This is a genomic window from Reichenbachiella agarivorans, from assembly GCF_025502585.1.
Classification (GTDB): Bacteria; Bacteroidota; Bacteroidia; order Cytophagales; family Cyclobacteriaceae; genus Reichenbachiella; species Reichenbachiella agarivorans.
Genome location: NZ_CP106679.1, coordinates 57,672 through 173,014 on the forward strand (window position 1 = coordinate 57,672; position 115,343 = coordinate 173,014).

The window sequence follows — 115,343 nt, forward strand, 5'->3', positions numbered from 1 at the left end:
AAGAGACATCCTTGTGTTGCTGGAGGAAAGTAGCTGGCACATCAGATGACATTTCACCCTCAACTGTTTTCTTTACGATCTCAGCTTTTTTCATTCCCCAAGCTAGAATCACGACACGCTTGGCATTGAGGATCGTACCCACACCCATGGTCACAGCTTTGGTAGGCACATCAGCCATGCTACTAAATGCAAAGGCGTTGTCTTGAATGGTAAGGTGATCTAGTGTGATCATTCGGGTCAAAGAATTGATCTTAGAACCAGGCTCATTGAATCCAATGTGACCTGTACGTCCAATTCCTAAAAGCTGGAAATCCAAGCCTCCGTAGCTCTCAATTTTTTCTTCATACTGAGTACATGCCTCTGACATGTGCTCGTAGGGAACTTTACCATTAGGGATGTTGATATTCTCGGCAAGGATGTCCACATGATCGAAAAGATGGTGATGCATGAAATAGATGTAACTCTGAACATCTGACTTGCTGAGTCCGTAGTACTCATCGAGATTGAATGAAACCACATTTCGAAAACTCAAGCCTTCTTCCCTGTGCATGCGAATCAGTTCTTTGTACACTTTGATAGGTGAAGAACCCGTAGCTAGCCCTAGCACACACTTTTCATTTTTTTCTGTCTTGTACCTGATCAATGCAGCGATTTCGTGCGCTACAATTTTAGATGCCTCTTCGGCATCTGTGAATATCTCTGAATGAATTTTTTCAAATTTGGTGGATTCCAAAGTACTCCACTCTTTTCGGCTGATTCGCTTCATCTTAGGTCTCTCTTCTGTTGTGATCATGACTTTTCAAACTCTCTAAATGTACGAAAAACTAGCCGGATCTTAATTGACAATTTTGACTAAAAATGCTTCGCTAAAACTAAAATCCGGCTTTGTTTTCTCTCTAAACTCTAAAAGTATCAACTACTAATAATTAATTAAAACTAGCTCTATTCAGCAGGCTTACGAAAAAAAATAGCTAAAGCGGGAGCTTTTAAAGCTAAACGACTAGGATACAAATATAAGCAAATAAATAAAATGTGTGCGCGCACACTATAATAAATAAAAAGAGTCATGTTGCCATGACTCTTTTTATTATCAACTAATCTGTAATTACTTACTTAGACCACCAGTGCTTTCTGCCTTCATGGTCTTGGCTAGCTACTGCTGCATAGTTGTCTGGATTTAATATTTTTTGCGAAGTAGGGTACTTCACTCTTTGTACAGGTGTTCCTGCTGGTACATTGGTATTCAACTGAACACCATAGTCCACAACAGGAAGTCCCAATCTTCTCAAATCAGCCCATGCTTCCCATCCATTGTCAGGATATCCACCAAGATACTTCTGAGCCATAACTTTCTCTAAGTCAGTACCTTTTCCGTCTCCCCATGATGCAGAAATCCCCATACCGTTTTCTTCTCCAGAAGCCAAATAGGTAGCAGATGAGCTAAGTCCCCAGTACTCAAATGAAGCAGCTACTCCGCTTTCGTAAGCTGATTGAGCTGTTACACCCATATTCCAGCCGTTCAATGCACCTTCTGCTCTCAAGAACCAAACCTCCGAGATCGGCATAATCGTCCATGTACGGTTGTTATCTCCATTGAATTCACCTCTCAATGTCACGTTGATACGAGAGTTGTTTTGTGCAAAATTGGATGGATCAGCTCTTTCGGTAGCATTCAAGCCTGCAGCAATTCCAGCCCATCTGCCATCAAAACCTTCAGCTCTGTCTACAGTATTTTGATCAGATGTACCAAAGATAATCGTCGCTCTAGGATCAACCATCGCTGGATAGTTGATAGCAGCAGCTCCTACGTCAGCTGTATTAAATGCCAACCCGCCGATACCAATTGTCAAGTCATAAAAAGTCTTGCTCATAGCAACACCGTTACCTGGACCCCACCAGAAATAGTAGTTGTAGCTATAGCCCTCGCCCCAAAGCTGCGTGTTAGCATACATAGTAGGCATATTGGCAAGACTCTCTAATACACCTCCAGCTACTGCTGCTTCGGCGTGCGTCTTGGCCAAAGCTGCGTCTACACCAGATACTCTCATCGCCAATCTCAATCTCAACGAGTTGCCAAATTTGCTCCACTTGGCCAAATCACCGTTGTAAATTGGGTCGCTAAACATAGCCAAATCAGGATTTATGCTTGAAACAGCCTCTTCCAATTGGCTCAGCATATCTTTGTAAATACTCTCTTCAGTGTCATAAACACCATCTATGACATTTGAATATGGAATATCTCCCATCAAATCAACCGCACGATGTGTGATCCACACTCTCCAGATTTTCATGACAGCCACGGAATTCACATAACTCTCATTGTCACCATACTGATTAATAAGGATACTAAGAGAATTGAACCATCTGTAGTGGTTGTCCCAGTAGAGTGACGTCCATCCGTCTTCTGAGTTTCCTTGGTAGGAACCAAAACCAGTACCTGTATAATACTGAGCAAACATGTCTACATACAGGTTATGAATCCTTTGGTGTAGTTCTGCTGCAAGGCATGCTTCCTTAAACACACTACCTACTTTGAGACCTGGATCGACATTTTCAGCCAATGGATTGTTGGGGTCTGTATTTAATTCTTCCCAGTCCGAACATGCACTGAACATCAAGGTCAATGCAAGTACACTTGTTAATATTTTTACTTTCATGATATCCGTATTTTAGAATTGAAGTTTCAAATTAAAGCCTATTGTGGCAGTTCTAATTGCACTGTAGGCTTCCGCTCCTTGTTGGTTAGAGGTGGTATAAGCATACGGAGGTATTCCGTTTAGTTTGCTACCAAATGTTGCTAGGTTTCTACCTACCAGACTCAAAGAAGCACCACGGATACCTGAGTTTCCAAACTTAGAAGATGGAATACTGTATCCCACTGTAAGTTCTCTAAGGTTAACTTCTGATTTGTCATATACCCACTCCGAATCAATTGTAGAAAGTGATGTCCAATACTGCTGAGCAGTCATGGTTCCAGTCATCTCAGCACCATTGGCATCTACGCCAGTGATAGTGTATTCGGCTCTGTCGTTTTCAGCAGTCACTGCACTAGTACCTGCTGCTGCTGCTTGTGAGTTTGTGAGTGAATAAATATCACCACCTTTCATGTAATCAAATAAGATAGAGAATGAAACAGTACCGAAATCACCTGTATAGCTAGCTGACCCTGTGATACCAGCATTCCAATCTGGGTTGAAATTACCCATTTTCACTCGCTCAGTGCTTCTCTGAAATTGACCATCTCCATTCAATATCAATTGACCATTGTCATCTTTCAAGAAGGTGTAGCCATAGATATCTCCATAAGCTCCGCCTTCTTCAGCCACTACCTGTACCAAACCATCTCCGATCAAATAGGTATCTAGACCTTCATGAAGTTCGATGATTTTATTGATGTTTTTCGCCCAGTTCAAACCAACATTGGCTTTGAATGCCTGAGTATTCACCAAACCGATATTCAAACCTACTTCGTGACCTGAGTTTTGCATGTTTCCAGCATTGACCATTTCATGTGTAAAACCTGTAGCAGGATTGACAGGAATAGGCATAATTTGATCTACAGTATTGTTGTGATAGTAGGTATATGCCAGAGTGAATCTATTGTTGAACAAGTTCAAATCTGCTCCAACCTCTTTTGATTTAACCAACTCTCTTTTCAACTCATTATTCGGCTTAGTAGTAGGCTGAGCTGCACCTGATTGAGTGATTGTATTGGTCAATTGCAACGAATATGGTTCTGCGTCCTTACCTGCTACAGCATATGATCCACGTACTTTTGCCAAACTTATCCATGATGGTATCCCATCGAAACTGTCAGAAATCACCCAGCTCAAACCGATCGATGGGTAGTCATAGTTTCTATTGTCCTCTGGCAAGGTAGATGACCAGTCAATTCTTTCAGTAATATCAAGGAACAACATCTCTTTGAATGACAACTGTGCCATACCAAACACAGAGTTCATAGATTTTCTGTAGATGTATTCTGCAGCATCTTTGTCTGATGAGTTGTTGATAGAATAAAAATCAGGGACAACTAGACCATTGGCGCTAGAGGTTTGAGAGTAACTCTTAGCCTCCAATAAATTACCTCCCAATGTCATGCTAAATTTTAATCCTCCTGTAATCTCTATAGGCTTTAACATCCCCATAAACTCAACGTTGGTTTCTGTAGAACTCGTAAGAATTTGTTTTACATCACCAGAATTAAACCAATATGGAACACCTGTACCTAATTGATCTCTTTGTCTCATGTCATAATGATCCATACCATATCTCACATGGAAGGTCAAGTGATCACCTAGATTGTAGATCAATTTTCCATAACCAATGAATCTATTTCTAGCATCCTCGTTGGTATTGTAGGCAGTAGTAAAATATGGGTTCAATATCACTCCTCCATTTGCATTCCAACGAAGTGGTGCATAGGTCACATCATCGCGCACATTGTTTTCCAAGTCTGAGTAACTAATGCTACGTGGCATGATTGCATACGAGTAATATGGATTATCAGGGTCTCTTGCCAATTTGATCCTGTTTTCACCCTGCGTATTGTTATAGTTCATGCTAAACTCTGTTTCAAAGGACTTGCCTAGTTTGGTTCCTCCTTTCAAAGCAGCATTTATCTTTTTGATGTTACTCGTAGGGAAGACACCTTTGTTGTAAGTATATCCTACAGAGGCTCTGATGTTCTTCACATCATCCGCAGCATACATTTCAATGGTGTTGACTGTACTTAAGCCATTCTGCAAGAAGTCACGAATATCGTTATCTTTTGCTTCCATAGGCTTGGTTTCTCCAGTCCAATCTGTTATCTCCTGACCTGTCATTTCAGGTCCCCAGCTCGCACCAGATGTAGGATCAAATACACCTAGACTCCCTTGACCATATTTATTCTGCATTTCGAGGTATTCCCTTGGGATCTCTACTACAGTATTTGAATTGAAAGAAACTCCACTTGTACCTGATTTGGCACTTTTGGTGGTGATCATGATGACACCATTACCCGCTCTAGATCCGTATAGGGCAGACGCAGCTGGGCCTTTCAAGACAGACACGCTCTCTACGTCATCCATGTTGATATCATTGAGTCCGTTACCATAGTCAATTTGTCTATCTCCCCAAGTGTTGTCGGTTGCAGCTCCCATGTTGTCTATCGGCACACCATCTACTACGATGAGTGGTTGGTTGTTTCCAGACAAAAAGCTATTTCCACGGATGGTCACTTTAGAAGAACCTCCCATTCCAGAACCAGATGGAGAAACACTCACACCAGGTACCTTTCCTGACAAGTTGTTTACAATGTTGGATTCTCTTGCCATAGCTAGCTCATCACCATCTACTTGTGCCGCAGCATAAGAAAGTGAACGCTCTTCTCTGACAATACCCAATGCAGTCACTACTACTTCGTCTAGTTGCTCTACATCAGCCACCATTGCTACATCAATTACTGATTTGGATCCAACTGCTTGTTCTGAATTCACATATCCAATAAATGAAAACACCAAAACGTCAGATTCTGATACTTCTAAGCTATAAGCTCCATTCATATCACTTACCGTACCTGTGGAAGTGCCCTTCACTAGTACATTGACTCCTGGCAAAGTTGCTCCATCCGCAGAATCGGTCAACTTACCAGATACCGTGCGAGTCTGAGCTTGTACGAACAATGTCGTGCAAAGCGCCAAACTCATCATGAGTATTCTTTTAATCATAGATTTAAAATTTAAGATTTAGTAATCGTTTTTTGATTTTAACAATCTAATGTTCGTTACTAAATCATGAAATGGATAATAATTTAGCTAAATGGCATGAATTTGCCCCTGAACGATAGAAAGTGCGCTAAAACCTTCAAAAAGCGCATTTAGGATGCAATGACCTACATTTATCCCCCATACAGCTATATCGCATGCTAATCTAGATTTAAGTTTTTATTATGCATAGTTTATGTACATCCTTGAACTATAATTATCTAAATTGGCAAACTCTAACATTTATATATTGAACAATCGCTCGATAAATGTGCCCTCCTATTTGGGATTCCTAAGCAATCCCTTCATACAGCACGCATTGTTCTGGATCATTTACTTTGCGTTCAATTGGATTCGCTGGGGCAGTTTCTTTGACGACTATGTGTATTCCTTCAAATCCAATCTCGTAGAGTTCCCTTTGCACATAGCTTTGGTGTATTTTACGGTGTACTTTCTGATGCCTCGATTATTACCTGATAAAATTGGCTGGTTCATAATTGCGCTATTTGGAGTCACCTTATTTATCTCCTATCTCAAAATCATCATCACCTTCATCGCTGTGACGACTGATATATATAAAGAAGCCAACCGGACAGATATCGGGATTTTTGATTTTGTATATGTAGCCGATGTATTTATTGGAGAATTGTATGTAGTCGCAGTGGCCATCTCTGTCAAAATCACCATTGACTGGATTGCATATAAAAACAAAGCCAACGAACTGGTAAAAACCAACCTAGAAACTGAACTAGCATTTTTGAAATCTCAGATTCAACCTCACTTCTTCTTCAATACGCTCAACAACCTGTACTCACTCACACTAGACAAGTCGGACAAAGCACCCTACACGGTACTCAAACTCTCCGAACTGATGAGCTACGTGATCTATGACGCCAAACAAAAAAGAGTGCCACTCATCAATGAAATCAAACACATCCAAAACTACCTGGATTTGGAGATGCTCCGGTATGGCGATAAACTGGAGATCGATTTGGCAATCTCTGGTGATATAGAAGGGAAGAGGATACCCCCGGTACTCTTATTGCCATTCATCGAAAATAGCTTCAAGCATGGTACCAAAGCAGATAGTGAAACCATTCCCATTGATATTTCTTTGGAAGTGATTGATAATATGCTGACCTTTTCGACCGAGAACCTCAGATCAAAGGCTGATACATTGGACAATGGTTTGGAAAACTACAAACAAGGTGTAGGGATGACCAATACAAAAAGACGTCTGAACCTAGTCTATGGTGACAAACACAGCATGAATATCATAGAGACTGAGGATAAATATAAGATTGTACTGAAAATTCCATTGGACTAAATATGAATATCAAATGTCTGATCATAGATGACGAGCCGCTGGCCATCAATGTCATCAAAAATTTCTTAGAAAATTTTGACCAATTCGAATTGAGTGGGACTTGTCCAGATGCTGTGGAGGCATTCAACTATCTCTCCAAAAACGAAGTTGATGTTATCTTCTTGGATATCAACATGCCCAAAATGAGTGGTTTGGATTTCCTGAAAAGTCTAGCCAAACCTCCCCTAGTGGTGATCACTACTGCCTATCGAGAGTTTGCCGTAGAAAGCTTCGAGCTGGACGTAGTAGATTATATCGTCAAGCCGTTTTCTCTACAGCGCTTCATGAAGACAATCAATCGAATCGAGCAAAGGTTAGGCGAAAAGAAAGTCAGCAAAACAGACAGCATCATAGCCACAGAACACGAAAGAGCACACGTATTCTTCAAGGTGGACAAAAAGATGGTCAAGGTTTATTTGGACGAAATTCTCTATATAGAGAGCCTCAAAGACTACATCAGAATCAAAACCTATGACGAAAGCCTCATCAATCACAACAACCTAGTAAGTGTCGCTGAGCTACTGCCACCAGACGAGTTTGTCAGAATTCATCGCTCCTACATCATTGCGATCAAAAAAGTGAAGGTCATAGATGGAAATCAAGTAGAGGTTGGAGACAAATTGCTACCTATAGGCCGCAATTATCAGAAGGATGTCAAAGACATGTTGCTTGGTTTTAGTAGCTAAAAAAATAGTATTGAGATGTTAGATCATATCTATTGTCTATATCTCAATTCTGAGTTGATTTCATGATTTGAGTCATTTCGATAAGAGTGGCTATTGGGTCGATCACCTGTAGTTCTACTCTCCCGCTTTGGCTCTTGGCCTCTTCCAAATGTTGGATACTAGCTTTGTACCATTTCTTCGATGACTTTTTCCCTGTTTCGATATATTCTAATGCCTGTATAGCATCTTGTGCCATGATTTTTAGATTGGTAGAATGTGGCAAAGCTTGACCTAGTATAGGCGAGATATTTACCGTCTCTTGAATCACCGCATCATTGGCAATCCATACATTCAATTGAGCGCTCATATCATCTGACACCATTTTTCCAGCCTGAAAATCTTCTACCATGTACTTGAAGCGCAAAGCATCTGGTGCATCTGCGGTACTAGCATCTGCCAGTTTCGTATAAGGAGAAAACACGCTATACATGAATCCCCCAGGATTTCTGGTGTATCCTTTCATGGGTTCCAATACATTGACCAAGTTCCTGACAGCTTCTACTTTTCTTGAATTTGCCAAGTTTCTCAATATTACCTCCTGATTGCGTATATGCTCCAATCCATAGTGCTCTAAAATCAGGGATACTTTTTCCATCCGCTGATACATATCACGCACATCATTGACCTCCACAGGTGACCAGTATCGTTCGGCAATGGCAGCCATCCTTGGCCAAATCCGTGTATCAATGGTCAACGGGGTAACCAGTTCGCTCCAAATAGTCGCCTCTCCACCTAGTATATTGGCCTTCATTTCATCATCCAAATCATAGCCAAAATAGGGATCAGTGTTGTAATGATCCTCTGCCTTGTACATCAAATCTATGTAGTAGCCATTGGACAATACAGTCTGAAATCCTTGTCTGGCTGCATTGAAAAGTGTCGTGGTATCTGTGAGTCCCTGTCCTCTCCCTCGCCATGAATGAATGATTGTTCCCTCGGGTGTATCGGCTGTATGTATTTCGTCCCAACCCATCATTGTCTTGTTGTACTTCTTCAGGATTTTAAACAATCTATTATTGAAATAAGACTGCAATTCGTGGTTGTTTTTCAGGCCTTTGTCCTTCATGAATGCCTGAATGGCTACATTTTCATTCCAATGTTTTCCTTCGTTTTCATCTCCGCCAATATGAAAATATGGGTCAGGAAATATGCCCGCTACCTCACCAAACAACTCATCCAAAAAGACATAAGTCTGCTCTTTGATTGGGTTAAGCGTAGGATCAAAAACCCCTGCATTTCTCACCAAACTGTAGGTAGTATCCTTGCTACCCAACTCGGGAAAGGCCGTCAAAAGTGCGCTGGCATGCCCCGGCACATCGATTTCAGGCATCACACGGATGCCTCTATCATCCGCATATTTGATGATATCCTTGAGCTCCGCCACGGTATAATAATCCCCATCAGAACTCACCTCATTCAATCTTGGAAACAACTTGGACTCGATTCTATAACCATGATCATCACAGAGGTGAAAATGTAGTACATTGAGCTTGACAGCTTCCATACCATCTAAGTTCCTTTTGATCACATCTACTGGCAAAAAATGTCGAGAAGCATCCAACATCAATCCTCTCCATTGAAATCTGGGAGCGTCCGACAGCTTCAATACTGGCAAATAATATCCCTCTTCATCCACCGAAATCAACTGAAACAAGGTCTGCAAACCTCTAATAGCCCCTATATCTGTAGTCGCCGAAAGAACAATACTCTCCGTACTAATTTGCAACTGATACGACTCGTCTTCTCCCAATGAAGTGATTCCCAATCTCTCCGCTCTGATCTGAAGTGCTGCTGAACTGCTCGTATCTTGTGAGCAGATGATCCCCTGACGAACAAATAATCCAGTGCGATTGGTCATCCTGTCTAGATATCTTGTAGCCGCTTTGCTCAGTCTCGGACCTCTCTCGGCACTCATAGCCAATTCAAAATCAGTCGTCAACCTAAATCTCCCCTCTCCCAATTCCATTTGTTGAGGCATAGGCATCAAATTGTCCAAGCCATTGGTGTTTTGAGCAAATGACAATTGGCTCACAATACAAAGCGTAGCTAATAGTATATATTTCATTTTCGAATACTTTTTCGTCGATTAAGTCTCACAATTCAATCATTGCTTGCCCAGAGTGGGTTGATTCAATTATGACAAGATAAAAGTATTTCTCAGACAAGAGGTGGAGAAATATATTAGCTAAGGGGGGTAATTCTAACGCTGAATGGTATCGGTTCCTAATTCAGACGATCAGCAGGTATAAAACTACGCAATCACCATATTTCCTGATTTATAGAAACATGGTATTGAGGCCATATTTTACACGGTAATTAGAAAATGGCAAGATTAAATCTGGGTGAGTATTGAGTCTATGAAAGAATCGTAGAAGCAGCATACGACTAACTATTCCCAGTCAATTTGAACCTATCAACCTTTTGTTTTAGATCAATAGTCACAGCGCTAACTTGTTGACTTTTTTTGGTATAATTCTCCATCCCTGCGGATAACTCTGTTGCAGAGCTAGCGGTTTGCTCGGTGCCCGCTGCAGTTTGTTCTGCAATCACGACGATTTCATTGATCAACCCTACGATGTCTCTCAAATGTTTGGTTTGCTGCTCAGTAGCGGCGACTATCATTTTTGACTTGTCCAAGGTCTCATTGTACCCCTGTGAAATCTTTTCAAGTGCTGACATAGAAAGTTTGGTAGCTTCCTCTCCTTTTTTGATACTACCTGACATCTCAGCAATCAATCCAACTGTTGCAGCAGTATCACCTTGCACTCCTGAGATCAAATGCTCAATTTCACCCGCTGATTTTTTAGAATCCTCCGCCAACTTCCTTATCTCTTCAGCCACGACGGCAAAACCTCTCCCCGCATCTCCTGCTTGTGCCGCTTCGATCGCCGCATTCAATGCCAACAGATTGGTCTGAGCAGCTATATCCTTGATGATTCTGAGCACACTATTAATATCCTCCGAACGTCGGGAAAGAGAATTGATAGACAGATTGGTTTTGGACGAATAATCTAAAATCACTTTCATCTCAGCATCCAAATTGCCGATTTGCTTCATGCCGCCATTACACATTTCAGCTCCAGATTGAGTTGCTTCATTGATAATACTAGCTTGATCATTGACCTGATTAGAAAATTGCAACAAACTCTCTATCAGCTGTGAAGATTGATCTACTTTGTACACCTGCTGCTGAGCACCTCCACTCATTTCAGAAATTGAGCTCGCTATTTCTCCTGTACTGCCATTCATCTCTTCGGCATTGACCAGCATGTCATTGGATGATAGACCGATAGACTCTACCTGTCCCACTATATCCTTGAGCAAATTATCAATAATGTCTAGTGCCATGTTAAATTTGTCCGCTACCTCTCGGATATCACCACGAGCCTCCGCATCATACCTTTGAGTGAGATCCCCCTGTGACATGTAACCAACTATTTTGTTGATCTCCTCAAAGGGCAGCACTACGGATTCAAACATGGCATTGATAGATTCGGCAAACTCCCGCCATTCTCCCGTATGATGACTAGCATCTATTCGCGCTTTGAGGTTACCAGATTCTACCACTTCCTTTACTACCTCTTTCACCTCTTGCATGACAGCCTCCAAGCTATGCTTTTGCTCTTGCAATTCTTGGTTTTGAACCAGCACCTTATCTGTAGCCTCTGCTATTTTTTGATTCAAAGTAATCTTGTCCTCCTTGATTTTGTTTTCCCTCCACTGGTAGCCGTACCACAGAATGGTTAAAATCACTGCAACGGAAAAAGTCCTAAACCACCAAGTTGCCCACCAAGGTGGTGCAACGATAATGACCAAATTAGCCTCATTGTCGGCCCATACGCCATCGTTGTTGGAACCCAACAACCGAAACACAAAGGTTCCAGGGTTCAAATTTGTAAAAGACACGGAGTGACTATTTCCATTCTCTATCCACAAATCATTCAATCCTTCCATTTTGTATTTGAACTGATTCTTTTTAGGGTCCGTAAACTCCAATGCTGCAAATCCCATGGATACATTGTTTTGATCATAGTTTAAGTAAACAGTATCTGTCCGATTGATTGTTTTGTCAGATCTAAATATTTCATTATTTACTTTGAATTCGGTCAATACTACATCAGGAACATAAGTATTATTTTTCAGATCTGCAGGATCAAATATGGTCACACCAACAGACCCCCCTACTAGTAAATCACCCCTGACACCTACAGCATGTGCTCCCATATCTAGAGCGTTGTTTTGGGATATAGTAAAATTCTTGATCTCATTATTTTCTAGCTTGATTCTAGATAAACCATTGGGTGTACTCAACCAAATATTCCCGTGTTGGTCTGGTAGTATCCCAAAAATAATATCACTCGGCAACCCATCACTAGTTGTAAATCTTTGAAATCTCCCCTTGTTCACTTCAAACTTGGCAAGACCAGTTCTCGTCCCCACCCACAACGTGCTGTCATCTTGTTGATACAATGACCTGATTTTCATCCCCACTATGGACGTCTCATCTTCTTGCTCGGGTTGCCAGTTTTTCAATTCCAAACTATTGGTGTTTACCAAGAAAAGCCCATCGTTAGTACCTAACCACAGTTCATCTTTCGATTTCTCTTCTAAAGACGTAACAACCAAATTGACCATCAACTTTTCAAATTTTCCTGTCCAAACTATTTTGGATATACTCTGGTCAAGTTTATTATATGCCAATATCCCCATCCCATCACTACAAAGCCATAGTATATCTGGGCTCTTTTCATAGATGCAGTTGATCTTCCTCATGTTGTTGGTCAAAGGACTGCTAGCGTAGACAGGATCATGAATGAACCGATCCTGATCTGCCAAATACCTGTACAATGCTCCACTTTGTGAAGACACCCATAGATCTCCACCTTTTTCACGATAGACCATTCTGATCCTGGGTGCACTCACATCATCTTTAAAATCAAAATCTTTGATGTAATTTTTAAAATTATTTGTTCCAGGATCATGGCGACTCAAACCAAAATTGGTCCCTACCCAAGTGGTTCCATCAGCATCTTGATGAATGGCTCTCACTTCATTGTTGGCCAAAGACGTTTTGTTGTCCATTTCATGAACCCAATGACTAAACATTTGGTTTTTTAGATTGTATTTATTCAATCCTCCGCCCTTGGTAGCAACCCACAAGTTGTTAGAATAATCCACCAACAACCCTCCTATAGAATTGCTACTCAAACCATGAGTCGCATCCAAAACTTCTATATCTCTAGACTTTGTTTTGTAATGAATCACACCATTTCCATTGGTAGTAATCCAAAGATCATTTTTGCCTCCTGCGTACACTTTTCTGGTAAACACATCAAGCTCCCCTTTATGCTTGGTACCATTGTATTTATCCAAAAACATATTGGTTTGGGTATTCAATATAAAAAAACCTTGTGCAGTCGTGATATAAAGCAACTTATCTTCTAGATACAGACCATAGACAAAAAATGCACTAACATTGTAGTCATTCTTGTTGACAATGTTGGGAATAGAAAATTGATGCGTTGTTGTATTGAAGTAAAACAATCCTAATGATTCATCGCCTACCCATAGATTCCCTTGTTTATCTTCGACCATAGATGTTGCCCAATGGATACAATTATCACAATTCATGTAATTCTTCCAATTAGTGAATGTTTCATTCTCAGGGTTAAACAAACTCAAGCCGTTCAGCGAACCGACCCAAATTCTCCCTTTGCTATCTTGGTAAAGTGAAATGATATTGTTGTGACTGATGCTTGAGGCATCATCAGGCTTGTTTAGAAACCGCTTGAATTTTCCCGTACTACTATTGTAAAAGTTAAGTCCTCCGCCTTCTGTTCCTAGCCAAAAATCCCCCCGAGAATCTTGCAACACGCACGTGATCCAATTGTTGGATATCGACGAGCTGTCATTGGCATCATTTACAATGTTTTTAAATTGATATCCATCATATCTACTGAGCCCGTTGTTAGTTGCTATCCAAAGAAAACCTTTGTTATCCTGTATGATTCCATTCAAATAATTGGAAGCCAACCCGTCTTCGACACTCAACCTTTCGAATAAATTATCTTGAGCACGACTCTCTATATTAAAAGCAAAGAATATTACAAACAAGTGCAATGCCCATTTATTTAGTCGAATCATCTCAGTATCATGTTTATACAATTTCGTTTTGAAGCAACTATCTCGGTGATTTCTAACCAGAGATAGTTGTACACCTCAAAAACTTATATAAATGTATAGCCAGATTGGTAATCATGCAATTGGTTAACCAATTAATTTAATAGGTTTATTTATCAAAGTTTAAAACCACATGAGCTACTTTCCCGACAGACATCCTTTGATTCATTAAAAACACTGCTCAAACGAAAAATTCAACCCTTTTCCCCGATCTCAAGTACTCAAACAAAAGAATTTCTAATTTTCTATCTTTGGTTTGTAATAAACAACTCGATCTCCGCACTTATAGCCCAAAGATCAAAACTTAATCACTTAAAGCATTAACAATCACTTGCCCATGATACAAATCAAAGACGTCCACAAGTCTTATCAGATGGGAAACAATTCCTTGAAGGTTCTCAAAGGAATCAACCTACACATCAACGAAGGAGAATTAGTAGCCATCATGGGTTCTTCGGGATCTGGTAAATCTACCTTGCTCAACATCCTAGGCATGCTCGATGAAGCAGATACTGGTGAGTACATTCTTGACAATGTATTGATCAAAAACCTCAATGAAACCAAGGCTGCTCACTACCGAAACAAATTCCTTGGCTTTGTTTTTCAATCCTTCAACCTGATCAATTACAAAAACGCAGTTGAAAATGTGGCTCTGCCGCTCTACTACCAAAAGGTAGCTCGCAAGGATCGACAAGAGCGTGCGATAAAGTACTTGACAAAAGTAGGACTGGGAGAATGGGCCACTCACCTGCCTAGCGAGATGTCAGGAGGACAAAAACAACGGGTAGCCATTGCCAGAGCATTGGCCGCTGATCCCAAATTGCTATTGGCGGATGAGCCTACTGGCGCCTTGGATTCCAAAACCTCCTATGAGGTCATGGATCTCATACAACAGATCAATGATGAAGGAAAAACCATCCTCATCGTCACCCACGAAGAGGACATTGCCAACATGTGCAAAAGAATCGTGAGATTAAAAGATGGCGTCATCATCGAAGACGTGAGTGTCAACCAAGTAAGAGCCGCAGCTTATGTTCAGTAGAGACCGTTGGCAGGAGATCTTCCAGACGATCTCTAAAAATAAACTCCGAACATTCTTGTCTGGCTTTACAGTGGCACTCGGTATTTTCATCTTCGTGATTCTATTTGGATTAGGCAACGGATTGAAAAACACCTTTGAATCGTTCTTTCTCAACGATGCAACCAACTTGATATGGGTATTTCCTGGCAGGACATCTATGCCCTACAAGGGCTACAAATCCAACCGACAGATTGAATTCAAAAATGATGATTTGGAAGACATCAAACATAATTTTTCTATATACATAGATTATGTTTCGCCAGCGATCTACCGCAACCAAAAAATAAAATATGCCAATGAATACAACAATTACAATGTTCAAGCAGTAGGACCTGGCTTTCAGTTTGCAGAAAAAACCTACCTCATGGCAGGTAGATTCATCAACGATGATGACACAAAACACAAGAACAAATACACCGTCATCGGTAGACTGGTTCGAGACGACCTCTTTGGCAAAACAGATCCTCTTGGAGAGTTTGTAGATATTGGGGGCAGCATGTTCAAAGTCATCGGTGTATTCCAAGATGATGGTGGAGACAATGAAGAACGTAGGGTTTACATTCCCTATACGACCAAACAGCTCCAAGAAAAAAACACAGACAAAATTGATCAGGTCGTGATTGGTTTCAAGCCCGAGATTGGCTATTTCGGTGCGATCATGTTTGAAGAAAAATTGAGACAATTTCTAAAAGACAAACATCAGATCGACCCCAATGACCAGCGAGGGATTTTTATTCGCAACGTAGCAGATGACCTCCGTCAAAACCAGCAATTTGCCAGCGTACTACAGATCATCGTCACCTTCGTTGGATTGGGTACATTGATGGCAGGTATCATCGGGATCAGCAACATCATGGTCTTTGTGGTCAAGGAAAGAACCAAAGAGCTTGGGATCAGAAAAGCCCTCGGTGCTACTCCCCGATCCGTGATCGCGATGATTCTGCAAGAATCCATCTTTATCACTACCATCGCTGGATACATTGGTCTATTTGCTGGGATACTAATACTCAATTCCTTAGGAGTCAAACTGGAGCATTACTTCATCAAGAATCCATACATCGACATGCAGACAGGTGTGTTTGCAACAGTTGTCCTAATCATTTTTGGCGCAATAGCCGGCTATATACCCGCCAGACGTGCTGCCAAAATCAAACCTATTGTTGCACTAAGAGACGAATAAGATGAAACTCATATTTAACAGTGACACATGGCAAGAAATATTCGGCTCGATCCGAAAAAACAAGGCTCGTACAGCCATCACCGTAGTAGGTGTACTCTGGGGGATATTTATATACATCACCCTGTCAGGTGCGGCCAAGGGTCTCAATAACGGCTTTGAATTAGAATTCCAAGACATGGCAACCAACAGCATGTTTGTTTGGTCCAACCAAACCAGTGTTCCCTATGATGGATTCAAGACAGGACGAAGACCTCAGTTCAAGCTTTCGGATGTGGATCAGCTCAAAAGAAAAGTACCACAGATAGAATTCATCGCCCCTCGCAATGTCCGAGGCATGTGGGGAGGCACCCCTGCCAAGGTAGTTTATGGACAAAAGGACGGTAGTTACAATATCTATGGAGACTTCCCTTCCCTTGTGAAGATTGCTGCAAAAAAAATCTTTGATGGTGGGAGATTCATCAACGAGGATGATATCAAAGACGCTCGAAAAGTCTGTGTCATAGGAGAAAGAAATAAAACGGATCTATTCGAAAAAGATGCAAACCCAGTGGGAGAATATATAAGAATCGACGGCAGCTATTTCAAGGTAATAGGTGTGCACAAATATGAACCTGGGGGTGGTTTTGAGTCTGACAATGATATTTATATCCCATTCACAACCTTTAAAAAACTCTATAACTCTGGCGAAAACGTAGGTTGGTTTGCCATAGCCGCCTATGATGATGCCAACGTGATACAAGTAGAACAAGATGTAAAAAGCACCTTGAAAAAGATCCACCACATAGCACCAGAGGATGAAAGAGCATTAGGTTCTTTCAATCTAGGAGAGATGTTTGGACGAATCATGGGTTTCTCCAATGGTATGACTTTCCTATCACTCGTGGTGGGTATTGCTACCATCTTGGCAGGAGTCATTGGGATAGGCAATATCCTCTTGATCTCAGTCAAGGAGCGAACCAAAGAACTCGGCATCAGACGAGCACTGGGTGCTACCCCTGGAGAAGTCCGTGGATTGATCCTACTAGAGTCCGTCTTTTTGACACTCGTGGCAGGAGTGATGGGCATAGTCATGGGAGCATTTGTCCTGTTCGGCATCAATGCCGCCACGCAGGGACTAGACTTTCCATATGCCAACCCTACAGTTCCTATTTCTTTCATACTAGGAGCCCTGGCTATCATGATCATATTAGGAACATTGATCGGTCTGATCCCTGCACAGCGTGCAGTGAGCATCAAACCAATCGATGCACTCAGAGAAGAATAAATACATAACTAACTAGGAGATAAGCTTTAACCTCATAATTAATTTAACAATGAAAAAAATATTCAAATACCTTGTAATCGTAATTGCCCTGGGCGGAGTAGCTTTTGCGACTTACTTCTTTATCCAGTCCAATAGCAAGACGGTAGAAGTTTTTGAAACAGAAAAACCTTTCAAAGCTACTATTCAGAAAAAATCAGTAGCCACAGGCAAGGTCGTCCCAGAACAAGAGGTAGAAATCAAACCTCAATTATCTGGAATCGTCGACAAGTTGTATGTCAAGGAAGGTGAAGTGATCAAAACAGGAGATCTAATTGCGAAAATAAAGGTTGTCCCCAACGAAGCATCTCTCATCAGTGCTCAAGGTCGTGTCAAGAATGCAGAAATCGTATTGAGAAATGCACAGATAGATTTTGATCGAAACAAAACCCTATTTGAAAAAGGAATCATTGCTGACCAAGCATTTAACACCGCGGAATTCAACCATTCGCAAGCCATCCAAAGTCTGCAAAATGCCAAAAATGATCTCAAAATCATCAAAGAAGGCACAGCAGGTGGTGGAGCAACCAATACCTTGATCCGTGCGACAGTACCTGGCACCATCTTAGAAATCCCTGTAGAAGAAGGTGATCAAGTAATCGAAAGCAACAACTTCAATGACGGCACCACCATTGCCACTATTGCCGATTTGACGAAAATGATCTTTGAAGGCAAAGTGGATGAAGCAGAAGTAGGCAAACTCACCATTGGTATGCCACTCGTAATCAGTCTGGCTGCTGTCAATGACAAAGAATTTGATGCCAAATTGAAATTTGTCGCACCCAAAGGGACCGAGGAATCTGGCACGGTACAGTTTACCATCGAGGGGGATGTTTACCTAGACGAAGGCTTCTTTATACGTGCGGGATACAGTGCCAACGCATCCATGATTATTGATTCTAGAGACAGCGTACTGTCTATTCAAGAGGTCTTGTTGCAGTTCGACAAAGAAACAGGAGATCCCTTTGTAGAGGTAGAAACTGGCGTTCAGGTGTTTGAACGTAAGGACCTAAAACTAGGTCTTTCGGATGGCATCAATGTGGAAATACTCTCAGGAGTCACAGCAGAAGACAAAATCAAGGTTTGGAACAAAACAGAACCAATCAAACGTGAAAGCCAATATTCCAACGATTAATTAGCATCATAAAAGAATTGTAATGAAACTAAAACTAACGATAGCGGCTCTTGCTCTCCTACTCAGTAATATTTCTTATGGTCAAGCCAAGAAATGGACGCTAGAGGAATGTGTCAACTATGCTTTGGAGAACAATATCTCGATCCAACAAAGTATCCTAGATGCAGAGTCAGCCGAATACACTAAAAAACAGGCTATAGGGAACTTCCTTCCATCGGTCAATGCCAATGCCACCCACTCTTGGAACATCGGTTTGAACCAAGACATCACCACAGGGGTTTTGGTGAATCAAACCACACAAAACACGGGGTTGGGTGCGACGGTAGGTGTAGACATCTTTAGGGGCTTGAGAAATCTTAACCAACTCCATCAGGCCAATCTTCAGATTTTAGCCAATCAGTACCAAATCGACGGTATGAAGGATGACATCTCATTAATGGTAGCCAATTCATTCCTACAGATTTTATTCAACAAAGAATCTCTCAAAGTAGTACAGTCACAGTACAAATTGACTGAATCTGAAATCAATAGGACTAAAACACTCATTGAAAATGGTCAACTGCCTCAAGGTGAAATCTACCAGTTGGAAGCCAATGCTGCCAGCCAGAGTCAGCAAATAGTCGTGGCGGAAAACAACGTCCGCTTATCTACTATCTCTTTGGCCCAACTTCTTTTAATCAATGACTATGAAAATTTTGACATTGCTTCGAATGACTATGACATTCCAGCGACTGCTATCATAGAAACCAGTCCTAGAGATATCTATCAAAAATCTCTAGAGATCAGAAACGAAGTAAAAATATCAGAAACCAATGTCGAGATTGCCGAAAAGAACTATGATTTGGCCGTAGGTGGTGCCATGCCCACTCTCTCAGCATTTTATTCCTACAACACCCGAGCCTCCAATAGAGGAGTGGTCACGGGCACTCAGCTTAGCCCTACTCAACCCACCCAAGAGATTGGGGTAGTTGAGACTACTGGACAGTCAGTAGTTGCGCCAAATTACGAAATAGTTACAGGCGGTGCAGATCCACTCTTTGACCAGTTCAAATTCAACAAAGGTCACTCATTTGGTCTGCAACTCAACGTACCGATCTTCAATGGGTTCACAAACCATGTCAACATGCAACGCAACCGTGTCAGTCTCGAAAAAGCAAGATTGACTCTGGAGAACACCAAGATAGAACTAGAAAGCAGCGTCTATCAGTCATACAATGATGCTACTGCAGCAGCCAAAGCTTATGAGGCTTCTGAAAAAACTTTGGTCGCCCGCCAACAAGCATTCAACTACGCACAAGAGCGCTACAGTGTAGGGGTAATCAACTCATTTGAATTTACCCAAACACAGCAGGCATTGGAGGCAGCTCAATCAGAAGTAATCCGCGCCAAGTTTGATTACATCTTTAAGATCAAGGTTTTAGAGTTTTACTTTGGGATCCCTATCACGGAATAAAACCTAACGCCACACCCGCATTTTTTGGAATGATGACAGTACTCTTTTTGAACTGTCATCATTTTTTATTTAATTCCTGATAGAATACAAATTCGTCTACAGCAGCGATTATAATTACTTCCTGAATCATTAAAGGATTATATTCGCCTGTTGTTAATCAACCCCATATTCAAGTGAGAAAACTTTACTGCATCATTCTATTACATTTTTTGATCCAAACATCGTCGATTGGTCAGCACATCAATCGGGCTGAAGAATTGCGTATCAACCATCTGTTGGAAGAAGGTCGAAAAAGTTTTGCGGCAGGCAACCATAGTGCTGCACTCCAAACCGCGATACAAGCAGAGAATAGAGCAGAAAAAATCGAGCACGTGCAGTTGAGCTGGGAAGCACGCAACCTACAAGGAGAGGTATTTCTTACCACAGGCAATTATGAAAAAACCGTGAATCTTTTCATGGATATGGCAATACACGCAGAAAAGCGTGAAAACTACTCAGTGTCTGCCAACGCTTATTTCTCTCTCGCCAATGCGTTCTCAGCGTTGAGTGCTTTTGACATAGCGACTTCATACTACGAAAAAGCCTATCAGCAATTTGAAATGATTGATTATGAACTCGGAATGATAGAGATTGCCCTTGCATCAGGTTACAACTTGATCAGAGCACATGACTTGGTCAATTCAGAAAAACAATTCCAAAACCTACTGACTTTGGCCGTCAAAGACAGCATTCGCTATTTCGAATATGAGGCCTACGATGCATTGATTGAAATATATGACGCCAAAAATGAACCAAAATTTGGTTCCAAATACGCCAAGGCATACTATGACTTGATCAAAGATGAAGGAGACAGCAAAAAAATAAGCCTATTAGCCTATCACCTATCTGTTTTTTATGAGCAGATGAAACTTCAGGATAAGGCAGATGAATTCCTAAAAATCGCTCTCTCCAAGAATCCTCAAAACAAGAAAGCGTATGAATCCAAAAGTATTGGTTTCAACATGCCTAAGAAACTATCAGAAAGTGAAGTCAACAAAGCAAACCTTCTGGCCAAGAAATTAGAAAGTGAGGCTTTGGCAATGATCAAATCCAAAGACCAAGAATTTGTATTCGCAGAAGAAAACGCCATCAAAAATGTACAGAAGCAAGAAAAAATGCAACTGTCAGAGTTGGCGCACAACTTCCTACTAGGAGACAAAGAAATGGATCATAGTGCTTTACAAACTGAGTACAGTCACCAAGATCTACTTATCTCTCACCATGAGTATGAGACCCGAGAGCGACAAGCTGAGTTGGCACGCTACAAGTTGGAGTCCAAACTCAACCAATTGGCCAAGGAAGATGAAGAAAATAAAAGAAAGATAGCCGAAGAAGAAAAGGTAATCCTGCAGCAAGAAGTAGAAATTAAAAATCAACAGACGCTCTATTATGTCACCCTGTTGATTGCTGTTGCGATTCTGATTATCATATTGAGTATCGAGTATGTCAGAGTACGAAAGCTGAACAAAATGCTAGCCAAGCAACAACAGACCATTCATCAAAGTAACATCCAGCTAAAAGCATCCAACGAAGACATCAAAAAAGCCAACATCGAACTTCAGAAAGCACAAGATGATCTAAGTGCCATCTTCCTCAAAGAAAAGAAAATCAGAATTGCACTCGAAAAAGCACTCGGAGAATTGAAACAAACTCAGAGCAGTTTGATCCAAGCAGAGAAAATGTCGGCTTTGGGGATGCTCACCGCTGGTATCGCTCATGAGCTTAAAAACCCGATCAACTTTATCTCCAATGGTGTACTGCTCATCGAAGAAAATGCAGACGAGGTATTCAAACACCTCAGTACACTAGAAGAAGAAAATGATACCATTGCAGAACTCAAATCTGACATCAGCGAACTCATCAAAGACACCAAGTTCGGCACAGAGAGAATCCAAGAAATCGTAGAGGGATTAAGAGTATATTCCAGAAAAGACGAAGCAGAATTCAAAAAAGCAGATGTCGTTCAAATCATGAATTCTGCCTTGCTTATTTTAAAACCAAAGTATAAACACAAAGCAGAAATCGTCAAGAAATTTGACGAGAACATACCGAATATCGATTGCTTCCAAGGTGAAATCAATCAGGCTTTTATCAATATCATTGGTAATGGTGTAGATGCTTTGAACAAATTTGGCACCATCACCATAACTATCAACAACCTAGAAAATAAATTCGTCAGAGTGATTATTCAGGACAATGGAAGCGGGATTCCAGATGATGTCAAAGCCAAGATTTTTAGCCCCCTCTTCACTACAAAAACTGAAAGTGAAGGAACAGGCTTAGGACTATCCATCACCGCCGACATCATCAAAAAACACCATGGTAAACTTCAATTGAAAACCAAAATGGGTGTAGGGACTGCTTTTATCATTACTCTACCTGTGGATCAAACTACTACTAGCTAAGGCTATTTCACCACGAAATAAGACGATCGACTGATAGGCTCTCCCTCTGGCGTGACCCCTTCTATCCGCAGCTCATAGTGACCTGTCAGGTCTGAAGTATAAAACGACAAATCCAAAACAGGTTGTTTCAGGGTGATATCTGATTGCCAATACAAGAGATCATTGAACAAGGGCTTTCTGCCAACACTGTCTATTTTCAAATCAAGGACTGGCGACTGCACTGGTACCAAGTTGACTTTATCTCCCAATGGCTCTGTATCGCCTCCATTGTTGTCCGTCGTATGAACAGCTATGACACCATCAAACATCACACTACCCATAAAGTAACGTTTGTTCATGACATCAATCCGCTCGACCAAATATGGAGACAATTTCAAAATATCTTCAGCAGTAGAAAAAGCACCATCCAATAGCACCATGGTCTCCACTTTATTCTTATCGTTATAATCAATGTCCATTGTCCTCATGTTGAAGGCATACTTATTTTCATTTTTGCTCACTCCTACTTCGAAGATCAATTCAATAAATGTGTCTCGCATGGTCGGAAACCTGGTGTAATCAGCTAGTGTGTAAGTAACCACCTCGTCGATTTCTGGAAATTCTCTCGTCGTTTTTTTGCTGTCTCTAATCTCAAAATATGCGTTTTCTATTTGATTGGCAATGGCACGTTCTGTGATTTGTACCAAGCGCGTACTATCCAAGGCCAAAGAAAAACCAGTCATAGGTTCATACTTCTCGTAGTATTCTGGATATATCTCTACTTTATAATCATTGTTAGGATCATTGAGTACTCGAACTACCCCTTTGTCGTTAGCAAAGTCAGGGTCATACTTTAGAAAAAACTCACCATTTGGCCGAACAGTTGTTGCATCTATCTCATAATCTGCCCCTCGAAAAGACAGTGCCACATTGACTTTCGATGATACATTTTTGGTCTCCGACACAATACGACCTTGTACGATTCCAGATCGGTACTCAGGCAAGTAGCGTACAGAATCGACCTCACTCGTATCCACCATACCTAGCTCTGCTATCAGCAAACGATCGATCAAATCAACATCCAAAGATGAAAACCTAATCTCCTTGAATACATCAGGAATAATTTGATGATGCGTAATATCCTCTGGGAGTTGATTACCGTAGGTTTTCTTTACAGAAACTGAAAGACGAGTCCCAACTGGCAATGGATAGGATTGACTCACTTCCTCCCGAGTGCCATATTGACTCACACTTGAAATCGCTATATTTTGCGTTCGGCCATGTAGAAAACTTCTTTCATTGACCAGAAGACCATCAACATACAACAACACAGTTATCCTTCCTGTAGGTAATTCACTACCCGTTATCAATTGTTCGGTATTGAGCGTTGTGGTGATTTCTTTGACCTTCCCTGTCACACTCCATATCTCTAATCGGCCAGTCTTTGTCTCCCAGTCGGGACTTGAATAAATTTTGACTCTATAATTGTCCAATATCTTGGTCAAATCCAGATGACTACATACCGCACATGCCACTGGCAAATCATAGAAATCAAAGCTCGATTGATACTCCAAAGCCAAACGGTATTGCTCTCCCTCCACTGGAGTGAAATTGATCATTCCCAATCCATACTGATCCAAATTCACATCCAATACTTTTTCCCCATTGGCAGAAAGTATTCTTGCCTTGGGGTTGAGTCCCTGGTTGTGTTGGTCTCGGACATAAACCAACACGCTATTTTCTATATCAGACAAAACAGTTCCTCCTTCAGGATAAAAAGATACCGATACCTTTCTCTTTTCCTCATCCACTACTAGTGGTTCATATATTTTGTATGGATTGACAATCACTATCTTTTGACTATAATAGGAGTCGAAATTTTTCATCCACCGGGTGTACGCCACTATTTGGTATAGATTGGTTTCCAAATCTGAAGATAAGAATATGGAACCTGATCCTCTGCCTCGATCCAACTCGATCTTGGTCTGATGAACTGCATTACCTTTTGCATCCATTAACTCCACGTACAATAAGTTACTCAGATCAGACAACCTACCTGTAGTGTGACTGGAAACAAATGCCGAAAAGTACAGCGTCTCACCTACTATCAGATCACTGGCACTGAGATGCAAAAAGGCTGCTTCTTTGATGTTTTGCTGCGCCCAGCTCTGCCCCAAAAATTGAAATATCAGGATGGCTATTGTAACTATTTTCTTAATCATGGATTCCAAAAATCTGGTTTATCGAGAGAACCATAGTGTCTACAATCACTGCATCTCGAAGGCATTATTATCGCATCAACAAGTTCAGGGTCGACCAATCTAATTACTTCATAGCCAGTCCCCAACCCTACATACGTATTCAATTCCGCAATGGCAACCGTGTCTGCAATCCGATCATATATACACTCATATGACATTGATGGACTAAACCCCTGATCTCTAAATGCCCCACTAGCAAATATTCTATAGCCTGAAGACACACCTGACACCTCAAAATAACCCAGTACGGGATACCCCGCATCTCTGACATTGCTAATATTACCCAGTACCGTACCTTTCTGCTTGTCAAAAAAACTACCCGAAGATTCATTGTTCTCTTTTAGGTTTTTGTAATACTGATAGGCACTGGGTGTAATCGCATATTGGTTCACAGTGAGGGAAAAATTGCTACGCAGCTGAGCATCTATATCTTCAATATATACTAATGGAAATTCAGACAATCGGTTCTCAGACAAACCACTTGTAGTCTCCGCTAGGAGTTCATCCGAGACTATACGGTTATAACAGCTTGCTATACTAATCTCTCTGTATAGCAGTGTATCGTTCATCGCATCCCACTCATATACAGATGGATAGATAACATTAATCTGATAATCCTCCACATAGTCATAACGATAGTTAGAAAAGCTCTCATCAAAATTATGGTTATCCACAAAAAACTGAACGCCTTTTAGTTGCCTACTATCTTGAGTAGAATTCTTTTCGATATATCGTCCATAGATGCTATCGATAGGCACAGGCTTGGGTACGGTCTCCTTGCTGGACGTGAATTCTTCTCCATCTGCCGTGGTGAAATGTAGTACATAACTTTGACCAGGAACCGCAGCATATTCAGTGGTAGTTTGATAGGTACCAGATGTACCATCTTCCTTGAAGATTACCTTCTGTCCATTTTCGTCCTCTACCCAAACAGTGGCACCAGAATAAGGAGCAGGCACATTTTCATCTAGTGCATAAGATACCGACAACTGCACAGTTTGTATCTTCAGCTCGCTCGTCAACACTGCGTCCACTACCAATACCGTCTCTGTATCCTTGACTTTAAAATCAAAAGGCTCCACACAGGCATACAGTACCAGCAAAACAAAAATCAAAGAAAAAACCTTTTTCATGACTTAGAAAGTAAAATTATAGGTGATGGTAGGAATAGGTGTTGGGAAAACTGTCATCTTATACCCTTTGACCTCTCCATCCTCTACTTTGAAAAATACCGAATAAACATTGTCTCGGCCTAGCAAATTGTAAATCGAGAATGACCAAAAAGAATGTGCTAACTTCTTGATTTTATGATTCCCTTCTATATTGATTCCCAAATCCATCCGGAAGTAATCGGGAATACGATAGGCATTTCTATCCGAGTACAGTAGACTCTCAGAACCCTGAAAATTATACTTACCAGTCGGGTAGGTCACAGGTACTCCAGTAGCATAGACCACATTCAAAGTCATTGTCAACCTTCGGGTAAATTTATAATTAGTCACAGAATTGATGTAATGCGGTTTGTCATACCCTGTAGGGAAATACTCGCCTCCATTGATGACCTCATCTGGAAAATCTCCATCCAACTGGATCAACGAGCGAGAATAAGTATAATTGATCCAACCAGTCAACCAACCAGATGTTTTCTTGAGTGACAATTCCAAACCATAGGATCTGCCCTTGCCTTGCAGCAAATCAGTTTCGATGTTTTTGTTGAATTGTAAATCAGCACCAACTTTAAAATCCAAAAGGTTTTGAATGTGCTTGTAATACAGCTCCGCAGAAGCCTCTACCATGTGCTTACCATAGAAGTTGCGGTAATACCCAACGGAAACCTGATCAGCTATCTGAGGTTTGATATGTGCATTGGACAATCTCCACATATCCGTAGGAGCAATCGATGCAGAGTTTAACAACAAGTGAATATTTTGTCTTGTTCTATTGTAGCTTGCCTTGACCGAATTAGTCTCATTAAGTGAGTAACGAGACGACAACCTAAACTCTGGTCCATGATAGGTCTCTATGATCTCATTCTTGTCATAGTTATCCACTTTGCTGATAAAATCTATATCCACAGGCTCACCTTCGGTATACCTGTTGACCTGCCCAGGGCCCAACACATTGAAGATTGAATACCTGATACCTCCCTCGACCGATATCCGGTCATTGGGACTATACAACGCAGAAAAGTAAGGTGCGATTTCCAATGATTGCTCCTGCCCCACTTCGTCCTTTTCGATCAGTGATTCACTTCCGGTTGGATTTTTGACACCAGGCACCACTTGCGTATGCTTGACCTCCGTCCCAAATTTGTAATTCAACTTCTCATTGACATAATAATCAAATTTGGCAGAAGCATGATTTTCCTTCACCCCATAATCGATCCTAAATGCTTGGGTAGGCAATACATCATAGCCAATATCATAATCATAATGGCTAATCCCTACATTGAAATCTGCCAACAATTTAGAACTAAATACATGCCGCCAATTCGATGACAACAATTTATTAGCATAAGAAAAATCAGTGTATGACAACAACGTGTCAGAAGTCAATTGGAAGCGATCAAAACTGTAGTAACCACTCAATGTAACCGTGTTTTTATCATTGATCTCATAGTCGAGCTTTCCGACGAGATCATAAAAAGTCACTTCATTATTCTTGAGTGGAGAATCTTTGATCTTGTTGATCACATAATCCGAATAGGTTGCACGCCCCCCAACCATAAATGTCGGTCCATTTTTAAAAGTAGGACCTTCGAGCATGATCTTGGAAGTGACAGGACCAATCCCAGCGACACCACTTATTTTTTCTTGATTGGGTTCTTTGGATGAAATGTCAAAAACTGATGAGAGGCGTCCACCAAATTCTGCTGGAATAGCACTTTTGTACAATTCCATTCCAGACAACGCGTCTGAATTGAATACAGAAAAGAAGCCAAAGAAGTGATTGGTATTGTAAACTGGCGTACCATCAAACAAGAACAGATTTTGATCGGCTTTTCCTCCTCGGATGTTGATACCTGCTGATCCTTCGCCCAAATATTGAACACCAGCTGTAGTGGTCGCTACTCTCACCATGTCCTTCTCACCAAGCAATGCTGGAACAATTTTCAGGCTTTCTGGACTAATTTTGGTCATCCCCATTTGAGGACTTTTGGTATTGGCTTCTCTTTCGGCGCTAACGGTCACGGCATTCAATGCGATGACATCCACCTCCATATCAACGTCCAGTCTCCCGTCCGAATAGACCATCAGACGTCTGTAGGTATTTTTCATATTGACCGATTGGATTAAAATATTTCGTTTCCCATTCGGTACATTGAGAGAGAAAAAACCCTCCTCATCGGTAGTAGTTCCTACGAAAGGACTCTCGATGTACACATATGCATCAGGTACAGGCTTGTCCGTTCCGATCTCACGAACATACCCAGCTACAACACTGCGCTTGTTTGGTTCATATTGCTTTCTATTCCCAATGGTAATCAGTGTTTCCTCCAGCCCCAGACCTTTTGCCTTTTGCTCTCTGGTGAAAAACACTTCTTCCAGATCGGTAGGCTCACCAGCATCTTGTCTTTGCGTAATCAACGGCGTTGTGATGATTTCTACATTGTACAACAAGATGACCTGATCTCTTTGCCTATAATAGGTAATGGCTGTCTGAGAGAGGAGTGCATCAAACTGTGACATGACATCACCACTGTAGTCTATAGATCCATGTACATACACGTGACTCACCCATTGATCCTTGTAAAAAAATTGCAATTGAGTATGCTGCTCTATGTCGCGAATCACATTCTGAAGCAAGGTAGAATCTTGGGATTGGCTCGCAATGGCATTCACACTTTGACCATTGACAGTCCCACACACAATCAAGAATGCAAGTATTGATAAATATTTCATAGGGACGGTACTAAGCTTTCACAGTAATCCAATACAGTAGCCAAATCTGTCTCATCCTTGAGGTTCATGTATGTCAAATTGGATTTAATGAATTTTTTGATGTCATTTTTATGAGCTGGAAATATATCGTACAGGCTTTTCTTATTTCTGAACTTATAATAGCTGGACCCAACTTGTATAAACAAGATATCCGCTTCATCATACTCTACAGACTGTGGCCCGACACTGCTTGTTTTGATTCGTTTGGCCAACAGACGAATTTGATCACCTTGATACACCACTTGATAAAATCCCTTTCCGTATGGCGGTTCTTGACTTTGCAAATTCAAAAAAAGACTCTCTCCAATGGTAAACTGCGTGATTTTCTTTTGATTGGGTTGTAGCGCTGGATAACTCGATCGGTACATACCACTATTGTCTACAATCAACAAATCTTGAAAGGTATTGTAGAGCATCCTTATATCATTAAAAGATTGATTTTCAATAATTAAAAACCCTTCCTTCCACGCAGCAGATTCAAAAAACTGATGCTCCAAAACTGTCTGACTTTGGATTTTGTAATATGTCCCCTCTGCAATTGGTGTATGTTCTCTACCGATGGTTTGATTATACCATGTCTCAATCCCCTCATTTAGGTTCAGATCAACTACCGAAATTTGTGCCCTTACAGTAGGTGAATGCAGCACCATGAAACACAATACACAGCACAAAAGTCTAATAATCATCATGCAAAACAGAAACGGGATTAACAATATTGAATCGTACCAATAGAGGATGAGCGTAATATATAAAAATAATCGTTTCATTAGTACGCACATGTATTTTTACTGATTAGAGCATGTCAAAAAACAGCATATTATACTTAATGGAAAACTACTTGGGTGCTCTTCCAAATAAGTAATATCACTTAGGAAATACTCATAATAGAACTAAATCAAGATTTAATATTCATTCCTTACTAATCTGCATTTTTTCTACTCAAAACACATAATTTTTAAACCCTGATAAGGTTTGTAAGTAAACATATTCTATTAAATTTGATATTATGATGATGACGTAAGTTACTATTAAGCGGCTATCGAGAAGTAGACAGCTTTTCTTTCAATCCAATCACATTTCTTCAGCTAGCAGTGTGAGAAAGAGAAAAATAAATTGACAGCTTAGTACAACCAGTTATGGTGATTCCTGAACAAAGTCAGTAATTTTCATCATACTAAAACTTAACCATGTATCTACTAAAAAACCGCCCAACCAAGAAAAAGTCTGTATTGCTCGTAGATGATAACAAAATCATGTGTCGTCTTACAACTAAAATTCTTGAACAGAATTTTACGGTACACTCATTTCATAGTGCGATTGACGCCATCAATTGGCTGTCAGAAGGGAAAAATATTCCTAATGTGATCGTGTCAGATATTGCCATGTCTGATATGAGCGGATTAGAATTTGGACAATTTCTCAAGCTCAATGGTCTCTACGAACATATCCCTTTGGTCTATATGTCAGGTATTCCTGAGCATGAAGTAACCAACTACCCTGTATCGGTCAATTACAGTGCCTATGCCCAAAAGCCATTTTGCCCAGACGGGCTCGTACGGATGCTGGAGGATGTGACTAATTTGACAACCACAGAAACACAAGCATAAGTGAGTGATTTTATTAGCACAGAGGTGTTGGATGCCAAGTCCGATGATCAGATAGTTACGGTCAATATTCAGGAAGATCTGAACCAACCGATTATTGTCTATCTGGGGTCAGAATTATTGTCGAATATCCAAAACATACTTGATAGTAAGTACCAGTTGATCGATGGACAAAACATTGAGAAGTTCATTTCTTTGCTAAAGGACTGGAGCAGGCATTTCCATACCCTTCCTGAGGTAATCTTGATACACGACTCTCTTTTAGCTGATCTCTCAAAAATCAAATTTGATGAGGTGAAGAAAAAAAGTGGTTTCAAAACCGTGCCCGTCATTGTTTTTTCCAATCAATTGAACAAAAAAGTCAAACAACAAGCATGGTCTATAGGCGCTGACGAGTACTTCCACGAGCCTATTAAGTTTAAATCACTCATACCTAGGATAAAATTCTATAAAAGACTCAAAGCTGCTGGTTTTTCTAGACAAGACGCAATCCTCAAAAAGGACAAAGTCTACAAAATGTATTTTCTAAAGAGATCATTCGATATAGCTGTTGCAGGTACGGCCTTACTCTTGTTCTCTCCAATATTGATTTTAGTAGCGATTGCCATCAAATTGGAATCTAAGGGGCCAATTTTCTACGTCTCTCGACGAGCAGGCACAAACTACAAAGTGTTTAATTTCTACAAATTCAGATCTATGCAAGTAGATGCTGATACGCAACTCGAAAAACTAAAAGAGACCTCCAATCAGTATCAGGATGGCAATCAATTTGTCAAAATCAAGAATGACCCTAGAGTTACGCGGATTGGTGACTTCCTCAGAAACAGCAGCTTGGATGAGATTCCGCAGCTCTTCAATGTTTTAAAAGGAGACATGTCCATCGTGGGCAATCGCCCACTCCCACTCTATGAGGCCAAACTACTCACCACAGACAATCACGCAGAACGCTTTTTAGGGCCTGCAGGCATCACAGGACTCTGGCAAACAATGAAAAGAGGCAAAGCTGAAATGTCAGCAGAAGAACGAATCATGCTGGACAGGATATATGTTAGGAAGAATTCACTCCTGTTTGATTTCAAACTCATGCTCATGACCATACCTGCACTTATTCAATCAGAAAAGGTTTAATCACTATGTTTTTAATAGAAATACTTCTTATTAGTTATTTTATCTACTTTGTTAGCTACTCAGTCTTCTTTTCAATTGGTGGATTATTCTACCAACCTAAGAAAGTGTCGAAGCTTCCCAGTGCTTATAAGAAATTTGCAGTACTCATCCCTGGGTACAAAGAAGATCATGTCATTCTCAATTCTGTAGAAAAAAACCTTGAAATCAATTACCCAAAAAACAACTTTGATCTAATAGTGATAGCGGATTCATTTCAATCCTCAACGATTGAAAAACTTGTCCAGTACCCGATAATCATACAAGAAGTCTCTTTTGAGAAAAGCACCAAGGTCAAGTCATTGAAACTCACCATCAATGAACTTCCTGATGATTATGACTACATAGTGATCTTGGATGCAGACAACGTAATGGAAACTGACTACCTGTCCAAAGTCAACCTCTATCTACAGACTGCACCACAAGCTGCAGTACAAACTCAACGCTGGCCGAAAAACATCAATACGGATTTGGCTATACTAGATGGAATCAGCGAGTCTATCAATAACCATATATACCGTCAAGGAGCTGAAGCAACGGGTTTCTCAGTTTCGTTGAGTGGGTCAGGGATGATTTTTGAAAGAAATATCTTCCAACAGACCATTTCACAGATGGATAGCATTGGTGGTTTTGATCGAGAATTAGAGTTTAGACTACTCGAACAGGGTGTCAAAGTTCATTACTACAAAGAAGCCAAAGTACTAGATCAAAAAACAGACGATCACGGCAACTTCCAAAAACAAAGAACACGATGGATTTCTAGTCAATATGTGTATCTATTGAGATACTTGGGCAAAGGCTTCTTGGGTTTGCTAAAAGGCAATATTGTCTACTTCCACAGTACTGTCTGGAGAAACATCCAGTTGCCAAGGCTGATCAATCTAGGTCTGCTTACCATCTTTACTCTACTAGCGATTGTTCTACGCAATTACTTGAATATTTCTTACACCATTTGGATCCTATTGTGGGCACTCAATGCTGTTTCGATGATGATTGCTATTCCCAAAGACCTTTATAACAAAAAGCTGGTCGTTTCGATTCTGATGCTGCCCAAACTATTTATATCTATGCTCCTCATCCTGTTCAAAATAAAGGGTGCCAACAAGAAATTCATACACACCGAACACAAAGCAGTATAACTAATGTCAACCACACAACCACTTGTTTCTGTCATATCTGTCAACTACAACGAACCCGAGGAAACCGAATTATTTTTAGAATCATTGTATCAATCAGATTATCACAATTTTGAAACATTGCTAGTAGACAATGGTTCCAAGCGAAACATAGACCCTTCGGTTGAAAACAGGTACTCCAATCTAAGTCTTATTGTAAGTGAAAAAAATCTAGGTTTTGCAGGAGGAAATAATTTGGGTGTGGCCAAAGCAAAAGGAAAGTATCTTATCTTTCTAAATAACGACACATTATTACCTAGAGACTTTATTGACAAACTCGTCATGTTCATGGAGACCCACCCAGAAGCAGGAATGGTCTCTCCAAAGATTGTATTCCCAAATGGAAAAATACAATATGCTGGGTCTTTAGATATCAATGGAATCACAGGGAGAGGAAAAAGAATAGGGTATTTAGAAGAAGACCACGGTCAATACGACAAAAATTACCCCACCGATCTCCCACATGGTGCAGCAATGATTGTACCTGCCAAAGTCATCTCAGAGGTAGGTTCGATGTACGAAGAATACTTCTTGTACTACGAAGAGCATGACTGGAGCATGGCCATCAAAAGAGCTGGATACAAAATCTACTTCTTTGGGGAGACAAATATTATTCACAAACAATCAATCAGTGTGGGTATAGACAGTCCACTCAAAGTTTACTACATGAGTAGAAATAGACTACTTTTTCAGAAACGAAATTTTAGTCCTTTTAATACTGTATTGAGTGTGTTGTTTTATTCGTTCTTTGCCCTACCAAAGTCTTCAATCAAATATTTATCTTCTGGCAAAACAGCCCAATTCAAGAATTTATGGCGAGGTTATCTATGGCACTTAAATAAAAATTATGTTTTCAAAGGTTAAGAATAAGTGGCTACAATACAGGAAAGACAATCCAGACCACAGTACAATTAGCTTGTTTTTCAATGCAGTAGCTGGTGTATGGAGAATTGTAATGGCCAAATATTACCTAAGAAACTGTAGTCAGATAGGTAAATTCGTCAGTGTCAATGGAAGACCAAAAATAAAAAGCAGTGGCAAAATAATCCTCGGTGACGATGTGAGAATCTGGTCCAATATTGAGCAAACCAAATTGTTTACTGGTAAAAAAGGTCAACTCATCATAGGTAGCAACAGTAGAATCAACGGCTCCCATATCACCGCACAAAACAGAATAGAAATCGGGGACAATTGCAGAATATCTCCTTATACACTGATCATGGATAGTAGTTTTCACGATATTCATGATCATTTTACTGATGTAGAAGGTGAAACAATCATCATAGAGGATGACGTTTGGGTGGCATCCAAAGCCACTATACTCAAAGGCGTAAGAATAGGAAAAGGAGCGGTCATTGCTACAGGAGCTGTGGTAACCAAAGATGTTGCGCCTTATACTCTGGTAGGAGGAGTTCCTGCCAAGCTGATTTCCAAACTAAAAAACAATACAGAAGAAGATTCAACAGTTGTATCTTCGCCCACAATACTGACTTAAAAGCATATACAAGCAGCCTATGATAGAAAGAAATAATTAATCTTTTTTTAAACCAATTAATCTATAACTATGAAACCCCTACCTGTACTACTATTACTCATTATCCTGAGTCATGGACTCTATGCCCAAGACTGTGGGTGCGATCATACGATCGAACCCAAGGCCAACGGACAGGCATTTTGTGCCAATCCTGGTGTGGATTGTCCAATTACTTACGCCGAAAAAAACAACATTACTGACGTAAAACCAGGTGATGTGATCTGTATCAAAGCTGGCACATACCCTGGCTATCTCGATTTTTACAATCTTTTGGGTACAAAAGAAGAGCCTATTATCATCAAAAACTGTGGAGGAAAAGTCATTATTAATGCCATAGACAGTCAAGATGGAATGGACTTCTGGAATAGCAATGATGTACACATCACTGGAACGGGCGATCCAAGTACCTTTTATGGTATCCGTGTAAATGGAGGACAAAATGGTATTCGCCTCAACCACGTATCTATCAACTATGAAGTAGATCACATCGAAATCTATGACAGTGGAAATCACGGACTCGATCTAAAAAATGACCCTGATTGCCGAGACGAACGAAGTTTAAGAAGTGGGAACTACCCCAACGAAAGAGTAAGTGTGCATGACATATATGTGGATGGTACCAAATACGAAGGTTTCTACATAGGTGACTCTCATTACAACATCACCGTGCCTGGTACAGGGTGTACCGAAAATGTAGAAGAACAGTCTGTGCTAGATGTAGAAGTGTACAATTGTATAGTCAAAAATAATGGATGGGATGGGATTCAAGTAGGTAGTGTAATCGGGCAAGCAAGAATCTATAACAACAGAGTAGAAGACTATGGATTATTGTTGAACAATAACGACCAAGCAGGTTTTCAAATCAACCCTGGCACCAAGGCAGTTATGTATAACAACATCGCATTGAACGGTTCTGGAACAGCCTATTTTATCAATGGGGATGGATTGGAAATGTACAACAATATTTCATATAATTCGCTCACTGCACTTTCTGTTTTTGCTAAACTCACGAGTCCTGACTCTAAATACATCATCTATAACAACACCTTTTTACAGGCTACTTTTACAGGGCTATCTATCTTGCCTGCCTCTTTCACGATTCCTTCCAATCAATTCTACAACAACATTGTGCACTACACCCCAAACAATTGTAAACAGTGTACAGATGATCCTGCTTACAGGTACAAAATAGAGTTTGCTTGGAATGAGGAAAACGACCAAAACAACATCTACACCACAGATCTCTCGTCACTCAAGTTTGTCGATCCAGACAACTACAACTATAGGCTAACTACTGAATCTACATTGGCATTAGACTTGGGTGATTGTTCTCCATTCGCAAATATGGTTGCTGATTTTGATGGCTATGCTAGGGATTACAACGCTGCCTGTGACATAGGAGCATTTGAGTACACGATCCCCTCCGTCACTTTCAATGAACAATCAATTGATTTTCCACTCAATTCTAATGAGATCAAAAATTATACTCTGACTGGTTCGTATTTGAGAAGCAATATTAAAATTCCCGTTCCAGACAACTTCAGTATCTCAACTGACCCTGATAATTTTGAAGATATCGATACATTGTATATTGATATGGATCACATCAATTCCATCAATACTACCGTCTATGTGAAATTTTCACCTAATGGCATTGGAGAGTTTTCCGAGCAATTGATTCACATTACTGACGAACTAGGTGAAAAATCGCTTAAATTAACTGGAGAGTATATCGTCTTGTCAACTAAGAGTAACCTAGATGGTGTTAAAGTCTACCCCAATCCAGTAAACGATGAACACATATCATTGCATATTGACTTAGGTAAACATTCTTCTAAGTCTACAACTATGATCATGATAGACGCATCTGGCAAGGAATATTTAAGAAGACAATCTACCGAACAAACTTTCTCTATGGACATTCCCTCTACAATGACAAGTGGATTGTATTTTGTCAAAGTTATTATTGACAACAAACAAGAGTTAATTCAAAAGGTTTACATCAACTGAATACGAGATCCTATTCTACAACAATAAAAAAGGGGGAGCCTAAGCTCCCCCTTTTTTACATCTTTAGTTTCTTAAAAATCTGCTCTGGTATGCTACGAATGATCAACATGATCCATCTCCATACAAAACTCACGTAGATCGTATTCTTTTTCCTTAGCTGAGCTTTATAAATAACCTCGGCTACCTGCTCAGGCGATGAAGTCAATGCAGGAGGTAAATCCAAATGCCCAGTCATTTTAGTAGCTACAAAGCCCGGCTTCACTGTCATCACATGCAATCCTGAATGATACAGTCTATTGCGTAATCCATCCAAATAGACTGTAAAACCAGCCTTGGCACTGCCATAGAGATAATTGCTAGATCTACCTCTATCTCCAGCCACCGAACTAATACCTATGATAGTGCCAGATCCTTGTATCAAGAATTTTTCAGCGATACGATTGAGGATAGAGACAGCTCCCGTGTAATTGCAGTGTATAATCCTCTCACACTCCTTCCAGTCTTGCTCTGCTATGGATTGATCTCCCAAATAACCAAACACGCAAACTGCCAGATCAAGTTTAGTCAAACATGCCTCTTGGACAAAGACCTCATGAGAAGATATATCCTCTGCATCAAACTCCATCAATTCAACCTCCACGGCACACTTCAATTTGATATCTTCCTGATATGGAAGCAATCTTTCAACTTTTCGTCCCGCCATTACCAAATCATGACCCTCCCGAGCATACACTTGGCCAATGGCCATTGCCATATCTGAGGTTCCTCCTAATATCAATATCTTTTTTTTCATCTCTATTCTGTTAACCCCAGTCTTTTACTCAACTGCGATTCAAATTTTCCTCCTAGGTTATACTTCTTCAATACTGATTTCACCTCTGGCAGCTGAGGGTAGGTAGTTTCAAAAGTAGATCGGGACATTCTCGCGTCCTTGGACAAATAAATTCTACCTCCATATTTGATCACTTGCTCATCCATCAGATCCAAAAACTCAAAAAGCCCATCTTTGATAGGAAAATCCAAAGCCAGTGTATATCCTTCCATAGGAAAAGAAAACTCATTATCCTTAGCTCCAAACAACTTCAAAACAGCCAAAAAAGAACCATAACCACTCGTCCTAATCATGTCCAGCATCACTTTCAATCCTTCGATACTACCTTCCAGAGGTAGTACAAACTGATATTGAATAAAGCCCCTTCTCCCATAGAGTTTATTCCATTCTAAAATCGAGTCTAATGGGTAGAAAAATCCCTCATAATGTACCAACTTCTTGGATTGCTTCTTCCATTGTTTATGATAGTACAAAAAATTGAATAACCGAATGGTAAAACCATTCAATGCCCAGTTGGGCAAATCCATCGGCATCTTCAATTTCGGCTTGGGTGAAGATGTATGTGCCTTGGGTGATTCTTTGCCATTTACCTGCTCCTTGCTAGCATGCTCTCCCAGCATCAATACGCTGCGGCCTATAGACGACCCTTTTTGATAGCAGTCTATCCAGGCTACAGAGTATGTGTAGTCCTTGTGCTTTTGAAACAACTCGAAAACCTCCTCCAAATTGGACGCTTTGATGTTCAATGTATCTATGAGTGCATTATCTATTTTCTTGAGACGGATTTTGGCAGACAGTACCACACCAGTCAAACCCATTCCTCCATGTGTCAAATCAAACAATTCAGGATTGTCTTGAGCACAGACCTCCACGATAGTATGATCTGCTTGCAACAACTCAAACGACTCTACAAAATTTGAAAATGACCCCTCCTTGTGGTGATTTTTGCCATGTACATTGGATGCAATCGCTCCTCCTACTGTGATAAATTTCGTCCCAGGTGTCACAGGTAGAAACCATCCCTTTGGGACAATAAAGTCCAATATATCAGACAGTAAAATCCCACTCTGTACCTCGATGATCCCTGTCATAGGATCAAAAGCAAGAATCTTATTTAGTTTGAGTGTAGACAATACCTGCACGTTGAGAGAAGCATCACCATAGCATCGACCATTACCTCTAGCAATCACTCGCTCCTTCTTGTCAATTTCCTTTATGACGTCATCACAAAAAGCAGGTTCTGTCAATTCGGCTTCAATCACAGGGAAGCGTGTCCAGTTGGATAGTTTTGTTCTTCTAATCTTTTTTGACATAAACTTCTATAAACTCTGTTGTGTATTCACGAGGAGCCTGAAATGTAAATAATAACTGATACTCTTTCGAAAGTAATTCTCTTGTTGAAAATGGATAAAAATTATTCAACTGTGGGATAAACTCGAAGATCACCATATCATAATAGTCATTGCTAATTCTACTCTCGATCTTCTTTAATTCTCTATCAAACATGGCAACATTGAGATGATACCACAAAGGCATCCCCTTTTCCAGTTCAAAGCCCATAATATCTGCCAAAGGCGTCAACTCTGACATATTCAACACCTTGGGGTTCTCAATTCCACTTGTGACCTTCCATTGTTTCAATCGCTCGATGGCGTCAATACATTCTGGCGGCAATTTGATTTTATCAAACGCCTTCTCAGGACTAATAGACCAATTAGATTTATCCAATACTGTCGTATCTGCTACATTGGTATATGAGCTCATCGAAACCACATTCTTACTTGTCTCCTTTGGCGCGAGTAAGTTGGAAAAAATTCGACCTGCGTATTTCCAATATACCCCAGACCACCATACGAATATCAATACGACCAAAGGTAAAAGAAACTTGACCTTACTAAAATTGACATCAACCTTGATATTTGATAAAATGTAATAGAACATAAAACTATGAAAGTAGATGTTGCCATCTACTGGCACATAACTCGTCACTTGCAATACTGAAGCCTGTCCCAACACGCCTAATGTAAGCAACAAAAACAGCCCTTCATTTTTATTCTTAACCCAGCTCGTCCCTTGGCTAAACTTGAACATTACGATCAATACAATCAGCAAAAGGTAAAACTTAATAAAACTAGAATCTCCAAAAATCACACCGAGCAAATCCAGAACATTGACACGAGAATAATGAGGCTCCTGTCCATAGTTGAACCAATAACCAAATTCATGCGGCACCAAAGGCAAAATAAAGGCACATGCTATCGTAGCGAAAGACAATCCATAAACCACGATCGGTATCCATTGTCTTGATATTACAGTATAATATAGTAGCAAAAGACCTGAAATCAGTACAGCAAAAGCACCGCCATCCTGTTTCGTGAAGAATGAAAGGAAAGCAAATAAAGCAGACAATACAATCAAAACGATACTCATCCAGCCTCGGCTATCATCTTGTTTTAACACCGATAACAATAAGGCAAAAGCTACAAACTCAAATACTATGACTGTATGATTGTACCATGGCCAATAATTGAAGAATGAATATGAAACCACATACAAGAAAGTAGATGCAGCGATCAGTCCATAGTTCTTGGTAAAAGATCTCAGAATCGACATGAATGCTAGCCCAGATACGATGTTGATCACCACTTGAATCTTGATCAGTGAAAAGAAATATGGCCCAAACAGTTTGAATGAGAGTGCTGGCATCAGCCAAAAGGCATACCCCATCGGTAAACCAAAATCCACAAAGGGCATTTGTCCTTGATACATCCTATAAGCTCCCTCCCATGTCAAATAAATATTATCTCTGAATGGAACATTGACAAATAAAGGCACGCATGCAAAAACAGTTATTACTGCTAACTCAAGAACCATTAATTGTGTGGGACTTAATTCCCAATTAAAAAGACGTTTCATTTAACTACCGATTAAGTATCTACTCTTATTTTTAAATATCATTTTTACTATCATCACGAATACATAAGAAATGATTACCACCACACCCCATTCGATCAACCACTCATACCAAAACCTTGGGTACTCACTATGTAGAATTCTATTCATAATTACTCTCACACCCAAAATGACATAAAAATGGATGAAGTAAATGCCAAAACTTGTTTCAGCAAGCCGACTACACAAGTCTTTCCAAAAACTACCCTTGATCCTGTCCAAAAAATGCATCAAAACTGGTATAGCTACGACCTTCTGTACAAATATGAACTGGTGTCTCCATGGGAATTCATACAGACAGAAAACAAAAAGGACAAGTAAACCCAAACTCACTACTACTATATACTTGGAGACCCATTGACGTACCATTTCAAGATTGCGGCTATACCACATTCCTAGTACATATATCGACGCAAAGTGAACAAACATCCTTGGAATGTCATTCATGTTCTCCAAGTTGCGAGGGAACAACAAAGAAACAACCAAGAGCAGAGGCAGTAACCAATACATTCTTGGGCTGTCATCCCATAATTTAAAAATTGGTCCCAACACAAAAAAGATCGCTATCATAGGCAAATACCAAAGCGGTAACAAATGCGACCCTGTAGCAAGATAAAAGGCCAGTTGACACCACGCATTAGACTCTCCTATATCAGGCCAACTTTGAAGAGCCAAATATGACGGTCCGCTATACCATCTAAGTGTCAAAGCTGGAATAGAGACTATCAAATAAGGCAACATTACGTTGAGCCATTTTCTTTTGAGATATTTTTTATAATCAAATTTGTAAGCCAAATGCTGGAACAAATAGCCAGAAATGAACACATAAAATATGGTAGAGTTCAAGTAAACTGCACTTGTAAAAAAGTAAAAATTAGATTCCAAGTCAGCATACAGTAGATGACTTGATACTATCAGCAAAATCGCAATTCCTCTAAAATAATGTATGCCTCCTAAAAAGTCATTTTTTGTTTGATCCATTTAATCAGGTTGGTTAGATATGAATATAGATAGGGCCAATCTACGAGGCAAAGACATATCACTTGATAATCTAAGAATCCTAAGCCCATAAAAAGTCTAATTGAAAAATGAAAGCCTACGGCTGACAAAAGAAAAAACACTCTATACGGCTTCCAAAACAAAATACCCAGAGCTCCTAATTCAAACAATATTGTCACAACACTAAGCAACGACATCAGCCAATCACTTTTGGATAATATTTTTGTCCATTCTATTAACTGAGGCTTTGATTGAAAGTTGCCATAGGTATACGCAACGATCCCATTCGTACCTTTCCAATCCACAGATTCAGAAACAGGAATAAATTTTTGAGCGACTGGGTTTAAGAATGAAGCTTGGCCAGATAAATAATAGGACAACGTTTCTCCGTCCATCCAATTGAATGTACCATATCTTATTTTGGATACTCCCGCCGTAAAATACCCTAATACAATTAACAGCATTATCAGCTTAAGCCCCCAGTCATTGTACGACTCAATTTTCAACCAAGAATTAAACTGAAATCGATTTTTAATCAAGTTGTCTAAAGAGAAGTTTTTAATCCCAGGTGCCATCGATAGTACCAACAAGATTTGAACAGATAGTCCAGTTTCATGGTTGTAAATACCCGTGCTCGTATCAAAGTAAATGACCATCAGATATGTCAACGCATATATAGAAAGAGTCCATCTAGTCATCAAACCCAATGCTGCAAAACAACCCACTATCACAAACAGATAAAAGAACTGGGTAGGATAGCTTGAAAACAAAGCATACAAAGCATCTGTCAAAGCATCGGATCTATAAAACAATACAGGCTCGGAAAAATATGCTCTGAACTTATGACTAACAGTGATCAACTCCTTGAGGCTGATTAAAACCAGAAAAATTCGGAGTAAGGGAATATATGGCTTGTCTGTCCTTCTGAACAGTTGAAGATAAAGGCTATTGATCTTGCTCAAAATCATAGAGAATTAAATGATCTAGATTCAACATCATAATAGCCCAATGTATCAATCTTAAATGCACGTTCTGATGGAGTCAACCAGTCCATCAAAAGATAAATACCCTCTGTATCTGAATTCTTGGCAAGAATTAAATCACTCAATTTAAGAAAAAACGCCTCATTTCTTTGTTCGAAACCTTCTACCCCTCCTTCAAAATAACCCTGTGGAGATCCTGGTTCTGATGAACCATACACGTTGCTAAAATAATATCGCTTTAACTTGACCTCCCATAAACCATATTTGGGATAGTCAATGGGCTTCATTTCATTGTTTGAACTAGCAATAACAAAATCAAAGGTCACCGTTGTATCCTGTGTAGTCACATAGTGACCAAACATCGGATTATTAGAAAATGGAAAGTGCTCTTGACCTACAGTTATTTCAATCAGATTTGGTATCAAAAAAGCACCAAAAACAATAAATACAATAAGTGGATAAAATTTAGGCATGGTTAAAATTACAGCCCACTTTTTGGGTGGGCTGTTTCTTTTTATTTTTTAACTAGTTTGATCGTTTCGATCTTGTCATCTTCATTTTGAATTTGTAGAAAATACATTCCAGATGTGAGTGAACTTGTATTGATGTTGAGTTCGTTAATACCCTCTAGCATGGCTTCACTTTTCGTATAGACAACCTGCCCCATTTGATTATAGATATTGATGCGAGACATTTTATTTTCTGATACATTTACCTTGAGGTTGATTTCACTTTCAAAAGGATTAGGATACGCGACTATAGCTTCCTGATAGACTTCCAATTCTTCTTTCAACTCTACATCCTCTCGTTCTCTTGCTAGAGCTTCAACATTCCCCCCAAATGCATTTGAAACTTTCAAAACAATTGCATTGACATATGCCAGATTTGTCCCTGTCATAGTTCTCATATCAATAGTCATATTACCTATTTCATCAGAAACCACATCCGAAATCATTGCCGTCTCAGTAGTATTAAATGAGGCATTCAAAGAGACAGATTTTTCTCCTATTGTAAATTGTGTCCCTCTGTATGTAGCAGCACGACTAGCAAAGAAAATCACGTCATATTGCTGATTCAAAGCAAGATTAGAGAATTTTACCGAAGCAACTTCTGCTTGCTCTATCCAATAATACGACTGAAGTACTACATCAGGATAAACTCCAGAATTATCACCAGTTACTGATCCTTGGCTACCAGAAGTATTGAAGGTAGTAGAAAAAGAATTTGCAACTACTGTCATACTAATTCCTGTATTGTTACCAGAATCATTCTTCAAATCGCTCGTAACATTACCTACGAAGGGAACTTGGGCTGTATTGTTCCAGGGTGCAGGTGCTATAGAATTTTCATCACCGATGTTTAAGTAAACATAGTAGGAATAAGTATACTCTTCTACTACATTGGAGTACAATGAAGGACTCACATCATTAAAAGCCCTTGCTTTATAAAAGTAACCAGTATTGGTGCTCAATCCCTGATCAATATATTGATTCACTCCAGCAGGTAGTGTAGATATGAGTGTCCATGGACCAGAACTACTCGTAGACCTATATAGCTCAAATCCATCTTCATTGCTACTGTTGTCATTCCAATTCAATCTGATGGCTTGTTTTGATTCCGCTTGTGCAGTCAAATTAGAAGGTGCTTCTGGATAATCAGGCATTTCATAGAATCGAATCTCCATGGCATTGATATACTTCCAAGGAGAACTAGCTGGTTTTTTCACCGTAAATACAATTTGTCCAGCCGCATCTGGTTTCAATCCTTTGATCTCTGCTACAGAGGTAGAATTGTTGGTAGCATTCAGATCAACAGTAGTGCTACCCACAGTATATTGGGTGATTCGGGTATCAGAAATATCTCCTCTACTACCAAAGAAAACCAAATCATATACTTTATCAACATCCAATCCGCTCAAAACAAAGTCCTTATTGTTGGTCGTATTATCGGCAAAATATGAAGCCATTGCTAAATCAGGATATACCCCAGAGTTATTGCCTGTATTTATTCCACTATTATTACCTCCCGCCCAACTATTAGATAACCTCAATGCATATCCAGTATTGACTCCAGATGTAGTACTGATATTGCTAATGCTGAGGTTGGCAGACGGTGTGCCAATCATATTGTTCCAAGGAGCGGGTACCGCATAACTTGAGTTAATACTAAAATTGATCAATGCTGTTTCATATACAAACTCCGTGACAGAAGCCACAAAAGTTACTGATGCCCTGTTATTGTTAATATCAATGGCTTCAATTTCAATAGTGTATGTACCCAAATCATAAACTGTAGCATCAAAAACTATATTTCCATTGTTGGCATCAATCATTTCGAATGTAGCGAATGCAGGTAGATTAAGTACGTCAACACTCATATCATCGCCTTCTGGATCTGTCACAGAAAAGCTAATTGTTCTTGACAATCCTGCTTCTATGCTTATGTCATAATACCCTTGGATCAATGGTTCACGATTCGAGTATTCATAATGTACTGAACCACTGAAAGCAGAATTGCCAAAATCATTTACTGCGCGTACCTTATAGTATTGATCCTGCAAACTCAGGTTGGTATCAGTGTAAGTAGGGGTCGAGACGGTCGCGATTAATTCATAATTATCTTCATTACCGATAGATCTAAACACTTCAAATCCAGTCTCATTGTAGGCATGATCTGTCCAATCCAAAGTGACTCCTCCCTCCAGCGACAATTGTAGGTCTGATGGAGCAAATGGAACTATTCCTGAGAAACTCACTGCCTCAACGATCAGGGTGTTCAAATAGGCAATGCTAAATCCACCAGCATAGGTGATATTATTAACACTCACTCTTATTTCTCCATTAACATCAGGAGATATACCCTCCAACCGAGCTATCTGGTCTGTATTATATGACGTCTGTACTTGAGAAGTCTCTGATCCAATTCCAAATACTGTCGTACGATCACCTCCTGAATTCCTACTTCCAAAAAAATCAAAATTATATACAGCATTGACGTCAAGCCCCGTAATTCTAAGGTATTCAGGACCACTATTACTCCAGAAATAAGACATTCTAGCTTCATCTTCATAGACTCCCGTAGGCATACCTCCACTCACTCCTGAGCCATTCCAAGTGGTTTCTAGTATTACAGACATATTGCTCATCACAAACCCTTGATCATTTTTGATGTCGGTCAGTGTTACTCCTGCGGTAGGAGTGGTTACCATTAGGTTGTTCCATGGCGATGGAGCTACAGATTGACTACCAAAATTAATGTACACCTTGTGGTTTGGGTCGAATGGAACAACAGTCAATTCAATCACTTGCTCATCAAAACCTGTACGAACTGCATTGTCATCTTCTACACGGACATTGATAAAATAATGCCCACCATCAGTAGACAAACTAGGACTAAATACAATTGACATACCCAGTCCATCTTCGCTTGATTCGGTCGTAGCAAACTCAGGTAAGCCTGTCACAATCCAGCTCAAATTATCACCATTCAAATCACTGGCAATGAATGGGATGGTCAATGATTGGGCTCCAAACATCTCGTAGGAAGTTTCAACCTCGTCGATGACAGGGTCATAATTGCTAATCACCTGAAGATCAAAATAGACTACAGCACTTTCTCCTCCAAATGCATCCATCGCCTTCACTCCCAGTTGACTATATGCCCCTTCATTGATCGCTTCTGGTGCAATATTCAAAGTAATTGTATTACCGTCTTGAGATATGAGAGAGGCAAAACTGGGGAAATTAACTGCTTCAAACGTCAACGGATCTCCATCAAAATCCTCTGCCGATACCACAAGATTGATTTCATCCTCATAGAAAATACTAAAGTCTGGAATATCTGTCATCACCGCAGGTACACTGTTAGGTGTAGTTGCTGACTTAATAAGTGACAAATCAGAATACCCTTGCACACTCAGGGATCTGACAGCATAAAAATAGGTTCTACGCGGATTGAGATTCACATCAGTAAATTCCTGAACTGTTGGCTCTAATACTGCCACCAATTGGAAATTTTGATCATCATCAACAGACCTCAACACTTCGTATGCAGCTGCTCCTACACCTCCCCAAGTAACTTTCATAGACTTACTATTGATAGGCGTGACCGTCACATTAGAAGGCGCATCCGTCGCTTTGGGCAATGAAAAAGTCGTCGCTCTAGATCTAGTATCGGCTCTTTTGATCAGAGAATTGATTACCGAACCATCGATAGTCGTACCAAACATGAAGAAATCGTCAATCCAACCATTGAAGTTGTTGTTATTAGAATCAAAGGCATTGTTGCTATTAGTAGCTCCTAGACCTGCACCATTAGAGTGGGCATTTACCGTGGTATATCCAATATTCAGATTTTCGGCCATCAAAACACCATCCAAATAGAGTGACATATGACCATTGTCAAAACTGGTAGCGACATGAACCCATGCTTTGTCAGCTACTGGTGCTGATATGATGGTTTTGTTATTACTTATTTGCACAACAAATTCAAGAACACCATTGTTGATTCTGATCGCATAACCATCTACATTGCTGCCTTCCTCGAACACATCTTGAATACCTACTGTTGTGTCTGTGTACAACCAGAAGGCGACTGATCTTTCTGTAAATGCATTGTGAATAAATTTATTCCCATTGTCGAGATTGACGTAATCAGCAGTCGCATGAAAATGCAAGGAATGTGATCCTTGTTTGATTTGATTAGAATCAAAAATAGGAGTCCTATAATAGGTGGAAACGGAATAATTACCTGACTCATCGTCTATGTTGTCATCCAGTTCTAGTTGCATCAGTATCCCGTCATATTTGACAGTCGCTACTGATGACTCTGTATAGTTGCCCAATGCTACGACTTGATAATAGTAAGTAGTCTCTGGCAACAAATCTGTATCTGTATATTGCGTAGTGCCAGCAGGCAAAATAGCCTGTGATGTATAATTCAAATCATCTCCATCTGATCTGAATATTTGAAATGATATTTCATTGCTACTATTATCCAACCATGTCAAAGCTATCTCATCAATAGCTGTAGCAGTAGCTACCACATCTGATGGTGCTACTACCACTTCGGTTGGAATCGACACTTCATCACTAAATGCATTACTAGGAATCAATTGTCTGGATCCTACACCATGCGCGGTATTCTTCCAATATACCCTCATTGTGTTTCCCCCTGTAGCCTCGAAATATGTGATCACAATTGGGTATGCCCCAGCAGTTGGGAACACATATGTACCTTCTCTATACTGGCTGCCATGTGCCCCATCGTTGTTTACAACCAAATCATTTTCATCATAGTCTCCTATATACAACTTGCTACCATCATCTGAGTAGGTCTCAAAAGTATATGATCCTGCAACGGGTATTTTAATATATCCTTCCCAATAAAAAGCAAAACGATCGTTTACTTCGCTGATGCTAATATCTACATCATCTGATATTCCTTCCTTCACCGGGGTCAATGCATTAAAATTAGGCAGACTGCTCCAAGTGCCCTCGAAATATTTGTAATTCAAACCCGAAAAAACAGGGGAAGCAACTACTCTGTTGCTAAAGACGGATTCATTACCAGAATAATCAACAGCTACTACTTGAAATTTGTATATAGCTGCTTCTACAAGGTTATAAACTGTCATAGCAGTCTGCGTAGTAGAAAGTACTTTTACCCCATCTTGATAAATATCATATTTTTTGACCCCAACATCGTCAGTAGCGGCATCCCATTCAAGACTTACACTAAAATTGGTAGTACTGACAACCGTTAGATTTTTAGGCGCTGTTGGGTTGATCTGATCACGGTCTGTGGTAGCAGACACTTCAGTAGACAAGACAGAAGCACCATTCTCATTGATTGCTCTCAAAGAATATGAATATTCAGTCCCTGCCTCCAAACCAGTATCCACGTAGCTGGTAGTACCTGCAGCCAGTACCGTCAATAAACTGTACGCACCTGTGTGTGCCTTCCTTCTGTACAATTCAAAGCCTGTTTCGTCAGAAGAGTTATCACTCCAAGCAACATTGAGTACAGTCTTGGACTCTGTAGCAACAGATATATTGCTCGGTACAGTAGGCACTCCCACTCCAGTATTACTAAAAATAACAAATGGATCTGAATATAAACTCGAGCACCCATAAAGTTCTTGTACCAGTGCCCTGTAAACACCAGGCGTAGCATTAATCGTCTGAGAAGTACCTGCCAACACACCATCTTTGTACCACTCGTACACTTCATATCCGTCTGGTAAGCCCAAACTTACGCTAGTACTACCATTAGGATCGGGAAGAATAACACTTTGATATGAAATCTGTGCAATAGGAGGTGTCTGAGTAGGCTGTCGTTCTCCTACAGTTTTGACATCTGACCACTCTGTCCAAGTACCATCAATATTAATTCTAACTGTGTAGTCACCATACTCCGTGACATGCAGTTGGTTTTGGTTTTGCCCCGTGATCAGTACGCCATTTTTTCTCCATTCATAGGAATTATGCCTTGGATTCACTCCCAAAGTAACATCTACCGCATCTTCAGGACATACATCACTATAGTTGAACTTGGCATATATTTTATTAGCCTTATGTTCTAGAAACCAAGAGAAAAAATCGCTCCTATTATACATGGCATTCCACGTACCATGTCCCAACTCGGGGAGATAAAAACGCTCCATCTGACCACCAGCAGCTGCAAATTCAGCAGCTTCCTGATTGACAAAAACTGGATTTGGGTTCTTATCAAGACCTCCGTTAGCAACTCTAAATGGTGTATAAACCAAATCATCATAACTATAATTACTGAAATCATCTTCGTTAACCATCCCTGACATTGGGAAGACTGCTGCAGCCACTTCAGGGTATGACAAGGCAAAATTCCAAACAAATTTTGCTCCATTTGACAAGCCATGTATATAAACCCTCGTTTGATCAATTGGAAGACCCGTATCTATCAACGCATCCAAGATTGATTTGACAGTTTCGGCACTAATATTTTGTGGGTAGACCAAGAAACCAGGGAATTCTCCACTCAATACAGCGTCTCTGTGACGCTGTCCTCCATGCTTCAATTGGTTATTGTTGTCATTACCTGACTCCCCCTTCCCGTGAAAGAACAGGATGATTGGATACTTTTCATTCGCGTCAAATGACCAAGAATTATTACCACTGTTGTAAGTGACACCATTCGGAGGCATCAACCTGAATGCATGATAATCATAAATAAACGGCAAATACGGAGATGTATCCCAGTTGGTACCTACTTGAGTATAACCCCATGGTGCAACGACATTGGGATTAGGATTGCTCGGAAAAGGTACTGATTGACTATAAACTGAAAAAGATACAAACAGGAGGCTCAATAGAGCCAGTAGGTTAAGGTTAAGCGTCTTCATTAGAATATTAGATAGTTCTATTAGGTACTAGATACTTAACTGGTCGTACTACGAAATTAGATGTTTCGCTCGATTGTAAAAACTTATCTTATAAGAAAAATTCAAATTTAGATTATAATCATAGTTTATATAAACATTGTACAATAATCATATACCTAAATATAGGGAGGTGATTATCAATGAACCAAAAATTGAAAAAAGGGAGGTAACTCCAAAAAACATATCTATCTAAAAACACGCTCAAAATGCAACAAAAAAGCGACATGAACAGGTTTTAGAAGAACTAAACAGAATACCTGCTATATCGCAGACAACAAGATTCATATTTACAAATAATTTGATTAATACAGATTGAATGCTAGCTTGCTACTAAAATAAATTGTAACACCACTGCATTTACATACCTTCTTAATCAATGTTATTTATTGAAATAATCCAATTTTATCCTTTCGTTATTATGATTCTAAAATTAAATTTCAGAATATCCCTGTTGTAGAAGTCAAGTAAGTACCGTGAGAAAAAGTATAATTCGCATTTTTTTTCATATTTGCATTTCTCAATCTATCTAGCCTAAACCGTACATCATTAAATGTCTAACCTCAAGTATTGGATCAATCGAGCTAGCTTTTCGCTCATTAATCGATTCACCATTTTTTTCTTTGGTTTTGCTACGTACTTTGTACTAGTCAGGTACTTAGACAAATCTGACTTTGGAATCTATACATTGTATATGATCATTGTGACATTCACAGAGATGGCTAGAAATGCATTTGTCCAAAATGGATTTGTCAAGCACTATGTGGACGAACGATTTAATCCAAAAGAAGTAGTAACTGCCTCCCTTGTTCTAAATGTAGGACTGACGGTTGTATCGGCATTTGGATTGTACATTTTTGCAGGAGCAATCGGTGATTCTTATAAGTCCAACGATTTGGCAGACATGATTCGCATCTACAGCTATGCTTCTATCTTGTTCGTACCATACTCTCAGTTGACCTACTACCTGAGTGCACATGCCAATTTCAAACAAATGTCTGTTTTGTCAATATGTCGCTATACCTCCTACTTCGGCATGGTACTGACGGGCGTATTGTTAGACCCTACAATTGACCTCATTGTTTTAACTCAATTGCATGCTGTATCCATTTTCATTGGATCTGCTCTTGCTTTATATGTCATTATCAAAATCGGAATAGATAAACCCGCATTTAGTATGCCCTTGATTAAAACATTATTCAACTTCGGTAAGTACACCTTCGGCACAGGTCTCAATTCGTTCCTAACGAGAAGTGTCGATCAGTTGATGCTAGGCTATTTCATCTCCAGCGAGGCTGTAGCTACCTACAACATTGCTGGGCGTTTTCTCAACTTCATAGAAATACCCATTGCTTCTATCTCACACATGATGTACCCCAAGTTTGCCAACAGCATCAACATGGAGGATGTGCAAGGTGAAAGAGCGAGATTGTATGAGAAATCTACAGGTATGCTGCTTGCTGCCATTACTCCTTTTATCTTAGTTATATTCATCTTTCCATCATTTTGCATCACGGTAATTGCAGGAGAAAAGTACCTCGATGCTGTCCCTGTCTTACAAATATTCATTATTCTAAACCTGCTTAAGCCACTCGGTGTGCAGGCTGGTTCAGTCCTAGAAGTAGCGGGCAAACCCAAAGTAATATTCTATGCTTTGCTATCTAGTACTGTATTGAATATCATTTGCAACTATTACCTGATTCGAATGGAGGGGCCATTTGGGGGATACATAGGTGCCGCCCTTGCTTCGGCTCTTTCGATCGTTTTTTTTACAACCATAGCCATGTCATATGTATATAGAGAGTGTTATTTCAAATTCACTGGCATTTTTGCACATATGATGGATGCGTATCGAATTGGGTTTGAACTCTTGAAAACCAAACTCTCAAAATAAAAAACCTAACATGACCCCTAAACAAAAGAACTTCATCATTGTAAGTGTGACGCCATGGGATTTCGAATATGGCAGCAATGTCAGAGATATTTCTCAGGAATTGTCAAAAAACCATCGTGTGTTGTTTGTCAACATCCCCATGAAACGTACGGAGCTTAGATCCAGCAAAAAGAAATGGACCGAAGACAGAAAATCTGTCATTCAATCTAAAAAGAATCATTACAAAAAAGTCAATTCCAATTACCATATCGTGACGACACCTGTCATATTCGAACCGATCAACAGACTCAAGCCATCCTTCCTTTTTGACCTACTCAACAAAACCAATAACAAACGCTACGCAAAAGCTATCCAACAAGCAGCCAAAGATTTCGATTTTGAGGAGTATTACTTAATCAATGACAATGATTTTTACTCAGGTTTCTATCTTCCTGACTATTTGATTCCCATCAAATCTATCTACTACCTAAGGGATAATTTCAGGGCGATGAATTACTGGCGCACTCACTCTGATAGGTTAGAACCTAGGCTGATAACCAAATATGATCTCACGCTCACCAACTCCGTCTACTTAGCTAATTATGCTGCGGCATTTAACACGAGTGCCAAATACGTAGGACAAGGCTGTGACATTGATTACTTCTTGCAAGCTACCAAAGATGTTGAAAAACCAGAAGATATGAAATCTATCAATGGACCTACTATAGGGTACATAGGTGCACTCAACTCCGAAAGATTAGACATAGGCTTGATCAAATTTTTAGCAGAAGACAACCCTACTTATCAGTTCGTATTGGTGGGCCCCGAAGATCAAAATTTTAAGACCTCTGATTTACATCAGGTCAACAACGTTCATTTTTTAGGTTCCAAGGATTTTTCATTGCTCAATGAATACTTACAATCATTTGATGTGTGTATCAATCCCCAAGCCATCAACCCTATTACAATTGGTAATTACCCAAGAAAAATCGATGAGTATTTGGCGGTCGGCAAGCCTGTTGTCGCCTCATACACTGAGACGATGACGCCATTTGAGACCGTAACTTACTTATCAAAAAACAAAAAGGAATTTTCCGAGAATATTCGAAAAGCTTTGGCAGAAAATGATGAATCCAAAACAAAAGCCCGGATTGCATTGGCCAGTGATCATACCTGGAAAAATTCTGTAGATTTAATGCTTAAATACATTACACAATCATGATTTACAAAAAACTATTCATACTTGCCTACCTAGCCCTAATCGGTCTCGGAACGTTTGCTCAAGAAAACATAGAGGTCAATCAAGAACACTTAGACAAATTGATAATCACTGCTATTCAAAACAGTACCAAATTGGACAAGCAGCAGATCGAATTAAACTCAACCGACTATCAGACCAAAATGCTCAATAACGAGCATTTAAGTTTATTCTTTATCTCTGGTAACCTCAATGAATACAGTATAAGGGAATTGAGTGGTGACAATACGGTTCCTAATTTTTATCCTCGGTACAACCTAGGTGTAAATGTCAGGCTGAATCACTTTTCTGAAGTCAAGAATAGAAAAAAACTAATCCTACAGGAACAACAGCTCATACTCAAAGATGCAGAAGAGGCCGAGAGAGACATCACTGCTGAAGTCACTAAAAAGTACATCAGCTATTTAAAGCAAAAGAAAATTTACAACATCAAAAAAACACTTGAACAATTCAGCATTGCAGATTTCAATGCTTTGGAACAAAAATTCATTGAAGGAGAGTTGGACATAGACAAATACAATAATTCTAGGAGAGTCTATTACTCTACCAAGGTAGATGTCATCAATGCCGAAAGTGACCTATTGACAAGTAAAACCGAGCTAGAATCTTTCGTGGGCAGCACATTGGCAACACTGGGAATAGAGTAACCCGATTCGCCTTATTGCTCCGATTTGCTCATCAAACATACGTGTGCCATACAAAAGCCTAGCAGTATTTTTAACGACCCAATATTGAGTATCTGTTGGGGATATTGACCCAATAAGAACATAAAAAGGAGTGCAAAAATAACTTTGTTGAGATTGTCCGAAAAATCATCTTCCTTGACCTTTAGGGTATCCAATGATTTGCTAAGAATGAGATAAAAAATCACCAGCCAGATCGCCAAACCAATCACGCCCGTTTCAATCACGATTCTGACCAATTCAGAATCTGGAGGAAATGAGCCTAAAAAGGTGTTGGGAGAATATTTCATCCCTAAGTACCCTGTGCTACCGAGACCAAATCCAATAGGAGATTTACTCAAGTATCCACGCAAAACCTTTTGGTTGTCATACCTCACCTGCATAGAGTTGTCTTCCTCAGGATTAAATGCTGTCGTCATCACATGCAGAGCTGCACCACCCCCTGTCTTAGCTACATACCCGACCAATAAGACTGCGATGATGCAAGTGTAAACCAACAATTCCTTGCTCCTACTCAATACTATATATATAGCCGCACCCGCAACAAACATGACCGTAGCAGTACGGGTGCCCGTGTAAATCATAGCCCATGCAGATAACCCACAAAGCAACAAGAGCGTATATTTTTTACTTGGCTTGATGTTGTTTTGAAATGCCAAACCTAAGCATAGTACAGCATTGAAAGCGAGGATCACCCCGTTTTCCATTGGACCTGAAAAAAAGGAAATCTTTCTAAACCTCCCCCAGGTGTAAATCAAAGAAATAGACTCCTCGCTTCTTGTTACAAACTTGTAATCCCATGGTGGGAACCCTCCAAACTCTTGTACAAAAGTATAGAGAGCTGCTAGCAAGCAGAAAAACAACCAAAATTTAAGCAAGGTCTTTATAGTCCCTCTGTCGTGCATAAACAAAGAGTATATTACAAAGAAAGGAATGATATTGTTGATCACCTGACGGATCGCATGGAACCAAGCGACTCTAGACGCGGCAAAGGGATTGAACAACTCGATAAAACTAACCAGTAACCATAATAGCAACAAATAACCAAACAAGGTAGTAAACCCTTTGAGTTGTCTTTTAAAAACTAACACCAGTACAGCTAGAAAATTCAACCCCTCCAAAACAAAACCAAGTGGAATAGAGGTAATCCCCAGCAATCGGTAAAAAGTAAAAAAAAGAAGAAATGTAGATCCCAAATTAGCAACCACAGCATACAGTGGATTGGTTATCACTACACCGATCACCATGCTGGCAATCATTATTGCCAATATAAATACTCCAAAAACAAGATTGAGAGATGTCAGAAAATTGGCCATCACTACTAGCACTACTATCAAAGTAATGAGCACCCATGAGTTATTCTTTATCTTATCTAAAATCAGATAATACATCTCAGACTTACAAATAATTAATCTTTAGCAAAAAAAACAAAGACAAAAGAGCACAAACGATCTTTAACCCAAAGATGATCAAGTTCAAAAACGGATCGCTACTCTCCTTCTCCTTATACCTACGCATCTTCTGGATCTACTTTGTTCAAAATGACAGGTCCTACCTTACCTTCATGCTGTAAGATAAAATCAAGTGAAGTCTTATCTTTCTTGGTAAATTCATCATCTACACTGAAAATGGGTACCACCATATCTACATATCTTGTCAGTTCATGGGAATCAGAATATTGATTCAAAGCAGCCCCTTCAATAAAAATATAATCATATTCGGGACTCAACAAGTTGATCAGACGCTTAAAATCCAATTCTGCGAACACCTCTTCGGGTGACCTCTGCAAACTTTGGCTTTTCACAATGTAAACAAAGCCATTGGAGGTTCTCGACACTAGGCTAGAGTTGACCATGCCCAACATCTCCGTATCACTCTTCTGCAGCCAACCGTGCTTATTCAACTCAATAACACCATCCAACTCTCCTTCCTGAATTTGACCATCTTTAGATAGCTGTGTAGAGAGAAAATTGTTTCTGAAATTGGTATCTATGATCAATACTCTTTTTCTTATCAAACTCATCGAATATGCCATAGCTGTAAGTAAAAATGATTTTCCAGCACCTTGACGCAACGAAGTAAACATGATTACTTTGACTGGTTGTCCTAATATCTCATACCTCACTTTCCTGAGTGTGTGTGTCAGATTGGTGATATATTCTTCCTTTTCTTTCTCAAACGCGCCAACCAACACATTAGACAGATTCATTTTTAACAACTTTAACCTAACGACAGTACCAGAAGGATCCAAATTGGTCTGTCTTCTGAACTTAATTGGATTTTTGAATCTCATATCCAACAGCTCCAATGCCAACAACACAAACAGAGTCATGACAAAACCTACGATAAGTCCTAAGGCCGTGAAAATTACAGTTTTTCGTGATTGAGGATCCTCAGGCACATCTCCATAATAGGATATTTTCACTGAACTGGTACCTACCAATAACTCACTCCTGGCTTGATTGTACTTGTCTTGGGCTGCAATAAACTCATTTCTAGCTTGTACCACTTCTGTCTCCAAGTTTTCAAGACCTGATTTAGTAGAGGCCAAACTCTGAACTGTTCCCTTTTCTACTTGGAATTGATCCTTCAACCTTTTCAAATCACCAAGTGCTATTTGATATTGGAGTTCAAGTTCATTCTCTTCAACAAACAAATTGTCCAACTCTCGCTTTCCACCACTCGTCGATGTGTGCAGATACATCTCTGATTGTAATTCTCTACGCAACAACACAAGAGAATCCATCAATTGCTGATTATTAGGCTGCTGCATCAGTTTTGAGCTTAATCTGTCCAATTCAGATTTGAGTCCTACTATCTTTTTGTGATTCTCAAAATTACTTGTCTTATCCATCTTGGCGATCTTCTCTCTCAAGTTCTCCAACCTGAAATTGATACTGCGGACGTTGCTCTCTTTCTCTCTAATGAGCTTTTCAAACTCAGCAATTGGGTCAGAGTCAGAATTTGAAGTGAGGAAGTTATACCTAGTTTTGTATCTGTTGAGCTTCTCTGTATTTTGGTTAAGCAACTGCTGTTTGTCTTTCAATATCTGATCCAACACTGCCAAAGATTCATTTAGTCGGTTGGTCTTCTGATAATCATTGTACGCCACAAAATCTTCCGCCCAAAGATTTGCCACATAGGCAGATAGATAGGGTACTTCTGAGGAAAAGCGAATGTTGATAAAATCTGTATTGCCAACCCTATGTATGTCTACATTCTGTAACATGTCCTTTTCCACATACTCATAGATCTCAAGCAAGTCATAAATATATCTCCCTATATCGTCGGTTTTACTCACAAATGAGAAATCACCAATAGCCTTTCTCAATTCGGACATTACACTATCCAACATCTCTCCTTCTGGCTTCAATACCTCTTCCTTTTCAAAAGCAGGTCGTCTAAATGGTTTTTCGGAAGACAAATCATGAAGTAACAGCTTGTATGACAATCTGCTCACAACACGTTTTGATTTCATGTTTTCAATCAGATTGCTAAAACTCAACGACGTTTGAAAGGGATTGATTTTGCTCTGATCCCCCACATAATCGATCGCAATGGTCAACCCAGTAGACAACTGAGATTCTGATATATAAATCCGATCCGTCATAAATCGCAATACAAAAGCAAGCATCGCCGACACCAAAGGGATCAGTACCAAGTAAAATTTCTTCCTAATGAGCAGTTTAATAAGTTCTTGAAACTCCATCTTCTTATTTTAATATAAACTAAATATTACTACTTCAACACCTAAACATGATCACTCATTCTGCTGCTCCGACTGGTGTCGACCTAGCATTTTTGAATTCAATTCCTTTTCGACAAACCTCAACCCCTGGTGGCTGAGATGACCATGATCTATGTAATTTTCTACCTGATCTCTAAATGACAAATACCTGTCAGTATTAAAATCCAGGATCAACTCATCCTCAAAAAACAATGCCGAAACTCTGTTCTGATACTTTCGATGTTCTGATTCATTTGCCTGCCAAATTTGAGCAGGAATGGGATGAAAATATGCTGAAACAACGATTTCCTTTTGTCTCAATTCTTTCAACAAAACATCTAATTCTTCCAGCGCCATCTCATCTACCTCAATAGGCTCATCTTGATGTAGAATGGACTCCTCTTTAATTTTACCAGCCACATCTTTGACTCTGAATAGTGCATTGTAATCATTGGTACCATAGAACGTATATTGTTCTTTTGGGAACTTGTGAGGCATCAGGTCATACTCACGTATCACATAGAGTGCATATGTCTGGTACAAATTCAGTGATCCAAATGCCTCATAGTACAACGCCTGATCCAATTGTCCCCCTTTGCTCCCAGAGTCCTTGGTCAAATAGGGATGCAAACATATGATTACCGATTGCACATCACCATACTTTATTACATTGTTCAATATCTGCTTGAGTTCAGAGATATTGGCACCCATGACACTGGCATTATAGTACTTCAGTTCACCAGACCACAGCTTGGTTACGTCAAGATTATCTGATAGTGAGGGGCCTATCAATACTCCCTTAAAACGACTTGGGATATAATTATAGGACATAATATATTTAGAAGTCTTCTCGTTGTGATAGATTTTCTTGTCCCCGTGCTGTCCATCTCCAAACAAACCAAAAATATCAATCCAAATATTGATTAGAGTAATGATTCCCAAAACAACTATACTACCAAGCAATGTCAGTACTAAAAACCTCCTTGTTTTATTTCGTTTGACGGTCATGTTTTTAAAAATCAAAATACAAGAATTCTTGATCAATAGAAGAGTTCAAAAACGTCACATTGAGTACCGTCAATACTACAATAACAACTGCATGCCGAGCATTGATCTGAAATCGCTCAGCAAACTCTTGGCTATTGGGAGCAAATAGTAAAACGACTCCTGCTACCCAAATAGGAAAATCATACAATTGTGAAATCAATTTAAATCCTTCTCCTGTAGTCTCTAAGTGTATCATGCTATTGAGTACATGCAAAGCATCACCCCATGATTCAGCTCTGAAAAACACCCACGCCATATTCACAAACAAAAAAGTAATCCCAAGTCCTACAACATAAGGGATTCTAATTTTCAACTTCTCAAAAAAACTATGAATCACCAGACCCAAACCATGCAAAAAACCCCAAAACAAGAAAGTCCATCCTGCTCCATGCCAAATCCCACCTATCAGAAAAGTTGCCATCAAATTGAGTCTTGTTCTAAAAGCTCCTTTGCGATTGCCGCCTAGTGGTATATAGATATAATCTCTCAAAAATCTACTCAAAGTCATATGCCATTTCCTCCAAAACTCTTTGATACTTGAGGATTTGTATGGAGACCAAAAATTGTTGGGAATGATGATATTGAAAAACAAAGCAATCCCAATCGCCATATCTGTATATCCGCTAAAATCAAAATAAAGCTGAACTGTATAAGCCAAAGATGTCACCCAACTATCTATAGTCCCCAAAATCGATGCATGACCATATCCTGCATTTGCAATCTTGCCAAAAGCATCTGCCACAATTACCTTTTTAGCCAAACCCATATTGAATACAAACAATCCCTTGGATATATTCTCAGCATTTATTCTCTTCTTGGATTGATCAAAAAATTGGGGCATCATTTCGGCATGGTGTACAATGGGTCCTGCTATCAACTGAGGAAAGAAAGAAACAAACAGCGCATAATTGAGAAGCTCCATTTCCTCTACTACATCCTTGTACGTATCCACCAAAAATGCAATCTGCTGAAAAGTAAAGAAGCTAATACCCAGTGGTAATATGATATGCAAGAGGTTGTAATTGTCCCCTGTCAAAGCATTGAAGTTGGAAATAAAAAAATCAGCATACTTATAGTATCCCAGTACCGAGACATTGAGCCCAATACCTATGACCAACAGCATTTTTTTCCTCCCTCCATTATGTTGGGCTTTGATAAGTTTATGAAAACCATAATTTACCAAAATTGAACTTATAATCAGTGTGACGTACAGCGGATTCCACCATCCATAGAAAAACAAAGAAGCCAACAGTAACCAAACCTTAGACAATTCAAACTTGTCAAAATGATTGAGTATAAAATAAACTATGAACGTAACTGGAAGAAATAAGAATATGAATTCAAAAGAATTGAAAAGCATGTTAATTAGGTGTAGGCTTAGCTAATGACTAGGTAAATAATAGCTTGGTTTATAAACGTGAATTTACAAAAATATATTACCAAGTATCAAAATTAGAGCATAAGACATGGTAATATTTCTCATCATGAATACCTAAATAATACTATATACAGAACCAATTGTACTTATCAGGAATTCATCTCCACGAATAGTCATTTACCCTAGACTTTTCATCTATCAATTTTATATTGCGCTGAGATTTAACCTTCTAACCTAACCATGAAAACCCTTTCTTTGCTCAACAGTGTATTTAGAATCAAACACTGGGTCAAAAACACTTTCATTTTTATTCCTAGTTTCTTTGCTGGTCATTTTTTGCTAGGCGATGAACTGGTTGATCTTATCCAAGCCTTTTTCTCGGTATGTCTGGTAGCCAGTTCGATCTACATCATCAATGACATCCGAGACGTTGAGATGGACAGACTGCATCCAGAAAAAATGCACCGCCCCTTTGCTGCTAGGCTGATCTCGCCGATACAAGGTTATCTATTGATGATAGTGATCTTAGGTATTGGTTTGACCTCTGCCTATCATCTATCTACTCAATTTTTCGGACTGTGTCTGCTATACCTAGCTATCAACATTGCCTACTCCCTAGGGTTAAAATCTATCGCTATTGTTGATTTGCTACTCGTATCTTCTGGTTTTTTGATCAGAGTGTATATGGGTGGTGTCATTTCTGGTGTGGCAGTATCTCATTGGTTATCCATTATGATTTTTCTTCTCTCTCTTTTCATCGTTCTTGCCAAGAGGAGTGATGACATCAGAATTTTTGAAGAAGACGGTACGGTCGTGCGCAAAACCAGTTCAAAATACAATCGCGTGTTCATCAACTCCTGCATCACGATGGTCAGTGGTATTATCATTGTGTGCTATATACTCTACTGTGTTTCGCCAGAGATCACACAACAATGGCAATCGGACTATATTTTCGTCACGACCATCTTCGTCATCGCAGGTATCATGAGATACCTACAGCTCACCATGGTAGAAAACAAAACTGGCTCACCAGTTCAAATCCTGTACAAGGATAAATTCATCATTCTCACACTCATTGGCTGGCTATTAGCATTCGGTTTCATCATCTACATCTGATTCTGGTTATCATTTATGAAAACACTCGCTCTGTTTGATTTTGACGGCACCCTCACCCAAAAAGACAGTTTGTTTGAAATGGCGAAGCATGTTTCGTCTCCAGCGATATACTATCTCAAAATCAGCGTATTGATTCCTGTTTTTACTTTGATGAAAACATCCCTTCTATCCAAACAAAGGGGGAAGGAAATCTTCATGCAATTATTCTTTGGCGGGATGAAAATCGAGGATTTCAATCAACAGTGCTATAAATTTTGCAACCAAAGGCTGCCTGAGATCATCAGACCCAAAGCACTCATAGCACTGCAACAGTACCAAGAAAATAATACCGATACATACATCGTGTCTGCCTCTCCTGAAAATTGGATCAAACCATGGGCTGAAAAACTTGGAATCAAAGTCCTAAGTACTCAACTAGAAGTACAAAACCTCAGAATCACAGGACGCATACTTGGCAACAACTGCAACCATGAAGAGAAAGTGAATCGAATCAAAAACCATATCAACCTGACCGAATACAACCATATTGTTGCATATGGAGACACAAAGGGTGACTTCCCTATGCTCAATCTAGCTAATACCAAACACTACAAACCTTTTCAATAATGGAAATTGCTTTCTGGCTACTCATTACCCTCGTTTTCTATACCTATGTTGGTTATGGAATCGTCCTTTTCATCCTGGTCAAAATCAGGGGATCCAAAGTCTCTCCTAAAATTTATGATTCGGTCAATGAAGTGGCAATCACTCACATCGTAGCTGCTTTCAACGAGGAGGCATATATTGAAGAAAAAATCCAAAACTCACTGGCTCTCAACTATCCACAATCCAAAAACATCTTGTGGATCGTAACCGATGGCAGTACAGATAGCACACCCGAACTGGTTCAGAAATACGAAAACGTCAGACTCTTCCATAGTCCAGAACGCAAGGGAAAAATCCATGCGGTCAACAGAGTCATGCCACTGGTAGAAACGCCCATCGTCGTGTATTCTGACGCCAACACCATTCTCAATCAAGAGTCTCTCCACAACATCACCAGACACTATATCGATCCCAAGGTAGGCTGCGTATCAGGTGAAAAACGAATCCGTCAGGATGACAAAGACGAAGCATCCAGTGCGGGTGAAGGCATGTACTGGAAATATGAGTCCTTCCTCAAAAAATATGACTACCACCTACACTCAGTGGTAGGTGCAGCAGGAGAGTTGTTCTCTATCCGAACTGACCTCTATGAACATATCAATCCTGACACGTTGATTGAGGATTTTTACCTGTCTCTAAGAATCGCTCAAAAGGGATACAAAATAGCCTACGAGCCAGAAGCCTATGCACTAGAAAACTCTTCTGAATCCATCAAAGAAGAATCCAAACGAAAAATCAGAATAGCCGCAGGTGGTCATCAGGCAATCTGGAGATTAAGATCACTCCTCAACTTCTTCCAATACGGCTGGTTGAGTTTTCAATTCATCTCGCACAGGGTACTGAGGTGGACCTTGACTCCTCTAGCGTTGAGTTTACTTTTGGTTCTCAATGCTTTCTTGGCTGTCAACAACATTCTCTATCAACTGATATTGGTAGCACAATTGGGCTTTTATGGCCTGGCTTTTTTGGGTCACTTTTTCCAAAAGCGAAAAATCAAAGTCAAAGCTCTATTTGTACCCTTTTACTTTACCTTCATGAATATATCTGTCTATCAGGGTTTTTTCAGATACATCAAAGGAAGTCAATCTGTACTGTGGGAACGAGCATCACGAAAAGTGTAATGAGGCTTTAGTATTGAGATATGAGTATTGAGTAATCAGATATTAGATTTGGACAAAAACCAAAAAGCGTTAAGCGGTTAACTAATAGCGCAAAGCCAATCAATGCATGCGGTCAGACCTGACTTCCAATCCCTCCATGATTTTGGCTTCCGCTACGAGAAACTCATCCCAACGTGCTTTGACGTAGGTCTCCCCCATATATTTTTTCGCTAATTCCAAGAAGGTGTGATAGTGTCCAGCCTCAGAGACCATGAGTTCGTAGTAGAATTTGGCCAAATCTTCATCCTGAATATGCTGCGAGAGTAGTTTGAAACGCTCACAACTCCTGGCTTCTATGAGCGCATTGAGCAAGAGTTTTTCTACGAGTTGTTCATCTCTGCTACCACCTGACTTGAGAATCGCTCCTATTGCGACGACATATTCATCTTTGCGCTTGGGACCAAGAGAGATACCACGATCTTTCATTTTGCCCAAAACACGTTCAAAATGCCCCCATTCTTCTGCTACTAGGTCTGTCATCACCTCCACCAAGTCTGCACGCTCGGGATAGGTCACAATCAGTGAGATTCCAGATGAGGCCGCCTTTTGCTCGCAATATGCATGATCGATCAATATCTCCGCAAGATCCATCTCAGCCACATTTGCCCAGCGTGGATCTGTGGGTAAGTTTAGTCCTAATGTTGTCTTTTCCATACGTGTTTACGCTTTGATTTCCTCTACAATGAAACATCTTGAATCTTGAATCTTGAATCTTGAATCTTGAATCTTGAATCTTGAATCTTGAATCTTGAATCTTAATCAAAAAACATCCATCTAATGCCCAAATCAATGGCTCTGCGCTGACCTGGATAGTATGGCGTAGCAAAATACCCTTTGTCGCGCCCTTGGTTCAAGTACTCCCAGTTAAAAAACAAGGTCAGGTTATTGGCTTTCATCACAAAGAACAAATCGCTTGTGAAGTAAGAAGGCAATTCAAAATCGTCCTGCAGATGAAACTGCTGTGTAATGGGATCATAGGCCTTGGCATAATATGCCGACTGCCAGCGCAAATCAAAACCCAATTCAAACTCCATAAAATCATTAAAGACTATGTCTTTGTAATAGAGCTTTCCGAAATAATTCCAGTCAGGTATTCTCATGGCATTGGCTCCCTGACCCGATACATTGTTCCACACCAGTCGGTTGTCCAAATGCATGTGCTTGATAAAAGTCAAATTGGCCTTCACCGAATACTTGTTGATCAGTATGGGGTTACTCTCCTGCTTGGGGGTCTTGTCATACCCAAAATAAATATACTCATCTACAGTGGACAAGTCGACTTCAGGCTCCAGAGACAAGAAAGGCAGCGCGTAGTATAGAGAACCTTTGATGCTATTTGCGAAGGTAGAGTTGAAACTATTGTACCACTCATAATGATTTCCAAAATAACTTTCACTCAAGAATGAAGGTGCTGACAAGCTACTCGTGTAGCTAGCCTTGAGGTACTTGTTGTTGAAGAATCCTCTGAAGTAGTAATTGCCTGCATCCATCACCTCCGCTTGTCCTCCCAGTGTGTTGGTGGGGGTGATATGAATTTTAATATCGCCTCCCAGATAATTCTCCCCTACGTGATCCAATTCCAAAAATCGATACCGATAGTCCAAATCTCTGCGCTTGACATAGGCCGAATAGAAAATTCGCTGAGCAATTCGTCCTTTGATTCCTGCCTCTATCTTGGTCTGTTTCATACTAGAAGCATCCAGTGTGGAATCTGTCCGAATCAATATTTGATCATAGTAATCAAAAGAATCATCAGTCAACGGTGTATCAGTATATTTATTCACCACATTGGATCGCTCGATGCTGTTGTAGAGTTCAAAGAAAGGCTTGAGCGAATATTGATGATAGAGAAACAAACGTGTTCGCTTGTCAAAACTTTGTGCATTGGTCAGGTAGATGTTTGCATCAAGGTACTGATAGTAGTCCTTTTCTTCTGTTGTCGTTTCTATTCCTCCTGTCTCAAGGATCGTTTGGTCTATCCTGTAGACATGAAACATCATTTGATATTTGCGATTGATACTCCTATAAAATGTATAAACATCTATCCCTGTGGTCTTGACCTGATTCTCTCTAAGGGAAGACGTGCCGATTTGTTTTTCTGAGGACACGTGATTGACATCAAACCCTACATTCCACTGTGGATTGATATTGCGTGAAAATGAAAAATCCACCTGTGGTCTTCCCTTCCCTCCAAAATCCACTTCCAAATTGATGAATGGAGACTTGCTGTCGTAGTATTTGAACTCTTCCGCACTTTTGACATAGGGATCATAGGCGTAGAATCCAGTCGTACGACCTATGGTGGTAGGGATGCTGTAATATTTCGGCTTGAGTGCCGTTCCATTGTTGCCCAAATCTTGGTAATCAACCGTAGATTTACGATGGGTCTCAAAGTTCTCCATGTTGTGAATAGAAGTATCCATCACATGATACAATGTATCACTGTGCTTCATATCCTCCATCAAAATATAACGCGTAGAGGTCGGCCCATACACCAAATGCGTAGAATCATCCACAATCTGCGCCATCAAACTTGATGACACGACCCACAAAGCAACAAGGAGACTTATTTTTTTGATTACCACTCGGTTAATTTCTTTCTCTAAAAAGCGAAGTTATAAACATGCGTCCAAAGGTATCATGATCCTCAATAAATTCTGTTTGATCCTCCGAATAATATAGCCTTTTCACTGCACACGCATCATCAGACTCCAACTCTAAAAATACCACCTGAACCTGTTCTCCACAATATTGTCGGGCTTCATGCACGCATTTCGCAAAATCAGGAAGTGGCGAAGTAAAACTAAACATCACAATCGCTACATCTCTTAAATTCACCATAGACTCAAATCGGTTGCCTATCGGCCAAAATTTTTCCTTCCAATATGGTCGATCTACCCAGCTCAACAATACGGACACCTCATGCCTGACTTCATTGTGCAACTTGGTCTTGATCAATGCAAACACATCGTGATCGGGATACAAACTCACAGACTCAGACATAGGCAATACAGGACTGTTGCGGTAGGCAAAAGCCTTCAGATCAGTACGAGTATGCAAAACAGGATGAATATACTCTGCTCCCTCCAGTGTCTGATTCTCAAAACCTAACTGACGAGAGATGCTTTGATGCATGAGTACAGTAGGCTGATGATTGTTCTTGCGCAGCGTTTGATCCAGCCAATGAAGAGTTGGAAGAATATTATCCTCAGGATTGCAAAGGATGGCAAGGGTCGGCAATTCAAAGGCCACGGACTTCCAGACACCCATTTCAAACTGACGTTTTCGCCAACAAGCAAAAAAACCTGTCATCAAAGCCCAAGGATACAACAGCAATTTAAAAACTACATTCATCGTGCAAAAATATTCATATTGGTCTGTAAAAAGCCTTAGATTTGAATCAGAAAAAGTCCATAGTTGGTGCAATGAGATGTGGTATGCATCAATCATCATTAAATTATTTCCATTTACGCCCAAATCAACAAAACTACACATGAAGATCAGTGACATAATCAGTATCCTCAACCAATGGGCTCCCCCAGCCTACCAAGAATCCTATGACAATGCCCAATTGATTGTAGGTGATCCACAAACTGAGGTGAAAGGTATCCTGATCTCTCTCGACTGTATCGAGTCCGTCGTGGAAGAGGCCATTCGCAAAAACTGCAATTTGATTGTCTCCCACCACCCTATTGTTTTCAAAGGATTGAAAAGTCTCACAGGACGAAACTACGTCGAACGGACCGTCATCAAAGCAATCCGACACGACATTGCACTCTTTAGCATCCATACCAACCTGGATAGTGTGCAAACAGGCGTCAACCAAAAAATCTGTGAACTGATCGGTCTGGAGAACTGCAAAATACTGGCTCCCAAAAGTCAAATACTCAGCAAACTCACCACATTCGCACCTAGAGATCAGGCTGATCAAATCCTCAGTACATTGCATCAAGCCGGAGCAGGCAATATTGGCAACTATGACCAGTGTAGCTTCTCCGTGGACGGCACGGGTCGCTTTCGTCCCAACGAAAAAGCCAACCCATACAGCGGTACTTCTGGTGAAATCCAGCACGAGGCTGAGACTCGCATCGAAGTGATGCTACCCACTCACTTGAGTCACAAAGTCATTCGCGCTTTGCACAAAGCTCACCCCTACGAAGAGGTCGCCTACTACCTCAACGAACTAAGCAATATCAATCAAGAGGTAGGCGCGGGCATGGTTGGAGAGCTACCTACGGAGATGCCTATCGCCGCAGCGATGCAACATCTCAAGGACACTTTCAATCTCTCAGTGATCAAACACACCCGATTTCACAAAGAAAAAATCAAGAGAATTGCAGTATGTGGAGGTGCGGGGAGCTTCCTACTTGGCAAAGCCAAAGCTGCTGGCGCAGACCTGTTTGTGACGGGGGATTTCAAGTACCACGAGTTTTTTGATGCGGAAGATTCGATAGTGGTTGCAGATATCGGACACTATGAAAGTGAAGTATTTACAAAAGAATTAATTTATGATTTTTTAATAGAAAAAATCGGTAATATTGCACTCAATTTCTCGGAGGAGAATACAAATCCGGTAAAATACTTTTAGAAAATACATGGAAAGTACTGTAGCGCAAAAGCTTGAAGCTCTCACTAAATTACAATCAATAGATTCAGAACTAGACGAAATCATCAAGGTTCGTGGAGCATTGCCAGAAGAGGTAATGGATCTCGAAGATGAAGTAGCAGGGTATGAAACCAGAGTGGGCAACCACAACAGTGCTATTGAGGAGTTGGAGTTATCTATTACTAACAACAAAACTGCTATCAAGGATTCAGAAAAGCTGATCCAAAAATACGAGGAGCAGCAAATGAATGTTAGAAACAATAGAGAATACGACGCAATCACCAAAGAGGTGGAGTTGCAGCAACTAGAAATTCAGATTCTTGAGAAAAGAATCAAAGAAGCTTACGCTAAAATCGAATCCAGAAATGAAGAGATCCTAGAAACCAAAAATGCTTTGGTCGAAAGACAAAAAGATCTTGACAACAAAAGAGGCGAACTAGACAATATCACTGCTGAAAGCGAAGAAGAAGAAAAGAAACTTCTCAAAGGCAGAGAAAAAGCAGCAGCAGCGATCGAAGAAAGACTATTGATCTCCTACAACAAGATCAGAAAGAACGTGAAAAACGGTCTAGCGGTAGTCCCCGTCAAAAGAGACGCTTGTGGTGGTTGTTTCAACGTAGTACCTCCACAAAAACAAGCAGAGATCAGAGAAAGAAAAAAACTGATCGTATGCGAGCACTGTGGTAGAGTTTTGGCCGATGTAGAGGATGTAGAAGTAGAAGAGAAAAAACCTACTAGAACAAGAAGAACAGCTAAAAAATAAGATAGTTTGCTTCGGGAGATTATATATACAAAGAAAATGAAGGTGGGTTATACTCACCTTTTTTTGTTTGTCCTCATCGCGACCAGCTCCCTACAGCTGCAAGCTCAAAAATCCATCGATGACTACCCAAAAATCTACTCCGCCTACCAAGATATCCTCAAACTAAAACTCAGCTCGGGTAGAAAAAAACTCAAAGCCATCATCCCCAGTCACGAAGAACTCGGGCACTACCATTACACACAGAGCCTCGCCGATGTGGTCGAAATCCTCGTCTCAGAAGACAGCGATCTGTACAAAAAATATGAAGACAGCGAAGGAGAGCACTTGGATGGTCTCAGCGAGCTCGATAGCAAAGATCCCTACAAGCGATTTTACTCCGCAGAGATCAAAATACAGTGGGCATTGGTCAGTACACTGTTTCAAGACGAGATGAAAGCTGGCTGGTCTCTCAAAAGTGCCTACGGCGAAATCCAAGAAAACATCAAACAACACCCCGATTTCATTCACAACAACAAGTCTCTCGGTACACTGCATGTGCTGTTTGCTACAGTACCTGAAAGCTACCACTGGGTGCTAAAAATTTTTGGCTTGAAGTCCAACGTCATAGAGGGATGGGGAGAACTCCGAAAAATCGAACCCTCCAACCCCTACTGGCTAGAGACCAGCTTGGCCAAAAGCCTGATTGCACTCAACATCATCAACAAGGAAAAAGTCACCATGGACATCCTCGACGACCTATTGGCCAGCAACAAGGACAACCTTATCGTCAACTACCTACATAATGTGGCACTGATCAAGTACGCGCGAAGTGAAGAAGCCTTGCCCTCCATGATACGGCTGACCTATGTAGGCGGCAGCTACAGCCCCATCCACAACGTCTACTACAAACTCGGTGAGATCTATATCCAAAAACAACAATACGCCCTGGCTAGGCTCAACTATTCAAAATTCCTCAACAGATACAAAGGCAAAAACTACATCAAAGACACTTGGTTCAAGATATTCCTGACCTACTGGCTCGATGGTGAAGACAAACTCGCCGAACTACACTGGGAGAAAGCACAAAAGGCGGGCCGTGAACTGGTAGCAGCAGACAAAAACGCAGCAGACTACCTGTCTGGTAGCTACCCCAACAAAGAACTCTATAAGGCAAGACTGGCTGTCGATGGTGGATACTTCCACATCGCGCACAGCGTACTCAAGCACATCAAACAAGAATCTATCAAAGGGAAGAAAGACGAAGTAGAATACTTCTACAGATACGGCAGACTATACGACAAAGAAGGCAAGGAAGAAGACGCCCTGTTCCACTATCTCAATACGATCAAAAAATCTGGGGATGAAAATTGGTACTACGCTCCCTCTGCCTGTCTGCAAGTCGGCTATATCTACGAGTCACGCCTAGATGATGAAAAAGCTACCTACTACTACAAAAAAGCCCAATCCTACAGCAAGCACAAGTACAAGGACGGTATCGACTACCAAGCCAAGGCTGCTCTACTGCTGCTAGGAAATAAAAGGTAATGCCCGTTTAAAACCCATCCCTAGGGCAAGCTTTCAGCTTGTGCAGCAAACACAGATCGGGGTGGAAAGATATTTTACTCGAATTTGGAATCAGACAGAGGATCAAATTTTTAAACCATTGAAATGGTTTGGATCGGCATTGGTTCTGATGACCCCACCAATAAATTCATAGGCTATGCTACACCCTATGATGTTTGTATTGCACGCCATAGCCCATGGTTTAAACCGTGGGCTATCAATGACATTCCAATATACCTTCTATGGTTTTAACCATTGATCCCGTACAATTGTAAAAAATCATCGTACTCCTGCTGAAATGTTTTCTTTTGATGGTGCTCCTTTTGATTCTGGATGTAATGAAATACCTTTTCAACCACCGATTCCGAAACAGAATAAGCCGCGTAACCCGTTTGCCATGCAAATTTGTCTACGGTTAGATTGTTTTGATTGATGAAATGCGAGCTACTGCCTTTGATTTGTTTGATGACTTCTGCAATGGATTTTTGCGGACTCAATAAAAACAAACAATGGATATGGTCGGGCATTCCGTTTATGATTCGCACGGGACATCCTTGTTCTTTCAGTTGCTCAGCTATATACCGATGGACTTTTTGTTCGATGGACTGATTAATGAATAGCCTCCTCTCATTTGTTGCCCAGATGGCATGAATCCATATTTTATTGAATGAATGAGACATGATCATTTTCTTTTTAATACATTTTAAACCATTGAAATGGTTTGGCTAGGCATTGGTTCTGATGACCCCACCAATAAATTCATTGGCTATGCTACATCCTATTGATGTTTGGTATTGCACGCCATAGCCCATGGTTTCAACCGTGGGCTATCAATGGCATTCTAATATATCTTCAATGGTTTTAACCATTTCCTTTTCAATTTACTAAAAAGGCACCTTATCCCACCTTACTGCTTATATTTGATAACCAAACTGCGCAGATGTTGCTTTGTTTCACGCTTGCTTCTATATAAAAGTAAGGCAGATTCATCAAAAAAGATACGTATCTTTTTGATCAAACCCGCGCTGGTTTTAAACAAAAGATACGTATCTTTTTCCTCAAACCCACGCGGGTTTGAAGCAAAGTCCCAGCAGACTTGAAGAAGAATGTAGGCGGACTTGAAGAAGAATGTAGGCAGATGTGTAAAAGAACAAAAGCAGATGTGTACTAAATGATAGTGACCTACTCGATCGCTGTTGCTTTGCAATTTAAATTGTAGAAATATTTATTAACCGCGAATGTATTCGTCGCTAGTGCAACCAATACAGATTGAAGTGGAAAGATGTAGACCTGTATCACTCGCTCCAATCGTCCACCTCCTGACCTCCACCAGCGGGAGAAAAGAGAACTCGAGATCAGCTGGATCCTACTGAGCCTACAAAACAAAACAGCATCAGACTAATATCCGATGCTGTTTCAATGAGTCAATATACAGGAATCTGACCTGCTAGATTTTTTTTAGTTACCGAAGATGTATCTCACTCCAATCTGCATATAATATGTACTTGCAGTTGTGGTGATATCTCTTGTAGCCTTAGTTGGCAATACAGTTTGACCATCTACACTCACTGTATTCATTTGAAAAGTTGGTACACCATTCTCTGTGACAGTAACAGGCTTCAGTAGGTTTTGAGCATTGTTCATAGTCTGACTTACTCCCCAATCCGAATTCAACAAGTTTGCTACGTTGAAAATGTCAAGACTCAACTGCAGTGTATTTTTAGACTTGCCAATATTGGTATACAAATCTTGCAATAGTCTGAAGTCAAATCTATTCAACCAAGGCATCAAGTTTGAGTTCCTTTCGGCATACTTACCTCTTCTTTCGCTTAGGTATGGGTCATCATTGATATACTCGTTGAATGCAGCCAACTGCTCTGCAGCAGTAAACACTACAACTCCCTCATCAACTATATCTACGAAGTTAATTTCTGAATTATCCGCAGGCACATACAACAAGTCACTATTGATCCCATCATTGTTGAAATCTGAACTGTATGTATAACTGTATCTTCCTTGATGTGAACCACTATAATACAAAGAGATCGTAGTTGCTGCGTGTTGCAAATAATTGATCTTGTACGAAATACTACCCACTACCCTATGAGGTACTGCATATTGAGAATTGTACAACACTTGTTCGTTGGGGCTGCTTACATTAGGACCTGCAATAGCAGACGAGGCAGAAGAACCAGCATTACTAGAAATTTCGTCAGAATAAGTATAAGTATAGAAGAGTGAGCCATAAAAGCCATTTCTTGTATTCAAATTACCACCAACAGTTGCATTAAACACATTGCCCTTTGTATCAGTGTTAGTCAATACCACAGCATTATTAGCTCCCATTGCAGGGTTATAGCTCACAGGTCCAGTCGGGTAGAAATCACGATTGTCATTTCCATAGTTCAACGTCGTAGGTGCATCACCTCTGTTTGCATTGAATTGGTAAACAGCATTGACATCTCTTGTATACATCAAATCAGCACTTAGTGTTATTGGCAAGTTGGATAGGGAATAATCACCTCCCAAACTAGTTCTCCAAACACTTGGCATTTTCAAATCACTATCAACCAAAGCTAAGCTACTTGGCGCGCCTGCGTTTGGGTTAGATATAAATACATCTTCTGCTCCTGCAGGAGGATTGTCCACCCAGTGATACTTATCAGGATTGAAAGTGACATTTCCAATCCAACCAGCAACTTGATCATAACTACTTGGCTCAACATTGTTTGAGATTACACCAGACCCAGTTGGCATATTGGTCAACCATACAAACGGTAAACGACCATAAAATATACCTGTTCCTCCTCTTAGTTTGAGCGAACCATCACCTAGCACATCGTAATTAAATCCAACTCTTGGACTCACATTCAATTTAGTAGTTGGCCACTCTCCCGATTCGTAGTTCTTGTCACCACCATCTGGTGAATGAAAAGTCAATGCATCAATAGATGGATTTGCTGTCAAATCATTAAGGAATATAGGTGCCTCAATTCTCACTCCAGCAGTAACTACCAAATCATCACTTACTCTAAATTTATCTTGTACGTACACGCCCGCAGTACCTAATGTGATAGGAGCATAAGTATCTGCACCTTCATATGGATAAGTCACACCAAACATAATCGGAGCTACTTCACCCGCAGTACCAGTCGTCAAGAAATCATCGACCGAATTATACCTGTAATACGAAGCTCCAAGTCTGAGGAATTGATTTCCAAAAGTTTGAGTTTCAAATGCCAGGCCTGCAGTGACCTCATGATTTCCTTTCAAGTAGGTTAAATTGTTAATCACACTAATATTATCATTCAAGACATCATTACCATAAGTAAATGGATCATATCCAGCTGTGATGTAGTTTGTTCCATCCTCCCAAATATCTATAGTAGGAAAAACACCATCACTGGCAGAGGTTCTTTTAGCTTGTATTTTGGAATAGGTAGCGATGAACTGATTAGAAAGGCTTTGATTAAAATAGCTACTCAATTCTACTGCAAATGAGTTGACAATGTTATCTGTAGAATATTGAGTACTCTCAAAAGCCATTGATTGATCACTCACTCTATTTACAGAAGACCTTGGTCTAGGTCCAGAGCTACCATTAACTAAGTTATTTTGTGTGCCAAAAACGTTACTATATCTCAAGGCCAATTTATGCTTTTCTGATATATTCCAATCTAATCTTGCAAAGAAAGACCTACTCTCATCTCCTGCATCTTTAGCATAACCTTGGTACTCTCCTGGGTCATAACCGAAAGTATTGATTAGGTGATTTCTTACTGCTATCAGATCAGCTTCAGTAGTTCTTGCGATGTTCTGATCTGGATTACCTACACCATCTTGTGATGCTTCCCATTGATTGACTGCAAATGGGTTGGTACCTTCATTCTTAACAAACTCTGCATTTGCAAAAAAGAATAACTTATTCTTAATAATAGGACCTCCCAATCTGAAACCAGTAGTTTTACTAGATACATCATCTAATGGACCTATATCCAAATCTCCAACTTGGTCACCAGTCATATTTTGATTTCTAAAGAAATAATAGGCTGAACCTTCAAATTGGTTTGTACCGCTACGAGTAACCGCATTGATACCCGCTCCTGTAAAACCACTTTGTCTTACATCATAGGGAGCAATACTTACTGTTACCTCTTGAATCGCATCCAGAGATATTGGCTGAGCATTTCCTCCAGGTAGAGGATCACTACTTAAACCAAAACCATTGTTAAAATTTGCTCCATCAATTTGAACATTGTTGTATCGACCATCACGTCCAGCAAAACTATTTCCATTTGCCTGTGGAGTCAATCTTGTAAAGTCGCTGATACTTCTTTGAATGGTAGGCAAGGTATTAATTTGCTCATTGCTCAAATTAGTTGCAGCTCCTGTTCGAGTAGAATTAAAATCACCTTCTGATTTTGAACTTTCAATCACAACCTCTTCCAGAACGTCAGACTCATTCATCGTTGCAGTCAAAGAGTACGGATTACCTAGTTTCAAATTAATCCCTTCATATTTCACAGGTTGATACCCGACATAATTAATAGTCACTGAATAAGGGCCTCCAGTCTTTAGGTTAGGCAAACTAAAATTACCTTCTACATTTGTGACCGTTCCATACTGTGTACCAGTAGGTTCATGAACAGCTTTTACTGTTGCTCCAATCAAGGGTTCTCCTTGATTGTCTCTCACTAGACCTTCCATGTTACTGTTCGTAACTTGAGCCATGGTTGTTGATGAAATAAAATTGATTGCTAGTACCGCAATCAATCCAAGTAGAATTTTCTTCATAATTTTTGAATAGTTGTGTTATTGTTTAAAAGTAATTTAATCTTAACTACTGTTTCGACTTGCCTTTCATTTCAATAATTGCTTTCGAGCGCAATTTTACAGTCAATATTCTGATAAAGCGCATACCTCAAATTAACAAGAAGTTAATTTTTTATTAGTTCAAAGGATTCATACTTTTGCAGAGGTTCAAAATCATCGAAGGTGTATTATATAGTAACAGACGAACTCCTGCAGCAAAGCTTTGAAAAAGACAGAAATGTCATACTAAAAGCTGCCCAAGAGGTTAGCTTTGCTGATTTAGCTCAACTGTTTGTAGAAAAGACGATTGAAAAATACACGGAACTCTTCAATCCTTTGCGTCTGGTGGATGACACCTTTCAGAAGATCATGGATTATCCCTACGACAACACTCAAGAGATAAAAGGAATCTATGATAACCTCTGCGTAACCTATCGCTACAAAAACAGCGACAACCAACTCGAAATCATCTGGGATGGCTCCACACAAGAGGAGAAATACACCAAAGAGTGGTCCGAGACCTTCCTCTCATGGGTCAATGACTTGACCAACAATCCCTCGTTTGTCAAGGCCATACTGCAACTCACCGTATTCAATGACGGTGATCGCAACCTAGTATTTGTACGCAACTCTATCAAAGCCATCATCAACGAGCATTTTGAAATCAAAATCCTCACCCGAAAAGGCGTCAAGAAAGTAGTCGTACTGAAAAAGAAAACCAAGAAAGCAGCTTAATAGAGAATATTAAAGCTATTGTAGACTTCTGAATAGGGCAAATCCTCTGCCTGTACTTCCTTTACTTTGGAAAATTCAGACCCTTCTCCGCACCACACCACCATTGCTGCGACAGCAGATACTGGACCGTAAACTTCCATCGCTACACTGCCATCAGGCTGATTTCTAACCCAGCCCTGCACGCCCAACCGCTCCGCAGTCTCAAACGCCGACGCTCTAAAAAATACGCCTTGGACTTTACCTTTGATTATGATGGATTTACCTATTTTGTCTTTCATTTTGGGTCTGATCATAGATGCCATTTCGAACATCTACTCGTGGTGATTATAAAAATAGAAACGTATATTATCAACTAGGTCAATGGACAATTCCACATTCCTTGCACATTTTTCGTTTGCCCAATGGACGCTTTTTGGGTGGTTTCTTGTGTCCAAAGTACGAAGGATCTGAGTACTGAGGCTTTTCCATTTCTTTTGCCTGCTTCTTGTACTTTTTCTTGTTCTGCTTCATCAAGATCTCATAGTCCTTGAGTGCCTGATCTTCTTTCTGTCTAAAAACCTTCTTAGCACCATGCTTGTTCTGAGAGAACTGAGCCTCCTTGGAAGAAGTTTTAGCTTCCGAATCCCTAGATGTCTGCCCAAAAGCGTCTCCTACGACCAACATTAATACCAAAACACCTCCTAAAACCAATATCCTCATAGCATCTTTCTTGATTTACAAATAAACAAAATTTAACTCTATTATTGTGAACCCAAAGTTATCATTTGGGGTATAGACACACAGTGATTCAATGAAACTCAACATGAAACATATCCTTACACTTGCTCTTCTCTTGCTTTCTCTTCTTTCCTTTGGACAAAACATGGAGTTTGAAGACTACAATCCTCCCTCCACACTTGTAGTAAATGAAAACCTTGTCAGACAGGCTAAATTTCCTTTCATAGATGTTCACAATCATCAATGGTCGATGGACAAGCAAAACTTGAGCCAACTCATCAAAGAAATGGATGAACTCAACATGGCTGTCATGGTCAACCTGAGCGGAAGAGGTCAAGGCAGCACCCAATATTTGCACAATGTCTTGGATAACGTGCACAACAATTACCCCAATCGCTTCATCATTTTCACCAATATTGATTTTGAAAACATTGACAAGCCTAATTGGACGAAAAATGCGGTAAAAACACTAGAAGAAGATGTCAAAGCTGGTGCCAATGGTCTCAAGATCTACAAAAGTCTTGGTCTCCGCTATACAGACAGCAATGGCAATAGAATCAAGGTAGACGACCCTCGCATTGACCCGATCTGGGCCAAATGTGGTGAATTGGGAATTCCAGTTTTAATCCATTCGGCAGATCCCAAACCCTTTTGGGATGAACATGACGCGAACAATGAAAGATGGCTAGAACTCAAAACCAAACCTAACCGAAAAAGAAGCGATACCGATCCAGCGCCGTGGGAAACCATCATCGCGGAGCAACATCACGTGTTTGCCAAGCATCCAAAAACCAAATTCATCAATGCACACCTTGGCTGGTATGCCAATGATCTGACCCAGCTCGGTCAAATTATGGATCGCTATCCAAACATGTACAGCGAAATCGGTGCTGTCATCGCCGAGCTAGGTCGACAACCTAAAACAGCCAGAGCCTTTTTCGAAAAATACCAAGATAGAATCATGTTTGGCAAGGATTACTACAACCAAGAAGAATACTACACCTACTTTAGGGTATTAGAAACCGAAGACGAATACTTCCCCTACTACAAGAAATACCACGCCTACTGGAAAATGTATGGACTAGGGTTGTCAGATCAGATATTGAAAAAGCTATATTATCAGAATGCTCTCAAGGTTATCCCTAACATTGACACCACCTTGTTTACAAACTAATTATCATTGTAGCTCAAAACACTAAGTATCAACGTCCGAATCATGCGCTAACATGAATAGGACACTATTTCGTATCAATGAAACCGACATTATTAATATTAGCTGCCGGCAGAGGCAGTAGATTTGGAGGAGCCAAACAGGTGTTCCCAATGGGACCCAATGGCGAAACCATCATGGAATACAGCATCTATGATGCACTCAACAATGGATTTGGTGACGTAGTAATGGTCATCAACAAGGATGTCGAAGAAGACACCTTGGCACTGGTCGATAAAATGACTGGTGTAAAAGACAAAATTACCTACACCTACCAAGATTTGTATGTGGATATGATCCCAACTGACATCCAAGCCAAAAGACTCAAACCTTGGGGAACAGCTCATGCCATCATGAGTGCCAGTGACGCTATCAAAGGCAACTTTGCGATGATCAATGCAGACGACTTTTACGGAGCTGAAGCTTTCAAGACCATGTCAGACTACCTCAGTCGGCATCAGCAAGCACATCAGTACAGTATGGTAGGTTATGACCTCATCAATACATTGTCTCAAAACGGAACAGTCTCTAGGGGCATTTCAATCAGCAATGAGCAAGGCAAATTGACATCCATCACCGAAACACATGGCATCTATGAGTCCAACGGCCAGATATGGTGTATCGGGCAGGATGGTAAAGAAACCGAAATCACAGAAGGTCTCGCCTCTATGAATTTTTGGGGGTTTCAGCACAACCTCTTCGATGAAATGAAAAGACAATTCCCGATCTTTCTAAAACAAGCCGCTGATCTGACGAAGGATGAATTTCAAATCCCAACGGTCATCGACCACATGATCAAAAAAGGCATGATAGAAGTAGATGTACTACATTCATCCGCCAAATGGTTTGGCGTGACTTACAAAGAAGACAAGGATTTTGCCTCCGAATCGATCCAAAACTTTGTCAAAGCAGGAAAATACCCTACTCCATTATGGAGCTAAACAGTCATTTTGTATGAAAATCGGAGAGTCTATACCGTCCTTTTCTTTGCTCAACCAAGACGGATTGCCAGTCAACTCTACTGACTTGATTGGCGATCCTTTGGTTATTTTTTTCTACCCAAAGGATGATACGCCAGTTTGCACAACCGAAGCCTGTACCTTTCGCGATCATTTTGAAGATTTCAGGGAGCTAAACATCAAGGTCATAGGCATCAGTGCTGACTCTCCAAATTCACATGCCCGGTTCCGCGCCAAACATCGGCTGAATTTTGACCTACTCAGTGATGAGAACAAAGCAGTTGAAAAATTGTTTGGATTGAGAAGGTCTCTTTTTGGACTTCTTGCTCAACGTGTGACTTTTATTTTTGATTCGCAGGGAATGCTTACTCACCAGATAGGGTCTCGATTCCAAGCCAAAAAGCATGTACATGAGGCACTTAAAGCACTGAGATAAAATGCGGTGATTTATTCTCAAAATAATCACAAGAAAATTAGTAAAGAGAAAAAATCAAACTAGTTTTGCATTGGCAAATCGATACGACCAGCTCCTATCGAACTCCCCCAGGGTCGGAAGACAGCAAGGGTAGATAGTCGTAGCGGTGCGATGTTGGTTTGCCACTTTTCTTTCAGATTTATCCCTCCTTTCTGAATGCACATCATCAAAATCAAAGGCAAAGCAAAAATCCCGGATTATATCCAGTTGAGAGATGAGGATTTTGTACTTATTGCGTATTTTCGTGCAGATCGACCACTCAAAAAACTAGAAAAGTATGGTCTGGAAGGAAAAGAAGATGCACTCAAGGGCATCATAGACACCCTTCCTTATGGAAAAATTCAACCCTTAAAGATTTAAGTATGGAAATGGATAGTCGCCCAGTAGTAGAAGTCAGTGAAGCTGATATTTATCAAGAAAACCAAAAGGTACTAAGCGACATCAGTTTCAAAATCGAGAAAGGCGAATTTGTCTATCTCATCGGTCGTACAGGCAGTGGCAAGTCTTCTTTGCTCAAAACACTTTATGCGGATCTTTCTTTTGACAAAGGCTCCATTGATGTAGCGGGTTTTGATATTCGTAAAATCAAATCCAAAAAAGTACCTTACCTCAGAAGAAAAATAGGCATTATTTTCCAAGATTTCCAACTCTTCCCAGATAGAACTGTATCCGAAAACCTACTTTTTGTCATGAAGGCAACTGGCTGGAAAGACAAAACAAAAATGAAAGGTCGGTTGGCAGAAGTACTCATGAGAGTAGGTCTAGGAGCTGCAGCTGGCAAAATGCCGCATCAACTCTCAGGAGGCGAACAACAGCGAGTAGTCATTGCCCGGGCATTGATCAACGAGCCTGTTATTCTCTTTGCTGATGAGCCAACTGGGAATCTAGACCCAGAAGTATCCAAAAGCATCTTCAAACTTTTTGAGGAGATCAACAGGAGCGGGACTGCTATCCTGATGGCAACCCACAATCACAATTTCATAACTGAAAACCCAGGTAGGGTATTGAAATGTGAGGAAGGAAAGTTGCTAGACTCTACGCAAGATGAGTTCAATCTAGCAACCCATTATTAATCTTACTCTAGGTCAATATTCCCATAACTAGAGGATATTGATAGAGTACCCCCCTTGCCATTGCCCATTTTCCCTTTGTAGTCTGCCTTATTATCCGACTTATTCTTGTAGCTGAGATCTATGGATGAGTCTGAGTAGTCAAAATCTCCATATTTCACATTGACTTCAAATGTCGCATTCGTACCTTCTTCGAATCCCAATTTAAAATTACTAAACTTGCCAGTCAGGTTTACCCTCTGAAATTGCTTGGAAACTTGTCTGATTTTGAAATTGCCAGCGTATGATGATTCTACATCCAGTTCCACACCCAAGTAGCCAATCACCAAATCTGAGTACCCCATATACCCTTTGATACCTTCTACTCTCCCAATATCCATGTCTCCATATTTACTAGTCATATCAATTGTTTTGGCTGTCCCAATCTCTATATCACTGTAGCCCTGCTCAAATTTGACAATCCCCAACTGCTCAAAAGATACATCTGAGTATTTGACCTCAATACTACCAGAGGCTACTCGCTTGAAACTACCGCCACCAAATGACACCTTGATGTCACAATTGCCGTTGAGCCGCTCGGTCTTGATGTTGCCATAGGAGATTTTCAAATCCACCCTTCCATTTAGGTCCCCGACATACGAATCCCCAAAACTGTTTTTCAAAATCAATGGGTTGGATTTCGGCATACTCACCAGGTAATTGACCTCAAAATTTTCTGACCCGCGGTTGTTCACCTTGCCATCGATCTCTGTGACAAATCCTATCTCCTCAGCAGATTGACTGATCTGGATTTGAATCTGATCTAGCAGTTCCATCGCTTTGGCCTCAGTGTTCTTCCGAGCGATTACTTCCACTTTGACATGCACGGTATTGCCGTCAGTTGTATTGACATGCACTCGCCCAAAACTATTGGCAATGCTGAGTTTAGTAAAATCCTTTACCGTATAATTCTTTTCTACTACTTTCTTCTTTTCAATATTTCCCCTTGCGCTCAAGTCTACAACACAACACCCAATGAGCAACATGGTTATCAAGTACTTATACACTAATTTTTTCATCTCTTTCGTATTTTAGGAGTTGTTCTAATACCTTCAATTGCTTGTTTAGAATTTCGACTCTTAACTGAAGATTTTGAATCATCGCAGAGATCACTTTTTCGTTATTTTGATTCTGACTCAGCTCTATTTTCAACTCTTGGTACATGCGATCCAAATCATCCAAATCAGCAATGAGTTCACCATCCATCACCTCAGACTGACTCATGACTTGCAATATTTCCGCCTTTCTTTCTTGGATCAAACCAGCATAATAATTTTCTATTTCCTGAATATCTTCCTTTGGATTGTCTTCAACTACGACCGTTTCTGATGACTTTGGCGTCCAATTCCGTTCAATCAACAACCCTAAACTGATGCAAACAAAGACCACTGCTGCAGCTTTCCATATCCAGATATACTGAAATGGTTTTTTCGTCTCTTGATTTTCGTCAAGATTCTCGTTGATTGCATCCCAAAGTCCCTTCTTGGGTTCCAAGTCATCGAACTTATCTCTATGAGCTCTGATGAAGTCTTCCAAATTATCTTTCATAGCTGTACATTGTTTTTAACAATTCTCTCAATTTTACTTTGGCACGGTTGAGTTGCGACTTACTGGTCGATTCAGTGATTTCCATGATTTCAGCGATTTCCTTGTGGTCATATCCCTCAATCATGTACAAGGTAAAAACCAAACGAAAACCATCGGGCAATTGAGTCACTGCTGCTTTGATTTGATCTAAATTCAAACCATCGCAATCAATCGGCACATCTTCCACCAGTTCGACTCCCTCTTCATCGATATCAGCCAGCTCCTTCTTTCTCTTCAGGGCATTTAAGGCACCGTTGACCACTATTCTTTTCAGCCAAGAACCAAAAGTAGAGTCTCCCCTGAATTTTTCAATTCCATGAAAAGCCTTGACAAATGACTCTTGCACCACGTCCTCCGCTTCTGCCAAATCACGCACGATTCTAAAACTCGTATTGAGCATAGCTTTAGCATAGAGATTATATAACTCAAATTGAGCCGTACGATCCTGCCGCCTGACTGCCTCGACCAATTCGTAATGGATGTCGTGATGATTAATGGTATTGTTCAATTAAGATTCAAAATTCTACTCCAAAGACTACACAAATTTGCAAGGGTTGCATCCTCTTGGTAAAAATATCATTTCCACTCGTTTTTCTTCCAAAACATAAAGGAGAGCCGAATTTTTATTAATTTGATGCCAAATAGACCTAACATTATTAACATGAGATATAAGTTCATTGCTACCTCAATTATATCACTAACATTAGTTGCCATTACCGCATTTTATTGGCAGCCCATCTTATGGATACTTGTACTATTGCTCCCCATAATCGGACTAGGTGTACATGACCTGTACCAGCACAAACATACCCTAAAAAGAAATTTTCCAGTACTAGGGATGCTTCGATACATCATGGAGGACTTACGTCCTAAAATTTACCAGTATTTTATCGAATCCGAAACAGATGGCAGACCCATCAATAGGATGTTTAGATCAATCGTATATCAACGCGCCAAAGGAGCACTATCTACCAATCCATTCGGCACCAAAATGAATGTATATGAAACTGGCTATGAGTGGGCCAACCATTCTATCATGGCATTGGATCACCATGATCTTGATCCACATCCAAGAGTGATGGTTGGAGGCCCTGATTGCAAACAACCCTACAGCTCCAGCATCCTGAACGTATCCGCTATGAGTTTTGGAGCACTAAGTACCAATGCTACATTGGCACTGAATGGAGGGGCAAAAAAAGGGGATTTCGCTCACAACACTGGAGAAGGAAGTATCAGTCCTTACCATTTGAAACATGGTGGAGACCTGATATGGCAAATTGGCACAGGGTACTTCGGATGTCGAAATGCAGACGGAACTTTCAACGACGAAATGTTCCAAGAAAAGGCACTCCTCGACAATGTAAAAATGATTGAAATTAAGCTTTCGCAAGGAGCAAAACCAGGTCACGGAGGCATCCTTCCTGCCGAGAAAAACACCCCAGAGATTGCCAAAATCAGAGCCGTGATGCCACACACACGTGTAGACTCTCCTCCTACGCACAAATCATTCTCCAACCCCATTGAGATGATGAATTTTATCAAAAAACTACGAGACTTATCAGATGGAAAACCTGTAGGATTCAAGCTTTGTGTAGGAAACAAATTGGAGTTTACGGACCTATGTATTGCCATGCATCAGACAGGGATCAAACCTGATTTCATCACCGTAGATGGTGGCGAAGGAGGTACTGGTGCAGCACCTTTAGAATTTTCCAACAGCATAGGCATGCCGCTCAAAGACGCACTGGCATTTGTCTATGACATGCTCCGCAGCTACGATCTCAAGAAAGACATCAGAATCTTTGCCTCTGGCAAAATTTTAACGGGTTTTCATATGTTTAGAGCGTTTGCCTTGGGAGCAGATGCATGCTACAGCGCCCGTGGCATGATGCTGTCTCTGGGCTGTATTCAAGCACTAGAGTGTCATAGCAACAAATGCCCTACAGGTATCGCTACACAAAAAGCTGAGTTGGTCAAAGGGCTCAACGTAGAAGACAAAATCAATCGGGTCGCTAAGTTTCATGGTGCTACTGTCAATAGTTTTGTGGAATTCATGGGAGCTACAGGGGTAAATTCAATCGCACAAATCAAACGACACCATGTTTACCGTAGAGTGTCACAATCCAAAATAAAAACTTATGCAGAGATATATCCACAAGTAAAGAGAGGTGAGTTTGCATAAGTTGATGTAGCTTTGCACTTGTCAATTCGCAGCATTTTTGACAGCAAGAGAAGGGGAGAAAAATTATTATTTTGTACGAGGTTCAACTTTGGCTTGACAATTGTAACCAGAGTAAAACCAGCAATAAAATTAAGTATGAAATCAATAAAAACGAAAGTGCGATTTGTTGTGAGTTTTTTGTTTTACGTTCTGTTTTTGAGCTTTTTGGGCTGTAAAGAGAATGTCTTAACATTCAATCCTTTCAACAGGACAGATGTGTTTGCTAAAGCGGACTAAAGGAATACACTAAGTATTCCTTATTTTTTTTATACACCTCCTGACCTGCGGGTAAATACAAAAAGCCTGTGCTCTTGGCGAGATTGACCAAATCCCCGGATCCATTTCCGGCCTGAGGCATGGCGTACAATCGTCCTTGGTGACTTTGTAAACTTACCTGCACAAAATATCCTAAATCTGGCTTGAATACCACATCCTCAGTCAACACTGCTACCGAGGTATCCGAATACGTGTGCAATTGCTTTGACAACCAAGGCATAAAATACACTTGAAAACACATCATGGTAGAAATGGGATTGCCTGGAAATGCAAACACTGGTTTTTTCTGATGAATCCCAAACCAGAAAGGCTTCCCTGGTCTTTGAGCCACTGTATGAAATTGCTTTTCCACGCCAAGCTCTTCCAATACCTGGGGCAAAAAATCTGCTTTGCCTTTTGAAACACCTCCGCTCAACAAAAGCACGTCATGTGATTTCAAAATATGGGACAACTCCTTTGTCAATATTTCATAATCATCGAGGAGATGAAACATGCTACAAGACACACCCTTCATGGTCAATACCGACTCCATCATGACCACATTTGATTTTCTGATCTGATAGGCTTTGGGGATTTGAGCTACATCTACGAGCTCGTCTCCTGTCGAAACAATCGCCACTTTGGGGAATTTTTGGACATACGTTTCCATGCGACCTACGGTAGCCAAAATCGCCAACACCCCTGCGTGAATCACTTGTCCAGGCGCTAGGAGCACCTCTCCTTCCTTCTGATCAGAACCTTGACGATGAACGTTCTTCCAACGAAAACCTTGTTCATCACTGATGGTTGCAAAACGTCTGCCATCTTGATCATGGAATACTACATCCTCATAGCGAATAACCATATCACACGATGAGCCTAGTACTGCACCTGTCATGACTTCCAGACATTGGTCATCACCCGAAATATTCTTGGCCGCTTCCCCCGCATACTGAACACCCGACACTTCAAACTCACGACGACCACTTACATATGCTTCATATCCAATGGCAACACCATCCATCGTCACCCGATCAAAAGGTGGAAAATCCCGATCAGCTCTCACCTCCTCTGCCAACACTCTACCCAAGCTCTCGCCCAAACTGACTCGTTCGCTCCCCCAGCTGGCATGATGCTCATCTATAAATTTTCTAGCCTCTTCGACACTTATCATCTGTTGATCCTATAATTTTGAATTAAAATTAACACTTCTCGACGCATTGCAATCATGGAAAAAAGACTTTCACACGTAGATGACAACAATACCCCGGCTATGGTCAATGTCTCCACCAAACAAACTACCCTCAGAACCGCTAAAGCCCGATCCATCATAGCAGTGAATGATGAAATCTTGGCATTGATAGAAAATGGCGACATCCAGTCTAAGAAAGGCCCTGTATTCCACACGGCGATTATCGCGGGTACGATGGGCGCCAAAAAAGCTGGTGATCTTATTCCTCTATGTCATCCAATTGGGATGGAAAGCTGTGACATCTCCATCGAAGTGATCGAAAGCAAAATTGTCATCTACTGTACCTGCAGCGTCACTGCCAAAACCGGTATTGAAATGGAAGCATTGACAGGCGCAAGTGTAGCAGCACTGACCATATACGACATGTGCAAAGCACTTTCTCACAACATAGTGATAGAAGAAACACGTTTGATCTCAAAAACTGGAGGAAAAAAAGACTACTATCATGAGTAAAAAACATCTGAAACACGCCAAAATAACTAAACCCGATTTAGGTGTATTTGCACGAACAGAATTCTCTATTCTAGGAACTCCATGTAGTGAAATCAAACAATTGGCACAAATCATTTGCTCTGCTCTGTCTCCTCACTATCAAATCGCCTATGCAGATGCGGACCATCAAAGTGCGGATGACTCCAGCAACCTAGAAGGGAGCATCTTGGCTACAGGTAGTTCTATGGAATATGTCGATAAAATCGATTTTCATCGCTTTGATCAAAAGACCACTCTCAATCCTTGGCGCTACAAAACTCACTTTAGAGATCTGGATCTTGTCATCATCAATGGCAACCACTTCGAGTCCAACCGTCAAATTCTAGTAATAGACCCTCGAAAATCTCTAGAAAAAAAATTGCATAAACTCACCCAGGTGCAACTTGTTCTTTTTCTAAATGAAGAAAAAGTCATACCAGACTATCTACAAGAGCATATTCCTGGCATAGAAAAAATCCCACAGTTCAAAATCAGTGAGACCGAAAAAATCATTCATTGGGTAAGACAACTGCTCACCCATGCTATCGCACCCATTCATGGATTGGTACTTGCTGGTGGCAAAAGTGAACGAATGGGACAAAACAAAGCCTTGATTGACTACCATGGCAAAAGCCAAAAGGCACACATGTATGACTTGTTATCAGCATGTACCTCACAGGCCTTCTATTCTGTCCGAGAAAACCCAGAAGACACATCCGAGATCGCAGATACATTTACTGGATTGGGGCCTTATGGCGCTATTTTGTCTGCATTTAGAAGCAACCCCAATGTAGCGTGGTTGGTGACTGCTTGTGACCAGCCCTTCCTCACTCAAGAAGTGATTCAAAAACTGATATCGGATCGTAATCCGTCCAAAGTTGCCACAGCATTTTACAACCCAGAAACAGACTTTCCTGAGCCTTTGATTACCATCTGGGAACCCAGAGCTTATGCTTATTTATTAGACTTTTTATCTCAAGGGTATTCTTGTCCTCGCAAAGTACTGATCAATACTGACATAGAGTTGATCAAATTGGATGATACCAGTGTGCTCAGAAATGTCAACACCCCTGAAGAATACCGAGCTGCGAGGCAAGAGCTGGATTAAGGGTGAGCTGACACCCAAACTTCTCCGTCTTCGAAACGTTCCTTTTTCCAAATCGGAACCGTCTTCTTGAGTTCGTCGATGATAAACTTGCAAGCAAGAAAGGCGTCTTCTCGGTGAGGGGTAGCAACTGCTATGACGACTGCCTTTTGTCCTATCTCGACCAACCCCACCCTATGCACCACAGCATAATTGAGTATCGTCCATAGCTGACTAGCTCGATCCACTATCTTCTGAATTTCTTTGATAGCCATAGGTTCATAAGCCTCAAAATCCAACTTTACCACTCGTTTCCCTCCTGTATTGTCACGCGTAGTACCCACGAAAATATCTACAGCTCCCGCACCAGGGTGACTCACTGCATCCAGTAATTCGTTGACATCTATCGGTTGTGATGTAATCCTAATCATTATCCTCCGCTCACTGGTGGTATTATGGCCAATTCATCGCCTTGTTGCACGATGTAATCATCATCTACATAGTCTTCATTGACAGCTAGTAGCACAGAGTTTAATTTATTAAATGCAGCGTACTTTGATTTTAGCTCATCCACTATTTCAGCCACAGTTTGTCCGTCCTTGATTTCCATATCAAAGGTACTTGTGCCCAAAATATCTCTCGCTATCCCAAATGCCAAAATGGATATTTGCATATTGTTGATTTAAAACTCAAATATAATTTCCTTCTAGCGAACTATACCGTTCATAACCAACAACTACAATAAATCCGAAGAATTCTATTCCAGAGATCAAAGAAGGAGTAATTTTGAAGATGAAATTGAGAATCTTAAACAATTCGATTCGCCTTAGACTGAACCAGACAGAAGTTAACACATTCGCTCAAGAAGGCATAGTATCTGCAGAACTACAATTCGGAATCAACAGCCTCGTCTACTCCCTCAAAAGAGATCATAAATCGCAAAAAGTAGAGGCCAATTTTGAAGGAAATGAGATTAGTATTTTAGTTCCAGTAGCGATTGCCGATCAGTGGATATTGCCAGAAGAAGTCGGATTTGAAAATGATGATCAAGCCAAAGTTAAATTGCTGATCGAAAAAGATTTTCAATGTCTACACAAAAGACCCAATGAAGATGAAAGTGATAGCTTTCCAAACCCACTAGCCACACGCTGAACCTACTGATGAACACAGCGAAGGAAAATATATTGATGGACAAATGGGGTAGACAAATGGACTACCTCCGAATCGCTGTGACGGACCGATGCAATCTTCGCTGCTTCTACTGCATGCCCGCAGAGGGAATCCAATACCTCCCGAAAAAGGATCTATTGAGCTATGAAGAGATCATCCGAATCACTCAAATCCTAGCAGAACTAGGTGTAAAAAAAGTAAGAATCACGGGTGGGGAGCCCTTTCTCCGCAAAGACCTGATGTCACTACTCCACCAGATAAAATCCATCGACGGAATAGAATCTCTCAATCTCACTACCAATGGCGTGCTGACCTATCCCCATTTGGATGAATTAAAGGATTTGGGTATCGATCATGTCAATCTCAGCTTGGATAGTTTGGATAGAAACAATTTCTTGGAGATCACTAGAAGAGATGAGTTTGACAAAGTCATGGATACACTCCATGGTTTGGTGGCTAGAAATATCAAAACCAAAATCAACATGGTAGTGATGCAAGGTAAAAACCACCACGAAGTATCTGCCATGGCCAGATTGGCTGAAGATAAAAACATCTCCGTTCGCTTCATTGAAGAAATGCCATTCAATGGGTCTACTTTTCATCAGGAAGAAAATTGGAATGCTACCCAAATATTGAACGAACTACGCAACAGCTATCCCACAATTGAAAAGATCGCAGATGAGAAAAACTCACCCTCTACTGAATACCAAATCCCAGAATTCAAAGGAACAGTAGGGATCATAGCAGCCTATACGAGGACGTTTTGTGGGACCTGCAATCGTCTGCGAATCACTGCTACTGGCCACATCAAAAATTGCCTATATGATGAAGGTGTATTGGATACCCGACAGCTACTCCGAGGCAACTATACAGACCAAGAAATCAAAGCAGAATTGCTCTCAGTCGTGCAAAAAAAGGAAGCCAACGGCTTCTTGGCAGAAGCTAACAGAAAAAACAATGCACCAATCACCGAATCTATGTCAACCATAGGTGGGTGATCAGAATACTCTCCTGATAGAAATAACCGCCTGGTCTACCATGGGTATGAATCGCTTGTCCTTGTATTGATAGAATTTGACTGCCAACACCAAGACAGTCGCTGTATTGTAGGAAATCAACCCACATTCCATCAACCTCAACTGGGAAGTCATCGGTTGCGTTGAGATTTTCAGAATCGGCAACATGGGGGTCTGGTAGTGTCCAAATTTGCTGTCCGTACTTGGAGATATCATCTCAAAAATCTCCGACTTCCGTTGGAAATCTGACAATGAAATAAGACTGGCAGAAATCTTGAAATTGGTGGCTCCTTCTGGAACTTCAAGGTCATTTTCGGGAACGAAGGAAGGGATATGCAATATCGCATGACCTTTGTGTGCTCCCGGTTTGATACAAAGCTTGGTGCGAACTGAACTATCAAATGATGTGTTTTCATTCAAGTCAAACCCCACCAAATCCTCAGCAATTTGATTCAACGAAAGCTTATTTGAATTGTCAAGTGAACTATTGATTTGTGAAGCAAGTTTCTTAGAACTGTACGCGCTAGTCATCGCATCCAATTCCATCCCCAACCCTTGATGGATGACCTTGCTGATATATGTTGCTACTGCAAACTTGTTTTTAAAAGGAATTTCACTTTCCTGACTAAGGCTTGTCGATGTAGGCTTGCTGTAGATATTGTTTTTTTGAGTGGTGATGGATCCTAATCCATCCGAATAAAGATAAGTACTACGTAATTCGAGGTGTGTTGACATAGCTGTTTTTGCAATTCCATTTTGGGTTCACTTGCCACAAGTGAAACAGGTTAATTTTTCAGTACGAACGAATATAAAAAATTAATTTAATAAAACAAGATGAAACACCTTAATATCAGACGTTTATACAAGTTGAAAGGAGAGATTTAAGTAAATACACTACTTAGCACAGCTATCCATACGACCTTTTCGCAGCTTATCGTTTACTGAGACAAAAATCTATTTCTAAGTAGTTGTGCAACTTTAGGGATTCCAGTAGTTGCCATTTCTTCCAAAAGATACAATTCAGCAGAAGAGTTTAATTCAGGCATTCTTGGATCTACTACATATTTGGGCACCGAAGGTTTGGCATAATGCATGAGTCCAGCAGCTGGATAAACCACCATGGATGTACCTACAATGATAAGCGCATCTGCAACCCGTACTTTCTCAACAGCCAAATCCATCATAGGCACCATCTCGCCGAACCAGACAATATGCGGGCGCAATTGCGACCCTTTTTCGCATTTGTCACCTAGCTTTAATTCCCATCCATCAAGATCATACACCAATCTTTCGTCCAAGGTACTCCTGACTTTGAATAGCTCACCATGCAGATGAATAACGCTGGTAGAACCAGCTCTCTCATGTAGGTTATCGACATTCTGAGTAATGACCGTAACCTCAAAATCGCTTTCCAGTCCTGCAATGGAGAGGTGACCTGTGTTGGGTTGAGCACCCAAGGCTTGCTTTCTCCGCTGGTTATAAAAATCCAAAACCAAGCTTCTATTTTTAGACCAACCTTGAGGTGTAGCTACCTCCATCACGTCATGACCTTCCCACAAACCATCTGAATCTCGAAAAGTCTTGATACCACTTTCTGCACTGATACCAGCACCAGTCAATACCACTATTTTCTTCTTTATTTTCATAATTATATTATTTCCTCTGTCATAAGTAAGTCCATTTTATGATTTTAATCACACCATCTCTACTATTTTCATTCTATCATTGCGACATTTAAAGCACTAACTAAACATCAAGCCATGTCCAATTCTGTGTTTATCTCCACGATAGAACCCAACTCAGGCAAATCACTGATTTCACTTGGTCTCATGGAGCTTTTGCTCCGAAAATCTGATAAAATTGGTTATTTCAAACCTATCATAAAAGGGAAACAAAAAAATAAGGATCATCATACCGAATTGATGTTGAAGTATTTCAATCTCAATCAAAATTATGAAGACACCTATGTATTCACAGGAGATCAGGTCAACAACATGTTGGGATCAGGTCAACAAGAACAGGTCATAGATCAAATCATTGACAAATACAAAACCTTTGAAAAGCAACACGACTTTGTACTCATCGAAGGAACGGACTTTGTAGGAGACAACATAGCCTTTGAGTTTGAACTCAATGCTGCCATAGCCAAAAACCTGAGCAGCCCTGTACTCATCGTCGGTTCTGGACAGTCCAAAACGCCAGAAGTAACCACCAGTGCCCTCAAGTTTGCTCTAGACTCCTTTGAACTAGAAGAGTGCGAAGTAATAGGTGCCATCATCAATCGTGTCGATGAAGAGGAAATTGACTCATTCAAAACCATGCTCAAGAAGAAACTAGGTGGTACTGGCAAGAACAAAGAACTCTCGGTCATCCCAAACAACAAGCTGTTGAGTAGTCCAAGTGTCGCTGAGATAGCCGACCAACTCAATGCAAAGGTAATTTTTGGTGAGGAACTAGTTCATCAGAAATTGGTCGATAGATTCTCGGTGGCCGGCATGACTCTGTCCAATTACTTGACCTTCCTGACGGAAAATTGTGCGGTTGTTGCTTCGGCAGATAGAGGTGAAATCATCATGGGAGCCTTGCAAGCACATCAATCTACCACCTACCCCAATATATCGGCTATCATACTGACGGGAGGATTTGATATTCCCGATTCCATCTACAAGCTATTGGAGGGACTAGCTACGACCGTACCGATTCTCAAAGTAAGTCCCAATACTTTCCAAACTGCTGTTCACCTCAATGAGGTAAAGTCCAATCTGTCCATACACAATCCAGACAAGATCAAATTGGCACTGAAATACTTCAACGATCAGATTGATGCTACGAATTTGGAGAATAAAATCATCGGATTCAAGCCAAAAGGCATGACGCCCAAGATGTTTAAGTACAATCTGAATCAAATGGCCCTGTCTCAGAAAATGCACATCGTATTGCCAGAGGGCAATGATGACAGAATCCTAAGAGCTGCCGAACAACTGCAAGTACTCAACATCGTCAAGCTAACTCTCTTGTATAGAGATCCAGAAGTGGTCATACACAAAATCAAAGAACTGGGGTTGAACATTGACCTGAAAAAAATCGACATCATTGCTCCCGCACAATCACCCAATTTCCTCAAATACGTCAAGCAGCTGTATGAATACCGTAAAGACAAAGGTGTGACCCTAGATGTAGCTGAAGATTTGATGAACGACGTGTCTTACTTTGGCACCATGATGGTACAGATGGGAGATGCCGACGGCATGGTGTCGGGTGCAGTCAATACTACCCAGCATACCATCAGACCAGCCTTGCAGTTTGTCAAAACACAACCTGGAATCAAGGTAGTTTCATCGGTCTTCTTTATGTGCCTTGACAATCGTGTATTGGTATATGGGGATTGCGCTGTGAACCCCAACCCTACTGCTGAGCAATTGGCAGAGATTGCTGTCTCATCTGCCAAAACAGCCCAAGCTTTTGGAGTAGAGCCTAAGGTAGCGATGCTTTCCTACTCATCAGGTGCGTCTGGCAAAGGTGAAGAGGTCGAAAAAGTACGTAAAGCAACCGAACTGGCGAAAGTCCTTGCTCCTGAGCTACTCATCGAAGGGCCTATCCAATACGATGCGGCCGTTGATCCCGAAGTAGGGTTGAAAAAAATGCCAGATTCGCAAGTCGCTGGTCAAGCCACAGTCTTGATCTTTCCCGATCTCAACACTGGCAACAATACCTACAAAGCAGTGCAACGAGAAACGGGAGCCATAGCCATTGGACCTGTGCTCCAAGGGCTCAACAAGCCTGTCAATGACCTCAGCAGAGGTTGTACCGTAGAAGATATTGTCAACACGGTCATCATCACGGCCATTCAATCACAAAAAAACTAACCAGGCAGGAATTCATTTTCCTAGTGGATTAAATTCTTATCAAATGAAAATATTGGTTTTAAACTCCGGAAGTTCCTCTCTCAAGTACCAGCTATTCGATATGCCCGAGGGCAAAGTCCTGTGCGCAGGTCTAGTGGAGAAGATCACCGAAAAAATTGGACGTCTGGAACATAGCTATGATGGAAAAAAAATAGTCGTAGAAGAACATTTTCCAGATCACAAAGTGGCGCTCAACCAAGTGGCACAAGTGCTCACCGACCCTCAATACCACATCCTAGAATCGGCCGACGAAATCGAAGCAGTAGGACATCGAGTGGTACACGGTGGAGAGAGCTTCAGTGCGACCACTGAGATTAATGAAGAAGTCAAAAGCAAGATAAAAGAACTATTCTCACTTGCTCCCCTACACAACCCTGCCAACCTACAAGGTATCGAGGTGGCTGAAAATATATTTGCGGCAGCCAAACAGTACGCAGTATTCGATACAGCCTTTCACTCAACACTCCCAGAAGAAGCCTATCGATTTGCCATTCCAGAGGAGTTTTACTCCCAATACGGCACACGTGTCTACGGCTTTCATGGTACTTCTCATCGCTATGTTGCCAACCAGGCGATTCAGCATTTAGGCTTGAAAGAAGAAGACAGTAAAATCATCACCATCCATCTAGGCAATGGCTGTAGCATGGCTGCCATCCGAAACGGAAAGTCGGTTGACACTTCCATGGGACTGGGTCCCTTGTCTGGACTCATCATGGGTACGAGATCAGGCGATCTGGATCCTTCTGTAATTTTTTATCTCCTAGAACAAGGATACGAAATCGAAGAAATCAAATCTACCCTGAACAAAAAGAGTGGCATGAAAGGCCTCACTGGGGACAATGACCTGCGCAACATCAACGCCAGAGCTAATGACGGTGATGCAGCAGCGGTACTAGCACTCAAAATGTACAGCTATCGAATCAAGAAATACATCGGATCTTATATGGCAGTCTTGGGAGGTCTGGATGCCATAGTCTTCACGGCAGGTGTCGGAGAAAATGATGCCGCTACACGCGCAAAAGCATGTGCTGGATTAGAGGCCTTTGGCATTTCGATCGACTCACAACAAAATCAACAACGAAAGTCCAACATCCATGAAATCCAAGATGGAAAAATCAAAATCCTCGTTATCCCTACAGACGAAGAATACGAAATCGCCAGACAGAGCTATAATTTAACACAGGGAAAAACACCATACGAATAATGGTGTTTTAATAGTTTTAAATACTGTCAAACCGCATTTTTGAACTATCTTTTTCAAAATATTCAGTATTAACATGACACATTTTAGAACAGAGCTATTTATAGACGAAAATCCAGATAAAATCAAAGCAGACTCTAAAATCCTTTCTTTTGGATCCGGGTTTACTGAATCTTTGATGAGTCCAATGAACAAGTACAACTTCAACATCGTCAACAACCCATACGGTACCATATACAATCCGATTTCAATTTTTAACCTGATCACTGACACGATCAACAACAAAGAAATCAATACCGATCTACTGACCGAGAATGATGGGCAATGGAATCATTATGATTTCCACCCAGAACACAGTGCTGGTTCTAAAGATGAGTTGGTTGAGCGCTTGCAACAAAAGGTAACAGAAACACATGAATACCTCAAGAAGACAGATTATGTGATCATTACCTTGGGCTCTGCCTTTGTGTACAAACTCAACTCAACCAAAAAAATAGTTGCCAACTGCCACAGAGGCTCTCGTGAGCAATTCAGTAAGGAACTACTCACACCACAGGCCATTGTTGATGGATTTAGAGAAATCTATAATTCGCTCAACCATGTCAAAAACATCATCTTGGTCGTGAGTCCTGTCCAACACACCAAAGACACCTTGACACTCAATGCTGTAAGCAAGTCAGTCTTGAGATTGGCGTGCCACATGATCATGAGTGAGTTTGCCTATGTCAAATACTTCCCTGCTTACGAGTTTCTGTTGGGTGACTTGCGTGATTATCGCTTTTATGAAAAGGACTTGATTCACCCCAATGAATTGGCAACTGACTATATCTTCAAAAAATTTGCCGAAGGGTATTTTCATCCAGACATCAAAGACGCCATTCTGAACATCGAAGAATTGCTCAGTGGCATGCACCACGCACCGTACAACCCTCAGAGTACCGAGTACAAGAAAAGTCTGAAAGAAGCCATTGACAACATCAGTACAATGACTGACAAAATGGATCTCTCCGAGTTAATCAATGACCTGAAAAGCAAAATTGGATAACAACGATCATCAGACATCTAAAACTCTGACTTTGTACAATACCACAAGTTGTAGCCTGCGGTATTGTACAAAGTCAGGGTTTGCTGAATTTTCTCCCGAACCATTCGATGGTTTTGCGTAGCAGATCGTAGTAGAGCATGGCATAGGTGATGGCAGTCATGATCCAGATCACCATCAGATTAAAATAAAAAGTATCTATCTCCCACGACCCTATTACTTTGACTGGTGCATAAAAATGTGCATTCCCCAATCGTGATTCAGGAGTCATATAGATAGGGTCCTTTTTTCGAATCAATTGATCCTCTCCGTCATATATTTTTCTGATCTTGTCTCTATTCAGTGCAATGGAATGTAACGCATCATTTTCATTATTTTTCTTGAGTAGAGACAAGCCATCCTTGCCAATTTCTTTGACCAGTTTTCGATAGGCTATTTCTCTATCTTCTACTGCCTTTTGTTTTTCGTCTTTGTACTTCTTCTTCAGTACTCGCAAATAATTTAAAGTATGCAGATGCAATGTAGAATCAAAGGTATCGTAGTACAACTCCCCCAATTTGCCAAACTGTGGATTGTCATCCATCTCCTGCAGCTTAGCTATTTCATTGCGGCATATCTTGAGATCATAGATCACCTGCCCACTATGATTCCCCTGGCTGACATCAGTCAGGGCATTGTTGAGTCGACCCGAAAGGTCAGGAATTAAATAAGCAAATTGGTAGCTGGCATCACTCATTCGCTTGTCATACTCATAAAAGTTTTTGCTGTATTTGTTGTTGGTGTCTTGCTCTACCGCTAGTGCTTCATAGGCCCATCGAGAAACCATCATATTGCCTATAAATGGCACATTTTTTTTGTCTCCAATCTCAAAATTAAGATCGTCAAACTTGATCATAGCACCTCCCAACAGTAGCTGTGGCACAAGAATCAATGGTATCAATATATAGATAGTCACGATCGAATTGAAACCAGATGAAATATTGAGTCCTACCATATTGGCAAAACATGCAGTTGAAAACAATATCAACCAATATTGAAAATTAAGCCCCTTGATCTCCAGTATGTAATTGCCCAAGAGGGTAAAAATCAGCACCTGAATAGCCGACAGACCAAACAAGTACACAATCTTGGAATTGATGTAGCTAAATCGACTCAGATTCAAGAAGGACTCCCTTTGGAGGATTTTCCTGTCCTTGAAGATCTCCTCCGCACTCACCGTGAGTCCTGTAAACAAGGAAACCACAATAGTCATAAACAAATAAATAGGGATGTTTCTGTTGTCACTAAAGTCATAAACACTGGTTTCGGAATACTTGGCCAAAAAACCCAAAATGATTGCCAACAGAGGTGGTTCCAGTATGTTGAGCAATATGTACTGCGTGTTAGATTTTTTGGATAATAAAATTCTCTTGATATAGACTAAAGACTGGTGGTAAAGATTTGGGATCAAGAAATTGGAGGGAGGCAATGCCGTCTCATATTTGACCTTTTCTACTTTGGACATGATATTCTCTTTGAACATCTCATACCATTTTTCTGGTGAGGTCTTCCTGTGCTTGGTCGAACTACCCTTTTCATCAATTTCTTTGGTCTCGATGATTTGTAGAATCTGCTCAGGAATCACATTGCCACAGGTTCGGCACTCGCTTTCTGCGGCATTGACCTGTGTGTTCATCGTTTTGAAATAAACCACCGCATCGATCGGATTGCCCGCATAGATGGGATAGCCTCCCTTGTCCAAAATCCACATTTTATCAAACAGTTTGTAGATATCCGACGAAGGTTGATGAATGATGATGATGACCAATTTCCCTTTTCGTGTTTGCTCTTTCAGTAGATTCATGACCTTTTCTGAATCCATCGATGACAGACCAGAGGTAGGTTCATCAATATAAAGTACAGAGGGCTCTCTCAATAGTTCCAAACCAATATTGAGGCGCTTTCTCTGCCCTCCACTGATTGTCTTGTTGAGTGGATCTCCTACTTTCAGGTCTTTAATTTCTTCGATATCGAGGTCTTCCAGTACTTTGTTTACCTCTCTGCGAATTCTCGCCTCAGAGAGGTCTCCAAAACAAAGCTTTGCATTGAAGTACAGGTTTTCGAAAACCGTGAGTTCCTCAAACAAAAGGTCGTCCTGTGGTACATATCCGATAACCCCTGATTGTACACTACGATTGATACTAAAACCATTGATCTTGATCTCGCCTGACATGGGCTTTAGTTTCCCATTGAGTAGATTCATGAGTGTGGATTTGCCTGTACCACTCCCTCCCATGATGCCTATCAGCTGTCCCGACTCCTCACTAAAAGTAAACGGCTTGATACCATTGTCACTGTTTTTGAAGTTGTATGTCATCTCGTCTGCTTGCAGCACGAGTTTGGTTCTTTTGACATCTAGCAAAAACTTTTTGCTGATATCGGACTCATAGATTGGCTTGATTGTACTGCCTTTGATGATGGCACCTGGGTTGAGGATATATACCTTTCCATTCTGGATCTTTTTTCCCTCCACAAACAAGCTGAGTGGCCCGGTATATCTAAACACAAAAGTATTGACACTCTCTATGTGCAAAACCACTATGGTTCCAAAAAGATTTTCGACCTGTACATGTCTGAAATCGGTGATACCTGGCTCGGTTTTTCTTTTCATCATCCAGGCTATTTCCTTGGGCCACTCGGTGACCTTGTTGTCAATGACCATGGCATTGCCCTTGTGTACATTTTTGATATCTACATCGAGAATAAATGAGCAAATATCATCGGTTTCTATCTTGGAGAGGTTAAAATTCAGAGCCACCAATTGCATGAAATCGTTTTCACGAGTTGACACCTTTTTATCCGTATTGATGAGTTCTACGAGTTGGATGAATACGAGTACGCGCTCATGCTGTAGCAGTTCTTTGTTGAGCTGCTGACAAATCTTGGTCACTTGGATAATGTTCTTGGTCTCGTTTTCTATCTCAGGAGTTGCAGAAGCTGCCTCTCGTCGGTAAAACTCTACATAGTCCTGAAACAGGTTGAGATACTGCTCGGAGAGCTCATGGTTGAGCTGCTTGTCCAAATAAGGCTTGACTATGATATGCCCTGTATCCACCACTTCATCTTTGACACTTTCGATAATGGCAAACAATCTCATCAGGGCATTTATAATCGATTCACTCATTGGGGTATTTTGGTTTTTGAGGTAAATTAAAAAAGGCATACTGAATAATCAATATGCCTTGAATTTTGCTTGGGATTAAATAATCAACCTGTGATTTCGTTTCGCGTAGACTCTACATTTTTCATGATGTCATCAAGCTGTCCTTTTGTAATTCCTACCTCTGGCTCTACTCCATCGTAGGTCAACTTCATGTAGTTGAGCAAAGGAGCAATGGCTTTGATATCCTCATCTTCTACATACTTGGCAGCTGCCTCAGCCAATACATTGGCTCCTGTTTTTTGCTTGGCGATGATGGACATCAACCTTGGATCGTAGTTGCTAGACACGGCCAACTGTGTCGTGATATACAAGCCTTCGATCCAGCTAGCTGAAACCACCAAGAAGGAAAGTTTCTCCTGTCCAGTCTTGTTCAGTTGCTCATAGGTATTGTAGAACGACTCAGTAATGATCAAGATCAATGAGTCCTGATTGTCGATATTGCTCTCAATTCTATTTACCATGCTTTCGTTGAATACACCTGGTACATCCAGACCATCCACCAAGGTTTTGGTTACTTTGATCAATGCCAAGGTTTCCTCATTCATGTTGTAGGTACTGGCATAGCTCAAATCCGCCCCATAAATCCCTAGGTTCAATGCTTTGGCTCTTTGTGTTTCATATTTGTCTACATTCTCTACTGGGTTGGTGATGTCCAACACGAAAGCCGCGTCTGCATCTTGTAGCAATGTAGTTACTTCATACGAAGTAGGGATTGGATAGTCAAATTCTCTTTTCACTACTTCTTTCACGTTGGCAGTAGTTACTTTTTCGGTAGTAGTTTCTTTTTTGCCTCCACAGCTGATGACGGCACTAGCCAAAGTGGCTAAAACAAATATGTGTAGATAGTTTTTCATAGTTTGTGTTTCGAAATGATCAAAATTTGATGGTGGGCAATTTAGTGAATGATGGATGAAAATATGAAATGCAGACCAAAATAATCAATCTTCCCAAAGACTCTTGGCACTGTAGTCTGAACCCTCCAAGGTGAAGTATTCTCCTCTTTCGTATCGGTAATTTGCGTTGAGCACCTCGATCGATTTCATCTCCTGCACTGTGAAGGGAATCGATGCTGCATCAAAATTTTCTTGAAGCCTGCTAGGATTGGTTGACTTTGGGATGACGGAGCTTCCTCGATTGATTGCCCATGCGATCAGAACCTGCGCAGCAGTAAGCTCCCTTGCTTTGGCGATCTCTGCGATCACGGGGTGCTGATAAAGATACGGCAACTCATGATTTGGCATTTTACTGGCTCGCTCTACCGCTCCCAGTGGTGCATAAGCTGTCAGAATAATAGCATTCTTCTGGCAAAATTTCAACAAGTCTCCTTGTTGCAGGTAGGGATGAGACTCTACTTGGTTGACCTCTATTTTGATCTTCGAAGATTTGTTGATGCGTTTGATTTTCTTTGAATTAAAATTGGACACCCCGATATGTTTGGTGAGACCTGCCATCACACATTCTTCCATCCCAGACCATGTATCTTCGAGACTCAGTTCATCCAAACTCACCAAATCGTCCGCTGTACTAGGAATCAACACCTGCTTGCGCTGAGCCACTGGCCAATGTACCAAATACAAATCCAAAAACTCCAAATGCAGATCAGACAATGTATGCTTGAGTGCTACGATCACATCCTCAGCTCTATGATGTGTATTCCATAGTTTAGAGGTGATCCACAGATCCTTTCGCTTCACTTCTCCCGCTGCTATGGCATCATTGAGTGCTCTACCTATTTCTTTTTCATTTTGGTATATTGATGCACAGTCAAAATGTCTATACCCTATTTGAATGGCCTTGCGCACCGCAGCATATGCCTCCTCATGACGTGATTGCCAAGTACCCAAACCGAGAGCTGGCATTTGGTCACCATTTTTCAACGAATAATAAATCATAACGAGGATTGTTGTCAAGAGGGAATTTACGAATATTTCAGATATGAAATAAAAAAAGCCTCAACAGTGATTGTTGAGGCTTGATGTTTTATCTATTCAATGGTCAATTAAGATGCCATTGCTTTTGCGATTGTTTCTCCGATGTCTGCAGGAGAGTTCACCACATAAAGGCCGCATTCTGCCATGATTTTCATTTTTGCTTCTGCTGTATCATCCGCACCACCGATGATTGCACCAGCGTGTCCCATTCTTTTTCCTTTTGGAGCAGTTTGTCCAGCGATGAATCCAACTACTGGCTTAGGGTTGCCCTGTGCTTTGATCCATCTAGCGGCTTCAGCTTCGTAGCTACCACCGATCTCTCCGATCATCACGATTGCATCAGTTTCAGGATCATTCATCAACATTTCTACAGCTTGTTTTGTAGATGTACCGATGATTGGGTCTCCACCGATACCGATAGCAGTAGAGATTCCCAAACCAGCTTTCACTACTTGATCAGCTGCTTCGTAAGTCAAGGTTCCTGATTTAGATACGATACCTACTCTACCCGTTTTGAATACAAAGCCAGGCATGATACCTACTTTTGCTTCTCCTGGTGTGATTACTCCTGGACAGTTAGGCCCGATCAATGTCAAATCTTTGCCTGAGATGTATTGTTTTGCTACAATCATATCTTTGACAGGAATACCTTCAGTGATGGTAATGATCACTTTGATACCTGCGTCTGCTGCTTCCATAATTGCGTCTGCAGCAAATGCTGGAGGCACAAAAATGATCGAAACGTTGGCTCCTGCCTGATCTACAGCATCTTGAACCGTGTTGAACACCGGTCTATCAAGGTGAGTTTGTCCTCCTTTGCCTGGAGTCACACCTCCTACGACATTGCTGCCATACTCGATCATTTGTGAAGCATGAAACGTACCTTCAGTACCTGTGAAGCCCTGAACTATGATTTTAGAATCTTTATTTACTAATACACTCATTCGATTTCAATTTTGTGCAAAAATAGGATAATTAATGGCTTTCGCAAGCTATGAAAAAAGGATTAAACTGTAAATTTTTGATAAGTCACCATCATATGCTGATCGATGAATTCTCTCACACACCCATCGCCACCCTTGGTAGTGAGTATGACGTCCACATACTCAAGGACTTCTTGTGAAGAATCTGCAGGACATGCAGACAAACCTACTTTGCGCATAGCTGGCAAATCATTGAGATCATCACCTATAAAAGCTACTTGATCCCAATCTAATCCCAGCTCTAACAGCCATCCAGCGAGAATAACATCCTTTTCCTCATGGCCTGCATACACATATTTGATGCCGAGCATTTTGGCTCTGGCTTCAATGGCACTAGCTGTCGAACTGTGACTGATGATGGCAACTATGATTCCCTGATTGAGTAGCATCTTGATCCCTAACCCATCCTTGGCACTGAATTTTTTAAATTGTGTACCATCATCCATGACATTGATGCTGCCGTCGGTCATGGTGCCGTCCACGTCCAGCACAACCATTTTGATATTGTAGGTATCGATCATGACGGCAATTATATAGCAAGAACGCAAGAAGTACAAGACAATCAGTTGTTTGAATCTACTTGATTGCATCTCATTGGTTTACCTAATTTAGCGTCAGTCAAATCCGAAGATCAACTTGTCAAGATTTGGTTGTTGCTCTAAAAGGTGCTAAATTCAATTAGAATTAAAATAACAAATTAATAACATGGGAAAAGGAGATAAAAAAACCAAAAAAGGTAAAATCAGTCAGGGATCATTTGGTGTGAGCAGACCTCACAACGTGAAGAAAGCCACCCCAACTGCTACTCCCAAAGACAAAAAAACCAAGTAATCCAATCATAGGATCATGAAAAAGCCCCAGCATAACTGTTGGGGCTTTTTCATGATCCTTTTCTGAACCTATTTTCCAGATCAAAAACTAGATTACAGGGTATTATTAATCTACAACCAGATACTATTCAGAAGAAATCCCTATTCACTTTCCAACCGCTCGATCATGCCTTTCATTTCTTCAATCTCCCGCTTTTGTGCAGCGATGATTTCATCAGCCAATTCTTTGACTTCTGGATCCTTCAAATCTGCACGACCACTAGTCAATATGGCTATTGAATGATGGGGAATCATCGCTCTCATCCATTTCAGATCATTTATTGGGAGTTGCTGTCTCACTAAATATATAGATGAGAGCATCAATAGAACACTCCCAACTAGGATGCTGTAGTTTTTAGTTTTGTTCTGGTACATCGGCCACATGAATAAAAGCATCACAATAGCCATCCCACTCACGCCGATCAATGTCATGTACATTCTAGTCCAACTAAAATACACATGACTGAACTCATACGTGTTGAAGTACATAGTGATGTACATCGATATAGCCGAACACACCAGCATGAGGATAAATTTAGTATAAGTTGAATTTTTCATTTTATAGCTTTTTGGTTGTAAACTTATTTTACGACCATTTGTCTACGGTAGTTTCCTGCCTTCTCGTCCAAAAACGGTGATAAGCTATAAAGAAAAGTACATGGATTGGTTCTCTATTTTGATTCAACTGGTGCATTCTGGTAGCACTTATCCCATCCATGGTTAATCTAATTCAACGCTTTTATACCCGTCAGTGATTGGCCTTTTCAATCCAAACCGAGAACTATTCAATACCAAATCATTCCTAATTGAGGCCAATCCGTTTTTTTTTGCAGGTTGCTCAAAATAGGTCTACCAAAAATTGGTTGACTAATTTCATTTTTTTATTAAATTGGTACCTCAGTTAAGCATGCTGAGAAACATTTATTAAAAAACATGATTATGAAAAGACTAATACGAATAGTAACTATTCCTGTATTGCTCTTGATCCAAACCGTTGTGTATGGACAAGATGTGATCGACACCTCATTCGAGGATTACACAGATGGCACCCTCGCTGGACAAAACAGCTGGACAGTCAATGATGGAATCGCAACCATAGTAACTGGTTCCGATTATATCCATACAGGTTCAAAGGGGTTGAAGCTGAGCTCCCCTGCTACCGAAGGCCCATTGGAAATCGACCATCTCGCCTATGACAAAACACAGACAGGCTTGTCAGGCAATGTTTACATTGATTTTTGGGTAAAGATAATTTCCTATGCCAGTGGAGATGGAGATGATTTTTATATACGCGCATACGATCTATTGCCAGACAATGGAGTCAGAAGAGCGGCAGAACTAAGGTTCTATCCAAGTGGAAGAATCAAAATTGCTGGTAAGGATGAAACACTCGAATTGACTGATGGTACTTACACCACAGGAACATGGATGAGAGTATCTCTGAGCATTGATTACGCTACCCAGCAATTTGAAATTGCATTGGACGGTACTGTTGTTGAACAGACCTTTGACTTCCGAGAACATTATGACGCAACAACCAAAGGAAGAACTAACGACATCAAAGAGTATCATGGCCTCCTACTGTATCATGATGACGGAACAGGCGGAGACTATGCAATCGACGATCTCTATGTAGGTACTACAGCGATAGATGATATAGCATTCACGCCTCCTACCACAGACCGTACGATCACTGTGACACAACCAGACAGAGCGACCATCACTTTGGATCCTCAAAAGGACATCTATCAAGTAGGAGAATCTGTCACTGTAACCCTCAGCGGAATAGAAGAACATTACAAATTGGGAACATGGACTGGTTCCTTGTCTGGAACTGAAAACCCAACAACTTTAACCTTAACGGGCAACGCAGATATTGGAGCCAACATCATCGTGGATGAATCAAACCCTCCTAATGATTATACAATCAACATCACCCAACCTGAAGGAGGAACAATTACAGTTGATCCAGCAAGTGGACCATACTATGAAGGTGACCCAGTAAAATTCACCCTTGTTCCAGCTATTGGCTATGAATTCAACTCTTGGACTGGAATCACCGGAACAGAAACTACTGTAAATCTAAACATAGCAGAAAACCTTGTCGTCTCTGCATCTCTCAGTCAAGGCTCATTCACAGAAAGAATCGTCAACGTATCGAACAAAAGCCAATTAGAGGATGCTTTGGAAGACATCCAGCCAGGTGATCGAATCATATTGGCGGACGGTACCTATGATGGTGTCAGAGAGACTATCAAACAGTTGGGAGGAACAGGGCAATATCCTGTAACTATAGAAGCCGCCAACCAAGGAATGGCTAAAATCACGGGTGAAAGTAGATTCTACCTAGAGCAGGCTGCCTATATCACATTCTCAGGTTTGGATTTTGATGTATCCATTACCACGCTCTTCAAATTGACAGGATGCAACAACATCAGAATTACACGGAATGTTTTCAAAAATGCAGGAGACGGGGGATCTTCCAAACTCATCATCATCGGTGACGTCTGGGAAGGTGAGATTTGCACCAGTCATCACAACCGCATTGATCACAACTTGTTTGATGGCAAGTCAGATACAGGTGCGCTATTGGTAATCGACGGTACTCATGGTACAGTTCCACAAGTATCTCAATACGATAGAATCGACCATAACCATTTTAGAAACATCGGGCCAAGAATAACCAATGAGAAAGAAACCATCCGCGTTGGTTTGAGTGATCTGTCTTTGAGCTCTGCTTATTGCACGATTGAAAACAACTTGTTTGAAGCGTGTGATGGTGACCCAGAAATCATTTCTATCAAATCCAATGACAATTTTGTCCGCAACAACACTTTCTTGCGCTCACTTGGTACAGTTTCATTGCGACATGGCAACAGGACTGAAGTGAGTGGCAACTTCTTCTTCGGAGATGGCAAAACAGCTATGTTCGAAGGAGAAGTCATTGGCTGTGGAGGTGTGAGAGTATATGGCAAAGATCATAAAATCTTTAACAATTACTTTGAAGGTCTGACTGGAGATAGATGGGATGCGGCATGTACTTTGACGCAAGGAGATGCCAGCAATGATAATGTCACACAAAGCTCCAACCTCACCAAACACTATGTAATTGAGAATCTAGAGTTTACCCACAACACACTCGTCAACAACGCCTCAGATATCGAAATTGGATACCGAGATGATTGGGGTAAGAAACCTATAAATGTGTTGATTGCCAACAACATCATTGTTCAGGACAAAAACCCCGTGACAAAAGTATATTTTGCTGGGACAGATAGTGATGTATCGTTTGCAGACAACATCATCTATACAACAGGCACAGCTACTTGGGGAGACATCGCCTTTACAGCCGCTGAAGCTAGCAATGTAAATCCTCAATTGGAGAAGAGTACCTGCAAAATACCTGAGGTAGATTGTACGACAGAATACCCCATTGCAATATGGAAAATTTCAAGTGCAAGCAGTCCTGCAGTAGACCCTACACCTGCTAATACCATCGCAGGAGTGAGTGTTGGAATAGAAGGACAAGCCACCACTGGCACGAGAGACATCGGTGCTGATGAGTACAATGGCACAGACGCCATCACCAATGGAGCGATCGATGCTAGGTATGTAGGGCCAAATGCCATACCATTTGGAATAGATGCAAATGCAGTTTACAGCATCACATTGGTACAAACAGATGGCGGTACGATTTCCGTTTCTCCTGTTTCTGAAACCTACGCTGCAGGTAGTAAAGTGACATTTACGGCAACAGCCAATGAAGGCCTATTCTTCAATTCATGGAGTGGATTTAGTGGTACACAAGCAGTCATGGAAGTGGTCGTCACCTCTGACATGACAGTCAGTGGTGTCTTTTCTGATGTCGTACCAGAATACAACATAGTCTTGACTCAAACCGAAGGGGGTACTATTGCGGTATCACCAGCGACTGGGCCATACACATCAGGCAGTACAGTGACATTTACGGCAACAGCAAACAATGGACATTCATTTGTGGCGTGGAATGGCATCACCGCTACCGACAATGTAGTAGAAATTGTGATCACATCAGATTTGAATGTGAGTGCTGAGTTTTCAACCATCACTAGTTCTACTGAACAGCTATCAGATCTGATTCAGACATATCCAAACCCATTTGTGGGCAGTATCACATTGGAATCAAAAACACCCGCTACTGTCACTATCTATGGAATCGATAAGCATATGGTTGATTCATTCGAGTTGAAAGATAAAATTGAATGGACAGCCCCTACGCCAGGTCTGTATATTGGACATGTGTCATCCAATGGCAAGACTCAGATTTTAAAACTACTGGCTCAGTAGATTAAAAAAATAGATTATCACATGTAAAACAGCCCCTGCGAAACAGATTTTGCAGGGGCTTTTCATTTCAACTAGTTGGCTATTTTCCTACTATTTGATTGAGGTGATGTTCGAGATGGTCAACATAATCCACCATTAAGAACCTCAAATCACAGATATTGTTCTTACCCAATTCGATTGGATAGCTCAGGGTGGTCTCATCTTGCTGACTAATCACATTCTTGATTTGGTGATTGATAGATAGCCAGAGATTGGCAATTACCTCAATGTCAGCATGCTGGTAGTCATTGGCTATGACTAGTTCCTCTTGATTATATTTTCTAATCTTGAAGGGCTTTTCTTCAAATTGAATCTCCGTAAACCGCTGAAGGTTGTTGATGCCTGAGTCAACCAAATGTCCCAAAATCTCCTTCTTTGACCATTTGCTAGGGTTGGTCTTTTGGGCCAGTTCTGATTCGTTGGATGTAGAGATAAATTCCATCCCTAACTTTAGTAATTTTTCTAATCTCATGATTAGTTCTTCCATCTTGGAATACCTCTATGGTTTAGCTGAATGTTGGTTTTGTATTGAACCTGCTACATTTGTGAAGACAATGTATTATGGGCTTTTATTTCAATTCTCATTACAGACATTCCGTTACCTCTGAAAAGAGAAGCGTTTCGGACATGACCAATCCTCAGAATTAGAATCTTCTGTAAAGATCGTCAATAAATAAGTCATTTGATTTTGCTGGTTCTGAACCTCACATTTCTTTTTGTCCTTAACGCCTTCTCCCAAAACTCAGTCATTATGCACAGATTTTATCTTCCAAGATTTGGCATTTAATCCCTGATTTATTCAGTAAAGAAATTATTTCGTTAGAGTTGAAATTATTTCCTTCAATTCTCATAATAGTGTGTCCACAAGGAAAAGGTAATCCTGTTTCATTCAAATCAGTGTTGATTTTTAAATCTGAATGGTCACTTAGAATGGATTTTTCAACTTTATCCGCTTGATCCTGACTTTCAATGTTTGTTATAAATACTTCTATCATTGTGGTTTTTTTAAATTTTTAGTGTCTCTATCTGGTCTAAGCGAGACGCTTAGACCCAAACAACAATTTTAGTAAACATTTAATAGATTTATTAAATAGGACGGAAGTATACAAGACAAATTCTACTTTGTGACATTTACGGTCGTCTATTGGCTTGATGTCTTTATGAGAGAAGAATACAAAAAAGGATTGGTAGAACTGTACTTCTTGGATATATATAAGGAAAAGGTCTAAGTGAGGCGCTTAGACCAGAGGAGAATGGGCAGTGAAATGGGAGCGTTGCACCGAAGTATCAAATAGCTCTGTTAGCCATCCACTATATCGCTTGTTAGAGATATTCATCTATTAATTCACTTGTTCTATTAAAAACAAATTGAGATAAATGATAAATAATGTAACAATAACAGATGATGGTTGTCGATATAGATAAGGGTGTTAAGTTCAATGCCGCAACATATGCCGATGAAACACTTAGCAATGGCATAATTAGGCCAAAGGATATTAAAATTACTAGTTCGGCAAATAGAAATTTAAACACTCTCGGAATACCTTGTAAAACAATTTGCATGTTGGTTAAAATTGCAGGAATGTCTTTTTGATAAAAATCACTACTAATATCCCAGAGCATTTTAGCGTTAAAGGATTCCACTTCTTCAGAGTTGACCAAATGCATCAAATCTTTAGAAAAAGGTTCTTTTAGAATCTGACCAATATTTCCAAAACTCACATTAACTCTCGCAGGTTTATGTGCAAGGAAATACCAAATGTTATTGAAAGCTTCATGCTGATTATGAAGTTCATCAAATGTGTATTTGTGTTCGATGGTTTCAATAAATGAAATTTCACCGCCAAAAGGTATGTTGACAATGCTTTGGATAGATAGATACAGTCTAGTTGTTCTTGATTCGAAATTGGGATCATTCACGATTCCATGTCTGCTATCGGGTTCTTCAAAGGCATTCAATCTCGTTCTATGATTAATTGCCGGGAAGTTTTCCTTTAATCTGCGTAAGTAACTGCTATCAACTTCGTTCCCCCATATATCAGGAGAGTTAAGTAGGTAATAGAGAGCTTTGCGAAAATGGGTTAGTTTTTGGGTCAACGGAATTATGCGTTCTCTAGCTCTATCAAATTCTTGGTAGAGTCGGTTTATTCCATTCATTAAAGTTGTGATAACCATTGCCGAAAAGATCCCTGTTGAGGTTATTAGTATTCTGTTAATATCGAATGCTTTCACTTCTGATATTTTTAATTCTAGGAGCAATAGACTCAGAATTTCCAATGAGATAATGACAAGGAGAAATCTCCAGTTTAGTGATTTTAGAAAGCTATTAAGTTTCCTGTTCAACCTGCTCATTGGTAAAGATTATCTCTAACATAGTATAAAGCACACCATGTACTTTACTTACTCTAAAAATGCTTGATTTTAGGTTCTAATCCACCTATTGAGTGTACTAATATTTTTCTAGGTAGTTATCTTATATTTCTAGGTAGTGATCAGGATTGTATCTAAATGCTCATAAATATTGATCTTCCCTATTCAGATTCCGAACATATCTAAAAACTCGATGGAGCATCGTCTTTTGCTTACTGCTGTTATTTGATGACCATACTGCGCAGAGGTTGTTTTGCTTCACGCATGCTTTCATCTAAAATCAAGGCATATTCATCAAAAAAGATACGTATCTTTTGTTTAAAACCTACGCAGATTTGATCAAAAAGATACGTATCTTTTTCCCTAAACCTGCGCGGGTTTGAAGGAAAGTCTGGGCAGGTTCGAACCAAAGTCTGCGCGGGTTTGAAGGAAAGTCACAGTAGACTTTAACAAGAACCTAGGCAGATAGGTACGAAAGGATAGTGTATAGTTCGGTTGTAGTTTCTTTACTGAATAGATTTTACAAGGACAAGAATGCCCAATCCAATGCGAGCACCTCCAAATCTCAACGAATCATCGTTCCCAATTGACTTTGTGTGCTTCTAAACCAGAAAAGCTCACCGTTTCGGGTGAGCCTCTTCTTTTAATCGCGCATATACTGGTTATTTCAATCTGATCTGGCAGCTACCAAGTTTGAGATCTCTGTTGTAGATGTCGATCTTGTAGATACCGCTGCTTAGTTTTTCTTTTGGTTTATAACTCATCTCGATTCTTTTGGATACGTCAAAGTCCCCTATGCTTGGTGATAGACTTACATAAAAATCGTTTTCCATCATACTGTCTTTGTCCTCGATGACTCTATAGCTGATGCTCTTGTCATTGCTATTGAGGAGTTTGCCTTCTGGAGTGGTGATTTTGAAGCTGACGTCCTCTGTTACGTTTTGAGGGACATCAAATCCTACCATCAATTTTCTAGTTGCCTTTGAGTTGACTGTCAAACGCTCCTTTTTACCTTTCAAGCTCTCCACTCGGAAGTTCTGCGCTACCAAGGCACTCAACAACTTGGTATTTTCATCCAAGATGGCATTCTCACTCTGCAAATTGGCGATGGTATTGTTGAGTTCCTCGGTCTTGCGATTGTTTCTTGCCATCTCTTCCATGTTCATGTTGAGCGCTGCGATTTGTTTTTCGAGATCCTTCTTGATGCCTTTGATCTCAGCCAATTGTTTTTGGAGACTCTTCACAGTCAAGTTTTCTTTTTTCAAGGCTTTGATCTCAGATTCTTTACTAGCAAGTGTCTTATTCGCACTATTTAAAAATTTATCCAATTCTGTGTTTTTACCCATTAGAGAAGACATCTCTCCTTTGAGCTTATGAATCTCTTTGTTGATGGATAGTTTCTCTGAGAGCAAAGATTCGGATTTCAATCTTTCGGTATCTAGGTCACTCTTCAGTGAAGCATTGGAACTCTTGTACATCACTACGCCTATCAGTGACATAAACAACAATATGGTAGCGACTACAGCAATGGCGGATTCTTTTCTAATGTTCGTTTTCATGACTTTGTTATTAATATTTAAGTAAAAGTGTAGTCACGAAATAAAGACGGAATGAAGCGGAGATTAAAATGTGATTAAGATATTAAGATTAGATTCTAGACGCTAGATTTTTAGACCCTAGACATCAAAACCTATCGTTTATTCTCCAGAATCGAAGAAAATGGTGAAAGTAGTGCCCTGACCCAATACTGACTCTACCTCTATCCTACCCTTGTGGAGTTGAATGATTCGATCGACCAATGATAGCCCAATCCCGTGGCCTTTGTAGGTGATCGCTCTTTTGCTGCGGTAGAATGGCTCGAAGACATGCTTGAGTTCGTTGCTGTCTATCCCGATGCCTTGGTCATTGAATCTCAAGAGAAGCAAATCTCCATCCTTTTCTATGCTGATAGCTACACGATGGGTTGGTGAGTATTTGCAACCATTGTCCATCAAGTTGATGATGGCAGTTTTGAGCAGTTGCTCGTTGCCTAGGATTGTCAATTGACTTTCGTCATCCAGATCAGCATCCAATGACACATCTACCTGATAGGTTGTGTTTCGTTTGATCAACTCACTCCTCACTTGCCAGACTATATCGTCTATCCTGAGGGGCTTCAACTCCACCTCCTGAGACTCCGAACTGGTCTGAGCCAGCAAGAGCAGACGGTTGGATATATTGTTGAGGTTCTTCATGTCCTCCAGTGCGGACTGGATGGATTGTAGGTATTCTTCATTACTTCGCGATTTGAGCAGAGTTACCTCCAATTGTCCCGTGATGGCAGTCAGTGGCGTCCTCAATTCATGAGAAGCGTTGGCGATGAAATTCTTCTGCACCTTGAATGCTGTCTCCAGTCGATCCAGCATTTTATTAAAGGTATTCGCCAGTTGTGCAATTTCATCCTTGCCATTACCTTCCTCGACTCGCAGGTTGAGACTGGTGATGGTGATGTCGTTGACCTGCTCTATGACACGAGAGATAGGTTTCAACACCCTACCAGAAAAAACCCATCCCGAGATGAATACCAGTACTATACTCATCCCAAACACCACCAAAAGGACTATTTGTAAATTTTTAAGTTTTTTTAATCCATAAATATCTACAGCAGCTGCAAAAACCACAAAACGATCATATTGATCTGAAAAAAGGAATCCAAGTACTTCGTATTGTCCCTTTGAAAATCGAATTTCTTCATTAAGACGAATTTCATCCAACATCTCTGGAGTAATGCCCAATAGATCCTCGTCATCCGAACTATAGAGTTTTTCATTTTGATAATTGAATATTATAATCTTTTCTTCTGGCAGATTGACAGGATTATCAAACTCTATTTTTCGTAGGAGATTAGCATCTACTTCTTCTACCTCTATCAGCAGCTTGGCGATATTGGTGCCTTTGTTGAGAAGCCTGGTATAAAAATCGTCTCGTCGGTAGTCTGCTGAGAAAAAGTAAATAGAAATAGATGAGAGCGACAGAATGATCGCTACAACTAGGATAAAGAGATAAGTCAATCTATTTCTGATCTGCATGACTACTCTGTGTCAAAAATGTAGCCACTGCCGATGCGTGTATGAATCAGCTTCATCGGAAAGTCCTTATCTATCTTTTTGCGCAAGATGTTAACATATACATCGACCACATTGGTGCCTGTATCAAAATTGAGATCCCAGACCTTGACAGTGATATCACCACGAGAAACCACCCTACCCTTATTGCGCATGAAGTACTCCAAGAGACTAAATTCCTTGGCTGTAAGTTCTATGATTTTCCCTGCTCTGACTGCCTGCTTCTTATCCAAATCAAGCTCCAAATCTGCAACCTTGAGTTTGTTGCTGCTATGAACCAATCCTGCACTTCGTTTAGTCAGTGCACGAATTCTAGCCAGCAATTCAGCAAACTCGAAAGGCTTGACCAAATAATCATCAGCTCCCGCATCAAATCCAAAAACTTTATCTTCAGTAGTTCCCAAAGCGGTCAGCATCAGTATAGGCACATCGTCTTTGACTTCTTTGATTTGCTTACAAAGCTCTATGCCGTTGATATAGGGAATGATAATGTCCAGCAAAATGATATCATAGTGATTTTTGGTCGCGAACTTGAGTCCCATCTGACCATCATACACCACCTCCACCTCATAGTCCTGCTCTGCCAATCCTTGCTTCAGGAATGCCGCCACCTTGGGTTCATCTTCTACAACTAGGATTTTCATGGATTGTCTGCCAAAACGAAAATATAGATGCTTTGTTCGGTAATATTGATGCAGATTCCAATTATTTCAAATAACTAGATGACATCAATAAATCCTATCTTATACCAACCTCTTCAGCATTTTGATCTGACCATAATGCATACTTTCATGTAGGTTGTTGAAACGGATAGCATCTTCTATCGTGTTGAGAATTACGCCATAGCTGGTTTGGAAAGTCTCGTAATCACCGAATATTTGTTGCGAATAATCCTGCTCGATCTGAGAGACCGACGGAATCAATTGGTTTTTGGCAAACTCTATCATTTGGTAATTAATTTCTTCAGAAGGGATAGTACCTTTCCTATACGACTCTATGATGCCTGTGTCTATTTTGCATGCCGTATTGCTCTTCATATAGAGCAGTACTTGAGGTGTGACAATGACATGAATGGCATTCCATAGGATGTTGTTGTTAAACCCCTTGGGAATACTACAAAGTTGCGCTGGCGTACAAGCCTCCATCTCTTTGAGAATATTTGCCCTTGTGGCAGTCAATAAGGTGAATTGTTCTTTCATACAGTGTAGATTAAATACCTATTTCATACGTAGCTCGGTAAACAAAGATCAGAAATAAACCTACTTTGTCCTATCCATGTAAAGCTTGAAGTCCTTGCATTGCAATTCCATGGGAGTAACTGTGCCATAGAAAGTAGTTTTTGGACCTATTACAGTCCCACCCAGTTTTGAAATGATTTCAACTGTGACATCTCTAGCCTCTATGATGACCTTGTCCACCCCTGACTCGAATACCTCAGTAAGAGAACGTATGATCAACTGCATCCCTACACCGCGCCCACGCAGTGAAGACGCTATGGCGAGCCGTCCCCAGTGCCATTCGGACGCTTCCTCCCATGCAGCAACTATGCCTACGATCCTATCATCCTCTTTAACACCCCACCACATTTGAAGATCATTTTTCAAGGGAATCAGTTCCTTTGGAATATGTTGCTCTTGATAGAATACCTCTTCCAAAAAACGAATAGCATGATCGTACCAAGACGGATCAAGACGTTCGATTAAAAAACATGGTGATTTTGATGTTTCGTTATCCAAGGCTCAAATTTTAAATTGATCAACCCACCTACCTCTTGAGATAGCAAGCTCACATTTGATGTATTTAAGTCCTTCGAAATCTGCCAGATACAGTACAAGACCTCAGTCCCCCACCATATATCCAAGATTAGCCATTTTGACAGACAGATGCAAATCAATACGTGTTCATTTACAATCCCTCCTCAGGTACACGACACCCCCTAGATAAGATTTTGTTCATCCTTCCAATTATTCCCTTCGATTCTATAATTTTGACCCTCATGAAAATAAGAAGCCTTTTCTCTTTGCTCATCATACTCGTGGTATCAACCACGGTGACAACAGCTCAAGACAGTCGCAAGACCTATGTCGGGGTAAAGGGCGGATACAATTTCTCACAAGTCAATTTATACCATTCATTTAATGGCTATGTGATGAAACAAGGCGTACAAACTGGATACCAGGGAGGAATAATCGTGATGAACTACCTGCGCAATCATATAGGAATCCAAGCCGAATTGAATTATACGCAGAAAGGATACATTCAAAAATTTGACAATGGACAACCTGATTACGAATCTCAATTCAATTATGTCGATCTCCCTTTCTTATTCAATCTACATACTGGCAAAAACAAACTCCATGTCTTCATCAATGCAGGTTGCTTCTTTGAGTACCTAATCAATGTGGAGTCGTCTAGCGAACCCAGCGATACGGGCGGATACGATTTTGACCCCTATGACAAAGATCGTGACCCTAACTTTGGTTATGGTTTTCGTGGAGGTGCTGGCGTATTTTATGACTCTAGGGTCGGCACTTTTATGTTGGAGGGTAGTTTCAACTACAGTCTTAGCAATTATCTTGACCCAGTTACCTTTGATAGCGGGGTGCCCACCTTGTCCAATCACTATCTCTTAGGTATCACAGTGGGCTATTTGATTTCCTTTGGGGAGTTAAAATAAGACAGTACATTATATAACACACAGGAAAAAACAACTGCCGAGAACCTCATGTTTTTTCTCAACTCCGCTTGCCTATTTTTTCGAAAAAAATTGATCAAAATTTTCGTCACTTCAGAAAAAAATAAAAAAAATCTCCATCCAGCGAAATAACACTTACGCCCTTCTATTTAAAAAAACATGCCAAAAATCAATTTTTTGACTGCTTATACAGATAACTGTACAGAATAACCACTGATTACCAGTCAATTATAATTTTATTCAAAATTTTGCAATTACGTAGAAATTTTGTTCATTCACACTTGGTTAACAATTAATTGGATAACCAATGATTGGTTTCTTGAAATCCAATCTTACATCACCAACCCAAATTTGTAGAGTTACAAACTTGAAAGTAGCTCAAAGTGCAACTCCCCTCATCGGGTGAGTTGAAAGCATGCATTGATTTGAAAGGATTATTGATGAAATGACTATTTACTAAATACTAAACCATGTATCTAAACTTGTATTTGACTTCCCTGTCTAAATGGGGATGTCAATTATTGATCGCCCTGCTATTGCTAGTAACTTTATCATGTTGCTCAGATGAAGAGCTACTATCCTCGGTGGATGAGCTTGCAGTGATCGAACCTGAATCAGCTATCCCCAGTACAGGTACAGTCTACTATATCAAAAATAGAAAGAGTGGCAAATATGTTGATGTGAAAGACTTCAACCATAGCAATGGCGGAATCATCCATCAGTGGAACTACACTGGCGCACTCAATCAACAGTGGGAGGCAATCTCAGTAGGTAGTAGTGAGTACCGATTAAAAAATATTGAAAGTGGCAAATCATTTGATATTGCTGGCAACAGCACAGCCAACAAAGCTTATCTACAGCAATACTCATATGGAGGTGCTTCCAACCAAAAATTCACCTTTACAAGCGCTGGGAGCGGATATTACATGATCAAGGCAGTGCATAGTGGCAAGGCGCTAGACGGCACAGGTCAAACTGTCAATGGCACGAGAATATGGCAGTGGACGTACAGTGCGAGCAACCAAAATCAACACTGGCTATTCGAAAGTGTGAATGAAGATACAGCTAATGGCTCAGTTTCATATAGCAACCCAGGAGACATCCCCAAATTCAAGGATGCCTTGAGCAAAGCCAAGCTGCAGTTACCCACCAGTACAACCGTGGCAACAGCCGCTCAACTCCTTGCTGGTTACTCATCTAGTTATTTCCAAGTAGCCAACAATGAAGACATTGCATTTTACCAAACGGGAGCTAGTAAACGAACTGAGTTACGCTTTGAAAACAATTTTGTAGTCACCAGTGGTAGCAGAACCGCTCATGCCAATTTAAAATTTGGCACTCAA

General features: G+C 40.5%; 90 protein-coding genes and 1 other RNA gene (2 of these 91 cut by a window edge). 42 read left to right on the plus strand and 49 right to left on the minus strand.

Features of this window, described 5'->3' with window-relative positions; genetic code table 11:
• The 3 genes from nagB to N6H18_RS00250 all read right to left on the minus strand — a co-directional run.
• Positions 1-793: the start of a glucosamine-6-phosphate deaminase gene (gene nagB, locus N6H18_RS00240; RefSeq protein ID WP_262309838.1), read on the minus strand. It extends 1,160 nt beyond the left edge of the window; the window shows 793 of its 1,953 coding nt (coding positions 1-793); the start codon lies at positions 791-793; the stop codon falls past the left edge of the window.
• A 316-nt stretch (positions 794-1,109) separates the two neighbouring features.
• Entirely contained in the window at positions 1,110-2,657 is a 1,548-nt protein-coding gene (locus N6H18_RS00245) for a SusD/RagB family nutrient-binding outer membrane lipoprotein (RefSeq protein WP_262309839.1), read from the minus strand.
• Positions 2,658-2,669: 12 nt separating this feature from the next.
• Positions 2,670-5,711 carry a SusC/RagA family TonB-linked outer membrane protein gene (locus N6H18_RS00250; protein ID WP_262309840.1) on the minus strand — a complete coding sequence of 1,014 codons (3,042 nt, stop codon included), beginning with the start codon at positions 5,709-5,711 and terminating at the stop codon, positions 2,670-2,672.
• Positions 5,712-5,997: 286 nt separating this feature from the next.
• On the opposite strand from N6H18_RS00250, the gene N6H18_RS00255 reads away from it, so the two are divergent.
• Together N6H18_RS00255 and N6H18_RS00260 are read left to right on the plus strand one after the other, a co-directional pair.
• Complete coding sequence (locus tag N6H18_RS00255) at positions 5,998-7,074, plus strand: sensor histidine kinase (RefSeq protein ID WP_262309841.1); 1,077 nt, start codon at positions 5,998-6,000, stop codon at positions 7,072-7,074.
• Between the two features lie 2 nt (positions 7,075-7,076).
• Entirely contained in the window at positions 7,077-7,799 is a 723-nt protein-coding gene (locus N6H18_RS00260; RefSeq protein WP_262309842.1) for a LytR/AlgR family response regulator transcription factor, read from the plus strand.
• A gap of 43 nt (positions 7,800-7,842) precedes the next feature.
• On the opposite strand, the gene N6H18_RS00265 is transcribed toward N6H18_RS00260, so the two are convergent.
• Positions 7,843-9,903 carry a beta-N-acetylhexosaminidase gene (locus N6H18_RS00265; protein ID WP_262309843.1) on the minus strand — a complete coding sequence of 687 codons (2,061 nt, stop codon included), beginning with the start codon at positions 9,901-9,903 and terminating at the stop codon, positions 7,843-7,845.
• Between the two features lie 320 nt (positions 9,904-10,223).
• Positions 10,224-13,982 (minus strand): two-component regulator propeller domain-containing protein, encoded by a 3,759-nt coding sequence (locus N6H18_RS00270; protein WP_262309844.1) that lies wholly within the window; start codon positions 13,980-13,982, stop codon positions 10,224-10,226.
• 373 nt (positions 13,983-14,355) lie between these two features.
• Here N6H18_RS00270 and N6H18_RS00275 point away from each other — a divergent pair, with 373 nt between their 5' ends.
• The 6 genes from N6H18_RS00275 to N6H18_RS00300 all read left to right on the plus strand — a co-directional run bounded on the left by N6H18_RS00275 (position 14,356) and on the right by N6H18_RS00300 (position 22,611).
• Complete coding sequence (locus N6H18_RS00275; RefSeq protein ID WP_262309845.1) at positions 14,356-15,060, plus strand: ABC transporter ATP-binding protein; 705 nt, start codon at positions 14,356-14,358, stop codon at positions 15,058-15,060.
• The gene (locus N6H18_RS00280; RefSeq protein WP_262309846.1) at positions 15,050-16,279 is read left to right on the plus strand and encodes an ABC transporter permease; all 1,230 of its coding nucleotides are present in this window, start codon (positions 15,050-15,052) and stop codon (positions 16,277-16,279) included. The genes N6H18_RS00275 and N6H18_RS00280 overlap by 11 nt, the downstream gene beginning before the upstream one ends.
• Before the next feature lies 1 nt (position 16,280).
• Positions 16,281-17,543 (plus strand): ABC transporter permease, encoded by a 1,263-nt coding sequence (locus N6H18_RS00285; protein ID WP_262309847.1) that lies wholly within the window; start codon positions 16,281-16,283, stop codon positions 17,541-17,543.
• Positions 17,544-17,592: 49 nt separating this feature from the next.
• Positions 17,593-18,714 carry an efflux RND transporter periplasmic adaptor subunit gene (locus tag N6H18_RS00290; protein ID WP_262309848.1) on the plus strand — a complete coding sequence of 374 codons (1,122 nt, stop codon included), beginning with the start codon at positions 17,593-17,595 and terminating at the stop codon, positions 18,712-18,714.
• 22 nt (positions 18,715-18,736) lie between these two features.
• Positions 18,737-20,167: a TolC family protein gene (locus N6H18_RS00295; RefSeq protein WP_262309849.1), complete on the plus strand. Its 1,431-nt coding sequence runs from the start codon at positions 18,737-18,739 to the stop codon at positions 20,165-20,167.
• A gap of 173 nt (positions 20,168-20,340) precedes the next feature.
• The gene (locus tag N6H18_RS00300) at positions 20,341-22,611 is read left to right on the plus strand and encodes an ATP-binding protein (protein WP_262309850.1); all 2,271 of its coding nucleotides are present in this window, start codon (positions 20,341-20,343) and stop codon (positions 22,609-22,611) included.
• 2 nt (positions 22,612-22,613) lie between these two features.
• Here N6H18_RS00300 and N6H18_RS00305 read toward each other — a convergent pair whose 3' ends face one another.
• Genes N6H18_RS00305 through N6H18_RS00320 form a run of 4 tightly spaced genes read right to left on the minus strand, consistent with a single transcriptional unit; the run spans position 22,614 to position 29,481 of the window.
• Complete coding sequence (locus N6H18_RS00305; RefSeq protein ID WP_262309851.1) at positions 22,614-24,812, minus strand: hypothetical protein; 2,199 nt, start codon at positions 24,810-24,812, stop codon at positions 22,614-22,616.
• A complete protein-coding gene (locus N6H18_RS00310) occupies positions 24,809-25,984 on the minus strand; it encodes a DUF4249 domain-containing protein (RefSeq protein WP_262309852.1) in 1,176 nt (391 codons plus the stop codon). The genes N6H18_RS00305 and N6H18_RS00310 overlap by 4 nt, the downstream gene beginning before the upstream one ends.
• Before the next feature lie 3 nt (positions 25,985-25,987).
• A complete protein-coding gene (locus tag N6H18_RS00315; RefSeq protein ID WP_262309853.1) occupies positions 25,988-28,753 on the minus strand; it encodes a TonB-dependent receptor in 2,766 nt (921 codons plus the stop codon).
• The gene (locus N6H18_RS00320; RefSeq protein WP_262309854.1) at positions 28,750-29,481 is read right to left on the minus strand and encodes a hypothetical protein; all 732 of its coding nucleotides are present in this window, start codon (positions 29,479-29,481) and stop codon (positions 28,750-28,752) included. The genes N6H18_RS00315 and N6H18_RS00320 overlap by 4 nt, the downstream gene beginning before the upstream one ends.
• 498 nt (positions 29,482-29,979) lie before the next feature.
• On the opposite strand from N6H18_RS00320, the gene N6H18_RS00325 reads away from it, so the two are divergent.
• The 6 genes from N6H18_RS00325 (at position 29,980) to N6H18_RS00350 (ending at position 36,279) form a co-directional block, all read left to right on the plus strand.
• A complete protein-coding gene (locus N6H18_RS00325; protein ID WP_262309855.1) occupies positions 29,980-30,399 on the plus strand; it encodes a response regulator in 420 nt (139 codons plus the stop codon).
• Positions 30,400-31,524, plus strand: a complete 1,125-nt coding sequence (locus tag N6H18_RS00330; protein ID WP_262309856.1) for a sugar transferase — start codon at positions 30,400-30,402, stop codon at positions 31,522-31,524.
• A 104-nt stretch (positions 31,525-31,628) separates the two neighbouring features.
• Positions 31,629-32,699 carry a glycosyltransferase gene (locus N6H18_RS00335; protein WP_262309857.1) on the plus strand — a complete coding sequence of 357 codons (1,071 nt, stop codon included), beginning with the start codon at positions 31,629-31,631 and terminating at the stop codon, positions 32,697-32,699.
• Positions 32,700-32,702: 3 nt separating this feature from the next.
• Entirely contained in the window at positions 32,703-33,599 is an 897-nt protein-coding gene (locus N6H18_RS00340) for a glycosyltransferase family 2 protein (RefSeq protein WP_262309858.1), read from the plus strand.
• The gene (locus N6H18_RS00345) at positions 33,583-34,230 is read left to right on the plus strand and encodes an acyltransferase (RefSeq protein WP_262309859.1); all 648 of its coding nucleotides are present in this window, start codon (positions 33,583-33,585) and stop codon (positions 34,228-34,230) included. Before N6H18_RS00340 ends, N6H18_RS00345 begins: the two co-directional genes overlap by 17 nt.
• A 69-nt stretch (positions 34,231-34,299) precedes the next feature.
• On the plus strand, positions 34,300-36,279 hold the full coding sequence (locus tag N6H18_RS00350; RefSeq protein WP_262309860.1) for a T9SS type A sorting domain-containing protein: 1,980 nt from the start codon (positions 34,300-34,302) through the stop codon (positions 36,277-36,279).
• Between the two features lie 55 nt (positions 36,280-36,334).
• On the opposite strand, the gene N6H18_RS00355 is transcribed toward N6H18_RS00350, so the two are convergent.
• Genes N6H18_RS00355 through N6H18_RS00385 form a run of 7 tightly spaced genes read right to left on the minus strand, consistent with a single transcriptional unit; the run spans position 36,335 to position 49,426 of the window.
• Complete coding sequence (locus N6H18_RS00355; RefSeq protein WP_262309861.1) at positions 36,335-37,072, minus strand: SDR family oxidoreductase; 738 nt, start codon at positions 37,070-37,072, stop codon at positions 36,335-36,337.
• 2 nt (positions 37,073-37,074) lie between these two features.
• Positions 37,075-38,424, minus strand: a complete 1,350-nt coding sequence (locus N6H18_RS00360; protein WP_262309862.1) for an FAD-binding oxidoreductase — start codon at positions 38,422-38,424, stop codon at positions 37,075-37,077.
• Entirely contained in the window at positions 38,408-40,027 is a 1,620-nt protein-coding gene (locus tag N6H18_RS00365; protein WP_262309863.1) for a hypothetical protein, read from the minus strand. Before N6H18_RS00365 ends, N6H18_RS00360 begins: the two co-directional genes overlap by 17 nt.
• On the minus strand, positions 40,028-41,044 hold the full coding sequence (locus N6H18_RS00370) for an acyltransferase family protein (protein WP_262309864.1): 1,017 nt from the start codon (positions 41,042-41,044) through the stop codon (positions 40,028-40,030).
• Positions 41,017-42,024 carry an HTTM domain-containing protein gene (locus N6H18_RS00375; protein ID WP_262309865.1) on the minus strand — a complete coding sequence of 336 codons (1,008 nt, stop codon included), beginning with the start codon at positions 42,022-42,024 and terminating at the stop codon, positions 41,017-41,019. Before N6H18_RS00375 ends, N6H18_RS00370 begins: the two co-directional genes overlap by 28 nt.
• Before the next feature lie 2 nt (positions 42,025-42,026).
• Entirely contained in the window at positions 42,027-42,518 is a 492-nt protein-coding gene (locus tag N6H18_RS00380; protein WP_262309866.1) for a hypothetical protein, read from the minus strand.
• A gap of 41 nt (positions 42,519-42,559) precedes the next feature.
• Positions 42,560-49,426 (minus strand): fibronectin type III domain-containing protein, encoded by a 6,867-nt coding sequence (locus tag N6H18_RS00385; RefSeq protein WP_262309867.1) that lies wholly within the window; start codon positions 49,424-49,426, stop codon positions 42,560-42,562.
• A gap of 589 nt (positions 49,427-50,015) precedes the next feature.
• Between N6H18_RS00385 and N6H18_RS00390 the strand changes: the two genes are divergently transcribed.
• From N6H18_RS00390 to N6H18_RS00400, 3 genes are read left to right on the plus strand one after another with little or no spacing between them, the layout of a single operon-like run.
• Positions 50,016-51,356: a flippase gene (locus N6H18_RS00390; protein ID WP_262309868.1), complete on the plus strand. Its 1,341-nt coding sequence runs from the start codon at positions 50,016-50,018 to the stop codon at positions 51,354-51,356.
• Positions 51,357-51,366: 10 nt separating this feature from the next.
• Positions 51,367-52,557 (plus strand): glycosyltransferase, encoded by a 1,191-nt coding sequence (locus tag N6H18_RS00395; RefSeq protein WP_262309869.1) that lies wholly within the window; start codon positions 51,367-51,369, stop codon positions 52,555-52,557.
• Positions 52,554-53,240 (plus strand): TolC family protein, encoded by a 687-nt coding sequence (locus N6H18_RS00400; protein WP_262309870.1) that lies wholly within the window; start codon positions 52,554-52,556, stop codon positions 53,238-53,240. The genes N6H18_RS00395 and N6H18_RS00400 overlap by 4 nt, the downstream gene beginning before the upstream one ends.
• A gap of 11 nt (positions 53,241-53,251) precedes the next feature.
• Here the strand turns inward: N6H18_RS00400 and N6H18_RS00405 are convergent, their stop codons facing one another.
• From N6H18_RS00405 to N6H18_RS00420, 4 genes are all read right to left on the minus strand, one after another.
• Positions 53,252-54,625 (minus strand): O-antigen ligase family protein, encoded by a 1,374-nt coding sequence (locus N6H18_RS00405; RefSeq protein WP_262309871.1) that lies wholly within the window; start codon positions 54,623-54,625, stop codon positions 53,252-53,254.
• 161 nt (positions 54,626-54,786) lie between these two features.
• Positions 54,787-56,985, minus strand: coding sequence for a hypothetical protein (locus tag N6H18_RS00410; protein ID WP_262309872.1), 2,199 nt, complete (start codon positions 56,983-56,985; stop codon positions 54,787-54,789).
• A gap of 51 nt (positions 56,986-57,036) precedes the next feature.
• Entirely contained in the window at positions 57,037-58,011 is a 975-nt protein-coding gene (locus N6H18_RS00415; RefSeq protein ID WP_262309873.1) for a hypothetical protein, read from the minus strand.
• Positions 58,012-58,015: 4 nt separating this feature from the next.
• The gene (locus tag N6H18_RS00420) at positions 58,016-59,320 is read right to left on the minus strand and encodes an MBOAT family O-acyltransferase (RefSeq protein WP_262309874.1); all 1,305 of its coding nucleotides are present in this window, start codon (positions 59,318-59,320) and stop codon (positions 58,016-58,018) included.
• Positions 59,321-59,668: 348 nt separating this feature from the next.
• On the opposite strand from N6H18_RS00420, the gene N6H18_RS00425 reads away from it, so the two are divergent.
• From N6H18_RS00425 to N6H18_RS00435, 3 genes are read left to right on the plus strand one after another with little or no spacing between them, the layout of a single operon-like run.
• Positions 59,669-60,544: a UbiA prenyltransferase family protein gene (locus N6H18_RS00425; RefSeq protein WP_262309875.1), complete on the plus strand. Its 876-nt coding sequence runs from the start codon at positions 59,669-59,671 to the stop codon at positions 60,542-60,544.
• A 15-nt stretch (positions 60,545-60,559) separates the two neighbouring features.
• Complete coding sequence (locus tag N6H18_RS00430) at positions 60,560-61,150, plus strand: HAD family hydrolase (RefSeq protein ID WP_262309876.1); 591 nt, start codon at positions 60,560-60,562, stop codon at positions 61,148-61,150.
• The gene (locus N6H18_RS00435) at positions 61,150-62,310 is read left to right on the plus strand and encodes a glycosyltransferase family 2 protein (RefSeq protein WP_262309877.1); all 1,161 of its coding nucleotides are present in this window, start codon (positions 61,150-61,152) and stop codon (positions 62,308-62,310) included. The genes N6H18_RS00430 and N6H18_RS00435 overlap by 1 nt, the downstream gene beginning before the upstream one ends.
• A 99-nt stretch (positions 62,311-62,409) precedes the next feature.
• Here N6H18_RS00435 and miaE read toward each other — a convergent pair whose 3' ends face one another.
• From miaE to N6H18_RS00450, 3 genes are all read right to left on the minus strand, one after another.
• The gene (gene miaE, locus N6H18_RS00440) at positions 62,410-63,003 is read right to left on the minus strand and encodes a tRNA-(ms[2]io[6]A)-hydroxylase (protein ID WP_262309878.1); all 594 of its coding nucleotides are present in this window, start codon (positions 63,001-63,003) and stop codon (positions 62,410-62,412) included.
• A 101-nt stretch (positions 63,004-63,104) separates the two neighbouring features.
• Complete coding sequence (locus tag N6H18_RS00445) at positions 63,105-64,877, minus strand: putative porin (RefSeq protein ID WP_262309879.1); 1,773 nt, start codon at positions 64,875-64,877, stop codon at positions 63,105-63,107.
• 61 nt (positions 64,878-64,938) lie between these two features.
• A complete protein-coding gene (locus N6H18_RS00450; protein ID WP_262309880.1) occupies positions 64,939-65,703 on the minus strand; it encodes a hypothetical protein in 765 nt (254 codons plus the stop codon).
• 139 nt (positions 65,704-65,842) lie between these two features.
• Between N6H18_RS00450 and N6H18_RS00455 the strand changes: the two genes are divergently transcribed.
• The 3 genes from N6H18_RS00455 to N6H18_RS00465 are packed head-to-tail and all read left to right on the plus strand — an operon-like array spanning position 65,843 to position 69,242.
• Positions 65,843-66,937, plus strand: coding sequence for a Nif3-like dinuclear metal center hexameric protein (locus N6H18_RS00455; protein ID WP_262309881.1), 1,095 nt, complete (start codon positions 65,843-65,845; stop codon positions 66,935-66,937).
• A 7-nt stretch (positions 66,938-66,944) separates the two neighbouring features.
• Positions 66,945-67,718 (plus strand): zinc ribbon domain-containing protein, encoded by a 774-nt coding sequence (locus N6H18_RS00460; RefSeq protein WP_262309882.1) that lies wholly within the window; start codon positions 66,945-66,947, stop codon positions 67,716-67,718.
• 36 nt (positions 67,719-67,754) lie between these two features.
• The gene (locus tag N6H18_RS00465; protein ID WP_262309883.1) at positions 67,755-69,242 is read left to right on the plus strand and encodes a tetratricopeptide repeat protein; all 1,488 of its coding nucleotides are present in this window, start codon (positions 67,755-67,757) and stop codon (positions 69,240-69,242) included.
• Between the two features lie 266 nt (positions 69,243-69,508).
• Here the strand turns inward: N6H18_RS00465 and tnpA are convergent, their stop codons facing one another.
• Together tnpA and N6H18_RS00475 are read right to left on the minus strand one after the other, a co-directional pair.
• Entirely contained in the window at positions 69,509-69,940 is a 432-nt protein-coding gene (tnpA, locus tag N6H18_RS00470) for an IS200/IS605 family transposase (RefSeq protein ID WP_262309884.1), read from the minus strand.
• Positions 69,941-70,718: 778 nt separating this feature from the next.
• On the minus strand, positions 70,719-74,054 hold the full coding sequence (locus N6H18_RS00475; RefSeq protein ID WP_262309885.1) for a TonB-dependent receptor: 3,336 nt from the start codon (positions 74,052-74,054) through the stop codon (positions 70,719-70,721).
• A 201-nt stretch (positions 74,055-74,255) separates the two neighbouring features.
• On the opposite strand from N6H18_RS00475, the gene N6H18_RS00480 reads away from it, so the two are divergent.
• The gene (locus N6H18_RS00480; RefSeq protein WP_262309886.1) at positions 74,256-74,807 is read left to right on the plus strand and encodes a hypothetical protein; all 552 of its coding nucleotides are present in this window, start codon (positions 74,256-74,258) and stop codon (positions 74,805-74,807) included.
• Here the strand turns inward: N6H18_RS00480 and N6H18_RS00485 are convergent.
• Positions 74,804-75,100: an acylphosphatase gene (locus N6H18_RS00485; RefSeq protein WP_262309887.1), complete on the minus strand. Its 297-nt coding sequence runs from the start codon at positions 75,098-75,100 to the stop codon at positions 74,804-74,806. The genes N6H18_RS00480 and N6H18_RS00485 overlap by 4 nt on opposite strands.
• A gap of 64 nt (positions 75,101-75,164) precedes the next feature.
• Positions 75,165-75,506 (minus strand): hypothetical protein, encoded by a 342-nt coding sequence (locus N6H18_RS00490; RefSeq protein WP_262309888.1) that lies wholly within the window; start codon positions 75,504-75,506, stop codon positions 75,165-75,167.
• A gap of 103 nt (positions 75,507-75,609) precedes the next feature.
• On the opposite strand from N6H18_RS00490, the gene N6H18_RS00495 reads away from it, so the two are divergent.
• From N6H18_RS00495 to N6H18_RS00520, 6 genes are all read left to right on the plus strand, one after another.
• Entirely contained in the window at positions 75,610-76,698 is a 1,089-nt protein-coding gene (locus N6H18_RS00495) for an amidohydrolase family protein (RefSeq protein WP_262309889.1), read from the plus strand.
• A gap of 77 nt (positions 76,699-76,775) precedes the next feature.
• A complete protein-coding gene (locus N6H18_RS00500; RefSeq protein WP_262309890.1) occupies positions 76,776-77,675 on the plus strand; it encodes a nucleotidyltransferase family protein in 900 nt (299 codons plus the stop codon).
• A 13-nt stretch (positions 77,676-77,688) separates the two neighbouring features.
• Entirely contained in the window at positions 77,689-78,129 is a 441-nt protein-coding gene (locus N6H18_RS00505; RefSeq protein WP_262309891.1) for a peroxiredoxin, read from the plus strand.
• Between the two features lie 70 nt (positions 78,130-78,199).
• An RNA gene (gene ffs, locus N6H18_RS00510) (signal recognition particle sRNA small type) lies at positions 78,200-78,297 on the plus strand.
• 27 nt (positions 78,298-78,324) lie between these two features.
• Positions 78,325-78,528 carry a fructose-6-phosphate aldolase gene (locus N6H18_RS00515; protein WP_262309892.1) on the plus strand — a complete coding sequence of 68 codons (204 nt, stop codon included), beginning with the start codon at positions 78,325-78,327 and terminating at the stop codon, positions 78,526-78,528.
• Positions 78,529-78,530: 2 nt separating this feature from the next.
• Positions 78,531-79,241, plus strand: a complete 711-nt coding sequence (locus N6H18_RS00520) for a cell division ATP-binding protein FtsE (protein ID WP_262309893.1) — start codon at positions 78,531-78,533, stop codon at positions 79,239-79,241.
• Between the two features lie 2 nt (positions 79,242-79,243).
• On the opposite strand, the gene N6H18_RS00525 is transcribed toward N6H18_RS00520, so the two are convergent.
• From N6H18_RS00525 to N6H18_RS00535, 3 genes are read right to left on the minus strand one after another with little or no spacing between them, the layout of a single operon-like run.
• Positions 79,244-80,296 (minus strand): hypothetical protein, encoded by a 1,053-nt coding sequence (locus N6H18_RS00525; protein ID WP_262309894.1) that lies wholly within the window; start codon positions 80,294-80,296, stop codon positions 79,244-79,246.
• Entirely contained in the window at positions 80,277-80,825 is a 549-nt protein-coding gene (locus N6H18_RS00530; protein ID WP_262309895.1) for a hypothetical protein, read from the minus strand. The genes N6H18_RS00525 and N6H18_RS00530 overlap by 20 nt, the downstream gene beginning before the upstream one ends.
• On the minus strand, positions 80,815-81,372 hold the full coding sequence (locus tag N6H18_RS00535; protein ID WP_262309896.1) for an RNA polymerase sigma factor: 558 nt from the start codon (positions 81,370-81,372) through the stop codon (positions 80,815-80,817). The genes N6H18_RS00530 and N6H18_RS00535 overlap by 11 nt, the downstream gene beginning before the upstream one ends.
• 153 nt (positions 81,373-81,525) lie before the next feature.
• Between N6H18_RS00535 and N6H18_RS00540 the strand changes: the two genes are divergently transcribed.
• Complete coding sequence (locus N6H18_RS00540; RefSeq protein WP_262309897.1) at positions 81,526-83,046, plus strand: FMN-binding glutamate synthase family protein; 1,521 nt, start codon at positions 81,526-81,528, stop codon at positions 83,044-83,046.
• A gap of 262 nt (positions 83,047-83,308) precedes the next feature.
• On the opposite strand, the gene N6H18_RS00545 is transcribed toward N6H18_RS00540, so the two are convergent.
• Positions 83,309-84,514, minus strand: a complete 1,206-nt coding sequence (locus N6H18_RS00545) for a molybdopterin molybdotransferase MoeA (RefSeq protein WP_262309898.1) — start codon at positions 84,512-84,514, stop codon at positions 83,309-83,311.
• A gap of 54 nt (positions 84,515-84,568) precedes the next feature.
• Between N6H18_RS00545 and moaC the strand changes: the two genes are divergently transcribed.
• Positions 84,569-85,045, plus strand: coding sequence for a cyclic pyranopterin monophosphate synthase MoaC (gene moaC, locus N6H18_RS00550; protein ID WP_262309899.1), 477 nt, complete (start codon positions 84,569-84,571; stop codon positions 85,043-85,045).
• Positions 85,038-86,171, plus strand: a complete 1,134-nt coding sequence (locus tag N6H18_RS00555) for an NTP transferase domain-containing protein (RefSeq protein WP_262309900.1) — start codon at positions 85,038-85,040, stop codon at positions 86,169-86,171. The genes moaC and N6H18_RS00555 overlap by 8 nt, the downstream gene beginning before the upstream one ends.
• Here the strand turns inward: N6H18_RS00555 and N6H18_RS00560 are convergent.
• Complete coding sequence (locus N6H18_RS00560; RefSeq protein WP_262309901.1) at positions 86,168-86,578, minus strand: molybdenum cofactor biosynthesis protein MoaE; 411 nt, start codon at positions 86,576-86,578, stop codon at positions 86,168-86,170. The genes N6H18_RS00555 and N6H18_RS00560 overlap by 4 nt on opposite strands.
• Positions 86,578-86,820, minus strand: coding sequence for a molybdopterin converting factor subunit 1 (gene moaD, locus N6H18_RS00565; RefSeq protein WP_262309902.1), 243 nt, complete (start codon positions 86,818-86,820; stop codon positions 86,578-86,580). The genes N6H18_RS00560 and moaD overlap by 1 nt, the downstream gene beginning before the upstream one ends.
• A gap of 119 nt (positions 86,821-86,939) precedes the next feature.
• On the opposite strand from moaD, the gene N6H18_RS00570 reads away from it, so the two are divergent.
• A complete protein-coding gene (locus N6H18_RS00570; protein WP_262309903.1) occupies positions 86,940-87,299 on the plus strand; it encodes a DUF7009 family protein in 360 nt (119 codons plus the stop codon).
• A gap of 8 nt (positions 87,300-87,307) precedes the next feature.
• A complete protein-coding gene (moaA, locus tag N6H18_RS00575) occupies positions 87,308-88,315 on the plus strand; it encodes a GTP 3',8-cyclase MoaA (RefSeq protein WP_262309904.1) in 1,008 nt (335 codons plus the stop codon).
• On the opposite strand, the gene N6H18_RS00580 is transcribed toward moaA, so the two are convergent.
• On the minus strand, positions 88,316-89,068 hold the full coding sequence (locus tag N6H18_RS00580; RefSeq protein ID WP_262309905.1) for a hypothetical protein: 753 nt from the start codon (positions 89,066-89,068) through the stop codon (positions 88,316-88,318).
• A 203-nt stretch (positions 89,069-89,271) separates the two neighbouring features.
• Positions 89,272-89,979, minus strand: coding sequence for an SIR2 family NAD-dependent protein deacylase (locus tag N6H18_RS00585; RefSeq protein ID WP_262309906.1), 708 nt, complete (start codon positions 89,977-89,979; stop codon positions 89,272-89,274).
• Positions 89,980-90,093: 114 nt separating this feature from the next.
• Here N6H18_RS00585 and pta point away from each other — a divergent pair, with 114 nt between their 5' ends.
• The 3 genes from pta to N6H18_RS00600 all read left to right on the plus strand — a co-directional run bounded on the left by pta (position 90,094) and on the right by N6H18_RS00600 (position 94,484).
• Complete coding sequence (gene pta / locus N6H18_RS00590; RefSeq protein ID WP_262309907.1) at positions 90,094-92,199, plus strand: phosphate acetyltransferase; 2,106 nt, start codon at positions 90,094-90,096, stop codon at positions 92,197-92,199.
• 43 nt (positions 92,200-92,242) lie between these two features.
• On the plus strand, positions 92,243-93,442 hold the full coding sequence (locus tag N6H18_RS00595) for an acetate/propionate family kinase (protein ID WP_262309908.1): 1,200 nt from the start codon (positions 92,243-92,245) through the stop codon (positions 93,440-93,442).
• 73 nt (positions 93,443-93,515) lie between these two features.
• The gene (locus tag N6H18_RS00600; RefSeq protein WP_262309909.1) at positions 93,516-94,484 is read left to right on the plus strand and encodes a GSCFA domain-containing protein; all 969 of its coding nucleotides are present in this window, start codon (positions 93,516-93,518) and stop codon (positions 94,482-94,484) included.
• A 73-nt stretch (positions 94,485-94,557) separates the two neighbouring features.
• Here the strand turns inward: N6H18_RS00600 and N6H18_RS00605 are convergent, their stop codons facing one another.
• The 5 genes from N6H18_RS00605 to N6H18_RS00625 all read right to left on the minus strand — a co-directional run bounded on the left by N6H18_RS00605 (position 94,558) and on the right by N6H18_RS00625 (position 101,187).
• Positions 94,558-97,644, minus strand: coding sequence for an ATP-binding cassette domain-containing protein (locus N6H18_RS00605; RefSeq protein WP_262309910.1), 3,087 nt, complete (start codon positions 97,642-97,644; stop codon positions 94,558-94,560).
• Between the two features lie 83 nt (positions 97,645-97,727).
• Positions 97,728-98,537 carry a hypothetical protein gene (locus tag N6H18_RS00610; protein ID WP_262309911.1) on the minus strand — a complete coding sequence of 270 codons (810 nt, stop codon included), beginning with the start codon at positions 98,535-98,537 and terminating at the stop codon, positions 97,728-97,730.
• Positions 98,538-98,621: 84 nt separating this feature from the next.
• On the minus strand, positions 98,622-99,575 hold the full coding sequence (locus tag N6H18_RS00615) for an aldo/keto reductase (protein WP_262309912.1): 954 nt from the start codon (positions 99,573-99,575) through the stop codon (positions 98,622-98,624).
• A gap of 107 nt (positions 99,576-99,682) precedes the next feature.
• Positions 99,683-100,558, minus strand: coding sequence for a succinate--CoA ligase subunit alpha (sucD, locus tag N6H18_RS00620; RefSeq protein WP_262309913.1), 876 nt, complete (start codon positions 100,556-100,558; stop codon positions 99,683-99,685).
• A gap of 62 nt (positions 100,559-100,620) precedes the next feature.
• Positions 100,621-101,187 carry a KdsC family phosphatase gene (locus tag N6H18_RS00625; RefSeq protein ID WP_262309914.1) on the minus strand — a complete coding sequence of 189 codons (567 nt, stop codon included), beginning with the start codon at positions 101,185-101,187 and terminating at the stop codon, positions 100,621-100,623.
• Positions 101,188-101,302: 115 nt separating this feature from the next.
• Here N6H18_RS00625 and N6H18_RS00630 point away from each other — a divergent pair, with 115 nt between their 5' ends.
• Positions 101,303-101,428 (plus strand): 30S ribosomal protein THX, encoded by a 126-nt coding sequence (locus tag N6H18_RS00630; protein WP_262309915.1) that lies wholly within the window; start codon positions 101,303-101,305, stop codon positions 101,426-101,428.
• Between the two features lie 140 nt (positions 101,429-101,568).
• Here N6H18_RS00630 and N6H18_RS00635 read toward each other — a convergent pair whose 3' ends face one another.
• The gene (locus tag N6H18_RS00635; RefSeq protein ID WP_262309916.1) at positions 101,569-102,024 is read right to left on the minus strand and encodes a DUF305 domain-containing protein; all 456 of its coding nucleotides are present in this window, start codon (positions 102,022-102,024) and stop codon (positions 101,569-101,571) included.
• A 381-nt stretch (positions 102,025-102,405) separates the two neighbouring features.
• On the opposite strand from N6H18_RS00635, the gene N6H18_RS00640 reads away from it, so the two are divergent.
• Positions 102,406-105,792: a chondroitinase-B domain-containing protein gene (locus tag N6H18_RS00640; protein WP_262309917.1), complete on the plus strand. Its 3,387-nt coding sequence runs from the start codon at positions 102,406-102,408 to the stop codon at positions 105,790-105,792.
• 79 nt (positions 105,793-105,871) lie between these two features.
• On the opposite strand, the gene N6H18_RS00645 is transcribed toward N6H18_RS00640, so the two are convergent.
• The 8 genes from N6H18_RS00645 to N6H18_RS00680 form a co-directional block, all read right to left on the minus strand.
• The gene (locus N6H18_RS00645) at positions 105,872-106,318 is read right to left on the minus strand and encodes a DinB family protein (protein WP_262309918.1); all 447 of its coding nucleotides are present in this window, start codon (positions 106,316-106,318) and stop codon (positions 105,872-105,874) included.
• A 262-nt stretch (positions 106,319-106,580) separates the two neighbouring features.
• On the minus strand, positions 106,581-106,826 hold the full coding sequence (locus tag N6H18_RS00650) for a hypothetical protein (protein ID WP_262309919.1): 246 nt from the start codon (positions 106,824-106,826) through the stop codon (positions 106,581-106,583).
• A 328-nt stretch (positions 106,827-107,154) separates the two neighbouring features.
• Positions 107,155-108,063: a hypothetical protein gene (locus N6H18_RS00655; protein ID WP_262309920.1), complete on the minus strand. Its 909-nt coding sequence runs from the start codon at positions 108,061-108,063 to the stop codon at positions 107,155-107,157.
• Between the two features lie 800 nt (positions 108,064-108,863).
• Positions 108,864-109,760, minus strand: a complete 897-nt coding sequence (locus N6H18_RS00660) for a hypothetical protein (RefSeq protein WP_262309921.1) — start codon at positions 109,758-109,760, stop codon at positions 108,864-108,866.
• Between the two features lie 138 nt (positions 109,761-109,898).
• Positions 109,899-111,269: a HAMP domain-containing sensor histidine kinase gene (locus tag N6H18_RS00665; protein ID WP_262309922.1), complete on the minus strand. Its 1,371-nt coding sequence runs from the start codon at positions 111,267-111,269 to the stop codon at positions 109,899-109,901.
• 2 nt (positions 111,270-111,271) lie between these two features.
• Positions 111,272-111,949 carry a response regulator gene (locus N6H18_RS00670; protein WP_262309923.1) on the minus strand — a complete coding sequence of 226 codons (678 nt, stop codon included), beginning with the start codon at positions 111,947-111,949 and terminating at the stop codon, positions 111,272-111,274.
• 99 nt (positions 111,950-112,048) lie between these two features.
• On the minus strand, positions 112,049-112,504 hold the full coding sequence (locus N6H18_RS00675; RefSeq protein WP_262309924.1) for a DinB family protein: 456 nt from the start codon (positions 112,502-112,504) through the stop codon (positions 112,049-112,051).
• 60 nt (positions 112,505-112,564) lie between these two features.
• The gene (locus N6H18_RS00680) at positions 112,565-113,041 is read right to left on the minus strand and encodes a GNAT family N-acetyltransferase (RefSeq protein WP_262309925.1); all 477 of its coding nucleotides are present in this window, start codon (positions 113,039-113,041) and stop codon (positions 112,565-112,567) included.
• 260 nt (positions 113,042-113,301) lie between these two features.
• Here N6H18_RS00680 and N6H18_RS00685 point away from each other — a divergent pair, with 260 nt between their 5' ends.
• Both N6H18_RS00685 and N6H18_RS00690 read left to right on the plus strand, forming a co-directional pair.
• The gene (locus N6H18_RS00685; RefSeq protein ID WP_262309926.1) at positions 113,302-113,982 is read left to right on the plus strand and encodes a porin family protein; all 681 of its coding nucleotides are present in this window, start codon (positions 113,302-113,304) and stop codon (positions 113,980-113,982) included.
• A gap of 488 nt (positions 113,983-114,470) precedes the next feature.
• Positions 114,471-115,343, plus strand: the 5' portion of a protein-coding gene (locus N6H18_RS00690) for an RICIN domain-containing protein (protein ID WP_262309927.1). The gene runs 357 nt beyond the window's last position; the window shows 873 of its 1,230 coding nt (coding positions 1-873); its start codon is at positions 114,471-114,473; its stop codon lies off the right edge, out of view.

What these genes read in the sequence shown, in the direction of transcription:
- N6H18_RS00275 (WP_262309845.1), top strand. Translation starts at nt 14,356, where the DNA reads ATGATACAAATCAAAGACGTCCACAAGTCTTATCAGATGGGAAACAAT.
- N6H18_RS00675 (WP_262309924.1), bottom strand. Translation starts at nt 112,504, where the DNA reads ATGAAAGAACAATTCACCTTATTGACTGCCACAAGGGCAAATATTCTC.
- N6H18_RS00270 (WP_262309844.1), bottom strand. Translation starts at nt 13,982, where the DNA reads ATGATTCGACTAAATAAATGGGCATTGCACTTGTTTGTAATATTCTTT.
- N6H18_RS00515 (WP_262309892.1), top strand. Translation starts at nt 78,325, where the DNA reads ATGCACATCATCAAAATCAAAGGCAAAGCAAAAATCCCGGATTATATC.
- N6H18_RS00635 (WP_262309916.1), bottom strand. Translation starts at nt 102,024, where the DNA reads ATGAAAAATTCAACTTATACTAAATTTATCCTCATGCTGGTGTGTTCG.
- N6H18_RS00320 (WP_262309854.1), bottom strand. Translation starts at nt 29,481, where the DNA reads ATGATGATTATTAGACTTTTGTGCTGTGTATTGTGTTTCATGGTGCTG.
- N6H18_RS00580 (WP_262309905.1), bottom strand. Translation starts at nt 89,068, where the DNA reads ATGTCAACACACCTCGAATTACGTAGTACTTATCTTTATTCGGATGGA.
- N6H18_RS00370 (WP_262309864.1), bottom strand. Translation starts at nt 41,044, where the DNA reads ATGGATCAAACAAAAAATGACTTTTTAGGAGGCATACATTATTTTAGA.
- N6H18_RS00595 (WP_262309908.1), top strand. Translation starts at nt 92,243, where the DNA reads ATGAAAATATTGGTTTTAAACTCCGGAAGTTCCTCTCTCAAGTACCAG.
- N6H18_RS00340 (WP_262309858.1), top strand. Translation starts at nt 32,703, where the DNA reads ATGTCAACCACACAACCACTTGTTTCTGTCATATCTGTCAACTACAAC.
- N6H18_RS00445 (WP_262309879.1), bottom strand. Translation starts at nt 64,877, where the DNA reads ATGGCGCAGATTGTGGATGATTCTACGCATTTGGTGTATGGGCCGACC.
- N6H18_RS00280 (WP_262309846.1), top strand. Translation starts at nt 15,050, where the DNA reads ATGTTCAGTAGAGACCGTTGGCAGGAGATCTTCCAGACGATCTCTAAA.
- miaE (WP_262309878.1), bottom strand. Translation starts at nt 63,003, where the DNA reads ATGGAAAAGACAACATTAGGACTAAACTTACCCACAGATCCACGCTGG.
- N6H18_RS00505 (WP_262309891.1), top strand. Translation starts at nt 77,689, where the DNA reads ATGAAAATCGGAGAGTCTATACCGTCCTTTTCTTTGCTCAACCAAGAC.
- N6H18_RS00475 (WP_262309885.1), bottom strand. Translation starts at nt 74,054, where the DNA reads ATGAAGAAAATTCTACTTGGATTGATTGCGGTACTAGCAATCAATTTT.
- moaD (WP_262309902.1), bottom strand. Translation starts at nt 86,820, where the DNA reads ATGCAAATATCCATTTTGGCATTTGGGATAGCGAGAGATATTTTGGGC.
- N6H18_RS00625 (WP_262309914.1), bottom strand. Translation starts at nt 101,187, where the DNA reads ATGCAATCAAGTAGATTCAAACAACTGATTGTCTTGTACTTCTTGCGT.
- N6H18_RS00570 (WP_262309903.1), top strand. Translation starts at nt 86,940, where the DNA reads ATGAAATTGAGAATCTTAAACAATTCGATTCGCCTTAGACTGAACCAG.
- N6H18_RS00530 (WP_262309895.1), bottom strand. Translation starts at nt 80,825, where the DNA reads ATGAAAGATAATTTGGAAGACTTCATCAGAGCTCATAGAGATAAGTTC.
- N6H18_RS00500 (WP_262309890.1), top strand. Translation starts at nt 76,776, where the DNA reads ATGAAACCGACATTATTAATATTAGCTGCCGGCAGAGGCAGTAGATTT.
- N6H18_RS00360 (WP_262309862.1), bottom strand. Translation starts at nt 38,424, where the DNA reads ATGTCAAAAAAGATTAGAAGAACAAAACTATCCAACTGGACACGCTTC.
- N6H18_RS00350 (WP_262309860.1), top strand. Translation starts at nt 34,300, where the DNA reads ATGAAACCCCTACCTGTACTACTATTACTCATTATCCTGAGTCATGGA.
- N6H18_RS00525 (WP_262309894.1), bottom strand. Translation starts at nt 80,296, where the DNA reads ATGAAAAAATTAGTGTATAAGTACTTGATAACCATGTTGCTCATTGGG.
- N6H18_RS00460 (WP_262309882.1), top strand. Translation starts at nt 66,945, where the DNA reads ATGGAAAGTACTGTAGCGCAAAAGCTTGAAGCTCTCACTAAATTACAA.
- N6H18_RS00645 (WP_262309918.1), bottom strand. Translation starts at nt 106,318, where the DNA reads ATGGAAGAACTAATCATGAGATTAGAAAAATTACTAAAGTTAGGGATG.
- pta (WP_262309907.1), top strand. Translation starts at nt 90,094, where the DNA reads ATGTCCAATTCTGTGTTTATCTCCACGATAGAACCCAACTCAGGCAAA.
- N6H18_RS00560 (WP_262309901.1), bottom strand. Translation starts at nt 86,578, where the DNA reads ATGATTAGGATTACATCACAACCGATAGATGTCAACGAATTACTGGAT.
- N6H18_RS00285 (WP_262309847.1), top strand. Translation starts at nt 16,281, where the DNA reads ATGAAACTCATATTTAACAGTGACACATGGCAAGAAATATTCGGCTCG.
- N6H18_RS00295 (WP_262309849.1), top strand. Translation starts at nt 18,737, where the DNA reads ATGAAACTAAAACTAACGATAGCGGCTCTTGCTCTCCTACTCAGTAAT.
- N6H18_RS00665 (WP_262309922.1), bottom strand. Translation starts at nt 111,269, where the DNA reads ATGCAGATCAGAAATAGATTGACTTATCTCTTTATCCTAGTTGTAGCG.
- N6H18_RS00305 (WP_262309851.1), bottom strand. Translation starts at nt 24,812, where the DNA reads ATGATTAAGAAAATAGTTACAATAGCCATCCTGATATTTCAATTTTTG.
- N6H18_RS00545 (WP_262309898.1), bottom strand. Translation starts at nt 84,514, where the DNA reads ATGATAAGTGTCGAAGAGGCTAGAAAATTTATAGATGAGCATCATGCC.
- N6H18_RS00310 (WP_262309852.1), bottom strand. Translation starts at nt 25,984, where the DNA reads ATGAAAAAGGTTTTTTCTTTGATTTTTGTTTTGCTGGTACTGTATGCC.
- N6H18_RS00615 (WP_262309912.1), bottom strand. Translation starts at nt 99,575, where the DNA reads ATGATTTATTATTCGTTGAAAAATGGTGACCAAATGCCAGCTCTCGGT.
- N6H18_RS00585 (WP_262309906.1), bottom strand. Translation starts at nt 89,979, where the DNA reads ATGAAAATAAAGAAGAAAATAGTGGTATTGACTGGTGCTGGTATCAGT.
- N6H18_RS00435 (WP_262309877.1), top strand. Translation starts at nt 61,150, where the DNA reads ATGGAAATTGCTTTCTGGCTACTCATTACCCTCGTTTTCTATACCTAT.
- N6H18_RS00520 (WP_262309893.1), top strand. Translation starts at nt 78,531, where the DNA reads ATGGAAATGGATAGTCGCCCAGTAGTAGAAGTCAGTGAAGCTGATATT.
- N6H18_RS00660 (WP_262309921.1), bottom strand. Translation starts at nt 109,760, where the DNA reads ATGAAAACGAACATTAGAAAAGAATCCGCCATTGCTGTAGTCGCTACC.
- N6H18_RS00555 (WP_262309900.1), top strand. Translation starts at nt 85,038, where the DNA reads ATGAGTAAAAAACATCTGAAACACGCCAAAATAACTAAACCCGATTTA.
- N6H18_RS00400 (WP_262309870.1), top strand. Translation starts at nt 52,554, where the DNA reads ATGATTTACAAAAAACTATTCATACTTGCCTACCTAGCCCTAATCGGT.
- N6H18_RS00650 (WP_262309919.1), bottom strand. Translation starts at nt 106,826, where the DNA reads ATGATAGAAGTATTTATAACAAACATTGAAAGTCAGGATCAAGCGGAT.
- moaC (WP_262309899.1), top strand. Translation starts at nt 84,569, where the DNA reads ATGGAAAAAAGACTTTCACACGTAGATGACAACAATACCCCGGCTATG.
- N6H18_RS00345 (WP_262309859.1), top strand. Translation starts at nt 33,583, where the DNA reads ATGTTTTCAAAGGTTAAGAATAAGTGGCTACAATACAGGAAAGACAAT.
- moaA (WP_262309904.1), top strand. Translation starts at nt 87,308, where the DNA reads ATGAACACAGCGAAGGAAAATATATTGATGGACAAATGGGGTAGACAA.
- N6H18_RS00455 (WP_262309881.1), top strand. Translation starts at nt 65,843, where the DNA reads ATGAAGATCAGTGACATAATCAGTATCCTCAACCAATGGGCTCCCCCA.
- N6H18_RS00390 (WP_262309868.1), top strand. Translation starts at nt 50,016, where the DNA reads ATGTCTAACCTCAAGTATTGGATCAATCGAGCTAGCTTTTCGCTCATT.
- N6H18_RS00265 (WP_262309843.1), bottom strand. Translation starts at nt 9,903, where the DNA reads ATGAAATATATACTATTAGCTACGCTTTGTATTGTGAGCCAATTGTCA.
- N6H18_RS00315 (WP_262309853.1), bottom strand. Translation starts at nt 28,753, where the DNA reads ATGAAATATTTATCAATACTTGCATTCTTGATTGTGTGTGGGACTGTC.
- N6H18_RS00425 (WP_262309875.1), top strand. Translation starts at nt 59,669, where the DNA reads ATGAAAACCCTTTCTTTGCTCAACAGTGTATTTAGAATCAAACACTGG.
- N6H18_RS00250 (WP_262309840.1), bottom strand. Translation starts at nt 5,711, where the DNA reads ATGATTAAAAGAATACTCATGATGAGTTTGGCGCTTTGCACGACATTG.
- N6H18_RS00495 (WP_262309889.1), top strand. Translation starts at nt 75,610, where the DNA reads ATGAAACATATCCTTACACTTGCTCTTCTCTTGCTTTCTCTTCTTTCC.
- N6H18_RS00385 (WP_262309867.1), bottom strand. Translation starts at nt 49,426, where the DNA reads ATGAAGACGCTTAACCTTAACCTACTGGCTCTATTGAGCCTCCTGTTT.
- tnpA (WP_262309884.1), bottom strand. Translation starts at nt 69,940, where the DNA reads ATGTCTCATTCATTCAATAAAATATGGATTCATGCCATCTGGGCAACA.
- N6H18_RS00355 (WP_262309861.1), bottom strand. Translation starts at nt 37,072, where the DNA reads ATGAAAAAAAAGATATTGATATTAGGAGGAACCTCAGATATGGCAATG.
- N6H18_RS00410 (WP_262309872.1), bottom strand. Translation starts at nt 56,985, where the DNA reads ATGGAGTTTCAAGAACTTATTAAACTGCTCATTAGGAAGAAATTTTAC.
- N6H18_RS00450 (WP_262309880.1), bottom strand. Translation starts at nt 65,703, where the DNA reads ATGAATGTAGTTTTTAAATTGCTGTTGTATCCTTGGGCTTTGATGACA.
- N6H18_RS00600 (WP_262309909.1), top strand. Translation starts at nt 93,516, where the DNA reads ATGACACATTTTAGAACAGAGCTATTTATAGACGAAAATCCAGATAAA.
- N6H18_RS00610 (WP_262309911.1), bottom strand. Translation starts at nt 98,537, where the DNA reads ATGAAAAACTATCTACACATATTTGTTTTAGCCACTTTGGCTAGTGCC.
- N6H18_RS00415 (WP_262309873.1), bottom strand. Translation starts at nt 58,011, where the DNA reads ATGACCGTCAAACGAAATAAAACAAGGAGGTTTTTAGTACTGACATTG.
- N6H18_RS00630 (WP_262309915.1), top strand. Translation starts at nt 101,303, where the DNA reads ATGGGAAAAGGAGATAAAAAAACCAAAAAAGGTAAAATCAGTCAGGGA.
- N6H18_RS00670 (WP_262309923.1), bottom strand. Translation starts at nt 111,949, where the DNA reads ATGAAAATCCTAGTTGTAGAAGATGAACCCAAGGTGGCGGCATTCCTG.
- N6H18_RS00685 (WP_262309926.1), top strand. Translation starts at nt 113,302, where the DNA reads ATGAAAATAAGAAGCCTTTTCTCTTTGCTCATCATACTCGTGGTATCA.
- N6H18_RS00395 (WP_262309869.1), top strand. Translation starts at nt 51,367, where the DNA reads ATGACCCCTAAACAAAAGAACTTCATCATTGTAAGTGTGACGCCATGG.
- N6H18_RS00380 (WP_262309866.1), bottom strand. Translation starts at nt 42,518, where the DNA reads ATGCCTAAATTTTATCCACTTATTGTATTTATTGTTTTTGGTGCTTTT.
- N6H18_RS00365 (WP_262309863.1), bottom strand. Translation starts at nt 40,027, where the DNA reads ATGAAACGTCTTTTTAATTGGGAATTAAGTCCCACACAATTAATGGTT.
- N6H18_RS00485 (WP_262309887.1), bottom strand. Translation starts at nt 75,100, where the DNA reads ATGATCAGACCCAAAATGAAAGACAAAATAGGTAAATCCATCATAATC.
- N6H18_RS00245 (WP_262309839.1), bottom strand. Translation starts at nt 2,657, where the DNA reads ATGAAAGTAAAAATATTAACAAGTGTACTTGCATTGACCTTGATGTTC.
- sucD (WP_262309913.1), bottom strand. Translation starts at nt 100,558, where the DNA reads ATGAGTGTATTAGTAAATAAAGATTCTAAAATCATAGTTCAGGGCTTC.
- N6H18_RS00465 (WP_262309883.1), top strand. Translation starts at nt 67,755, where the DNA reads ATGAAGGTGGGTTATACTCACCTTTTTTTGTTTGTCCTCATCGCGACC.
- N6H18_RS00430 (WP_262309876.1), top strand. Translation starts at nt 60,560, where the DNA reads ATGAAAACACTCGCTCTGTTTGATTTTGACGGCACCCTCACCCAAAAA.
- N6H18_RS00260 (WP_262309842.1), top strand. Translation starts at nt 7,077, where the DNA reads ATGAATATCAAATGTCTGATCATAGATGACGAGCCGCTGGCCATCAAT.
- N6H18_RS00640 (WP_262309917.1), top strand. Translation starts at nt 102,406, where the DNA reads ATGAAAAGACTAATACGAATAGTAACTATTCCTGTATTGCTCTTGATC.
- N6H18_RS00540 (WP_262309897.1), top strand. Translation starts at nt 81,526, where the DNA reads ATGAGATATAAGTTCATTGCTACCTCAATTATATCACTAACATTAGTT.
- N6H18_RS00605 (WP_262309910.1), bottom strand. Translation starts at nt 97,644, where the DNA reads ATGAGTGAATCGATTATAAATGCCCTGATGAGATTGTTTGCCATTATC.
- N6H18_RS00290 (WP_262309848.1), top strand. Translation starts at nt 17,593, where the DNA reads ATGAAAAAAATATTCAAATACCTTGTAATCGTAATTGCCCTGGGCGGA.
- N6H18_RS00325 (WP_262309855.1), top strand. Translation starts at nt 29,980, where the DNA reads ATGTATCTACTAAAAAACCGCCCAACCAAGAAAAAGTCTGTATTGCTC.
- N6H18_RS00490 (WP_262309888.1), bottom strand. Translation starts at nt 75,506, where the DNA reads ATGAGGATATTGGTTTTAGGAGGTGTTTTGGTATTAATGTTGGTCGTA.